This is a genomic window from Streptomyces sp. cmx-18-6 (assembly GCF_046548915.1).
Classification (GTDB): Bacteria; Actinomycetota; Actinomycetes; order Streptomycetales; family Streptomycetaceae; genus Streptomyces.
Genome location: NZ_JAEBEP010000003.1, coordinates 1 through 112,927, shown reverse-complemented (window position 1 = coordinate 112,927; position 112,927 = coordinate 1). Strand labels below are relative to the sequence as shown.

Genomic DNA, 112,927 nt, shown 5'->3' with positions numbered 1-112,927 from the left:
CTGGCCCCCGAGGAGTACTGGGTCACCCCGCACCGCCTCTGGGACTCCTCCGCGCACCCCGACGCCGGCCCCGGCTCCCGGGCGGACCTGCCGCCCCTGCTCCGCGGCTACCTGCGGCTCGGCGCCTGGGTCTGCGGAGCCCCGGCGTACGACCCCGAGTTCAACGTCGCCGACCTGTACGTGCTGCTCTCGCTGCGCCGCAGCGACCCGCGCTATCTGCGCCACTTCCTCTCCCTCGCCCCGCGGACATGAGCGCCTGGCTGCCCGTCGCCCCCTGCACCCCGCACGCCTGCGCCCGGCACACCGGGGCGGTCCGGGCCCCGCTGCCCGCCGTGCTGCGGCTCATCGCCGGCTGCGCGTGGACCCTGCTGGGGGTCGCCTGCACCCCGCCGGCCGGGCTGCTCGGGGCCGGACCGCGTGCGTGGCTGGTGCGGTGCTGGGCGCACGGGGTGGCGCGTGCGTTCGGCGTACGGGTGAGGGTCCGGGTGCATCCGTACGCCGCGGGATCCGGCGGCGAACTCGTCGTGGCCAACCACGTCTCCTGGCTGGACATCCCGCTCGTCGCCTCGGTGCTGCCCGGCCGGATGCTCGCCAAGAGCGAGGTCGGGCGGTGGCCGGTGCTCGGACGGATCGCCGCGCTCGGCGGCACGCTCTTCATCGACCGGGACCGCCTGCGCGCCCTGCCCCAGGCCGTACGCAGCGTCGCCGCCGCCCTCCGCTCCGGCTCCCGGGTCGTGGTCTTCCCCGAGGGCAGCACGTGGTGCGGGCGGGGGAGCGGCGGGCGGTTCCGGCCGGCCGCGTTCCAGGCGGCGATCGACGCGGAGGTCTCCGTAAGACCGGTCCGCATCACGTACGCGGCAGAGGGCGCGGGTGCGGTCGCGTTCGTCGGGGACGATCCGCTCGCCGCCTCCCTGTGGCGGGTGGTGCGGGCGGCCGGGCTCACCGCCGAGGTCGACGTCCTGGCCCCGATCCCCGCAGGGGCCTACGCGTCGCGCCCCATGAACGGAGAGCCCGGCCGCCGTGAACTGGCCCGCGCCGCCAGAGCCGCCGTCCTCGGCACGGACCGGGCGACGACGGCGGACCCCAAAGCCGCCGCCTTCGGCACGGACCGGGCGACGGCGGCTCATCGGGCGGCGGGTCAGACCGCCGTGGCCAGGGACAGGGCGAACCGCCCCGCCGCATCCGTCCACCACTGAGCGAGCCGGAGCCCGGCCCCGGCCAGCTCCTCGCGCACGTCCTCCCTGCGGAACTTCGCCGACACCTCCGTACGCAGCTCCTCACCGGCCTCGAACGGCACGACGAGGTCCAGTTCGCGGATCTTCACGCTCAGCGCCCGGCGGGCGCGGAGCCGCATCTCGATCCACCGCTGCTCCGGGTTCCACACCGCGACGTGCTCGAAGTCGTCGAGCGGGAAGTCGGCGCCCAGCTCCCGGTTGACGACGTTCAGCACGTTCTTGTTGAAGGCCGCCGTCACCCCCGACGCGTCGTCGTAGGCCGCGACGAGCGTCTTCTCGTCCTTCACCAGGTCCGTGCCGAGCAGCAGCGCGTCGCCGGGGGTCAGGAGCGAGCGCACCGAGTGCAGGAACCCGGCCCGCTCCTCCGGCAGCAGGTTGCCGATCGTCCCGCCCAGGAACGCGACCAGCCGCGGTCCCGGTGTGCCGGGCAGCGCGAGACCGCCGGTGAAGTCCGCGATGAGGGCGTGCACGGACAGGCCGGGGCGCTCGGCGAGCAGCGCCTCGGCCGCCCCCGTGAGCGCGCTCTCGCTCACGTCCACCGGTACGTAACTGTCCAGCCCGGGCAGGGCGTCCAGCAGATGCCGGGTCTTCTCGGAGGAGCCCGAGCCCAGCTCGATCACGGTCCGGGCCCCGGAAGCCGCCGCGATCTCCCCGGCGCGCTCCTCCAGGATCTCCCGCTCGGCGCGGGTCGGGTAGTACTCGGGCAGCCGGGTGATCTCCTCGAACAGTTCGCTGCCGCGCGCGTCGTAGAACCACTTGGGCGGCAGCGTCTTGGGATGCCGGGTCAGACCGCTGAGGACGTCGGCGCGCAGCGCCGCGTCGGTGGCGTCCTCCGGCAGGGTGCGGGTCAGCAGGAATGGGCTCACGCGGCGGGCTCCTTGAGCGGTGTGGGGGTGACGTCTGCGGAGGTCGCGACCAGCAGGGTGCGGTCGGGAACCTCGCGCCAGCGCGGATCGTCGTCGTACGGCTCCGAGGCCACCGCGGTCGAGCGGCCCGGGTCCTGGAGATACCAGAGCGAGTCGCCCCAAGCGGTGGCCACGATGGCGGAGCCGTCCGTGACCAGCAGGTTGAGCCGGGAGCCGGGAGCGGCCTCCGCGACCTCGCGCACGGTCTTCGCGACCGCGGCCGGCAGGTCGTCGCCGGCGGCGACGCGGTGCAGGATCAGCGCCCAGACCAGCGCGGAGTCGTTGCGGGCGGCCAGCGAGAGCAGCTCATCGGCGGGCAGGGCCGCGGCCGGTGCCGCGAGCGAGCCGGGCCAGCCGGGCACCGCGCCGTTGTGGCTGAACAGCAGCCGCCCGGCGGCGTACGGCGCGGCCGCGGCCTCCCCGTCCGCACCCGCCTCGGTGGCGTCCCGTACGGCGGCGAGCAGCGCGGTGCTCCGCACCACCCGGGCCAGATCGGTGAAGGTCTGGTCGTGCCAGATCGGCCCCTGCCGCCGGTAGCGGCCGGGGACCGGGTCGCCGTCCGCGTACCAGCCGACGCCGAAGCCGTCCGCGTTGACCGTGCCGTGGCGCTGGCGGCGCGGGGCGAAGGACTGGCGCACCAGGGAGTGCGGCGGCGCGGCGAGTATCGTCCCGAGCGCCACCGGGTCGCCCACGTAGGCGATATGACGGCACATCAGGCGTCCCTGGCGGTACGGAATCCGGAGAAGATCTGCCGCCGCACCGGAAGGTCCCAGTTGCGGAACGTGCCCCGGCAGGCGACCTGGTCCACGGCGAACGAACCGCCGCGCAGCACCTTGTGGCCCGGACCGAAGAACACGTCGGAGTACTCCCGGTAAGGGAACGCCACGAAGCCCGGGTAGGGCAGGAAGTCGCTCGACGTCCACTCCCACACATCGCCGATCAGCTGACCCGCGCCGGACGGGGCGCGGCCCGCCGGATACGCGCCGGCCCGCGCCGGGCGCAGATGGCGCTGGCCCAGGTTGGCGTGCTCGGGCGTCGGGTCCGCGTCGCCCCAGGGGTAGCGCAGCGAACGCCCGGTGGCGGGATCGTGCCGGGCGGCCTTCTCCCACTCGCTCTCGGTGGGCAGCCGCCGCCCCGCCCAGCGGGCGTACGCGTCCGCCTCGTACCAGCTGACGTGGAGCACCGGCTCGTCGTCAGGCACCGGCTCGGTCACCCCGAACCTGCGGCGCAGCCACTGCCCGGCGTCCCGGCGCCAGAACAGCGGTGCGGTGAGGTCGTGTTCGCGGACCAGGGCCCAGCCCTCGGGGGCCCACCAGCGGGGCTCGGTGTACCCGCCGTCCTCGATGAACCGCTGATACGCGCCGCAGGTGACGGGGGCGGTGTCCAGGTGGAACGCGGCCACCTCGCGGCGGTGCGCGGGCCGTTCGTTGTCCAGGGCCCACGGCTCGGCGGAGGTGCCCATGGTGAACGGGCCCTCGGGGACGAGGACTTCGGCGGGCAGCGCTCCGGCGTCGGTGGGCGCGGGCGGAGCGGGTGCGGTGAGCGCGGCCGGACCCGTGCGCAACTGATGGGTGATCAGCATGGTTTCGTCGTGCTGCTGTTCGTGCTGGGCGATCATCCCGAAGGCGAACCCCGCCCGCTCCAGCGGGCGTCCGCCCTCGTGCAGCGGCGCGCCCTCCAGGATGTCCAGGGCCCTGCCCCGGACGTCGGAGGCGTACGTCCGCGCCTCGGCCGGGGCCAGCAGCGGCAGCGAGGGCCGGGCGGCGCGGGGGTGCTCGAAGGCGTCGTACAGCCCGTCGATCTCCGGGCGCAGCGCCTGCCGGCCGCCCACGGCGCGGAGCAGCCACTGCTCCTCCTGGTTGCCGATATGCGCCAGGTCCCAGACGAGCGGGGACATCAAGGGGGAGTGCTGAGCGGTGAGTTCGCCGTCGTCGACGCTGTCGGTGAGCGTCGCCGTGCGGGCGCGCGCGGCCAGCAGCGCGTCGAGGGCGCGCCGTCGCAGCGCCTCGGGGTCGTCGATGCCGGGACCCTGGGGGAAGCCGTCCACGGCGGTGGTGGAAGGGGTGGTGGCGGAGGGATCGCGGTGGTCGGTCATGCGGGGGTCACCCTTCCGGGGTGCGGCGGTGTCGTCGGCCCGTTCGCGCGGCCGTCCGTCGAGCCGGTCGCGGGGCCGTCCTTCGAGCCGGTCGCGGCCGGGGCCCAGTGGTCGGCCGACAGGGACGGATCGGTGAGGGCGCCCGGTTCGAGCAGGTCGTCGGCCGGACATCGGCCCCGGGCCACATACCGGTCGTTGAAGGCCGCGACGGTGTTCACCACGGCCTCGCTCGCCCCCATCCGGCCCAGCGCGGCCAGCGCCGTGTCGAAGCAGACGGCGGCCGCCGCCCGCAGCTCCGGATCCGCCAGGCCCTCCCGGGCGGCCGTCGTCCAGAGCGGGTTGCGCGGCGCGGGGGCGGAGCCCGCCGACTCGGCCAGCGGTTTCACGGTGCGGTACACGGTCTCGGCGGCCTCCGGGTCGTCGAACAGGGCGGTGGCGACGGCGAGCGGCACCAGCCACCCGTCCGCACCGCTCTGCGCGTCGATCATGCGCAGTTCGAGGTGCCCGCGCGGCCGGACCGGCGGGAACAGCGTGGTGATGTGGTAGTCGAGATCCGCCAGGACCGGCGGGCGGGGCGCGCCCGTGCGCATCCACTCCCGGAAGGTGAGGCCCTCCGGCACGTCCCAGGGGCCCTCCTCGCGGCGGACGCACATCACGGGCGTGTCCAGCACATGCGTGGCCCACGCCTCGCGCGGCGGGAGCCCGCCGGCCGGCGCGAGCGTCCGCGCCGGGTCGAGATCGGCCCACAGCGACTGCCGGGTGGACTTCCAGCCCGTCCGGCGGCCCCGCTGGTACGGCGAGTTGGCGAACGCGGCCACCAGGACCGCGCCCAGCAGATGGGTGAGCTGCCAGCGCCGCCCGTAACCGAGCGGCCCCGGCTCCTCCTCGCCCGCGTCCAGGCAGACCTGCACCGAGGCGGAGGTGCACATCATGGCCCGCCCGGCCGGACCGGCCCGGTCGAGCGCCGCCTCCATCGCGTCGTATCGCGGCTCCCGCAGCCTGCGGTGCGGCGTCTGCCACGGGTCCACGCCGAGCCCGACCGGCGCGAGCCCGGACCGGCCGAGCGTGGCGCGCACGGCGGCCAGGTCCGCCGCCGTCGTCTCGACGCACTCCATCAGGGAGCCGGCCGGCTGCGAGCTGAGCTCCAGCTGCCCGCCCGGCTCGAACGTCAGCGCGGCGCTCAGGGGCGTCTCACGGAGGGCCGCGACCGCGTCGTCCAGCCGGTCCTGGCCGACCGGGACGGCGGGATGTTCCCGGTCATGGATGAGCCATTCGAGTTCCACCCCCACGATGCGAGGGGGACCCGTCTTGAAACATATGCCGCGCAGTAAATCCTGTGCCGCACCCTCGTCGAGGGGGGCGGTGTCCGGGCGCGGTCCGGGGCCGCCGGGTGTGTCCGAAGACATGGGGCGCCTCCTTCTCAGTTGCGTACCTACCACCCAAACCCGTACCCAGGGATCGCACAAGAGTGCCCCTGAGCCACCGGAAAACCCGTTGCCGTCACATCGATCCTGCGACCAGCATGCACCGTATGCATCACCTGGGGGAGCGCGGATGAGCGCGCGGCTGCGCGGCATCGCGCGAGAGACGCAGTCCGTCGTCGAGGCCGGGCGGTATCGCAACGCCGCAGGTCAGGACGTGTCCATTGAGCGCGCGCTGACGGCCGCGCTCACCGGGACCCGGCTGTACGGGCCCGAACCGGTGCCCGTCGCCGCCCTGGACGCCGACCGCACGGCCCGCGTCGAGGTCACCGGCGAGAGCAGCCTCCAGGCGGCCCGCCGGATGACCGGCGAGGCCCCCGGGAAGGTCGCGGTGCTCAGCTACGCCTCGGCCCGCAATCCCGGCGGCGGCTACCTGAAGGGCGCACAGGCCCAGGAAGAGGCCCTGTGCCGCGGCTCGGCGCTCTACGCCACGCTGCTGCGCGCCCCCGAGTACTACGCGCACCACCGCGCCGAACGCAGCGCGTTCTACACCGACCGGGTGATCCACTCGCCCGGCGTGCCGGTCTTCCGCGACGACCGGGGCCGCTTCCTGGACGCCCCCTACACGGCCGGATTCCTCACCTCGCCGGCCCCCAACGCCGGGGTGATCCGCCGGGGGACCCCCGAGGAGGCCCACCGCATCCCCGCCGCCCTCGCCTCCCGCGCCGAACGCGTCCTGGAGGTGGCGGCCGTACGGGGCTACCGGCGGCTCGTCCTGGGTGCCTGGGGCTGCGGCGTCTTCCAGAACGACCCGGCGCAGGTCGCTCAGGCGTTCGGGGTGCTGCTGGGCGAGGGCGGCCGGTTCGGCGGCCACTTCGAGCAGATCGTCTTCGGCGTCCTGGACCGCGACCCCGACTCCGCCGTACGGGCCGCCTTCGCCCGTACCTTCGCCGGTCCTCCTGCCCCTTCTCCCGCCGGTCCTCTCGCCGGTCCGAGCTTCAGCACCGGCGGCCCGTCCCGGCCGTGAGGGGCCGCGCCGCGGGTCGGCTCCAGCCGTGCCGTGCCGTCCGGCTGCCGGTCACCGCCGGCCGTACCGGCCCGCGGCCGCCGGGCCGGCTCCAGCCGTACGGTTCCCCTGCGATCGGGTCACCTCATGCGTGGCCCAGCCGCCGGGTCAGCTCCAGCCGTACCGTTCCCGCAGCCGCCCGACGACCCGGTCGAACCGCTCCCGGTCCAGCGCGCACGCCTCGCGCCGCATCCCGTCCGCGTGGACCCGCAGCACCCGGTCCAGATCGACCCAGGACTGCCGCCCCGAGCTGTCCCAGGGCCCAGCCCCCAGCGCCACCCACTCGTGGTCCATGTCGTGCTGCTTGCTGGAGAGCTGCACGGCGAGCAGCGTGCCCGCCTGCTCCCGGGCGACGACGAGCACCGGCCGGTCCTTGCCGCGCCCGTCCATCTCCTCGAACGGCACCCAGGTCCAGACGATCTCGCCCGGGTCGGGGTCGCCGTCGCGGTCGGGCGCGTAGGAGGTGCGGACCGGGCCCACCTCGTGCGGATCGGCCTGGACCGTGGCGGTCGGCCCGGTGCTGCCGGGCGGGACGGGCGCGCTGTCGGTGCGCTGCGAACTGTGGTGGAACGTCATCGCAACACCGTAGAACCCGCACGGCCCGATCCCGGGAGCGGGTCCGCCGAGGGAGAGCCGCGCCGCGCCTCCTCCACCGGACGGACGGCCCGAGGGCGCCGGGACGGCCTGTCCGAAGCCGCGATCCCCGGGCCCCGGGGCGAAGGCCGCTCCGGCCGGTCTGGAAGACTGCCGGACGCCATGAGCCAGTTACCTGAGCAGCCCGCCGGAGTCTCCGTCCCGACCAGCGCCGACGTCGCGCGCCTCGCCGGAGTGTCCCGGGCCACCGTGTCGTACGTACTGAACAACAACGCCACCGTCCGGATCAGCGAACCCACCCGGCACCGGGTCAGACAGGCCGCCACGCAACTCGGTTACGTCCCGCACGCGGCCGCCCGCAGCCTGCGCGCCGGACACAGCCGCCTGGTGCTGCTGCCCTCCGGCCACATACCCGCCGGCCCGCTCCACCAGCGCTTCTTCCAGGAACTCCAGGCGGGACTGCGCCGCCTGGACTACACCGTCGTCCAGTACGGCAGCGTCGGCCTCGGAGCCGACGAGGCGGCCCGGGCCTGGGCCGAACTGAGGCCCGTCGCCGTCGTCGTACCACCGGGCATCGCCCTCACCCCCCACGGCACGGAGCTCCTCACCCGTTCCGGGGCCAAGGCGGTGATCACGCTGGGCCCGGAGCCGGTGCACGGGGCCCATGGGCTGGTCATGGACCAACGGCGGGTCGGAGCCAGCGCGATCGGCCACCTGCTGGCCCGCGGCCGCCGCCGCATCGGGGTGGTCATGCCCCGAGAACCGGGCCTCGCCCCGTTCTCCGAACCCCGCCTCGCCGGAGCGCGGCACGCCGCCGAAACAGCCGGGGCCCACGTCCGGCCGCTCCCGCTGCGGTACGAGGAGGAGTCCGCCGAAGAGCTGGCGCACGGCTGGACGGCGCTGGGGCTGGACGCCGTGTTCGCGTACAACGACGAGTACGCCATGCTGCTGATGCGCGCCCTCCAGGACGCCGGCGTCGCGATACCCGGCGACACGGCGGTCGTCGGGGCGGACGACCTGCTGCTCGGCAGGCTGCTGCGGCCCCGGCTGAGCACGGTCCGGCTGGAGCTCGCGATGCCGCAGCCGCTGGCCGAGACGATCGACCGGCTCGTCCACCACCCGGGGGCCGTACCCGTCCACCAGGACCTGCTGCGCACCAGCGCCGTCCACCGGGAATCCAGCTGACCGCCCGGCCCCCGCCGTGCTCCCCGTAGTGCCCCCGGCGCACGCGCCGTGCGCGACGACATGCGCCGCGCACGGCGCGTGTCTAGCGTCGGGGGCATGAGCCATCCGCAGAGTTACGAACTCCTCCTGACGCCCGACCACAGCAGGACGCGGGCCGGCGCACCCGGACGGCCGATCCGGTCCGCCGTCGTGGCCGCCACCGGCGAGACGGGGGCCTCGGGCTACCCCCGGTACGCGGGGCAGGGCATGGAGGCGGACATCGACCCGGAGACCCGCACGGTGGAGGCCGTGCTGATCGACGGCGAGGAACTGGACCCCGGCATGTCGGTACGCGTCGCCGAGGGGAACCCGCCGACGCCCTGAACCCGTGGCGCCCTGAGCGGGGATCGCCTCCGGTCCGGTGCGGTCCAGTCCGGACGGGGCGGGCCCGCCGACGGGGCGCGGCCCCGGCGGGCACGGCTGAGGGGCGCGGCCCGGTGGAGGGCTGTACTCCACCGGGCCGCGCCCCTCGCCGCGCGCCGTGTGCCGGTCCGGCCGCTACTGCTGCTCCGGCTGACCCTGCCCCGCCTCCGCCGCCTTCTTCTGCTCCTCGACGGACTTGCGGACCTCGTCCATGTCCAGGTTCCGGGCCTGGCCGATGATGTCCTCCAGCGTCGCCTCTGGCAGAGCGCCGGGCTGGGCGAAGACCGCCACGTTGTCGCGGACGATCATCAGCGTCGGAATCGACTGGATCTCGAACGCGGCCGCCAGCTCCTGCTGCGCCTCCGTGTCGACCTTGGCGAAGACCAGGTCGGGGTGGCGCTCGGACGCCGAGTCGTAGACCGGCGCGAACTGTCGGCAGGGGCCGCACCAGGAAGCCCAGAAGTCGATCAGGACGAAGTCGTTGTCGGTCACGACCTGATCGAAGTTTTCCTTGGTGAGCTCTACGGTGCTCATACTCAGATACCTCTTCCTGTGCCCGGTCGGATCTGTCCGGCACAACGGTGACTGCACGTGCGCTATTCCGCCTGCCCATGTGGCCGGGGCGCACACGCACGCCCACACTGTTTCCATGACTGATGCACTGACTGATGCGGTGAGGACTTCCGAGTACGACGTCGTGGTCATCGGCGCGGGCCCGGTGGGCGAGAACGTGGCCGACCGGGCCCGCGCCGCCGGGCTGAGCGCGGCGGTGGTGGAGTCCGAGCTGATCGGCGGCGAGTGCTCCTACTGGGCCTGCATGCCGAGCAAGGCGCTGCTGCGCCCCGTGGTCGCCCGCGCCGACGCCCGCCGCGTCCCGGGCCTGAGCGACGCCGTGCGGGGCCCCCTGGACGTGCCCGCGGTCCTCGCCCACCGGGACGAGATGACCAGCCACTGGAAGGACGCGGGACAGGTCGAATGGCTGGAGGGCGTCGGGGCGGACGTCTACCGGGGTACGGGGCGGCTCACCGGCCCCCGCGCGGTCACCGTCACCGCACCGGACGGCGTCGAGCACCGCCTCACCGCCCGGCACGCCGTCGCCGTGTGCACCGGCACCAAGGCCGTCGTCCCCGATCTCCCCGGCATCGCGGAGGCCCGCCCCTGGACCAGCCGCGAGGCCACCAGCGCCAAGGAAGTGCCCGGCCGGCTCGTCGTGGTCGGCGGGGGAGTCGTCGGCGTGGAGATGGCGACCGTCTGGCAGGCGCTGGGCGCGGAGGTGACCCTGCTGATCCGCGGCGGGGGCCTGCTCCCGAAGATGGAGCCCTTCGCGGGGGAACTGGTGGCCGAGGCGCTGACGGAGGCCGGAGCCGCCATCCGTACCGGAGTCTCCGTCACCGCCCTGCGCCGGCCCACGCCGGACGGGCCCGTCACCGTGGAGCTGGACGACGGCGACCGCGTCGAGGCCGACGAGATCCTCTTCGCCACCGGCCGCGCACCCCGCACCGACGACCTGGGCCTGGAGACGGTGGACCTGGAGCCCGGCTCCTGGCTCACGGTGGACGACAGCTGCCGGGTCGAGGGGACGACCTGGCTGTACGCGGTCGGGGACGTCAACCACCGCGCCCTGCTGACCCACCAGGGCAAGTACCAGGCCCGTATCGCGGGCGCCGCGATCGCCGCCCGGGCCCAGAAGGTCCCGCTGCTGGAGACGGACCGCTGGGGCGCCCACGCGGCCACCGCCGACCACGCGGCCGTCCCCCAGGTCGTCTTCACCGACCCCGAGGCCGCCTCCGTGGGCCTCACCCTGGCCGAGGCCGAACAGGCGGGCCACCGGGTCCGCGCCGTCGACTACGACCTCGCCTCCGTCGCGGGCTCCGCCCTGTACGCGGACGGCTACCGGGGCCGCGCCCGGATGATCGTGGACCTGGACCGGGAGATCCTGCTCGGCGTGACCTTCGTCGGCCCCGGAATCGGCGAACTGCTGCACTCCGCCACGGTCGCGGTCGTGGGGGAGGTCCCCATCGACCGGCTGTGGCACGCGGTCCCGGCGTACCCGACGATCAGTGAGGTGTGGCTGCGGCTGCTGGAGACGTTCAGGGGTTAGGGCGTGTCCGGCGGATCAGGACCGGAGAGGCCGCGGCGTCCGGTGCGGTGCCGTGCCGGGCGTCGCGGACCCGGTCGGGACGCGCCGGACAGGCCCTGGGGAAACGCCGTCGAGCACACGGGTCCCGCCCGGGAGCTTCCCCGGGCGGGACTCGGTACGCACTGGCGAGCGGCCTTCAGGGCCTACTTGAGCAGGTACGCCTTGATGATGGTGACCTGGTAGGCATTGCCCCGCTGGTCGGTGAGCTTCGCCTTGAGGGAGACCGAGGCGGCCTTCCCGGGGTGGCTGAGAGCAAGTGACCGCTTGCCCTTCCTGGTGAGGACGGGGGCCTTGGACCAGCTCTTGCCACCGTTGTAGGAGACCTGCACGGACAGGCTCTTGGGGTTCTTTGCCGCCGGGCCCTGGAGGGTGAGCGGGACCGTGAGCTTCTTGCCGGCCGCGGCCCTGCTGTACAGGTCGAGCTTCGGGGCGAAGCGGACCGAGGAGAGGGGAAGCACCGTGTGGTCGTCGGCCGGGGTCTTCCCTGAGCGGAAGGTCCAGGCGGCGGCGAGGCGGGTGGTGACGCCGGCGACCTTGGTGGAGCGGGTCGCCTCCGTGCTGATCCGGTAGGCGGCGCTCTTCGACGGCAGACCGAAGACGTCCTGGCAGAGCCCGTCCTCGGAGCTGAGGAGCTTCCTGCCGTCGACGGTGACGCGGGTCCGCTGCTTCGTCACCGTCGACAGGCCGACGTGGCCCGCGCCGTCGGCGTACTCCCCGATGCAGAAGCTGAGGTCGTCGCCCATGCGACGGGCGGTGTTGTAGGTGTTGATCCTGGGGCTGAACACTCCGACGTTGAACGTCTGCGCGTAGGTCTTCCCCCGCTGGTAGCCCTTGAGATCCGGTTCGTTGAAGATGATCTCCAGATCGTCGTCGCCGCCTCCGGGCGGGAGCTGCCCGGCGGCGAAGCCCCAGGTGACGCCCTTGCGGGTGTTGACGTAGGTGTTCGCCGTGGCGGGCAGGGCGAAGGGCCTGCTGACGGTCTCGTGCCCGACTCCCGCCGCCGTCTCCCAGACGGGGCTGACCGCGCCCTTCCGGTTCTTGGCGGAGACGCCGATCCGGTTCTTCACCAGGGCCAGTTCACTCCTGGCGACCTTGTGGACCAGTCCGGTGTGCAGGGAGCGGGTGCGGTCAAAGAGCAGGTTGTAGGTGGTGCTGCCCTTCTGCCAGGTGCCGCCGAGGTGCGAGCTGAACTCCTTCGCGGGCAGTGCGGGGCCCACGTGACCGGTGCGGAACCCCTTGAGGGAGTTCTGCTGCCAGACCGAGCCGTAGACGGTCTCGTCGTTCTCCAGGACGTACTTCAGGTGGACGCCGACGCTCTTGGCCCCCTGGGGCACGGTGACGTCCACCGGCTTGGCCCTGCGGGCGTCGAACGTGACCGTGGTGGCCCTGGCGACGGAGAGCTTGGGCCGCACCATCAGCGCGACGTCCGGGGCGGCCCGGGGGCCCTTGCGGGTCCTGACCGGCGTCTCCAGGAGGTAGTCGCCCCGGGGCACCCGGGTGCGGACGATGCCGTCGCCCTCGGTGTCGTGGACGTTGAGCAGGACGTCGGTGTCGTGGCCGAGGACGAGCGTGCCCGACTGGGAGGGCCTGCCGTCCGTGCCGATGTACTTGAGGGTGAGGTCGTACGCCTCCGCCTCGCGCTGCACGCCGAAGGAGGTGCGGACGACGCGGCCGCCCTGGGTGGCCCGGGCGACGAGCACGCCGGTGAACACGCCGTCCTGGCCGCCGATCCGGGTGTTCGCGGTGAGGTCCACGCCGGCGGCGCCGCCCGCGGGGACGGTGACACGGTCGGCGCCCACGGCGAAGAATCCGGCCGGTGCGGCCTTGCCCGCGGGCCCGGTCGTCTCCATCGACAGGACGAGGGTGACCGGCTTCGTGCCGTCGTTGCGGTAGGTGATCCGCCGGACCAGCGGCTTGTCGTCGCCGTGCGGCCACAGTTGGGCGCCGAAGTTCACCGACGTCTGCTCGCTGACCACGCTCTGCGCGATCGCCCGCGTCAGATCCGTCCGGCCGGTGCCCTGCTGAAGGGGCGACAGGCCGCTGCCGGGTTTCGCCGATGCGGTCAGCGCCTGCTTGATCCGCTCACCGGTCCAGCCGGGGTGCCGCTGGGCGAGGACCGCCGCCGCGCCCGCCACGTGCGGCGTGGCCATCGACGTACCGGACATCGCCGCATAGCCGGGGACGGCCGGGACGCCCTCGACGCCCTTGGCCGCCTTCGCGGCGACGATGCCGACACCGGGTGCGGTGATGTCCGGTTTCAGTGAGCCGTCGGCCGTGGGGCCCGTGCTGGAGAAGCCCGCGATCCGGTCCTTGCGGTCGACCGCTCCGACAGTGAGAGCCGATGCCGCACTGCCCGGGGAGCCGATGGTCGACGCGTCAGGGCCCTCGTTGCCCGCCGCGATCACGAAGAGGATGCCGCTCCGGGCGGATATCCGGTCGACCGCGGCTTCGAGCGGGTCGTGCCCGGCGGTGTCCTCGCCTCCCAGGGAGAGGTTGGCGACGCGTGCGCCGTTGTCGGCGGCCCACTGCATCCCCGCGATGATGCCGGAGTCCACACCGCTGCCCTCGTCGTCGAGGACCTTGGCGTCCAGGATCTTCGCGCCCGGTGCGACCCCCCTGTGCTTGCCGGACTTCGCCCCCGACCCTGCCACGGTCGAGGCGACATGGGTGCCGTGGCCGACGTGGTCGACGGTGTTCCTCGAACCGGAGAAGTCCTTCTGGGCGATCTCCACCCCCTTGAGGTCGGGGTGTGTCTCGTCGACGCCGGTGTCCAGTACGGCGACCTTGACCCCGGCGCCGTCGAAGCCCGCCTTCCAGGCCGCCGGTGCGCCGATCCGCGCGACGCTCCGGTCCAGGGCGGCCTTGCGCCGGCCGTCCAGCCACACCCGGGCGATGCCCGGCGCCGTCGTCCTGGACCCGTCGCCCCGGTGGCCGGCGGCGGTCAGCGCCTCCCAGACCCCGGCCGATTCGCTCTTGGGCGCGGTCAGCGCCTCCCCGGAGACGGCGGGCAGGCTGCGGCGCACTCGGACGTCCGCGGCGGACACGGCCGCTTCGGCGGTCGACCGGTCCTTCTTCGCGTACGAGACGATCAGCGGCACCGTGCTGCGGTGCGCGTCGTCGTAGCGGGCCTTGAGCAGCCCCGTGACGTTGAACAGGCGGCGGTCCAGGGTTCCCCGCCCGACCAGGGACAGGGCATCGGAGGGCAGAACGTAGGTGTCGGCCCCCACCTGCTGGACGGACATCGCGATGTGCTCGCGGCCCCGGCCGGGCTGGACACGGACCACCTTCCCACCGCGATCGACGTAGGCCCGGTCGCCGGAGATCAGGGTGACGACGGTCCTGTGGCCCTTGCCCGAAGACGCCGGCGTCCCGGACGCCTCCGAGGACTGCGCCCCCTCCGCGACGGGCCCGAAGGCCGCCCCCGACGCGGCGCCGGCCGTCAGGCAGGTCGTGAGCAGTGCCGCCACCATGGCCGCACCTACTTGTCTCTTGTTTCGCAGCAAGACTGTCCCGCCCTTGAAAGTGAGTGAGTTGAAGGTGAGGTGAGGTGAGGTGAGGTGAGCGAAAGCGAAGTGGGTGGAAAGTGATGTGAGTCGCGTCGCAGCCGGTGCGAGAGTTCCGAGAGCGCGAGAGCGCGAGAGCGCGAGAGCGCCAGTGCGCGAGGCGTCAGGCGCTGACCGTGCGCCGTGCCCGCCATCCGCGGACCCCGCGATAGGCGGCGCCGAGGGCCACCGCCTGGACGAGGGCCCCGACCACCACACCCGCCCAGGGAAGCGCGCCGGGCAGAGCCACGAAGAGGAACGAGGTCGGGGCGGTGAGGAAGAACAGCCAGACCCCGGCCATGCTGCCGTCCAGGGAGTCGGTCAGCGCGACGTCCGTCCCCACCCAGACCAGCACGGCCAGATACCCCACGGCAGCCGGGCTCATCAGATAGCGGCGAAGCGACTGGGGCAAGGTGCGTGAGGAAGCGGTCATGTCTGACTCCGAGGTGAGGAAAGGGGATTGCGCGACGTGGGACACCCGTGGGCGTCAGGCGGTGAACTCCGCCCGGGCACCCGTGGGTTCGTAGGGCGATCGACCCCGAAGCCCCACCCCGTGGGCGCAAGGACCTTTGGTGGAGGGGGTGTTGACCGGTGACCGACCGCGTTCCCGATGTGATCGAGCCTAGGGGCGGGTGACCCGCGCCGTCCTCGCGCTGCGGGACGATCAGCGCGTTGGACCACAGGTGGAGACTCTGTACCTCAGGTAAGAGACCGGAGTCCGCCTCCAGCCCGATCCGGGCCGCTCACCTGCGGCGATAACCTTCCCTCACCATGAACCGAACCGACGACCGGCTGGCGCCGGCCCTGCTGCTCTGCGCCCAGGCCCTGGTATGGCCCGGGGCGCCGCTCGTACGCGGGGCCGTACCGTCCGCGTCCGCCCTCCTCGTGGCGGCCCTGGTCGCCGGAGTGGTGACAGCGGCGCTCACCCTGCGCCGCACCCGGCCGGTCGCCGCCCTCGTCGTCGTCGCCGCGGCGTGCGCGCTGGGGGCCGGACCGCTGCCCGCCGGGGCGATGGCCGTTCTCGGCACCGCGGGGGCCGCACTGGCGGTGTTCACCGTGGCGACCCGGCGCGACGCCTTCACCGCCGTGCTGTGCGTGACGGCGCTCGCCCTCTGGCAGCTCCTCCAGGGCATCAGCCTGCACGGGCTCAGCGAGAGCGACGGGCTCGACCTGGTCCTGACCGCTGTCCTGTACGCCGCCTCGTGCGGCGCCGGCCTGCTCGTGCGGCGGGCCCGTCGCGCCCGACGAGCGGCCGGTCACCTGCTGAAGCGTGCCGAGACCGAGCGCCACCGGCTCCCTGCGGCCGAGCGGCGTCGGATGGAGAGGGAGCTGCACGACATCAGCGCCCACCATCTGACAGCTGTGGTCGTCACCGTGGGCGCGGCCCTCGGACTGCGGGACCGTCGTCCCGAACTGGCGGCTGAGGCACTGGAGTTCGCGGCAGAGACCGGCCATGAGGTCGTCCGCGCACTCGGCGCGGTGCGAGCCCCGGCGCCCTCCCGCGCGGACGTGTCCCCACCGGAGGAACAACTGCGGGACCTGGTCGCCGGATTCCGGCGACTGGGCCGGAAGGTGGACTGCGAGATCGACCCCCTGCCGGACGGAGCGGTCGCGGAGGCGGCGTACGGCATCGTGCGCGAGGCACTGACCAACGCCGCACGGTACGCCCCCGACGCGCACACCACCGTGCTGTGCCGGTACGGCGAGACCCGCACCGAGATCGCGGTCACGAGCACGGCTCCGCCCGCCGGCGCGGTGGCGTACGGCGCGGGGCTCGGCGGCGGCCGGGGGCAGGGTTTCCTGCGCTCCCGGGCGCGGGAGGCCGGCGGCACGGTGCACAGCGGCCCGACGGCGGAAGGCGGCTGGGAGGTGCGGGCGGTACTCCCCGGCCGGACGGCCACGCCGGTGGAACCGCCCGCCCCCAGGTCCTTCCGCGTGGCACAGGTGGTGGCGGCGGCGGGCCTGGTCCTCCAGCCGCTGCTTCCCGCGCTGGTCATCAGGGCCGAGGACGTCCCGAGCGGAACGCGGGTGTCCGCAGGCGTCTTCTTCGCCCTGCTGGCGGCGGGCCAGGCGATGACCCTGCTGTGGCTGCGGAGGGCTCCGCGAACGGCGTACGCGGTGCTGCTGGGGCTGGCGCTGCTGTGGCCGGTGGCGATGGCGATGGGGAACTACGGCGGCCCGGTCCTCCTCCCCTCCGCGCTGAGCCTGCTGGCCACGTGCGCCGCGCTGGCGATGGAGCCCGCCCGAACGGCGACGCGCCGCAACACGACCGTCCTCCTCGCGGTGCTGGTGCACGCGGCTGCCGCCGCCACCGCGGTTCTGGACCGGGGCACGACAGCCCCCGCCTGGACGGTCGTCGTGGGCATCACGATCGGCGTGGCCCTCACCGGCACGGCGGCCCGGCTGGCCGGAGTCCGCCGGGCCCGCCACCGGCAGGCCGATCACCGCGCCCACGACGAGCGCCTGGCCGCCTGGACCGAGGAGGCCGTACGCGACGCCTGGATCGAGCGCCACCGTATCGCCGCCGGACTCGAAGGCACGGTCTTCGCCCGCACCGCCGACATGGTCGCCGAGGCCGAGGCGGGCCGGCTCGACGCGACGGCGGCCCGCGCCCGCGAGGCCCTGGCCGCGATGCGCGCCCTGCTCGACACCGTGCCGCAGAGCGGGACCGGGCCCGAACTCCGTCCGCAGCCCACCCTCCAGGCGCTCGACCTGCTCGCCCACCATCTGCGGGCCACCGGCCGCGACATCGACATACGGCTGACCGACCGCGTGCCGCGGCACCTGCCCACCGCCGTCGACCTGGCCGCCTACCACGCCGCTGAAACGCTGCTCGCGGCCGGCGGCGAGGAGCCCTCCCTGCTCGAACTCGACGTGGACACCGATACCTTGACGCTCACGGCCACCGGGATCGCCCACGCCGAGGGCAGGGCCGTACGGGAGGGGCTGGCAGCGCGGGTCACCGCCCTCGGCGGCACCCTGACCACCGGCCCACGAGGGACGGTCCACCTCCGGCTGCCGCTCACCACCGCGCGGGACGACTCACCACCGCGCAGGACGCTTCACCATCGTGCGGGACGACTCACCACCGCGCAGGACGACGAGGAGAGACAACGATGAGCCTGAACGTGCTGGTCGTCGACGACCAGGGCATCGTACGGGCGGGATTCGCCGCCGTGATCGACGCCGAGGAGGACATGACGGTCGTCGGCGAGGCCGCGGACGGCGTCTCCGCGGTACGCCTCGCCGCGGAGCTGGCTCCCGACGTCATCATCATGGACGTACGCATGCCCCAACTGGACGGCATAGCCGCCACCCGCATCATCACCGGCCGCGAGAACCCGCCCCGTGTCCTCGTCCTGACCACCTTCGACCTCGACGCCTACGTCTTCGAGGCGCTTCGCGCCGGCGCCTCGGGCTTCCTGCTCAAGGATGTGCACCCCTCCCAACTGCTCCAGGGCATCCGGGAGGTGGCGATCGGCGAGAGCGTCCTCGCCCCCTCGGCGACACGCCACCTCATCGGCCACTACACGTCCCGGTCACCCACCGCGCTCCCCGCGGGGAGCATTCCCGAACTGGACGGCCTCACCGCAAGCCAGCGGCGCGTGCTCACCCTCGTCGCGGCCGGGCTCACCAACGCGGAGATCGCCGGGCAACTCAGCATCACCGTGGGCACGGTGAAGTCCCATGTGACCGCGCTGCTCCGCAAGCTCGGCCTGCGCGACCGGGTGCAGGCGACCATCCTCGCGTACGACCTCGGCCTCGCCACTCCGAACCCGCCCGGCGCGCGCCTCTGACCGCCGAGACCCCGACAGAGCCAGTACGACCATCCGACCGAGGAGACCACCACCATGCCCGGCACCGCCGCCGATTCCGGACGATCGATCTCACGCCGACTGCACGACTGGCTGGGCGCAGCCGGCCTCGTCTATCTCGGCCTCTGTGCCGCGCTGTTCGTGTGGGCGTGGGCGGTGACTGTCTGGGACAGCTCGGACGAGTCCATGGCCGGCGTCATTCCGTTCCTCGCCACCGCGCCCGTCAGTTTCGTCTTCCTCCTGCTGCCGATCGACAGCGTCGTCGTGTTCGCCGTCGCCATCGCCGTGGGAGCGGCTGTCAACGCCGCCATCATCGGCTGGTGCACCCGCGCACTGCGCCGCGGCCGGCGCCCGGACCACTGACGGGCCCGCTGGGACTAATCGGCGTCGCGCCGCCGGCGTGCGCGCTCGAACTCGGCGGCATCCGACATCCACGAGCCGTACGGTGCGAGTGCGGCGCAGCCGCCGAGGACGAAGGCGCCCACCAGCTTCCGGTACCCGCCGATCCCGTCGACGAGGCTGTACTCGACCCCGTACTCCGGATCCGACCCGCCTTCACCCTCCCGCACCGTGGTGACCCGGGCGATGGAGTCCGCGTAGAAGTGCAGCTGGATCCCTTCGCCCATCTCCTCGTCCTCGATGGTGAACACCTCGTTGTCCCCGGCAGAGCGATCGGCGACGAACCCCCAGAACTCCGCGGATGCGGTGCGGGGACCGCCCGAGACCCACTTCTTCTCGACGCCCTTGTCGTCGGTGAAGGACAGGGCGGTCTTCCTCGCACTCCCGCCGGCGTCGGCACGCTCGCCGGCCGCCTCCTCGTCATCCTCCACGGGTGTGTTCCTGGAGCGGTCCGCGGCCTCCGAGCACATCAGGAAGCCCACGGTGCGCACCGCGTCATCGGCGAGCCCGGGGTGCGCACGGCGCACGGCGGTTTCGACCGCCGTCGCCATCCGGTCCCAGTCGCGCTTGTCCGTGGCGCGCTTCCCCCGTCGTGGATCGCTGCCGATCCGCATCCCGGCGCACGCCCGCTCCGCGGTGGCGACGATCCGTATGACCTCGGGCAGCAGCGCGGGGGCGACGGCGTCGGGCATCCGTCCCGGAATCGTCGAGCCGTGCAGGTACTGGCCCGTGTATGTCAGGATCGCAGTGTCTAGCGGACCGAGCACCACTCCGCGCTCGGCGCGACGGCGGCGCGCGTGGTACTCCTGAGCTCGTTTCCCGTCGGACGTCTCGGTCGCCGCGCGCAGTGCCGCGCAGACCTGACCGCGCTCCAGCAGATCGACGTCGGCCCCGTGGGCGACGAGCCGGCCCCTGTCCCACGGGATGCGCCGGAAGAGCGCGTCGACGTCCTCGGGCGCGGAGAGGAGGACCGGGTCCAGGAGCGCGACGGCGGCGTCCTCGTCGAGCCGCCCCCGGGTTCCGGCGGCGTCGCACAGCGGAAGGACCGCACTCCACAGCAGCAGGTGTCTGGCCAGATCCTCCTGGATCACCGCGAGGTGGTCCTCCCCGATCGGGAACGTGAACGTGCGAGGCTCGTGGTTGGCGTCGGCCCCGGCGCCCAGCATCAGCTTCAGATCACCGTCCTCGCGGATCACGTTCGGGATCCAGCCGCTCTGTCGCGTGAAAACGGTGTCTCTCATGGGCCCAGTCTTCCCCATCGGACGAGCGCGATCACCGGCCCGCGACGTCGAGGCGGGCGGCGGAGAGGCCGGGAGCCGAGAGGGGGAGGGGGAGAGCAGCGGGGCTGTGCGCCCCGTGGAGAACACCGGCCCCGGCGTTCTCCACCGGCACGGCTTTCCCACGGTCATGCGGACCGGTCCACGGCCGGCCACTCCCCGGTGCGGACGAAACGCTCGATGTCGGCCTCGTACGGTGTGGGGTCGAGCCCCCGCGCGCGAACCCAGGACGGGCTGAGGTGGGTCGTCAGATACGGATCGGCGCTGTCGCCGATGAGGGTGACGACGCTGCCCCGCACGCCCGCCTCGCGCATCCGCGCCACCAGGTGGCACGTTCCCCAGAAGTTGGTGCCGGTCGCCGGTCCGGCCTCGATCCCGGCGGCCGTGCGGAGCCACCGCAGGGCCGCGACGGACGCCGCGTCCGGCACCGGGATCATCAGGTCGATCACCGCCGGCAGGAAGCCGGGTTCGGTCCGTGGACGGCCGATGCCGGGTATCCGCGAGGGCATCCCCGTCGTGTAGTCGTCGCATCCGCTCGCCCACGCGGGAAAGTAGGCGGAGTTCTCCGGATCCACCACGGCCAGCCGCGTCGGATGGCCGTGTCGCCGCAGATGGCGTCCGACCGCCGCGGAGGTCGCTCCTGTTCCGGCACCCGTGACGATCCACTCCGGAATCGGATGCGGCTCCTCGCTCAGCTGGGCGAAGACCTCGTCGGCGATCGTCGGCTCATCACTCACGGCCATCGCCCGCCCTGCGTCGGCGAAATGGTCGAGGGAGTGGCCGCCGAGCCGCTCGGCCAGCGCCCTCGCCTCCTCCTGCACCGCGGCCGGCGGCTGTTCCCCCACCTGCCACCGCCCGCCCTCCCCCTCGATCCTGGCCAGCACTTCCCCGGAGGTCCTGGCCGGTACGACCGCGGTGAAGTCCAGGCCCAGCAGGCTCGCGAAGTGGGCTCCGGCAACGGCGACCGCTCCGCTCGTAGCCGCGACCACCGGTGTGCCGGCCGTGATGGCGCCGGCGGCGATCGCCTCGCGGAACATGGCCCGTACCAGACGGTACTTCATGCTGCCGGTGGGGTGCGCGGACTCGTCCTTGAGGTAGATCCCGATGTCCCGGATCGCGGGAAGCGCCAGCCGACGCAGAGGGGTCGGCGTCACCCGCGGGCCACCCGCCCCCATCCTTCGGATCGCCTCGGCGGCCCATGCGTTCGCGTGCTCCTCAGCCATGAAGCAGACCCTAACCGGCGTCCTGTCGCGGTGAGTCCGCCGCGGGGTGAGCGGCAGGCCGGCGACGGACCACAGGGTGCGCTTCGCGTCGCCCGTGCGGGATCCCGACCGTGATCGCATCGAGGCATGGGTGCATGGGGGCATCGCGGGGTCAGGGCTGTTCGTGTGCCCCGTCCCGGCTTTGGGCGCCACCCTTGAAGAGGTCGATGAGTCCGTACGGGGCACGCTCTCCGAGGCAGAGGTCCAGGATCTCGTGGGCGTCGGCGTAGAACGCCTCGCTGCGGGGGAACAGGGCCGCTTCGTAGGCGGTGAGCGCCGCTTCGACGTCGTCGGGGTGGGCGGCGATCGCTTGGGCGAGCTCGGCGCCGTCGAACATGGCGAGGTTCGCGCCGTCGCCGGACGGCGGCATCAGGTGCGCGGCGTCCCCGAGGAGCGTCACCCCGGGGACGCGGTTCCACCGGTGTCCGTCCGGGAGCGTGTGGATCATGCGCGCGACCGGTGCGGTCCCGCCGCCGGTGATCAGCGCGGCGAGTTCCGGGGCCCACCCGTCGAACTCCGCCGCGATCCGGGCGGTCGCGGTGGCCGCGTCGGTGAAGTCGATGCCGGTGATCCACTCGGCGGAACGGTTCAGCTCGACGTAGGTGTGCAGGATGTTTCCCGCCTCGCGGTGCGCGACGATCCCCTTGCCCGGGGTCAGCGCGTACATCGCGCCGCCACCGACCGCCTTGGCCGTCTCGGGGTGCTGCTCGTCGGCGTCGTGGAGATAGGTCTCGACGAAGGTCGTGCCGATGTACTCGGGCCGGGCGTCGGAGAGCAGCGGCCGGACCTTCGACCAGGCGCCGTCCGCACCGATCAGCAGGCCGCTGGTCACGGTGGAGCCGTCGCTGAAGGTCAGCTCGTGCCGGCCGTCGCCGAGCGGCCGGATGCCGGTGACCTTGCGTCCCCACCGGACCGTCCGGTCGGGCAGGGAGTCGAGCAGGACCCGGCGCAGGTCTCCGCGGAGCACTTCGGGGCGCGCCGCCGTGCCGTCGTCGGGTTCCTCGTGCAGCAGCCCGCCGTGCTGGTCGAGTACGCGCAGGGCTTCGGCGCCCTCGTGGATGATCGCGCGGAACTCCTCGGTGAGGCCGGCGGCGGCGAGCGCGCGCTGCCCGTCGTCCTCGTGGATGTCGAGCTGGCCGCCCTGGGTGCGGGACTCGGCCGAGGGGTCGCTCTCGTAGACCGTCGCGGGGATGCCGTGGACGTGCAGGACCCGGGCGAGCGTCAGGCCGCCCAGGCCGGCGCCGACGATGGCGATCGGGTGGTGGCTGGTGGTCATGGGCTTCCTCGTTCCTGTGCGGGCACGGCGTCGGGGCTGGCACCCGGACGCTCTTATGGAACCGTGTTCCATTAGCAATATGGAACACGGTTCCAGGGTGTGTCAAAATGAGGGCATGCCGAGGACACGAGGAAGAGCACCCGCAGGAGGGCGTGCCGACGCCCTGTCGCGAGAGGTGGTCGTGGGTGCGGCCGTCGCGCTGCTGGACGAGCGCGGTGAGCGGGGATTCACCTTCCGGCTGCTCGCCGAACAGCTGAACACCGGCCCCGGCGCGCTGTACTGGCACGTGGCGAACAAGGACGAGCTCGTCGCCCTGGCCGCCGACGACGTGCTCGGCCACGCCCTGGCCGAGGCCCCCCGCCCCGACGAGGACGCCGACGCGGGCGCCGCGCTGCGCGTCCTCGCCGTCGCCGTCTTCGACGCCCTGGACCGGCACCCGTGGGCCGCGTCCCACGTCACCGCGCCCGCCACGCTGGCGCACACGCTGCGCCTGTTCGACCGCATCGGCACCCTTGTCGAACGAACCGGGCTGCCCGCCGGGCAGCGGTTCGCGGTCACCACCGCGGTCTTCTACTACGTCACCGGTGTCAGCGCCCAGATCATCGCGCCGGGCGTGGCTGTCGGCGCGACCACCAGCCGCGACGACTTCCTCGCCCGGACCGCCGAACACTGGAAGGAGCTCGACCCGGCCGCGTACCCCTTCCTGACCCGCGCCACCGCCGACCTGCGCGCCCACGACGACCGCGAACAGTTCATCGCCGGCCTCGACCTGCTTCTGATCGGCCTGAAAACCGCCGCAGGCCAGTAGTACGGCCCGAGTTCCGTACGGCGAGGAGCGCCCCGAGGGCCCCCGGCGATCAGCCGGGGGACCACGAGCTCACCGACCTCGTCGGTCACCGGCCGGCCCTGGGCGTCGAACGCCGCCGGCGCGACGCCGGGCAGCGGGGCGGAGACCCCACCGGGCCGCACGGGCGTGATGGGGGCGCTGTCGGCGAAGCCGCTGACGATGCCGGTGCCGCGGTCGGTCGTTCGTGGCGGGACCCTGATCGACGGCGGGCCTGGGATGGGGGCCGCCGGACGGGAGCCGGCCGTACGGGTCGGGGGCGTACCGGAGTCGGTCGTGCAGGTCGGGGTGTACCGGAGTCGGTCGTACGGTCCGGGGGCGTACCTGAGGTTGTACGGTCCGGGGGCGCGCCGGCGGTTGTACGGTCCGGGGCGCGCCGGACTCGGCCGTGCGGCCCGGGGGCGTACGGGAGCGTGGGGGTTGGGCTACGTCGGCGTCGTCTCCAGCTCGACCCAGATCGTCTTGCCCGACTGCCCGTACCTGCTGCCCCAGCGGTTGCTCAACTGCGCCACCAGGAAGAGACCCCGGCCCCCCTCGTCGCCGAGAGCGGCGCGGCGCAGCCTCGGCTGGGTGTTGCTGGGGTCGCTGACCTCGCAGTACAGAACGGTGTCGCGGATGAGGCGCAGTCCGACCGGGCCGCCCGCGTAGCGGACCGCGTTGGTCACCAGCTCGCTGACGATCAGCTCGACGGTGAAGTCGAGGAGGTCGAGCCCCCACTCGGCGAGTTTCGCGGAGGCGGCCGTGCGGGCCTCGGCGACCGAGGCGGGGTCGGCCGGGAACTCCCACTCGGCGACGGCGTCGGGAGGCAGCGGCCGGATCCGGGCGAGCAGGAGGGCGGTGTCGTCGGCGGCGGGCTGTCGCGCCCGCTCGGAGGTCAGGGCGTCCCCGGCCTCCTCCAAGGGGCTGCCCGACCGGTGCAGTTCGGCGATGCGCAGGGCGAGCCGGTCCACTTCGGCGTCGACGTCGCCGCCGTGCCCGCTGAGCAGCCCGTCGGTGTACAGGGCGAGCCAGCTGCCCGGGGCGAGGTGCACCGAGGTCGTCTCGAACGGCAGACCGCCGACGCCCAGGGGCGGCCCGGGCCGGACCGGGACGGGGTGCGCGGCGCCTTGTGGCGTGACCACGATGGGCGGGGGATGGCCGGCGCTGGCGAAGGCGCATTGTTGCGTCACCGGGTCGTACAGCGCGGCCAGGCAGGTGGCCCCCACCGTGTCCCGCTCGGCCGGGCTCGCCTCGGACGCGATCCGGGCCACCAGTTCGTCGAGCCGGGTGAGCATTTCGTCCGGGGGCAGTTCCAGGTCCCCCAGCGTCTGCACGGCGGTGCGCAGCCGTCCCATGGTGGCCGCGGCGTGCAGCCCGTGCCCCCGCACGTCGCCCACGGCCACGGCGACGCGGAGGGAAGGCAGGGGCAGCACGTCGAACCAGTCGCCGCCGATCTCCGCGCCCCCCGCCGCGGGCAGGTACCGGCCCACGGCGTCGAGCGCCGGGGTGTGGGTGGTGGCGGCCGGCAGCAGACGCCGCTGGAGGGTCACGGCGGCGCGGTGCTCCCGGTTGTACCGGCGCGCGTTGTCGATGCTGAGCGCGGCGTGCGCGGCGATCTCCGTCATCAGGTCCGCGTCGAGCTCGTCGAAGGGCTCGTGACGGTCCGTACGCCACACCCCGATGATCCCCAGAACCAGACCGCGGGCGTACAGCGGGGCGATCGCCAGGGAGCGGCCGTTCTCGGGGATCAGCTTCCCCGCCGCCGGGCCGCCGCCGATCGCCCGATCGAGGAGGGCGCGGTCGGTGATCACCGTCCGTCCTTCCTGGAGGCTGCGGATATGGAGCTGGTCCGGCAGCGCGGGGAACGCCTCGCCGGGCCGCAGCAGTCCGGCCGGCCAGCCCTCGGCGCCCCGTACGGCCACCCGGCGCATATGGAGGTCGCCGGCGCCGAGCGCCTTGGACGGCTCGTCTCCCGCGAGGACGGACTCGGCGAGATCGATCGCCGCCAGGTCCGCGAAGTCGGGCACCAGCACGTCGGCCACGTCCTGGGCGGTGCGGCTCACGTCCAGGGAGAGGCCGATGCCGATGGCGGCACGGTGCCGCACCCGCAGCCGCCGGGCGGCGCGCCACTGCGCGGTCGTGTCCGTCAGCAGCACGGTGACCCCCGAGGACCGCCCGCGGCGGTCCGTGGCGCGCACGGCGGTCACGGAGAAGGGGCGGTCGGGCGCCGGGCCGGTCGGGTCATGCGCATGCCGGGTGCGGCTCGCCGGGGCGGCACAGCTCTCCGGTACGATGCCGGGCCCTGCCCCTGCCCTGGCCCCGGTACCGACCTCGGGCCCGGCATCGACCTCGGGCCCGGCATCGGCCACGGCCTCGGCACCGGGCCCTGTCCTGGCACCTGCCTTGGCACCGGCACTTGCCTCGGCACCGGCACCGGCCCCGGGCTCGGCCCCGGCCCCGATCCCGGCCTCGGCACCGGGCCCGTCCGCCCCATCAGCCGAAGGAGGACCGTCCGGGGGCAGCCGCAGCATGTCGGCCGCGCTGAAGTCGCTGCACATCACGCGCAGTTCGGCGTCCCCCGCCGCGACCCCGATCCGCTCCCGCGCGAGCAGGGCGCGCACCAACGCCGCCTCCCCTTCGGACCCCTCGGCGCGGTCGTCGGGAACGGCGAGCAGCAGCCGGTGAGCGGTTCCCCGCAGAGGCAGCAGCCGGCACCGGACGGCGACACCTCGGCCACGGGCGTCACGCAGCAGAGCCCTCGCCCCGGCGTCGGGAAGGGCGTCGCCCGCGCTCCCGGTGTCGGTGAACAACTGAATCGCGGGCCTGCCGCACACCTCACCGGCGGATCGCCCGAGCAGTCGCACGGCGGCGGCGGACCACTGCCTGACCGTTCCCCGGTCGTCGATCAGGGCGGCCACGACGTCCATCAGCGTGCCGTTGAACTCATGGGCGCCGTTGTCGTCTCCTGTGAAGGTGTCCACGCTGCCCCTCACCAAGCGTTCGAGACCTTGGACACCCCTATTATGCTGGTTCATACCGTTTTACGGGATCGGGGCAGCGATCACGTCCGTCGCGGTGGAGACCCTGGTCCTGCGCCGCGCGATGGAGCGGGCGCCCTCAAGTGGGAGGCGTCCCCGGTCGCCGCCCACCGCCATCTGACCGGCCTCGACGCCGTACGGGCGGACGGAACCCTCGACGGCGAACGGTTCACGGTCCATGAGCACGCTGTACGCGGCGAGCCGGCGCGAGACGGCCCGCACCGCCACGAGTACGACATGGTGCGCGTCTTCGACGAGGCGGGCGTCAGGATGCTCGTGGGCACGGACTCCTCCGGGGCTGTCCGGGTCGTCCTCGGGGCCGCGCTCCACGATGAGATCGACCTGCTCGCCGCGGCGCGAGCCGTCGACTGAAGCGCTCTCGGGGCGTCGTCGTGCTCGACGCGTCACGTGTGCGCGGGGGCCTCGGCGGTCCGGAGACTCGTGTTGTGCTCGTGGATGAGCCGGAGGGCGTCCTCGATCAGCAGCAGGTCGAGGGCGTCGCGGATGCGCACGGCGTCCGCGACGTCGTTCGCCCCCGAGTCCAGGGCGAGGACGGAGTTGCCGAGCCGGACCATCGGGGACTGCTCGGCGCTGAACAGGCCGCCGCCCGGGCCGGGCTTCACGGTCACCAGCCCGCGCGCCCGAAGGAGACGCGGCACCTCGTTGAACGTGTCCACGGACACCCCGCACAGCGTTCGGAGCTCGTCCTCGGTGCCCAGCCGGGAGCCCGGCGTCAGACTCTCGACCAGTTCCGCGACCTGCTCCGCCGCCCGTTCGGCGCGTCCCGAGGGCGATGGCCTCGGCGGGCCGTCCGACCCGCGAGCGGCGCGGACCAGGCCGGGACTCCCGGCCGCGCCGCGGCGCGCGCCGCCCATCTCGCCGCCGACGACGCGTAGCGCGCGGCGCCCGCACGCCGCCGGCCGAGCCAGAGCCCGCCCGCCGCGCCCGGGACCGTACCTGCCCTCACCCGCCCTCACCCGCCCGTCCTTCAGCCGCAGCGCGCTGCCCCTCAGAGGTAGCGGCGGATGGGTATGACGGCGGCCTCACGGGTCCGCTGGATGATCGAGCGGCGCTTCCAGCGGCCGCGCTCGATCAGCACGCTCTTCTCGCGGTCCTCGTCGAAGTGCCCGTCCAGGGCGGCGGTGAAATCACAGTCCATGACCGCGAGCATGACCTCTTCGTCATGGTCGAGGGAACGCCGGTTGAAGTTGGTGGAGCCGATGAGCGCGGCGACCCGGTCCACCGTGATGGTCTTGGCGTGCATCATCGTCGGCTGATACTGGTAGATCTTCACACCGCAGGCGGTGAGTTGCTCGTAGTAGTGCTGCCCCGCGAGCTGGCAGACCCGCTTGTCGGTGTGCGGCCCCGGCAGCAGGATCTCCACCTCGACCCCGCGCCGGGCGGCGGCGCACAACAGCTCGATGAAGTAGGCGTCCGGGGCGAAGTAGGCGGTGGTGATGCGGATGCGCTCCTCCGCCGACTCGAGTGCCACCCGGATGAGGGTCTGCATGTCCTGCCAGCCGAAGGACGCCGAGCCGCGCACCACCTGGACGACGGCGTCGCCCTTCTGCTCGACGCCGACGAACCGGTCCTCGTCGTCGAACAACTCGTCGTGGCACTCGGCCCAGTTCTGCGCGAAGGCCGCCGCCAGGCCGTCCACCGCGGGCCCGCTGATCCGCACGTGGGTGTCTCGCCACTCGTTCTCGTTGCGCGCGTCCCCGCACCACTCCTCGGCTATCCCGACGCCGCCGGTGAACGCGGTGCCCTCGTCGACGATGAGCACCTTGCGGTGGCAGCGGTGGTTCTGCTTGAGGGGCGAGAGGTAGAGCGGCTTGCGGAACCAGGCGATGGTCACCCCGGCCTCGTCCATCAGGTCCAGCTGGGCCTTCTCGATCAGCCGGCAGCCGAAGCCGTCGAGCATCAGCCGGACCCGGACGCCCGCGCGGGCCCGGTCGGCGAGCGCCTCGGCGAACTCGTGCGCTATGTCCCCCCGCCAGTAGACGAAGGTCATCATGTCGACGGTGTGCTCGGCGCTTCGGATCGCCTCCAGCATCGCGCCGAATATCTCGTCGCCGTTACGGAGCGGGAGGAGCGCGTTGCCCTCGGTGGCGGCGATCCCGATCAGCCGCTCCAGCCTGCGTCTGAGCCGCCGGGACCGGGTCTCGCAGACTTCGGCGTCCAGCTCGGGGCCGTCGCCCGGAGCGGGGCTCTCACCCAGTACTGCGTCGTCGGGAACCACGGTTGTCTCGGACATCTTTCACCTGTTGGGTCGACGGGACGGAATGCCTGGCGCTGCTACGCGCCGGACTGTACGGCCGCGGACCCGCCGACCGCACTTCCGGCACGGTCGAACAGGCCCGGCATCGGATGCGCGCGATCCGCTTGTACCCCCGTGCCCTTCCGGCGAACGCCGCAGAACCAGCCATCGCGAGACCCCGGGGCGAGGCCCCCGAGCCCGCCGACGTACGGACGCGGCCCGCGACCGTGCCACACCCCCGGGGGCCGACACGGACACGCCCTCTGGGCTGCGGCCGTTCCCGGCCTTGGCTAGCGTGAGCCTCAAGGACCCGCCCCGATGAGCGAGCGAACGAACGACTCGATGAGTAAGGAGCCCCCGCGATGCCCCCAGCACCGCATCCGGCGAGAGGCGACATGGGCCGGCGCATCGCGGCACGTCGCCTGCAACTCGGCCTGTCCCGGCAGGACGTGGCTCTGCGGGCAGGCGCCGCGCCCGGCTACATCGAGTACGTGGAGGAGCAGCCGGCCACGCCGGGCATCGGCTTTCTGCTCCGGCTGGCCGACGCGCTGGAGACCACGGTCCAGGAGCTGTCGGGCGGGACGGGCGACCTGCCGCCCGGCATCGGCCGCGGCGCCCGCCGCGCCCGGATGGTCGAACTCGACGAGGCCATGTGCTGGACGCTGCTGGGCGACCACGGCGTGGGCCGGGTGGCCCTGACCCACGGCGACGGCCCGGTCGTCCTGCCTTTGAACTACCAGGTGCTCGACGGCGAGGTCGTGTTCAGCACCGCCGAGGGCTCACCGCTCGCCACCGCCGCGGACACGGAGATCGCCTTCGAGGCCGACCACATCGACGACGCCTTCAGCCGGGGGTGGAGCGTGCTGCTCGTCGGCACCGTGCGCGCGGCGCCGGACGAGGAGGCCGCGCGGCGGTTCAGGGAGGCGGCGTACTCGACGCCGTGGGCGGGGGAGGAGCGTGACCACGTGATGCTCCTCACACCCCGGCGGATCACCGGACGCAGGATCATCGTCCCCGACGCCCCGGGCGACGCCGGCTGACGCCCTTCGCAGAGGACGACCGTCACTCGCAGGGGACGACGGCGACCGGTGCGGTGCTGTGGTGGATCACGGCGTGGGTGACGTGACCGATGTGCGGGCCGGCCGGACGGCTGCCGCGCCGCCCGACGACGACCGGGCCGGCCCCCTCCTCTCCGGACGTACGGGATTCGGGGCTCCCGAGGCGAGACCCTGCCCCCAGCGTCTCGCCGCGACCGTGGGGGGAGGGCCGACAGGTCTCGATCGGGACCGAACGGCCCATGCCCGTGACGCGCCGCGATGCGACCGTGGGATCTGCAGGCGCTGGACCGATGCCGAGGAGGAGCCATGACCAGCACCACTCCCGAGCCCGTCGAACTCGGCCCTGTCACCGTCGGTGTGGACGCGTCCGATGCCGCACGGGCGGCCGCGCTGTGGGCCGCGGAGGAAGCGGACCGCCGCGGCCGGCCCCTCGCCGTCGTCCACGCCGCCGACACCGATGGGCGCTCGCTCTTCGTGGGTGCGGAGACCGTCCAGGCGGTACGCGAGGCAGGGCGCGACCTGCTGGCCGACACGGTGGAAGCGGTGAGCGAGCGCTGCCCCGGCCTGGTCGTGACGACGGAGCTGAGCCCCCTGGACCCGGTGGCCGGGCTGCGCGCGTCGGCCGGCGACCGCGGGACGATCGTCGTGGGCAGCAGGGGGCTGGGCGGCTTCGGCGCTCTGCTGCTCGGATCGGTCGGCCTGGGAGTGGCCGCGCGGACCGAGGTCCCCGTGATCGTCGTACGCGGCGAGCCCGACCGGCCGGCGACCGGCGTGATCACGGCGGCGGTGCACGGCGCGTCGGATCTCGGCTGGCTGGTGGTCCCGGCCGCCGAGGCGCAGGCCCGCAAGGCGTCGCTCCGGCTGCTGAGCGTCTGCAACGTGCTGGGCCATGTCGGCACGGTCGCCACCATGCTCGACAGCTTCGGCGAGGTCGCCGACCAGCAGGTGCGTGAGGTGTCGGCGATGGCCGGCCGGATGCGCGAGCTGTACCCCGGTCTCACCGTCACCCACCACGTCGAGACGGGGACCAGCGTCCCGGGGATCCTCGTCGAGACGTCGAAGCACACCGATCTGATGGTCCTGGGCAGCCGGCGCCGCGTGCTGGGGCTCGGACCGGCGCTCGGGCGGGTCAGCCATGCCGTGCTGCACCACGGGCACTGCCCCGTGGAGATCGTTCCGCCCGGTTACGGGAACGCGGGGGACGTGCCCGGTCACGTGAACGCGGGGGAGGCGTGAACGCGGGGGAGGTGGGGATCGCGCGTGGCTCGGTCCCCGACGAGAGGTGGCCACGACTACGAGTCCCGGACTCGCGGTCGTGGCCACCCCCGTCACCGGCAACAGTCACCGCGCCGGCACGCTCTGCCCCGTGGCAGGCCGTGCCGCCCCGGTCTCACGTGACGTCCCGAACCCGGTCTCACGTGATGTCCAGAACCCGGTCTCACGTGACATCCAGAACATCCGTGACCGGACGGCGAGGCGTGGCCGGGCCCGCGGGGCCGTAGCCGAACCGGAACACCATCTGCACGAAGCCCGTCCTGGAGTTCGGATCACGCGTCAGGTGCCGGAGCTCGGGCCATTCGAGGGGTTGCGAGATCAAAGAGGTCGCGAGTCCGTCCAGCGTCGCCTGCAGCAGCACCCGCTCCATGCCCTGGCCCGCCCGCAGCCAGTCCGCGGGCGTGTCCGCCTCCGTACCCAGCAACGCGATCTGCGGCCGTTCCTCGAACGCGGCCGCCGCCCGGTCCCGCGAGCTGTGCGGTACGTCGAAATCCCGCACCGGGGCCGTCGTGTCGTACTGACGGGGGCCGAACGCGTACGAGGGGACGCCCTCGGTGGCGGGGCCTTCCCCCGCCTTGCCCGTGCGGGTCCAGGTGATGATCTCGGCCCGCATGGCATCGCTGGCGGACTCGAAGAGTTCCGCGTCGTGCACCAGATCCAGCACGGCGTCGGCGTGCCAGACTCCCGGCACGGTCAGCCGCGCCCCCTCCAGAAGCGCGGCCGCGCCCAGGCCGTCGAGGATCTCCGGCGGAATCCGCTCGTCCGAGAACGGGGCACGGCTGGTGTGCCGCAGTCCCACGGCGGGGTGCAGGTCCGTCAGCCGCGGGTCGGCGGTCCCGGACTCCTCCAGCGTGATGTCGGCGAGTCGCCACGGGTCGCGGGAGTCGGGCAGGAGCGCGAAACCGGTCGTCCACCCGCGGTGTGCGGCAGCCACCCGCAGATTCAGCAGGGCCGCACCGCAGCCGATGTGCAGACCGCGGTGTTCCGGGTCGCCGACCGGCAGCGCGCGGTCCGGGTCGCCGTACAGGGAGAGGAGGCGGGTTCCGGAGCGGTGGACGAACTTCCAGGGCTGCGCGTTGTGCATGGACGGCGCGGCGAGGGCCTCCTCGACGAGCGAGGGGATGATCGCGGTGGCGCGTCGGTCGGTCGTGGACATGGTCTCCCTGCTTCCTGCTGGTCGTCGTCCCGTGGGCGGACGCCGCGCGAACGCGGCCGCGCGGGCAGCCGTCACGTGTGCCTCCAGTCGGCGTCCGGCCGCTCCGGCTCAGACGCCTCGTCGGGTCGGACCGCGATGCGGTTCACGACGGCGACGACTCCTTCCGTACGTGCGGTGAGCGCAAGCGCGGTACGGATCTGGCCCCGCTGCGGCAGGCGGCCGGCCAGGACCACCACACCGTCGAGCACATGGACCTGGACCAGTCCGGCCCGGACGCCCAGGACGTCACCGAGGACCTCCCTGCGGATCCGGACTTCCACCTCGGCGTCCGGGCGCAGGAAGAGGCGCAGGAGATCGCGTCTGGTCACCATCCCGACCAAGCGGTCCTCATCGTCGATCACGGGGAGCCGTTCGTATCCACGACGCACCATGAGCCGCGCGGCCTCCACCACCGTCTGTTCGGCCTGGACGGTGACGGCCGGAGCCGACATGACGCCGCCGGCCGTGGGGGCCCCTCGGCTCAGCAGGTCGCTCGCGGAGACCACTCCGAGTACGTGATCGTCCTCGTCCAGCACCGGCACCCCGTTGATGGTGTGCCGGGTGAGCAGCCCGGACACCTGCGCCGCCGGCGTCGAGGAGCCGACCGCGACCACGTCGTCCGTCATGAGGTCACCGACCTGGAGCTGCCGCATCCCGCCGCGCCCGCCCTTCTCCCGTTCCGCAGAGCCTTCCGTTCCACCTTGCGGCCCGGGCCCCCGCCGGAGCAGGGGCCGAACGGTCCCGCCCGAGGGCCGACCGGCTCCGTCTTCCCCTCCAGCCCCGCCCGGCGGGGCGGGCGCCGGCCCCGCTCCGCGACGGCTCACCCGCTCGACATGAGGCGACCGGGCCCCCGGGATAGATTGGAACGGCATCGGTTCACGCGTGCGCGTCGCTCCTCGACGGACGTCGGAGGTGCTCATGGGCGGGGATGGCCACGAAGCCCACGAGAGTCGTCTCCCGCGGTTGAGGCTCGATGAGCTGCTCGACCAGCTTCAGGTGCACATCGACGAGGTCAGAGGAACCCGGGACCGGCTGAACGGCCTGCTCGACGCCGTCATGTCGGTCGGGCGGGAACTGGACCTGCCCCAGGTGCTGCGCGGAATCGTCGAATCCGCCGTCTCGCTCGTCGACGCCGAGTACGGAGCCCTCGGCGTGGTGGGCAGCGATCAGAAGCTCGCCGAGTTCCTTCCGATCGGCATCGGCGACGAGGTGCGCAGGCAGATCGGGGGCCTGCCCTCCGGCCACGGCCTGCTGGGCGAGCTGATCCGCCACCCGGAGCCGCTGCGCCTGGCCGAGCTCGCCGACCACCCGGCCTCGTCCGGCTTCCCGCCCCATCATCCGGCCATGCACTCCTTCCTGGGGGTGCCCATCCGCGTACGCGACGAGGTCTTCGGGAATCTGTATCTCACCGAGAAGCGCGGTGCGGCCGACTTCGACACGGAGGACGAGGCCGTCGTGTCCACGCTGGCCGTCGCGGCCGGCATCGCCATCGAGAACGCCCGGCTGTACGAGGAGGGCCGCCTCCGGGCACGATGGCTCGCTGCCAGTTCCGACTTCACCAGCGCCCTGCTGTCGGGCTCCGCCGAGTCGGAGGTGCTGGAGGGAATGCTGGAACAGGCCGTCGCCATCGCCGGTGCGGACCTGGGGGTCTTCCACCTCATCGGCCCGGCCGGCGAGGTGAAGGGTTCGCTGGCCCTGGGGGAGGGGGCCGAGGCCCACCGGGGCGTCGTGCTGCCGAGCAGCCGGGGCATGCTCGCCGACGCGGCGCTGGCCCAGGACGGCCTGGTCACGGTGGCGGACGTCAGCGCCGACCCCCGGGTGACGGTGCGGCCGGAGCGCTGGGCCGGGTTCGGGCCCGCGGTGGCTGTCGGAGTGGGGACGAAGGAGAAGCTGAGCGGAGTCCTGATCCTCGCGCGTCTCCGCGACCGGCCGACGTTCGTCAGCGCGGAGGTCGCCGCCCTGCCCGCGTTCGCCGGACAGGCCGCGCTGGCGCTCGAACTGGCCGACCGCCGGAGGGACTCCGAGCGGATGAGCCTGCTGGCGGATCGCGACCGGATCGCCCGAGACCTGCACGATCTCGCCATCCAACGCCTGTTCGCCACCGGAATGACGTTGCAGAGCGCCCGCCCCCTGGTGGAGCACCCGGAAGCGGCCGAGCGGCTGGGCCGGGCGATCGACGACCTGGACTCCACCATCAAGATCATCCGCTCCACCATCTTCGGCCTCAGGGAGCACGAGGCGCCGGGGCGGGCTCCGAAACTGCGCTCCCGGGTGGTCCAGGCGGTGGACGCGGCCGCTCCCGCTCTCGGATTCACCCCGGCGCTCCGCATGGAGGGGCTGATCGACACCGACGTGCCCCGGACGGTGGCCGACCAGGTGATTCCGGTCGTCGGCGAGGCGCTGAGCAATGTGGCACGGCACGCACGGGCCGGCCGGGCCGAGGTCTCCGTCGTCGCCGACGCCGGCGTCCTCACGGTGACGGTCGGCGACGACGGCGTCGGCCTCGCCGCCGACGACGGCGGACGCGGTGGGCTCCGTAACCTCACGGAACGCGCGGAGCGCCTGGGAGGCGCCCTGTCCGTCGCCGCGAAGCCGTACCCGCAGAGCGGCACGGTGCTGGAATGGCGGGTGCCGTTGATCCCGGCCTGCGACTGAGCGCCTATGACGGGGTGCCCTTCGGCCGTCTGCGACAGGGTGCCCTTCGACCGCCTGAGCGCCTTTGGCTGAGCCCTCGACCGGCTGACTGCCCACGACTTCGTACGCTCACGGATTCCGGCCTACGACGGTGAGCTCGGGCTAAGTGCCCGTGAACCGAGTACACAGCAACCGTTCGCGGCAGGTGCGCGCTGCCCTGTGAACGTACTCACCGCTCGTGATGCTGTTGCTCACGCACCTCAGCCGCGATCACCGCCGCCTGCACACGGCGCTCCACCCCGAGCTTGCCGAGCAGGCGCGAGATGTGGTTCTTGACGGTCTTCTCCGACAGATAGAGCCTCTTGGCGATCTGCCGGTTGGTCAGGCCCTCACCGATGAGGTCGAGAACAGCACGCTCCCGCTCCGAGAGGACCGCGAGCCTTTCGTCCTGTGGGGGCGGACCGGCCTCGGCGTCCCTGAGCGAGCGCATGAGCCTGGCCGTGGTCGACGGATCGAGCATCGACCGACCCGCGGCCACGGTCCGTACGGCGGACACCAGGTCCGAGCCGTTGATCTGCTTGAGCACATAGCCCGCCGCCCCGGCCATGATGGCGTCGAGCAGCGCTTCCTCGTCGTCGAACGAGGTCAGGATCAGGCAGGCGAGGTCCGGCATCCGCGACCGCAGTTCCCGGCACACGGTGATGCCGTCCCCCTCGGACAGCCTGACGTCCAGCACGGCCACGTCCGGCCGCAGCGCCGGTCCGCGGGCCAGCGCCTGAGAGGCTGTCGACGCCTCGCCGACGACGACCAGGTCCTGCTCCGCCTCCAGGAGGTCGCGTATCCCGCGCCGGACGACCTCGTGGTCGTCCAGCAGGAAGACCCGGGTCGGCATGGCAGCGGTGTCGGTCGGTCCGTCGCCCATCTGCGGTCCCTGGTGTCGGATACGGTTTCCGGTCGCCCTGCCGCCCATTGTCCCAGGAGCACCCGTCCCGGCACACTCGGCGGAGCTCCCTGACGGCCATCGGACGCGCCAGGGAACGGCCGGGCGCACGGGACACGGCAGGGGCCCCGGCGTCCGACGCCGGGGCCCCTGCCGCACCGCGCGGGACCTACAGCAGCGAGACGATCGCCGGTCCGAAGGCCGCGCCGAGCAGATAGCAGAGGTTGAACAGCCCGATCGCCGCCGGCCTCTCCTCCTCGGGCACGGCCTTCGTCGAGTGCACCGCGAAGACGCCCTGCCCGGAGGCCGCCGCGATCGAGGCGAGGGCCTGCGCCAACAGCAGCAGCACCGCGACCACGCTCACCGACGCCAGCACCACCCCGGCGACGCTCAGGGCGACCAGGGTGATGACGACCGGCTGCCGGCCCACCTTCGCCGACAGCGCGACGACCACCCACGACAGCGCACCGCCCAGCAGCATCGGCCACACCATCGCGACGCCGATCGTGCCGCTCGACCACGAGGCGTGGTCCGTCAGGGCCTCCGGCACCGCGAACATCAGCCCGAAGTTGACCGCCGCGAGCAGGAACGCCAGCACCGAGGAGATCAGGAAGACGGGGCTGCGCACCACCACCGCCGGTACGAACCCCTGCGGCCTGCGCCGCAGATGCCACACCAGGGCGGCGATCGTCAGCACCGCGAGCACCCCGGCGACCGGCGGGTAGTGCGGGACGAAGACCAGCGCCGTGACCACCGCCGTGAGCAGCACCGCGCCGAGCCCGTCGAAGGCGGCGGTCGACGTCGGCCGGGCGGAGACCCGCCGGACGACCACGAGCAGGCCGATCAGGCTGAGGGCGGGCAGGGCAAGGGTCGCCTGCCAGCTGATCGCGTCGTTGACCAGCGAGCCGACCAGCGGCGCGGTCGAGCCGACCACCGCGAGCGAGGCGGTGACGAAGCCCATCGAGCGGGCGGAGTCCGTCAGGCTCATCGCGATGGACGTCAGCCCGGCGGTGCCGAGCGCCTGGAGCGCGCAGCCGATGATGACGGCCGGCAGCAGCGGCACGGTGAGCACCAGGAGAGCGCCGAGCAGCACCAGCGCCCCGCAGGCGCCGAGCGCGGCCCGTGCTCCCCGGTGCCGGAGCAGTCCGGTCATCAGGGGCGTGCCCACCGCGATGCCCCAGCCGAAGGCGGTCACGCCCCAGGTGACGACCCCGGTGGTGGTGTCCAGGGACCGGGCGATGTCGTCCAGGACCAGGGCGGGCCCGGCGATGCCGAACGAGAGGGGGCCGGCCATCAGCCCCAGCCAGGCGGTGGGGATGCGGGCGGCGCCGGGTGCCGGGGCGTCCGCGTTCTCGGGGCGCGCGGTGCCCGGACCCGCGAGGGAGTCACTCATCGGTCCTCCAATGGTGAGGGAGTCGGTCGGGCGGTGGTGAGGGAAGGGGGCGGGCAGGACAGCGCTGAGAAGACCGGCCCGGATTCGTCCGCGCGTTCGACGGCCTCCCGGCCCGGCACCGCCCGGTGTGCCGGGCCGTCGAGCCGTCAGGCGGACAGCGTCGGATAGTCGGTGTAGCCGCGGTGGTCGCCGCCGTAGAAGGTGCTCGGGTCCGGCTCGTTGAACGGGCCGCCGGCCCGGACCCGCCGGTCCAGGTCCGGGTTGGCGAGCCAGAGCGACGCCAGGCTGACCGCGTCGGCGAGGCCCTCCCGCACCACCTCCAGCGCGACGTCGGGGGTCACCGACGCCTCCTCGCCCGTCCGGTGCGGGTTGAGGATCAGCGTGCCCGGCCATTCGGCCCGGATCAGCTCGGTGATCTCGCGGTGGCCGAACTCCATGACATGCACATAGGCGAGGCCGTACGGCGCCAGCGTGCGGATCAGCGTGCGGTACAGCCCGGCCGGGTCGCTCTCCCGGACGCCCTCGCTGGTGGTCCCGGGGGAGAGGCGGATGCCGACGCGCTCGGGCCCGATGGCGTCGCTGACCGCCCGCGCGACCTCGTCCGCGAACCGCACCCGGTTCTCCACCGAACCGCCGTAGACATCGGTGCGGTGGTTGGAGCCGTCTGCGAGGAACTGCTGGATCAGATAGCCGTTGGCCCCGTGCAGCTCCACCCCGTCGAACCCGGCGTCCACCGCGTGCTGGGCGGCGGCGACGAAGTCCTCCACCGTCCGCGCGATGTCCTCCAGGGTCATCTCCCGCGGCACGGGGTGGTCGACCTTGCCCTCGGGCGTGTACATCTGCCCGCCGGTGGCTATGGCCGAGGGCGCCACCGGAAGGGCGCCGTCCGGGTAGAGGCTGGGGTGGCCGACCCGGCCGGAGTGCATGAGCTGCACGAAGATCCGGCCGCCCGCGGCGTGCACCGCGTCGGTCACCACCCGCCACGCCTCGGCCTGCTCCGCCGAGTGCAGCCCGGGGGTGTCGATATAGCCCTGGCCGATCACGCTCGGCTGGGTGCCCTCGGTGATGATCAGCCCGGCCCCGGCGCGCTGGGCGTAGTACTCGGCGGTCAGCGCGTTCACGGAGCGGTCGGCGGAGCGGCTGCGGGTCATCGGCGCCATCACCAGACGGTTCGGCAGGGTCGTCCTGCCCAGCCTCAGAGGTGTGAACAGCTCGTCCATGGTCTCTCCATCAAGTCGTGATCATCAGCGGATGCGCTGGTCACAACGGTAGGAGCGGCGTCCGCGCCGGGAATCCGTAAGCCCTACTGCTCCGGATACGTAGGCGCGAGTACGTAGCATGGGACCGTATACCGATGGCCTGCGGGCGGATCTCGGAGCGGGTGGAGGGGGCACGTCGGTGCTGTACGGGCGAACCGCCGAACAGGAGCGGCTGACGCGACTGGTGGCCGCAGCGCGCGCCGGGCGCAGCGGTGCTCTGCTGGTACGCGGCGAGGCGGGGATCGGCAAGACGGCCCTGCTCGACTGGCTCGCCGGGACGGCGGTTCGGGGTGACGGGAACGACGGCCGTGAGCTGCGCGTCCTGCGGGTCACCGGGGTCGAGCCGGAAGCGGATCTGGCCTTCGGCGGACTGGTCCAGCTTCTGTGGCCGGTGCAGGAGCGCCTGGACGCCCTGCCCGAGCCGCAGGCCGCGGCGCTGCGGGCGATCCTGGGGACCGGACAGGAGCGCGGACCGGACCGCTTCCTCACCGGACTCGCCGTGCTCACCGTCCTCGCGGATCTCGCGGAGGACGGTCCGCTGCTGTGCCTGGTCGACGACGCCCAGTGGCTGGACCAGGCCACGGCCGAGGCCCTGCTCTTCGCCGCCCGCCGGCTGGCCGCCGAGGGCGTGGCCATGGTGCTGGCCGGCCGGGACGACGGCTTCGCCGCTCCCGGCATCCCCGAACTGCGGCTGTCGCGGCTGGACTTCGAGGACTCCTCGCGGCTGCTGGCCGACCGGGGCAGAGCCCCCGCGCTGCGCTCCCAGATCATCACCGAGTCCGCCGGGAACCCGCTCGCGCTCATCGAGTTCGACGCCGCACGGCGCGACCAGCAGCACCAGCACGCCCCCCTGCCGGTCGCCGACCGCGTGCTCTCGTCCTTCCGGTCGCAGATCGGCCGGCTCCCGGAACGCACCCGGCTGATGATGCTCGTCGCGGCCGCCGAGGGACGCGGCGATCTGCCCCTGCTGCTCCGGGCGTCCGAGCTGCTGGGCGTCGGCCTCGGCGACCTGGAGGAGGCCGAGCGGACCGGCCTGATGTACGTCATGGACGGCACCGTCACGTTCCGGCATCCGCTGATCGCCTCGGCCGCGTACCAGGGGTCGGTGCTCGCCCGCCGCATCGCCGTGCACCGCGCCCTGGCCCAGGCCGCCGTCGACCCCGACTGCCGGGCCCGGCACCTGCTGGCGGTGGCCACCGGACCCGACCAGGAGGTGGCCGGGGAACTGGCCGCCGCGGCCGAGCGCGCCCGGGACCGTACGGCGTACGCCGCGGCCTCCGGCCTGTTCCGGCACGCCGCCCGGACCACCGCCGACCACCGGCAGCGAGCCGCCTGGCTGGCCGAAGCGGCCACGCTGGCCCTCGCCGCGGGCCACGCCGCGGAGGCGGACCGACTCGCCGAAGAGGCCGACGAGTTGACGGAGGATCAGGCGATCGGGGCGCGGATCGCCTCGGTGCGCGCGGCGGTCGCCTTCGAGGTGGGCGACCAGAGCGAAGCGGCCCGCGGACTGCTCGCCCGCGTGGGGGACGCGGCCACCCCGGAGGCGGCCGGCCTGCTCCGCACCGCCGCCGCCTACGGCTGGCTGGCCGGTGACGGGGACGCGGTGCGCGCCGCCGCCGGACGGCTCGCGGCGGGCGACCGCTCCGATCCGCTGGTCGAAGGTCTGGAACGGCTCAGCCACGACGACACCGAGCGCGGACTGCCGCTGCTCGCCCGCTTCCTGGAGAGGCGGCTCGACGCGGCGGACCCCCGCGAGGCCGACGAACAGGCCGTCCGGATGCTGGCGCTCACCTGCGGCACGATCCTCGGCGACGACGAGGCGGCGCTCTCCCTGGCGTCGGCGGAGGTGCGATGGCGTCGCTCCCAGGCCCTGATCGGCGAACTCCCTTACGCGCTGGACTCCCTGGCGCAGGCTCAGGTCCTGGCGGGATGCCACCGGGACGCCGAGGCCGCCGTGGCGGAGGCGGAGGAGATCGCCCGGGACACCGGGATGAGCCGGCGGCTGGCACGCCTCGGCGCGGTGCGCGCGCGGATCGCGGCCATCGAGGGGGACGCGGAACGCGTCCATGAACTCGCGGACGCCACCCCCGGGGCGCTGCGCACCGGCGTGGACTGCGCACGGGTCCTGCTCGACCTGGGACTCGGCGACTTCGACTCCGCCCTCACCCGGCTGGACCCGCCGCCGCCCGGACCGGACCGGTACACCTGGCTGACCCTGTCCACCGCCGCTGACCAGATCGAGGCCGCCGTGCGGCTCGGGCGGCCGGAGCGCGCCCAGGAGGCGCTGCGCCACTTCGAGAACTGGGCGCGGGCCGGAGCGCGGTCCCTCACGAACACGACCGCCGAGCCCTGGGCGCAAGCCGTGGCGCTCAGATGCCGGGCGCTCCTCAGCGACCAACCGGAGCACTACACACAGGCGTTGCGCCTGCACGAGAAGGGGGACCGGCCCTTCGAGCACGCCCGCACCGAGCTCCTGTACGGCGAGTGGCTGCGCCGGGCACGGCGGCGCAACGAAGCACGCGCCATGCTGCGTTCCGCGCTGATCACTTTCGAGAAGCTGCGGGCGGAGCCCTGGATGAAGCGGGCCGGCGCCGAACTGCACGCCGCCGGGGAGCACCTGACGACGGCGAGGGTCCTGGCGGACAACCCGATCGACCGCCTCACCCCGCAGGAGCTCCAGGTGGTGCGGCTGGCCAAGGACGGCAGCAGCAGCCGGGAGATCGCCGCGCAACTGTTCCTCAGCCCGCGCACGGTCGAGCACCACCTCTACAAGGCGTACCCGAAGCTCGGCGTGGGCTCACGGCAGGAGCTCGTACTCCTCGACCTGACCTGACGGCGGGGCGCGTCCGCCGGCCTTCCCGCACCCGCCCCCCCGCACCGGGCATCCGCACCGAGTATCCACCCTTACGTGGGACAGCCTTGTTCGAATTTCTCCCGCTAGCATTTCCTTCAGCCGGGCCATGAAATTGCATGACGGGATTTCATGGGGCTTCACCTGTGCAGTCCCGCGCCCGCGACGAGCAAGGCGAAGAAAATAGGATTATCGAACAGAGAGGGTGTATTGACGATGCAGGAGTTCACGAACGGCATGACTGCTAGCCTCATCCCGGGCCGGTGGGTGAAGAGCCGCAAGTCCGAGGCGAACGGTATGTGCATCGAACTCGCCGCACTGCCCCAGGGCGGCATCGCGATCCGTAACTCGACCGACCCCGACGGTGCCGCGTTGATCGTCAAGAGCGCGGAGCTGGAGGCGTTCGTCGACGGTGCCAAGAAGGGTGAGTTCGACTCCCTCTGCACTCTCAACTAGGCACCGGAGTACATAAGTTCGGGCGACACCTTCGGTTCCGGCGTGTCATCATGTGATGACTGCCCGTTGAAGGAGAAGGCGTGCCCCCGGATCCCGTTCCCATCATCCGTCTGGCCCGGCGTACCGCCGGGCCAGACGCCACGAAGACGGCGGCCAACATCATGCTGGGCCTGGCCGTCAAGGATTTCCGTGATGCGGCCGGCCTGACGCAGACGGCACTGGCGAAAGCCGTGCTGGTTTCTAATTCAACGATTAGCCGTCTGGAGAATGCCGAGACCACGCCCGAGCGGCGCACGGTAGAAGCGGTGATGGAGCGTCTGCGTCTCGACGCACCGGCGCGCGAGAAGCTGACGATGCTGCTTTCCCGCGCCGTGGAGCCCGAGTGGTATCAGAGCCGGTTCGGCGACTTCACGGCTGAATACCTGCGCCGGCTCCTCGGTCTCGAGTCCATGGCCATCGAGCTCACCACGTATGACGTGCGTCTGGTGTCGGGCCTGTTGCAGACAGCGGAGTACGCGAGCTGCATCGTCCGCACCGGCCTGCACATCAGCGAGTGGGACAGCCCGGAGATGGCGATGCGCGTCGCCCTGCGCCAGGAGCGCCAGGAGCGTGTGTTCGACCAGGCCGACCCGCCGCGCTGCGTCTTCCTGATGGACGAGTCCGTCCTCTTCCGCCGGGTCGGCTCGGACGCGGTGATGCGCGAGCAGATGCTCCACCTGCTGGAGATAGCCGACAATCCGCACGTCATCATCCGGTTCGTGCTCCTCGACCGCATGATCGCGGGCAACGAGGCATCGATGGCGGGTGGCATGGCCCACCTCCAGTTCGGCCGCGGCGGACTGCCCGACCTCGTCTACGTCGAGGGGTACGGCAAGGCCGACTACTACACCAAGCCCGCGCGGAGCGCCGAGGAGCGCGCCAAGCCGTGGCCCACCAAGGACAACGAGTTCGAACGGCACCTCCAGCTGCTCCTGCGCATCCAGGGCGAGGCGTGCGCTTCACCGGCGGCCAGCCGGCGCATGCTGGAGGCGGCGATCCAGCGGTACTCCTGAACCCTGTCGCCGAACCGCCGCCGCTTCGGGCACGCGTGCCGGAGGCCGTACGGCCGGCGGCAGTTCGACGAGAGGCCCTGGTCGACGAGTCGGCGAGAGGTCTACGGAGTGTCCGGCAGTCCCTGTCCGCCGGCCGGGGCCTGTTCCCGGGGCGGTACCTTCCCCAGCCCGCCGAACTCCGTCCACTCCACGCTTCGTTGGCGCTGCTGGAGCTCGGAGTCGGGCCGCCAGTCGGTCACGTCGACGAGGCCCGGCTCCTCCACGAGGAGCCTCTCGAAGGTCTCCTCCACGTCGGCCTTCTCGCGGACCCTGCCCCAATGGCCCCCGGTCTGCGTCTTCATGAGGTCGGTGACGTCGTCGCGGACCTTCGGGTCGTCGCTCACGAGCTGGCACACGACGACGAAGCTCCCCGGGACGAGCTTGTCGATCACCCGGTCCACCAGGGCCTTGGGCCCGGCGCTGTCGGGCAGGCAATGGAGTACGGAGACGAACAGGGCCGCCACCGGCCGGGTGAGGTCGATGAGCCGGGTGAAGTCCGGGTGCCCGAAGATCGTGTCGGTCTCCGTCATGTCGACCGGCAGGATCGCGGTGTTGTCGTTCTCGTCCAGCAGCGACTGTCCCAGTGCCAGGACGACAGGGTCGTTGTCGACATAGACGACGCGGGACGCGCCATCGGCCTCCTGGGCGATCTGGTGCACGTTGCGCTGGGTCGGCAGTCCGGAGCCGAAGTCGATGAACTGCCTTATCCCGTGCTCCTCGGCCAGGACCCGGACCACTCGCTGGAGGAACCACCGGTTGTTCAGCGCGAGCTCACGCGAGGTCGGCGCCACCTCGAGCAATAACTCGCAGGCGGCCCGGTCCACTTCGTAGTTGTTGCTGCCGCCCAGCAGCCAGTCGTACATACGCGCCGCGCTCGGCAACGACAGATCGACATGTTTTCTCGTCCGCAACGGCCCGTCCCCTCGCCGATTCCGCCCCGATCGGAGTGAAGTCGCCCATCCTAGAAGGCAGCGCACAACGGCACCACCGCCAGTAAGGGTGAAGGGTGGCGCAAGCTGGCGAAATATGGCGCATCCGAGCGGACGTGACCGGAAGACGAATATGCCGGAGGAATTTACGGGCGGGTCAGGGGCGCTTCCCCTCCACTCCCTTCCACCAGATGCGGCAGCCGGCGTCGGACGACGGCCAGGGCGGTGTGGACGGCGGGCGCTTCCGTGCCCATCAGTTCGGCGGCCTCCTCGATGTCGAAGCCGAGCCGGCAGCACAGCACCACGATGTCGGCGAACCCGTCCGAGAGCTGTCGGTACAACTCGGTCAGGGCCGGGTCCTTCGGCGCGGCGCGACCGGCCTCCTGGCTCACCCGGAGGCGAAGCTCCTGCCAGACCTCGGCCGCCGGGCAGGGTCGGCTCAATATGAGGCCCCAGCTTTCCCGGGTGGACGCCAGTGCGGTGCTGACGGCGGCGGACGCCGGCCCGCCGTCCACGGTGACCGGCGAAATCTCCTCGCGCGACAGGCGCGCCTTCGCATAGCGCAGGTAGCGCGGCCTGTTCCGCTCGACGAAGGCCGCGAACCCGATGTCGGCGGCCGCCGCGGAGCCTTTCGTCGGCACGGAACGGCGAAGGGGCGGGCCGCTTTGCGGCGCGGCGGGAACGGCACTCGGAGGTGCCGCCGCCCGGCCTCCCGGGTCATCGGGAATCCCGGCGGGAACGATATTGAAACTGGTACCGTGAAATTGCCCGGAGGGCAGCTGTAAAAGCCCTCGGCGAATCGGCTCGATCACTTGTTTGTTCCCTGTCGATCTGTTTCGTTCCCGGGGCGTGACTCCAGATCACTTCCCGGGCGGGCCCCTCGGTCGGGCCTGAAAGGAAACTACCGCGTCGAACAGGAGGGGCGGGCCTTCCAGCCCTTCCATGCAAAGTCATTTTCGCGCACCGGGAATTTCGATCAGCAGGTTTCGATTTCTGCCAAAATTCGACCGTGATCGGTGTCGAACAGGCAATTTCGAGCTTCCCTGATCACATTCGATCAGCATGGTGCGGTGAACTCCTCGCCGCCACCGGTCCGTCCGGGCGTCACCGTGCCCCTGTGCGGAGGGTGACTCGCACAAGGGCACGGAGGGGAGAGGCGGTACGGGTCAGGGCGCGGGCCGCAGCTCCAGCGTGCAGCACTTCACGCTGCCGCCCGCCTTGAGGAGTTCGGACAGGTCCACTCCGACCGGGCGGAAGCCGCGGTCGCGGAGCTGTCCGGCCAGGGCGATGGCGTTCTGCGGCAGGACCACGTTGAGCCCGTCCGACGTGGCGTTCAGCCCGAACACCGCCGCGTCGGCCTCGGAGGCCAGGACGGCGTCCGGGAACAGCCGCTCCAGGACGGCCCGGCTGCCGGGGGAGAAGGCCGGCGGGTAGTAGGCGACGGTCCTCCCGTCGAGCACGGTGAGGGCGGTGTCCAGGTGGTAGTAGTCGGGGTCCACCAGGGTCAGCCCGATCACCGGGCGGCCGAAGAACTCCTGGGCCTCGTCGTGGGAGCGGGGGTCGCTGCGGAACCCGGTCCCGGCGAGCAGCCATTCACCGGCGAGCAGGTAGTCGCCTTCCCCTTCGTTGACGACGCTCGCCGTGCGCAGATCGCCGAATCCGTTCCGGCGCAGCCAGTCGTGGTACGCCGGACCCTCGGCGATCCGCTCGGCGTCGCGGAACCGGGCCACGAGGGCGCGCCCGTCGACGACCGTCGCGCCGTTGGCGGCGAAGACCATGTCGGGGAGCCCGGGGACGGGATCGATGGCGTCGACGGTGTGCCCGAGGCTCTGGTAGACCTCGCGCAGTCGCTCCCACTGGGCGATGGCCAGCGGAGTGTCGACGGGCTTCTTCGGGTCCATCCACGGGTTGATGGAGTAGACCACGTCGAAGTAGGTGGGCCGGCACATGAGGTAGTGCCGGGCACGCGCGGTACGCATGGATAAGGTCCTGATCGTCAGGGGCGGCCGGTCAGATAGCCGCCCATCGAGGTGAAGTACTCGGTCGCGGGAAGTTCGCGGCCGTCCCCGGTCCGTACGCGGGTGATGGCCAGGCCGCGGTTGCGGCCCGTGCGGGCGTCGGCTCCGGCGACGATCACGACGCCGTCGCCCTCGCGGTAGAAGATCCGGCCGGGGGTCCCGCCGTAACGGCCCTCGGACACGACGGCGGAGACGACCTCGATCCGCTGCCCCCGGTGGAAGGTGAAGGCGCTCGGGTAGGGGGCGGACTGGGCGCGCACCAGGCGCTCCAGGTCCTGGGCCGGCCAGGTCCAGTCGATGCGGATGTCCTCCTCGGCCCGCTTGTGGAAGAAGCTGGCCCGGGACCGGTCCTGCGGGGTGAACTCGGTGCGTCCCGAGGCGATCAGGTCCAGGGCGTCGACCGTGACCGGGCCGATGAGGTCGACCGTACGGTGGAAGAGGTCGGTGGCCGTGTCCGTGGGGCCGACGGCGACCGAACGCTGGATGACGATGTCCCCGGCGTCGAGCTCCTCGTCCATCAGATGGGCCGTGACGCCGACTTCGGGCTCGCCGTTGATGAGCGCCCAGATCAGCGGCGAGAAGCCGGCGTAGGCGGGCAGCAGGGAGTCGTGGATGTTCAGCGTGCCGTGGGGCGGCAGGTCGTAGATCTCCGGCGGGATCCACGTACGCCAGTTGTTGGCGACGATGATGTCCGGCGCGACCTCCTTGAGCAGGTCCAGCAGTTCGTCGTCCGGCCGGTTGCGGATGACCACGGGGATGCCGTGCTTCTCCGCCAGGTCGGCCACCGAATCGCTCCAGATCCGCTCGTAGGCGTGCTCGCTCTTCGGGTGCGTCACGACGGTCACCACGTCGTGCTCGGAGTCCAGCAGCGCTTGCAGGGTGCGATGCCCCCAGGTCTGGTAACCGAACATGACGACCCGCATGGAGATGCCTCCTTGGAAGAGCGTGAGACCGGCGCTTTAGTAAAGCAAGGCTTACCTAAGAGCACAACGACCCCCCATGCGCTGTGGAGTTGGCCGCCGTGGCCTGCTGCCTTCTTCCGTCGACAGGAGCGGCGATGCAGGTTAGCTTTACCTAAGTTCTGCTCGGGCGCCGGTGCCGGCTTCGCCCCTGCCGCTCGGAGCCGCTTCCCGGGCGGCTCCCGGTGTGCGGGGTCGGGCGCCGCGTCGTCCGTGTGCTGCGCATGCGGTTGCACGGGTGCGCAGACCCTGAAATCCCCTTGAAAGGAACGTCCTTGTCCAGTGGTACACGTCCCGCGCTGACGCGGGTCGTCAGAAACATCCCCCGGATCGCCGTCGCGGCGATGGCGGCTCTGGCCCTGACCGCATGCGGGAGCGGCGACGGGAAGACCGAGTCCAAGCCGCCGGCCGACTCCTCCTCCGGCTCCGGCGTCTTCCCGGTCACCGTCGATCACAAGTACGGCAGCACCACCATCGACAAGGAGCCGAAGAAGGTCGTCACGCTCGGGCTCTCGGACCACGATGCGGTGCTCGCGCTCGGCGTCAAGCCGGTCGGAGCGATCGACTGGTTCAAGGAGAAGCCGTACGGCAAGTGGCCCTGGACGAAGGACCGGTGGGGGACGGAGCTGCCGGAGATCGTCGGTGAGCGCGACGAGTTCAACATCGAGAAGATCGCCGCGCTCCAGCCGGACCTCGTCATCGCCCAGTACTCGGGGATGAAGAAGGAGCAGTACGACACCCTCTCCAAGTTCACCAAGGTGGTGGCCCAGCCGAAGGGGCACGAGGACTACCAGGCGCCGTGGCAGGACATGACCCTGCAGATCGGCAAGTCCCTCGGCAAGGAAGCCGAGATGAAGAAGCTGGTGGCCTCGATCGACGCCCGCTTCAAGACGGTCCGCGACGAGCACCCCGAGTGGAAGGGCAAGACGGCCACGGTCGGCGAGCCCTACGCGCCGGGCAAGTTCGCCGCGTTCTCGCCGAAGGATCCGAAGATGAACTTCCTCACGGAGATGGGATTCGTCGCGTCCGAGACGTATCTCAAGGCCCTCGGCAAGAAGACCATCGCCGACCTCAGCTCCGAACGGCTCGACGTCATGGAGGCCGACCGGACCGTCTGGCTGGGCACCCCCGACACGGAGAAGTCCCTGAAGGCCGACCCGTTGTACAAGAAGACCAAGGTGCACCAGGAGAAGCGCGACCTGTTCCTCCCCTATGACGACCCGGACATCGGCGCCGCGCTGTCCTTCAACACGGTGCTGTCGATCCCGTACGCCATCGATCAGGCCGTCCCGCTGCTCGAAGCCATCAAGTAGCACGGGGCCACTGGCGTCGCCGCCGGCCGGCGGCGACGCCAGTTCCCGAACCTCCGGGAAGACGACCGGAATCGAGGACTTGGACGCGTCTCCGGGCACCGGGAGGAGGGCGTTTCGACGCGTTGACCTCCTACCCCGGCTCGGTTAGCCTCACCTAAGTCGCCGGTCGTCGTCCGTGCGTCGGATCCTCTTCATCGCGCGTGAACGTCCTCCAGGGAGACAGGGGTTGACTTCGTCGGTCGAAACCCGGGTAAGCGCCGGCCCGCACGGACCGGCTCCGGAGGGACCACCACCCCGCAGGGCCGCGAACGCACTGCTCGGCCTCGGCCTGCTGTCGGCCCTCGCCGCTCTGGTCGTGGTCGCCCTGCTGAGCGTCTGGGTCGGCTCCCGGGGCATCTCGTTCAACGACACCTGGCGCGTCCTGTGGTCGCCCGACGGGTCCGAGACCTCGGTGATCATCCACCAGTACCGCATCCCCCGGACCGTCCTCGGACTGCTCGTGGGCATGGCGCTCGGCCTGTCCGGGGCCCTGATGCAGGCCCTGACCCGCAACCCGCTCGCCGATCCCGGCCTGCTGGGCGTGAGCCTGGGCGCGTCCACCGGGGTCGTCGTGGCCATGGGCATCCTCGGGATCGGCTCCGTACTCGGCTATGTGTGGTTCGCCCTCCTCGGCGCGGCCCTGGCCTCCGTCCTCGTGTACGTACTGGGCTCCTCCGGCCGCAAGGTGGCGACCCCCGACCGGCTCGTGGTCGCGGGGGCGGCCGTCACCGCCGTGCTGTACGCCTTCAACTCGGCGGTCCTGCTGCTCAATCCCCGCGCCTTCGACCAGTTCCGGTTCTGGACGGTCGGCGCGCTGGCCGGCCGCCGGATGGACGTCGTCCTGGCCGTCCTGCCCTTCGTGGTGGTGGGTGTCGCCGTCGCCCTGGTCCTGGCCCCGCCGCTCAACGCCCTCGCCCTGGGGGACCAGACGGGGCGGGCGCTCGGCGTCAACGTCAACCGGACCCGACTGCTGGGCGCGGCGGCCGTCATGCTGCTGTGCGGGGCCGCCACCGCGGCCGCCGGACCCATCGGGTTCGTGGGCCTGGTCGTGCCGCACGTGGCCCGGTTCGTCGTCGGACCCGACCAGCGCTGGGTCATGGCCTACTCGATGCTCCTGGCCCCCGTCCTGCTGATCGGCGCCGACGTCCTCGGCCGGGTGCTGGGCGCCCCGGGCGAGATCCAGGTCGGCATCGTCACCGCGTTCGTCGGAGCGCCCCTGTTCATCGCCCTGTGCCGCCGCCGAAAGCTGGCCATGCTGTGAGTGCCGTACGGGAGAAGGCTCCCGGAGCCGCCGCCCCCCGCCGCGAGGGTGCGGCCCCCCGTTCCGTCACCGGCCTGGTCCTGCGCACCCGGTCGGGGCGGTGGTCGCTGCGCCTGCACGTCCGGCCCCTCGTCGTGGGGTCGCTGATGGCGGTGGTCCTGGGGGCGGTCGTGGCCGTCGCGCTGACCACGGGGGACTTCGCCCTGTCGCCGGGCGAGGTGGCCGACGCCCTGATCGGCCGGGGGACCGCGGCGGCCGACTTCATCGTCAACACCCTGCGCATGCCCCGGCTGCTGACCGCCGTCCTGGTCGGCGCGGCGCTGGCGGTCAGCGGCGCGATCCTGCAGAGCCTCACCGGCAACGCGCTCGGCAGCCCCGACATCATCGGCTTCACCAACGGGGCGGCCACCGGAGCCCTGCTGGTGATCGTCGTGTTCCACGGCAGCATGACCCAGCTGGCGTTCGGCGCGCTGATCGGCGGACTGGCCACCGCCGCCGCCGTGTACCTGCTCATGGTGGGACGCGGCCTCCAGGGCTTCCGGCTGGTCGTCGTCGGCATCGGGGTCAGCGCCCTGCTCCTCGCCTTCAACTCCTACCTGATCACCCGGGCCACCTGGCAGGAGGCGCTGGAGGCGCAGTCGTGGCTGCTCGGCAGCCTCGGCAACCGGCTGTGGATCCACGCCGACATCATCGCCGCGGCCGTCGTCGTCCTGCTCCCGCCCGCCTTCCTCCTCGCCCGCCGGCTGTCGATGGTGGAGATGGGGGAGACGACCGCCATGGGCCTCGGCGTCAACGTGCACCGCACCCGCACGGCGCTGCTCGTCGTGAGCGTCGCGCTGGCCTCCTTCGCCACGGCGGTGACCGGCCCGGTCCTCTTCGTCGCCCTCGCCGCGCCGCAGCTGGCGCGCAGGCTCACCCGCTCGTCCGGTCCCGCCCTCCTGCCCTCGGCGCTCATGGGCGCGGTACTGCTGGCCCTGAGCGACCTGCTCGTGCAGCGGCTCTTCGCCCCCACCCTGCTGCCCGTGGGCGCGGCGACCGGCACCATCGGCGGGCTGTACCTCATCTGGCTGCTCGTCACCGAGTCACGCAAGAGCCGCGCCTGACGACGGCTCCCCCCCACTCCGGCCGCGCGCCGGGGGCCCGACACGACGGGACGGACCGACCATGCTCTGTACGAGGCTGACGAACGCCCGCATCCTCACGATGGACCCGCTCCATCCCGTCGCCCACGACCTGGGCGTCTGGCGGGGGCGGATCGTCGGCCTGGACGACGCGGTGACCTCCCTGCCGGCCCGGGAGGTGGTCGACCTCCAGGGCGCCACCGTGCTGCCCGGCTTCATCGACAGCCATGTCCACCTGGCCTGGGCCGGGTTGAAGGCCCGCACCCCGAGCGTCGCCCCGTGCGAGCGGGCCGAGGACATCCTCGCCGTGGTGGACGCCGCAGCCCGCCGGCCCGCCGCCCCCGGGGCCTGGCTGGACGTCGCCGGGTACGACCAGCGGGCCCTGGGACGCCATCTGACCGCCGCCGAACTGGACCGGGTCAGCCACGGCCGCAAGGTGTTCCTCATGCACGACTCCGGGCACGCCTGCGTGGTCAACACCGCCGTCCTGGACCTCCTTCCGGTCGATGTGCCGCACGAACAGGGCTTCCTGGCCGAGAGCGCCATGACCGCCGCCCGCCGGCTGCGCCTGCCCTACTCCCAGGAGGAGCTGGCCGACGCGATCGAACTCGCCGCCCGGGCCGCCCGGGCCGAGGGGATCACCGCCTGCGCCGAGGCGGGCGTCGGCGGCGGGCTGCTGGGCCACAGCCCCGTGGAGGCCGGCGCCTACCAACTGCTCCGGGACCGGGGCGCCCTGCCCGTACGGGTTCAGCTCATGGCGTCCGCCGACACCCTGCGCCCCCGGGCCGCGCACCCCGGCGACGGCCTGACCCGGGCCCTGGACCTGGGCCTGCGCACCGGCTTCGGCGACGACTGGCTCTCCCTGGGCGCGCTCAAGGTCTACACCGACGGGGGCATGATGGCGCGCACGGCCGCGCTCACCTCCCCGTACGAGGGGACGACCGACACCGGCCGGCTCCAGGACGACCCCGACCGGCTCACCGACCTGATCGTCGACGGCCACCTCGCCGGCTGGCAGCTCGCCGTCCACGCGATCGGGGACCGCGCCGCCGACCTCGCGCTGGACGCCCTGGAGCGGGCCCAGCGGTCGCGCCCCCGGCCGGACGCGCGCCACCGCATCGAGCACGCCGGGCTGGTCCGCCCCGACCAGCTGCCCCGCTTCGCGGCCCTCGACGTGAGCGCGGTGGTCCAGCCGAACTTCCTGCGCTCCTTCGGCGACGACTACGCGACGGTGATGGGGGAGCGGCGGGCCGGCTGGATGTACCGGGGGCGGGGGTTCCTGGACCACGGCGTCACCCTGGTCGGCAGCTCGGACCGGCCCGTGACGGACGGTTCGCCGCTGCGGGCGATCCAGTTCATGGTCGAACGGGCCTCCGCCTCGGGCCGGCTCATCGGCCCCGGCGAGGCGATCGGCGTCGATGAGGCCCTGTACGCCTACACGGTCGCCGGCGCGTACGCCTGCCGCTGGGACGACACGGCGGGCAGCCTCTCGCCGGGCAAGCGCGCCGACCTGGTGGTGCTGGGCGACGACCCGCACCGCGTCGACCCCGCACGGATCGGTGACATCGAGATCGTGGCGACCTTCGTGGACGGCCGGGACGCCGAGGGCCCGGGGAGTACACGGCAGGAGTGAGAGCGGCGACGACAGGCCATGGGCCGACGCGCGCCCCTCGTCCGCCGGGTGACAGAACAACACATCACTCTTTTCGTGTTATTCGGTGCGAATAGGGACATTGGCCCCGTAGGTTGGGGAGAACCGCCACCCGAGTGGCGGCGCATGTCACCCCGACACCGCAACCGGGCGAGCGCCGGGCCGCCGTCGTTCCACCGGTCGCCCGGCGGCCCGGGCCGCTGTTCACGAACGAGGAAAGGCAGGGCAGGTGAACGTGCTTGGGATCATCGCCTCCGGTGTGGCCGCGCTGTTCATCACGGTCGCACTCGCCAAGGGCGTCCGCCGCACGGCGCTCCGTTCCGGAGCCGAACACGAGCCCGGCGGGCGTCGGTCGCGCGCCGGGACGGCCCGCAGACTCGGCGGTGCGACGGTCGTCCTCGGCGTCGGCACGGCCGCCGCCGCCGGCTGGGGACTCGGCGCGGCGGGAGACCTCGGCCGCGCGGCCGGGGGACTGCTCGCCGGGGCCGCGATCGTCGCCGTCCTCGGGCTCGTCCACGACCTGCGGCCGCTCGCGCTCCCCGTGCGGCTCACGGTCCACACAGCCGCCGCGACCCTCACCGTGTGCCTCGCCGGACTGTCGCCCGCGGCCGCCGTGCCGGCCGTGCTCTGGATCGTCCTGGTCGCCAACGCCTTCGCCCTGCTGGACACCTCCCACGGCGCTCTGGCGACCGTCGCCGCCGTCACCGCCGCCGGGCTGCTCGCCTGCGCCCTCATCGACGGCCGGCCCGGATTCGCCCTGCTCCCCGCCGCCCTGCTGGCCGGGCTCATCGGGTTCCTGATCCACAACCGGCACCCCGCGCGCCTCCACCCCGGCTCCTGCGGCTCCCTGTTCACCGGCTTCGTCCTGGCGTCCTCCGGCGCGCTGATCCACGCGGCGGCCCCGGCCGACCGCGCCGCCTGGGCCGCGCTCCCCGTGCTGGCGACCGTGGCCGCCGCCGACGCCGCCCTCGTCCTGGCGTCCCGCCGCCGCGCCTCGCGCCCCCTGCTGCGCGACGGCGGCGACCACATCGCGCACCGCCTGCGCCGCCTCCGCGTCACCGTGCCCGGGACGGCGGTGCTCCTCGGGCTGTGGGCGGCCGTGCCGGTGGCGACCGCCACGCTGGTGTACGGGGGGCTGCTGCACCCCGCGCTCGTCCTCGTACCGCTGGCGGCCAGTGCTCCGGCCGTGCTCGCCCTGCTGAAGGTCCCGGTGTACGCCGCACCGCCCCGCACCTCCGCCCGGCGTCCGGGCCCCGTGGTCCCGCCCGCCTCACCCGCCCCGGACGTCACCGCACCGGGCGGCGCCGTCCCGGGCGGCGCGAGGGCGACCTCCCCGGCGAGAACCGCCGCGGGCCGCCCCACCGTGCCACCGCCGCCCACCGGCCGCCCCATCGTCGGCCTCACCGCCGACCGAAACTGACACGAGCCGGGCCGGGCCGAAGCGGGCAGGACCTGGCGCGAGCCGGGCCGGGCCGAAGCGGGCGGGACCTGACGTGAGCCGGTCGGAACCGACGCCGGCTGACGGGAACCGACCCGGGGCGGACCTCACGCAGCCGTTCGGGGCGGCCCCGGCCGGCGGTGGTACGGCCTCACGCCCGCCATCGGCCGAGCGTGGCCCGGGCCGCCGTCCGCGCGTACGGGGACACCATGAGGAACGGAGCCCACGGCCAGGTGTGGCGCAGGCAGTACACCCACCACTGGCGCGGCGGCAACTCCCCTGCCGAGGTCACCCGGCGCAGCGCCTCCCGCACGCCGATCCCCGGCTCCCGGGAACCGGGGACGTCCGGCCCCTGTGCGCACACCCCCACGGGACGCGGGGCGACGAAGGCGGGCGCCCCGGCGCGCCGGGCGCGGAACCCGTGGTCGTAGTCGCCCATTCGGTGGCTGAAGACCTTGTCCGGGTCGCCGACCAGGTCGTGCGCGGCGCGGGGGAGCAGCACCACCCGCCCGTCGTACGTGTCGCAGGGCTCGGGGTCGTGCCCGCCCGGCTCCACGAGCGTGAGCGACCGGCCGCGCCGCCCCGAGTACACCGTGGTCCCGTCCGCGCCCCGGACCGCGCCGACGACCACCGCCTCCGGCCCGACCACGTCCGCCGCGCCCAGCAGCACGGCGAGGGCGTCCGGGAACAGCTCGACCCCGTCGTCCAGCCACAGCTGATGCGTCCACCGGTGGCTCGGCCCGCCCGGCGTGCCGCTGAGCGAGCCGCCGCCGCCCCCGCCGCTGCGGCTGTTGCGGCTCGCGATGCGCATCGCCCGGTTGCGGGGGACGTCCGCGCCCACCGACATGACCTCCACGGACGGGTGGAGCAGGCGGACGGCCTCCGGAGTACCGTCGATGCTGCCCGTGTCGACCAGGTGCACTCCGAGCGTGGCGTGGGCGGGAAGCCCGCGCCGGGCCTCCAGGGCGCTCAGCGCCGACAGGGTCCTGGCGCGCCGGTTGTGACTCGTCATCAGCACGGCGAGATGAATGGAGTGCACATCAGACTCCTCATTTACAGCAATCTCATCATGCATGCATAAAAGCCGATAATCCGCATAGGCTGAGTGGGTGAGCGCCGCACCGATGGAGACCCCGTTCCGGCCCGAGCACGGCCCCCTCGTCCCGCGCCGGTACGGGCGTACGGTGCGGGTCGTGGCGTTCGTGCTGGCCGCGCTGTCGGTGATGACGGTCGCGCTGACCGCGACGGTCCGCGCCACCGTCCTGTCGCCGGACTACTACCAGGCCGTCCTGCACGAGGAGTCGGCGTACGACCGCCTCTACAGCGATGTGCTGGTCGACCCGGCGATCGCACCCGTGACCCGCGACCTCCTCGCCCACCTGCCCGTTCCCGAGGCGCTGGTCACCTCCAACATCAAGGTCGTGCTGCCGCCCTCGACGGTCCGGGCCCTCACCGACCAGCAGATACACGCGCTCACCGACTACCTGCGGGGCGACAGCGACGAACTGCGGCTGGCCGTGGACCTCGAACCGGTGCTGCGGAACCTCGCCGACCTTGCGCGCGTGTACTTCGGAGACCTGGTCGCCAATCTCCAGAACCAGGAGGAACCGGACTTCGACCGCTTCGCCGACGAGCTCGCCACGGCGTTCGAAGCCCTCAAGGAAGGCCGCGCGCCCACCCTGCCCGTCCTGCCGCTCACCGAGGACCAGGCGGCCCGGGCGGCCGACGCCCTGCTGACGCTGATCCCCGAGCGGCAACGGGCGGATCTGGGCCCGGAGCTGGAGGCGGCCCTGCGGAAGGGCGACGTGTCGACGGCGCTGGCGACCACCGCCGCCGCCGCGCTCTCCGACGGTTCGCAGACCGCGGCGGCCGATCTGAGCGACGCGCTGGAGGGCCGCTCATGGGACCTCACCGCGCCCCTGGCCGTCGCCGGCAACGACCTCGAAGTCCTGGAGCGGGCGCGCGAACACGTTCAGCGCCTGACCCAGCTCCAGATCCTCGCCACCGCCCTGGCCCTGCTCTCCCTCGCCGTGCTCTGGGCCACCGGCCCCACCGGGCCCACACGACGACTGATGCTCCTCGGGCAGGCGCTCGCCTGCGGGGGAGTCCTCACCGCGGCAGCGGTCCTGCTGGCCCGGCTGGTCACCGGTGGCCGCTTCCTCACCACCCAGCCCTCCTGGCCCCCGAGCGTCACCGCCCTCGTCGAGGACCTCCAGCGCAACGCCGTGGAGCAGGCGGTGGCCACCGGGCTGAGCGCCGCGCTCACGGCCCTCGTCGGCGGAGCGCTCCTCACCGCCGCCGGGTGGGCCTTCCTGGTGCGCCCGAGCACCCTGCCGACGCCGACCGTCGTACGGGGAACGGCCGCCGGGGTGACCTGCGCCGCGCTGGCCGGCGCGCTGCTCGTGCCGCCCGTGCTCGGCCCGTCCGCGCCCCGGCGCTGCCAGGGCAGCAGCGAACTGTGCGAGCTGCGGTACGACGAGGTCGCCCACCTCACCGCCCACAACGCCATGTCCACCACCGCCGACCGGTTCATCGGGCCCCTCCAGGACCCCGACATCACGACCCAGCTCGGCACCGGCGTCCGGGCCCTCCAGCTCGACACCTACCACTGGGAGAGCACACGGGACATCGCCGCCCGGCTCGACGACCCCGAGTTCACCCCCGAACAGCGCCGGATCATCTCCGCCGCCATCGACAAGGCCAACCCGCCGCGCGAGGGCCTGTGGCTGTGCCACAGCGTCTGCCGGGCCGGGGCGATCGAACTCGTCCCGACCCTCGAGAAGCTCGGTGACTGGCTGCGCGCCAACCCCACCGAGATCGTGACGCTGATCCTCCAGGACGACATCGGAGCCGAGGAGACCGAGGAGGCGTTCCACCGGGCCGGACTCGACGAGCTGCTCCACACCCCGCCCGACGATCCCCAGGAACCCTGGCCCACGCTGGGGGAGATGATCGACAGCGACCGGCGGCTGGTGGTGTTCGCCGAGCAGGCGGACGGGCCCGCCCCCTGGTACCGCAACTTCTACCGCTACGGCATGGAGACCCCCTTCGCCTTCCGCAGCCCCGACGAGATGACCTGCGTCCCGAACCGGGGCGGCGTCGGCAAGCGCCTCTTCCTGCTCAACCACTTCATCACCAACGCGGGCGGACGCCGCCTGGACGCGGGCCGGATCAACGGCCGGGACTGGGTGCTGGAGCGAGCCCGGGCCTGCGAGGAGGAGCGCGGCAGCCCGGTCAACTTCATCGCCGTCGACTACACGACCGTCGGTGACGCCCTTGGGGCAGTGGAGGAGCTGAACACCCACCGTGCGCGCAACGGCACGTGAAATCCTGTCAGTTGACGGCTGTGTTGCGGCCGCGCGTCCCCGGCCGGAGCTCCGGACATCTGACCGGGCAGGCGTGAGAGGCTACGTAACCAGTGGCTCCGCGCCCCGCGGACGGAGCCGTACGACGGCCGACAGATCGGGGAATCAGCGCCCATGACCGCTCCGAGCGAACCCACACCGCCCGGCGGCCCCTCAGCCGTTTCGTCACCCGGCGACGCCTCCGCACCGCGGGGGACCGGACGCCTGCTGGCCGTGAGCGATCTGCATGTGGCGGTCGCCGACAACCGGCCCATCGTGGAGTCCCTCCGCCCGGACTCCGACGCGGACTGGCTGATCGTCGCGGGCGACGTGGCCGAGCGCCCCGACGACATCCGCTGGGCCCTCCAACTCCTCGCGGAACGCTTCGCCCATGTGATCTGGACCCCCGGCAACCACGAGCTGTGGACCCTGGACAAGGACCCGGTACGGCTGCGCGGACAGGCCCGTTACGAGCACCTCGTCGAGCTGTGCCGCGAGCTCGGCGTGAGCACGCCCGAGGACCCGTTCCCGCTGTGGCAGGGGCCGGACGGACCGGTGGCGATCGCGCCGCTGTTCCTCCTGTACGACTACACCTTCCGCGCCCCCGGAACGCACACGAAGGAGGAGTCGCTGGCCTTCGCGCACGAGTCGGGCATCGTCTGCAACGACGAGTACCTGCTCCACCCCGACCCCTACCCGACCCGTGACGACTGGTGCCGGGCCCGGGTCGCTGCGACCGAGCGCCGGCTCGCCGGTCACGACCCCGGGATCCCGCTCGTCCTCGCCGGGCACTGGCCGCTGGTACGGGAACCCACGGCGGTGCTGTGGTACCCGGAGTTCGCCCAGTGGTGCGGCACCGAACTGACCGCCGACTGGCACCGCCGCTTCAACGTCGCGGCCGTCGTCTACGGGCACCTCCACATCCCCCGTACGACCTGGTACGACGGGGTGCGCTTCGAGGAGGTATCCATCGGCTACCCGAGGGAGTGGCGCGAACGCGGCCACCCGCGCGGCCTGTTGCGCCAGATCCTGCCGTACGAGCCGGAGCCCGCGCCCACGGACCGTACCGGCACCGCCGCTTCCGGAGGTTCCCTGTGATCGAGCGGCTGCTGCCCGCGTACGTCTCCTGCGCGGCCACGCGCGAGCAGAGCGTGCCGGACGGAACGCTGTTCCCCGAGGAGGAGGCGCTCGTCGCCAACAGCGTGGCCAAGCGCAGGGACGACTTCACGACGGCACGGGCCTGCGCCCGGCGCGCCCTGGCCCGACTCGGCCTGCCCCCCGTCCCCGTACTCCACGGCAAGCGCGGGATGCCGCTGTGGCCCGAGGGGATCGTCGGCAGTCTCACGCACTGCGACGGCTACCGGGCGGCGGCGCTGGCGCGGGCGGCGGACGTGCTGTCGCTGGGGATCGACGCCGAGCCGAACGCCCCATTGCCCTCGGGGGTGGGGGAGTTGGTGACCCTTCCCTCGGAACGTGCGAGGTTCCCCGCGCCGGTTCCCGGCGGGGCGGGCGAAATCCACTGGGACCGGCTGCTGTTCAGCGCCAAGGAGAGCGTCTTCAAGACCTGGTACCCGCTCACCCTGACCGAGCTCGACTTCGAGGAGGCGGACCTCACCGTCCACCGCGAGGACGACCGGGCCGCCGAAGGGACCTTCACCGCACGGCTGTTGCGCACCGATCCGGCGCTGCCGCCGACGCTGGAGGGGCACTGGCGGGTCGAGGACGGCATCGTCGCCACGTCGGTGCTGCTGCGGCCCGACTGGCGGGAGGCGGGCGGGGCCGCCGAGGGCGGTGCGGGCCGGTGACGTCGAGAGGTCCCGTGACGCTCGGAGACTCTGCGGGGCGGCGAGGGGCCGGTGACGTTCAGAGGCCGTAGGGGGCGGCGGCGAGAGGCCGTCCCAGCCGGACGTTCCACCGCCCCGACCGTCCGCTGAGCTCGGTGAGCGAGAGCGGGGCGACGTCCAGTCGCCAGAACGCCTCCACCGGCAGCTTCAGCCCGTGCACGACCGCCGCCCGGACGACGGCCGGCTCGACCACGGCCACGACGCTCCCGCCCGCCGCGCCGCCGACGTCTGCCTGACCGCCCAGCCCGCCCACACCGCCGATCCCGATCGCGTCCAGCCGGCCGCCGACCCGCTCCAGCAGGTCCCGCAGCGACTCGCCCCCGTGCGGGGCGGCTCGGGGGTCGCCGATCCAGGCGGCCACCGCGTCGGGTTCGGCCGCGCCCACCTCGTCGAGACGGCGGCCGCTCCAGCGCCCGAGGTCCCAGCCGGCGAGCGCCGGTTCGCGGTCCGCGGCGAGACCGAGCGCGGCGGCGGTGGCGAGGCACCGCTCGGAGGGACCGCTCAGCATCCGGTCCGCCTTCGGCGCCGCATCGGCCGCCGCCCGCGCCGCCCGCTCCCCGGCGGGGTCCAGCGGGGCGTCGCCGTCGAAGCGGGCCTCGCGGAGCGCCGCGTTCATCGCCGGTGAGACCAACATCACCCGTACTGTCATGTTCCTGCCCCAACTCGTTCCCTGAGGGCCTCAACGCCCTTGAACGACGGGCGATTCGAGGCCCGAAGCTCAGCAGATTGCACCATGGCGGCGCCTGCGTACAGGCGGTATGGTCACGTCGACCATGACGAGGGTGCGACGGAAGTCCGGTGCAAGTCCGGCACGGTCGCGCCACTGTGAACCCGTACCTCTGCGGGAAGTCAGACCCGGCACCTTCGTCCGATGCACCACGACAGGGACGCGTGTTCCCACAGGAGGTTCTGCCATGGCGCAGTCTGCCGCTCCCGCAACAGGAGCCCCCGCGATCACCCCGATCTCGGCGAAGGCCCTCGCTCCCTGGGCGGTCTTCGTCGGCATCCTGGCGCTCGTGCTGCTGTACTTCGTCGGCGCCGAACAGGGCGCCACCGCGCTCATCTCGGGCGAAGGCGTCCACGAGTGGGTCCACGACGGCCGTCACCTGCTCGGTTTCCCCTGCCACTGAGCCATCCGCGGTATCCGGGCACGTCAGGGAAACAAGGGAAACAGGGAAAGTCTCGTGAACTCCATATCTGTCAGAGCTCTGCTCGTGCGCGGCATGATCGCGGGCGTGATCGCGGGTGCGCTGGCCCTCGCCGTCGCGTACTTCCTCGGCGAGTCCCAGGTGGACGCCGCCATCGCGCTCGAAGAGGCGCACAGCCACGCCGCCCACGGCGGCGGCGAGGAAGAAGAGGAACTCGTCAGCCGCACCATGCAGGCCACCGGCGGACTGGCCACCGCGCTGCTGGTCTTCGGCGTCGCGGTGGGCGGGATCGCCGCCCTCGTCTTCGCCTACGCGCTGGGCCGCGTCGGCCGCTTCGGCCCGCGGGCCACGGCCGCGCTGATCGCGGGAGCGGCGCTGCTCACCGTCTACGTGGTGCCGTTCCTGAAGTACCCGGCGAACCCGCCGGCGGTCGGCGACCCCGACACCATCGGGAAGCGCACCACCCTGTTCTTCCTGATGGTCGCCCTCAGCATCCTGCTGGCCGTCGCCGCCGTGATCATCGGCAAGCGGCTGGCACCGAGCCTGGGCAACTGGAACGCGACCATCGCGGCGGCCGCCGGCTTCGTCGTGCTGATCGGCCTCGCCTACGCCTTCCTGCCCTCGTTCGACGAGGTCGGCAAGGACTTCCCGGCCACCCTGCTGTGGAAGTTCCGGCTTTCCACGCTCGCCGTCCAGGCCACGTTCTGGACCGGCTTCGGCCTGATCTTCGGCTACCTCACCGAGCGGCTCCTGGCCCCCGCCAACAGCGCCGCATCACCCCGCGCGGCAACGCCGGTGAGCTGACCGCAGACCTCTTGACGACCAGAACCCGCCGGGGCGCAGCCGGCGGGTTCTGGCATGTCGGCGGCCTTTTCGGCAGTCACGTCGAGGGTGAGGAGGCGTCGTGGGAGCGCAGACCGTCCTCCATCAGGCGCGCCGCGTTCTCGACGATCCTGCCGAGGTCCTCGCGCACCTCGTGCTCGCTGCTCCGGTACGGTCCGTACGCGGACACCGCGAGCCGGAGATCGCCGTTCCACAGCTGGAGCGTGCGGCCGGGGCGGCCCCGGCCGTCGACCGGTATCCAGTACGCGGTCTCGTGCACCCGCCGCGGCTCGCGGCCATGCACCTGGTCGAGGTTCCGGCTGACGCGATACGCGCGGCGGGCCTGCTCGGCGCTCTCGTAGACGGCGGCGGAGGTGCTGAGCTTCCAGTACGCCCCGTCGCCGTCCCGGAGGTCGACGAGGCAACGCGTCTGCCGGTAGCGAGGGCGGACTCCCTTCTCGCCGACGTCCTCCCTGGGTTCCGGATCGGCGCGGTCGGCGGTGGAGCCGATGGTGAACCCGTCCGCAAGCGACGCGCCCGCGAGCAGGTCGCAGGGGCTGCTGGTCCAGCCGTGCACCCCCGGCGCACGGCCGGTGGACTTCTCCGCGCCCCCGTCGTCGTCCTTCCCGCCGAAGCAGCCGGACACGGCCATCGCCGCCGATGTGATCAGCGCCGCCAGCCGCACCCGGCGTAATTCCGCTTCCTTGGACCTGCGCATTTCCCCGCCCTTTCACCCGGAAAGCTCATTATCGGATGCCCGTACCCGTGGGTAAAGGAGGCGCGGACCTCACCCGGCCGGTGTTGCGGGCCCGGGCCCGAAGTCCCCGGTGAGCGCGGCGGCCATCCGCAGCTGGGTGGCCGCCTCGGCCCGCCGTCCCCGGCGCTCCAGGGTCCGGCCCAGCATGAGGCGCGCGTAACTCTCGACCGGGTCGAGCTCCAGGACGGCCCGCAGCTCCTCCTCCGCCCGGGCGAGCCGGGCGGAGTGGTAGTAGGAGCGGGCCAGCAGCAGCCGCGGCGCGACCTGCTCCGGGGCCTCTTCGACGAGGCCGCCGAGGATCCGGGCGGCCGTGACGTACTCCTTGGCCTCGAAGAACATCCGGGCCCGGTCCCACCGGTCGGCGGCCGTGCCGAACTCGTAGTAGGTCTCGTTCACGTGTCCTCCTCGTCATCGCGCGGGGCCGCCCTCCGGCGCGGGCCGCCGGAGCCCTGTCCCGTCGTGCGTTCAGCCATGCCAACACCGCATAATGGTTGAACATTCCACTAACAAGTCGGCGTCGGACCCGGTGCCCCGCGTCCGTACGGGAATAGGTTGAGCGCCATGAGCAATCTCGATCGCCAGGCCACCCCCTCCGTCTGCGGAGGGCGCGGCTTCGTCGTCGCCGAGCCGGTCCGTGAACTCCTCACCCCCCGCCGCGTCCCGCTCGGCGCGTCCACCGAGGTGCGCCGCCTGCTGCCCAACCTCGGCCGCCGGATGGTGGGCGCGTGGGCCTTCGTCGACCACTACGGGCCGGACGACATCGCGGACGAGCCCGGTATGCAGGTCCCGCCGCACCCGCACATGGGTCTCCAGACCGTCAGCTGGCTCCACGACGGGGAGGTCCTGCACCGCGACAGCCTGGGCAGTCTGCAGACGGTGCGCCCCCGCGAGTTGGGCCTCATGACCTCGGGCCGGGCCATCAGCCACTCCGAGGAGAGCCCGAAGCCGCACGCCAGATTCCTGCACGGCGCGCAGCTCTGGGTGGCCCTCCCCGACGCCCACCGCGATGTGGAGCCGCACTTCCAGCACCACACGGACCTCCCCACCGTGACCGCCCCCGGCGTGCACGCCACGGTCATCCTGGGCGAGCTGGACGGAGCGGCGTCGCCCGGAACCGCCTACACCCCGATCGTCGGCGCCGACCTCACCCTGACCGAGGGGGCCGAGGCCCGGCTGCCGCTCGACCCGGACTTCGAGTACGCGGTCCTGTCGATGTCGGGAGAGGCCGAGGTCGACGGCGTACCCGTACTGCCCGGCTCGATGCTCTACCTCGGCTGCGGCCGTGCGGAGTTGCCGCTGCGCGCCCTCTCGGACGCGGGCCTGATGCTTCTGGGCGGGGAGCCGTTCGAGGAGGAGATCGTCATGTTCTGGAACTTCATCGGCCGCTCGCACGAGGAGATCGAGCAGGCCCGCACGGACTGGACGTCCGGTTCGAGGTTCGGCGAGGTCAAGGGTTACGACGGCGACCGGCTCCCCGCCCCCGCGCTGCCGCCGGTGGCCCTGAAGCCCCGGGGGAGGGTGCGCTGACCTGGGGTGATGTCCCTCGGGCGCGTCCCGTTGTACGTGCTTGGCCCGGGGCCGGCGATCCGTGCGCGGGACCTTCCGTCCGGAATTGCGGATACGATCGACCGCCCCCCACGGTCGTCCGGAGCGCTCAGGACGCCAGGGGTACGAGGCGGCTGGAGCAGGGAGTGCTGAGTGGCGGAGAAGCGCGTCGCACGTCGGGCGGAGCCGGGGCGCCGGACGGGCTCAAGGGCCGAGGGGGCGGGCGGCGGCGAGGCGGCGGTGACGCCCGGGGCGGCGGCCGGTGCTCACGGCGGTGACGGGGGCGCCGGGGAGGGGATCGGCCGCCGCGTCCACCGGCTGCGTACGGAACGCGGACTCACCCAGCGGCACATCGCGGAGCCCAGCTACACCGCGGCGTACATCTCGACCGTCGAGGCGGGCAAGGCCCAGCCCTCGGAGAAGGCCCTGCGCCACATCGCCGAGCGCCTGGGGCGCACGTATGAGGAGCTGGTGAGCGGACGCCCCGCTCACCTCGCCACCGAACTGCGCGCGCGGCTCACCGACGCGCAGCGCGTGCTGGCCACCGAGGACCCCGCTTCCGCGATCCCCCTGTACGCGGATCTGGTGCGGGACGCCGACGCGTACGGGCTCGCTCCCGAACTGGCCGCCGCTCTCGTCGGGCTGGGCCAGTGCGGTCTGGAGATCGGTGAACTGGAGCGGGCGCGCGGTGACTTCGAGCGTGCCGAGACCGTACTCGTCCGGGCGGGCGCTTCCCTGCCCCAGCGGGTGCCCGCGGTGCGCGGCCGGGCCCTGGCGCACCTCCTCGCCGGGGAACTGCGCTACGCCTGCTACCTGCTGGAGCAGACCCTGGACGAGCTGAACGCATCCGGTCTGCACGACCCCGAGGCGCTCGTCCTCCTCTACACCGCGGTGATCGCCCCCTACATGGACCTGGGCGCCCACGCCCGGGCGGCCCAGGCCGCCGAACTGGCCCTGGCCCTGGCTCCCGAGGTCTCCGACCCGGCCCTGGTCGCCCGACTGCACCGCGGAGTGGCCCGTACGCTCCTCGCGGAGGGCCGGGCGGCCGAGGCCGACGCCTCGCTGGTCAAGGCCGCCGAGGCGTACCAGCAGCTCCAGATACGCACCGAACTGGCCCACTGCCACTGGATGCAGGGGTACGTCCTGGCCCAACAGGGCGACCTGGAGCGGGCGGAGGCCGCGCTGCGCACCGCATACGACATCCTCCTCGCGCGCAGGGCCTCCCTCTACACCCACCAGGTCGGAGTCGAACTCGCTGACGTACTGCACCGCCGGAGCAAGGACGACGAAGCCGAAACGCTGCTCAACGGGTTGCTCGACGGGCTGAGTTCGGCCCACAGCGCGGTGCACGAAGCCGGAGCCCACCGGCTGCTCGGCCTGATCGCCGAAGGGCGTCATGACGACGACGAGGCCAAGAGGCGGTACACGACCGCGATGGGCCGGCTGGAACACGCCGGTGCGGCCGGAGACCTCGCCGACATCTGCCGGCTGCTCGGAGACCTGCTCCGGCGAACGGGATCCGTCGAAGCCGCGCTCGACACCTACCGGGTCGGCCTCGGGCACCGGGCCGTTCCCGGGACCACGACGCTCGGACCGGCCCCGGCCAAGCCCTTCTAGCGCCGACGCCCGTCCGGAGCCACCAGGGGCATCCGGACGGGCGGGGCCTCACGGCCGGCCGGGACGGGTCAAGGGGCGTCGTAGCGGGGGGTGTGCGACCCCGTGCCCGGGAGGGCCGTACTCCTGATCTTCGAGCCGATGGCCCGGTCCATGGTGTGGAGGCCGATGAGGTTGAAGGGCTTGTTGATGTTGCGCATCAGGGAGTCCTGCGACGGTCGGTAGATGCCGTACGCGTACTGGTGCGCGCCCTCGTACGCGCTGATGAATCCGCCGTCCGGGGTGGGCCGGCCCAGGTAGGAGGCCCACTTGGAGCCCCGTGGGTCCCGAGTGACGTTGGGCTCGCTCGGCTCGCCGCCGGAGTAGGTGGTGCCCGGGGTGTAGTACTCGTCGGCCAGTCCGCCCACCGAGTGGCCGAGTTCGTGGATGGCTATGCGCCCGGACTGGGCGTTGCCGCCCGCGACGGTGGCCAGGCTCGGGTAGCCGGCTCCGCCGTACTTCGTGGTGTTGCCGACCGCGACGATCGCGTCCATGCCCGGGGCCTGACGCGCATAGGACTGCGCCTTGGCCTCGTTGAGGCACAGCAGCCGCTCCAGGCCGCCGCAGAAGAACGCCATGTCCAGGGCCGTGTCGCGATTCACCCCCTGGGTCGGGTCGTTGTCGACGCCGGACTGGTTGGAGACCACGTTCACCAGCCAGACGTTGACCGACCGGCGGTACTTGCTCCACGGTTCCGTCGTCGCGATCTCGGCCCATTTCGCCTCGGCGTGCTGACGCAGCAGACCTGACTGCGACGCCGTGTAGCCGTCACCCACGATGACCAGGTCGAACCGTTCGGCCGGCGGCCCGGTGTTCTGGAGGGGGGTGACCGTGGCCGCCGTGGCTGCCCGGAGTTCTCTGGCCGTGGGCGCCCTGTCGGCCTGTTCGGGGATGCGGACGCGGGTGATGCCGCCATCGGGCGAGAAGACCTCCCGCCACTCCGTCGCGTCCGTCGCACCGGCCGACGCAGACCCGATGGGAAGCGAGGCGGCCAGGGCGAACAACAGCACGGTCACAGCGGTGAGTCGGAACCTTCTTCGGCGCATGAGCGCCTCCTTGGGGGGTGTGGGGAAAGGCGGTTCGCGCAGGTCCAACTCACCCGGGGAGATAGGTAAGTTGGATATTAACTACACCTAAGTTGCCGGTTAATGTAGGGGTGGGGGAGAGGTTGGTCAACCCGTCACCCCACAGCGCGGACTGCCCGACCCGCCCCATGGGGCGACGACGAAGGGGCCGTCCGAAGCCCGTGGGACTGGCTCCGGACGGCCCCTTGCCGCTGGGTCCCGTTCGTCAATAGGGCGGCCGCGAGGGCAGGGCCGCCCTGGACCTCCCGTGCCGGCCCCAATCGCGAGGTACGGGAGTCACACGGCGGCCGAGCGGCGCGCCATGGAGCCGAACCGCCACACCACCGCCGGGTAGACGATCGCCTGCCCCACGACGGAGGGACGGGAGTCGGTGTGGTTCACCGCGCCGGCGGAGAACCAGACGCCGCCATCACCAGCGCGTACGCGGTCGCATCAAGAGGTTCCTGCCCCTGACGCGCGGCCTCGGGCCCCGACAGCAGCCCCACGCCGGCCGGCGCCGCGGCGATCAGCGTGTCGACGGGGAGGGGTGCGTGCGCATCGCGGCAGCGTAACGCCGGTCCGCGCGGGCGGGCGGCAAACTTCGGCAATACCGCGGAAGTCGTACGGGGCGGAGCCCTGCCGGACCGGTCTGCGCGGGAGTTCACCTGGGGACCGCCGACCCGGGGAGGACGGCCCGGCGACGGCTCCCGGGTCTTCCCATGGCGCGGCATTTCGCTGTTCCGGTCCCCGTCGAGCGCGTGGCCCCCCTCCGGGGCCCTGGTGCGCGGGCTGACCGGCCGCCCGTTCCGGCGGGCGATCCGGGCGGGGAGATGCGAGCGGCGGCATCCGAGCCGGGCCCCGAGTGGCGGCAGGGGCACGAGCGGCGCGTACGGTACGGCAGGTGAACGAACGGCCCGAGCCCGTCACCGAGCCCCGCGCAAACGGACGGACGCAGACCCCGACCCCGACGACCCGCGTCTTCCTGGCGCTCGCCCCGCCCGACGACGCGAAGGACGAGCTGGCACGGGCGCTGCGCCCGGCCTACGCCACGTATCCGCGCCTGCGGTGGAACCGGATCGAGGACTGGCACATCACCCTGGCGTTCCTCGGTGAACTCCCGGTCACGGCCGTCCCGCCCCTGATGCCCCCGCTCGCGGGGCTCGCGGCGCGACGCGGACCCCTGCGGCTGGCGTTGCGCGGCGGCGGGCACTTCGACGAGCGCGTCCTGTGGAGCGGCGTCGAAGGGGATCTCGAAGGGCTGCACTCGCTCGCCGGGGACGTGCGCGCCGTCGTCGCGGAGTGCGGTGTCCCGTTCGCCGACCGGCCGTTCCGGCCCCATCTGACGCTGGCCCGCTCCCGCCGCGGCGACCACTTCGCGGTGACGGAGGCCGCGGCCGGGCTCGTCGCGTTCTCCGGCCGCGCCTGGGAGGCCGAACGCCTCCACCTGGTCGGCAGCAACATCGGCCGCGGGCCGGGAGCGATCCACTACCGGGACCTGGCGGCCTGGCGTCTCGGCCCCGGGGCCTGAGGAGCGAGACGCACCCGCCCGCCGAACTACGCACCGGCCCGCTCACCGAGCGCTGATCCGCGGCCCTACCGGTGCGCCTGCCCGCCGGGCCGGGTGAGGACGTACCAGTCGGGCGAGTCCGGGTCCCCGTACTCGTAGTTCAGCTTCGGCCGATCGGCCGAGCCGCCCAGGGTCCAGTGCCAGCCCCAGCAGTCACCGACGTCGATGACGAGGCGCTGTCGCCAGGGGTCGTCATGCGGTTCGAACTTCCAGGTGCCGGGGCCCTCGCACGGCTCCTCGTCCAACCGCCCCGCGTGCTCGCTCCTGGTGCCGACCGCGCTCACCCGCCCGTCCGGGGCCAGCCGCACCGTGCCGCCCCGGCCGTCGCTCCAGGTCCCGGTCAGCGCCGAGGCGTCGACCCGGGGCGGAGCGTACGCGTCGACCAGCCCGGTCCCGTACGCCAGCGACCCCGCGACGAACACGGCGACGGCCGAGAGCCCTCCCGCGCCGATGACGGACCAGTACGGGCGGCGGCGGGTGAGCGCCCAGCGCGTCGGCAGCGACACCGCCGACAGGACGGCCGTCGCGGCCGGCCACACCCACAGCCAGGTCACCGCGTCACCGTCGACCACCGCCGGCCACAGGGCCGCGACGGCCGCCCAGCAGGCGGCCGCCGGCACGATCCACCACCAGGCGTGACGACCCCCGAACCGGATTCCCGCCCACCGCGCGGCCGTCAGCGTCGGCAGGACGGCGAGCACGGAGCCGATCAGCGCCACGGGCAGGCCGAAGCAGAAGAGGAACGGCAGCATCAGCGCCGACGCGCCGGGACCGAGGGGACGCCGCGGGGACTCCTCGGTCATCTCCGCGAAGCCCGCGATCTCCACGGCCGACACGGCGAGCAGGAGCACCACCGCCATGGAGACCAGGACCGGCCGCGTCCCCCACAGACTCCCGCGTCGTTCCGCCTTCTTCGCGCCGGGCGGCGTCGGCCGCCGCGTTTCCGTGCTGTTCACACGCCCACCCCCCGGTTCGGCTGGAGTCTTCCACAGCGGGAAAGCGCCCTGCCCGGCGGGTACGTCGGCGTGGGCCGCCCACCCCGGCCGCCCGGACTTCCCACGCCCTCGGGCCTTCGCGGTACGTCCCGGTCAGCGCGCCCCGCCGCCCTCCGCCGCCCTCACCCCTCGCCCCGGGACCTCCAGAGCAGCCAGAGGAAGTACGGAGCGCCGATCACGGCGGTGACGAGCCCGACCGGGATCTGCGCGGGGGCGATGACGGTCCGGCCGACCGTGTCCGAGACGACCACCAGCAGAGCGCCGAGGACCGCGCTCACCGGGATGACCCGCACATGGCTCCGGCCGACCAGGGCGCGCGCCGCATGCGGGGCGACGAGCCCGACGAAGCCGATCACGCCGACCGCCGCCACCGCGCCCGCCGTGAGGAGGACGGCGAGGCTCAGCAGCCCCAGGCGGGTGGTGCCGAGCCGGATGCCGAGCAGGCGCGGCGTATCGCCGTCGAGCCCGATCAGGTCGAGTTCGTGGCGCATCAGGGCCAGGACCGGCAGGGCCACGACGAGCGCCGCCAGCACCGGGATCAGCTCCGGGAACGTACGCCCGTAGGTCGACCCGCCGAGCCAGGCCAGCGCCTTCGTCGCGTTGTGGGGGTCGGTGAGCACGATCAGCAGGCTCACGAACGCGCCCGCGCCCGCCGAGACGCCGATGCCGATCAGCACCAGCCGGTTCTGCTCCAGCCCATGGCGTGCGGCCAGCCCGAACACCAGCGCGGCGGCCGCGGCGGCGCCGGCCAGCGCGGAGCCGCCGATCAGCCAGAAACTCGCCAGCGGCACGACGGTGAGGACGGCGATCGCGCCGACCCCCGCCCCGCTGACCACGCCGAGGACACCGGGCTCCGCGAGCGGATTGCGCGACACCGCCTGGACGACGGCGCCCGCGACCGCCAGCGCCGCACCCGCCATCAGGGCGCCGGCCACCCTCGGAACGCGGGTGTCGAGGACGTACGTCACGAACGAACCCGCCCGCCCGGTCAGCCAGTTCCCCACATCGCCGAGCAGCAGGGTGGCGTCACCGAAGAGCGTCGCAGCGACCACCGCGACGACCAGCCCCCCGGAGGCCGCCGTCAGCGTCAGGACGAACGCCCGTCGACCGCGCAGCCGGGCGAACGCCGTCGACGCCCCGCCCGAACCCATGTCGCGCGACCGGTAGGCCAGGAAGATCAGCACGGCCGCGCCGAAACAGGTCGTGACGATGCCGGTGGGCACCTCGGCGCCCGCCTGCGCGCCGAACACCGCGCGCAGCGTCACGTCCGCGCCGAGCACCACGAGGACGCCCGCGAGCGCCGAAGCCGGAATGAACGCGTGGTGCCGCACCAGACCCGGGATCCACCCGCTGAGCAGGCGTACCACCGCCGGTGCGCACAGCCCGACGAAACCGACCGGCCCCGCGACCGTCACGGCGACCGCCGCCAGCAGCACGGCGAGCGTCACCGCCGCGGCCCGGGTGAGCCGGGGGCTGACGCCGACCACCGCCGCGCCGTCGTCGCCGAGCGCGAGGATGTCGAGCTTGCGGCCCATCAGGAGCAGGCCGATCAGCGCCAGGAGCGCGACCGGGGCGAGCCGGTCGATGCTCTGCATGCCGATCTGCGCGAGCGAACCGTTGCCCCAGGCGAACAGCCCGGTCGTCTGCTGGGAGCGCAGGAGCAGCAGCATCCCGCTCAGCCCGGTCAGGGCGAGGGTGAGCGCGGAGCCCGCCAGCACCAGCCGGATGGGCCCGGCCCCCGCCCGCGACAGGCCGAGGACGACCCCGGCCGCCAGCAGCCCGCCGAGGAACGCCGTGCCGCCGGCCGGAAGCGCCGGCAGCGTGATCCCGAACGCGGCGACGGCGACGACCGCGAGGTACGCCCCCGCGTTCACGGCCAGGGTGTCCGGCGAGGCCAGCATGTTGCGCGACACCGACTGGAGGGCCGCGCCCGCCGCGCCGAGCGCGCAGCCGACGAGCAGTCCCGCGGCGAGCCGGGGCAGCCGGGAGTCCAGGACCACGGCGGCCGTCTGCTCGTCGGCGGACCGGTCGGCGGCGTCGCCCGTGGCCAGTTGCCAGAGGGTGTGCAGGTCCACGGACGCGGTGCCCTGACCCACGTGGACGACCGCCAGGGCGGCCAGGGCGAGGAGCGCGGCGAGCGCGAGGAGGAACATCCGGCCGCCGCGGGCCGGGCGGCCGGCCTCGGCCGAGGCCGGCTCCCGGGCCGGTCCGGCCGCGCCCGCCACCGTGGTCACGGTGGCGGGCGGGGCGGGTGTCGTGGTGCGGGTGCTCATGCTCAGGCGGTCAGCGCGCCGACGAGCGCGTCGATGTAGTCCCGCATCGACGCCGTGCCGCCGAACATCCAGATGCCGTCCGGCAGCCGGTGGGCCTCCTTGTCCTTCACGAACGGCAGCGACTTCCACACCGCGTTGTCCTTGAGCCCGTCCGCGAACGGGTCGCCGCCGTCCGCGTCGTTGGCGATGTACGTGAACCGCGCGTCGCCGATCTTCGTGAGGCCCTCGACGTCCGTCGCCGCCAGCCCGTACGCCTTGTCGCCCTTCAGCTTCCACGGGTCGACGAGACCGAGCTCGGTGTTCACGTCGGAGAGCAGCGAGCCCTTGACGTACGGGCGCACCGAGACCTGGTTGCCTTCCTTCCAGCCGTCCGCGAAGGCGACCTTCTCCCCGTCGAGACCGGCTGCCGCGAGCTTCTCGCGGCCCTCGGCGACCGCCTTGCGGAACGAGGCGACCTCGGCCTTCGCCTTGTCCTCGGTGCCGGTGGCCTTGCCGATGAGGTTGACGGTGTCGATCATCTGGTCGATCTGCCGGCTCGCGTCCGCCGACCGCACCACGACGACCGGGGCGGCCTTGGACAGCTGCGCGATGGCGGAGTCGGACAGGTCGGTGGTCGCCACGATCAGGTCCGGCTTGAGACTCGCGACGGTGGCGACGCTGGGCTCGCCCCGGGTGCCTATCTCCTTCGCCTTCCCGGTGAGCGGCGCGGCCTTGTCGTAGGCGGTGTAGCCCTTGATGTCGGCCACGCCGACCGGCTGCACGCCCAGCGTGACGAGGGTTTCGACGACGTTCCACTCGGTGCCGACGACCCGCTTGGCCGGTCCGTCCAGCGTGACCTTCTTGCCGCGCGAGTCGGTGACCGTCACCGACGAGTCCCCGGCGGCCTCCTTCTTCGGCGCTTCGGTGGTGCCGCAGCCCGTGAGGGCGAGCGCGGCGGCCGCGGCGAGGGCGGGCCAGGCGAGGTGCTGGTTCTTCATGGTGGGTTCAGGGCCTTTCGGGGCGGAGGTGGTGGCGGCCGACCGCGCGGGTGCGCGGGATGCCGGTGGAGGAGTCGGGTTCGACGTCGATGCGGATGCCGTACGCGTCGCTCAGCCGCGCGGAGTCGTAGACCTCGGCGGGAGTGCCGGCGGCGGCGATCCGCCCGGCGGAGAGCAGGACGACCTGGTCCGCGACGGCGGCGGCCTGGTCCAGGTCGTGCAGCACGACCCCGACGGTCACGCCGTGGGTGTCGGCGAGATCCCGTACGAGGTCGAGGATCTCCACCTGGTAGCGCAGGTCGAGGTAGGTCGTCGGCTCGTCGAGGAGCAGGACGTCGGTGTCCTGGGCGAGGCAGCAGGCGAACCAGACGCGCTGCAACTGTCCGCCGGAGAGGCTCTCGACGCCCCGGTCGGCGAAGTCGGTGAGGTTGGTGACGGCGAGCGCGTGCTCGACCATCCGCGCGCCGTCCGGATCGCTCCCGCGCAGCCGCCGCCGGTAGGGGTGGCGGCCGAACCCCACCACGTCCCGCACGCTGAGCCCCGCCGGAGCGGTTCGGCTCTGGGCGAGGAGGGTGATGCGGCGGGCGAAGTCGGTGCGCGACAGCGCGAGGGCGTCGACCGGTTCCCCGTCCGGGGCCGGCACGGTCACCGTTCCGGCGCGGGCGGTGTGCAGCCGGGCGACGGCTCGCAGCAGGGTGGACTTCCCGCTGCCGTTCGGCCCGATCAGGGCGGTGACGCGACCGCGCGGCAGCCGGAGGTCGGCGGCGTGGACGACGTCGGCGCCGTCGTACGCGATGGTCATGGCGCGTGCGTCGAGGCCGACGCCGCTGTCGGCGTCCCCGGCGGGGGCGCCGGGGCCGGGCACGGTGTGCCGACGCGGCGGGCTGTCTTCTCGGTCGTGGGCAGGAGCGATCACGACGGTGAGGTTAGCCTAGCCTTAATTTCACGTGTCACCGGGTATGCGGACGTAGATGTTCCGGGTTGGGTGGCGCTCTGCGCGGGTCGCCGCCGAGGGCGTTCAGGGCGTCGTCGGGTGCGTCGATCGGCCCTGCGGCCCCTCGTCGGCGCTGCTTTCCGGACGAAGCGCCCTGTCGATGTTTCGGGTCGCCTTGGAGTCGTTGCAGGTCAGACGGTTGTTTTGGGTTGAACCGTCGAGTGGCGTCCATATGCTGGACGGCTCTCGCGGGCCGTGTGAGCTGCCCGAACGACCATCCGGTCGGTTCGAATGAACATCCACGGCTGGAAGCGGGCTGTCGATGTGCGCCTACTTTCCGCATGCGTAAGACTCCTGAGCGCAATCAGCACTCGAGCGAGGAGTTTTCACTCATGCGACACAACCGTTACGCAATCTTTTCGACCATCGCCGCAAGCACCCTGGTCCTCGGTGGTCTCGCCACGACCGCCCAGGCGGCCCCGGCGAAGGCGGAGAGCCTGTACGCGCCGTCCGCGCTCGTCCTCACCGTCGCCCAGGGGGAGGACCCGCTCACCGCGACGGTCGAGCGGGCGGTCACGCTCACCTGTGCGCCGACCGCACGGGGCACCCACCCCGCGCCCGAGGCGGCCTGTAGCGAACTGGACTCGGTCGGAGGGCAGTTCACCCAGCTGGCGCAGCCGTCCTCGGACCGTATGTGCACCCGGCAGTGGAACCCGGTGGTGATCACCGCCCACGGTGTCTGGCAGGGCAAGCGGGTCGCGTTCTCGACCACGTACGGCAATGCCTGCGAGCTGGCCGGCAGCATGAACGACAGCGCGGTCTACGCCTTCTGACGCGGGCCTGCTGAACCGCTCGGCCGCACCACCCGGCCGAACCGCTCGACGCGGCTTCCCGCCGCACGCGTGCCCCGCACACGCGAACCCGTCCGATGACCGGCGGTCCCGTGGTCGCCCAGCCGTTCCGCCGCGGCTGGCAGCGGCCCACGCCGGTGGCGCGGACCCCGCCCCCGTCAGGAATCCTGTGAGACTCGCGAATCCTGTGTGACCCGGGTGCCGGGATGGCGCAGGGCGCACAGATAGGCGACGGCCAGAGCGATCGCCATCCCGTAGAAGACCCACTGGTTCGCCTGGGCGAAGTCCATCCGGATCGCCTGCATCGAGTCCCGCACGACGTCGGCCACCGGGCCGGAGCCGGACGGTCCCCGGGTGTCCGCCTGACCGGTCACCGCCTGTGCGACGGACCGCGCGGCATCGTTCGCCGCGTCCTCCGGAACGCCCTTGTCCCGCAGCGTGGCGCCCACGTTGCTGATCGTCCGGTGGGTCAACAGCGTTCCGTAGACGGCGAGTCCGATGCTGGCCGCGAAGTTGCGCACGGTCTGGGTGATGCCGGTGACCTCGCCGTACGACGCGCCGATCGCACGATTGACCGCGTCGGTCGAGGCCGGGGCCAGCAGCAGACCGATCCCCGCGCCGGCCATCGCCGCGTACAGCCACTGGTCGTGCATGGACAGGGTCGTCAACTTGCCCGCCCACAGCGCGAATCCGACCGCGCCGAGCGCCGTGCCCAGCTTGATCGCCGGACGCGCACCGCGCTTGTCCAGGATGCGGCCGCCCCACTGGGAGGCGATCCCGAAACCGATGAAGAAGTAGAGGAGGTAGAGCGCCGCCTGGTTCGGCGAGGCGCTGAGCGAGACCTGCGCGTACACCGAGGCGAAGAAGAACACCGGCACGAACGCCATCATGGAGAAGAACAGCACCGCCGTGTCGACCTGGAACGCCCGGTCCCGGAACACCTGAAGCCTGATGAGCGGGACCCGTGCGCGCAGCTCGAACCAGCAGAAGTACACCAGCACCAGCAACCCGGCCACGATGCACGCCCAGGTGGCGACGGAGTCCCAGCCCCAGGCGGCCGCCTGTTGCAGGCCCAGCACGGTGAGGCCCATGCCGACCGCCACGAGCACCGCGCCGGGGAGGTCCAGCGGCTCGCGCCGGGACCGGTCCGGGATGCGCGCCAGCAGCGTCAGCACGATGGCGATGACGGCGATGGGGACGTTGATCCAGAAGATCGCGCGCCAGGTCCACGCGGTGAGCCAGCCGCCGAGCAGCGGCCCCACCGCGGTGAGAGCCCCGGAGAGCCCGAAGAACAGCGCGAGCGCCCGCCCCCGCCGTTCCACCGGGAAGACCGCGATGACCACGGCCAGCGCGGCCGGGAACATCAGGGCCGCGCCGATGCCCTGCACGGCGCGGAACCCGATCAGCCATGCCTGCGCGAAGTCCCCGGCGGGCACGGCGCCGCACATCGCGGAGGCGACGACGAACGTGAGGGTGCCGATCAGCATCACCCGGCGGTGCCCGTAGATGTCGGACAGCCGGCCGCCCAGTGCGAAGAACGCGGCCAGGGTGAGGAGATAGGCGTTGACGACCCACTGCATCTGCGTGGAGGTGAGGCCCAGTTCGTGAATGATCTCCGGAGCGGCGATCGCGACGATGGTCTGGTCGATGAACGTCATCGACACGGCGAACAGCATGGCCGCGAGAGCGAGACTCTGATTCGGAGAACCGCCCCGGCGGCCGCGTGCCGCCGGGGCCGACGCCACGGACTCGGGGCCGTCCTCTTTGGAAGTATCTCTGCCCATACGTTCATGGTGCTCGGCCTCAAGCGGTGCTGCATCCCGAGCGGGCCCCCGGCTCTCCGCGGCGCCCGAAACGCAGGGCTACTTGCCGGACCCGGACCCGGACCCGGACCCTGCCCCTGCCCCGGAAGGGGAGCCGGTCCCGGTGTACGGCAGCAGCGCCATCTCACGGGCGTTCTTGATGGCCGCGGCGAGCTGCCGCTGCTGCTGGGCGCTCACCCGGGTCACCCGGCGGCTGCGGATCTTGCCGCGGTCGGAGATGAACCTCCGCAGCAGATCGGTGTCCTTGTAGTCGATGTACGTGATCCTCGCCGCGTCCAGCGGGTTGGGGCGGTCCTTGAGCGGCTTGCGGGGGTCCTGCTTGGGCGCCATCGGGCTTCCTCCTGCTGGTGGGGGTGGATCGGTCGGGATTACGGGTCCGGTGGTGGACGGGACGGCGAAGTCGCGCGTACGGGGCGGCTTCCCGGTTCACACCGGGTCGAGGAGCGCGTCGAAGGCGGCGGGCAGGCGCTTCCACGCCTCCCGGCCCGCCCGGTACTCCTCGTCGCTGAGCAGGCACGACTCCAGCAGTCCGGTCAGCCCGTCACGGTCGAGGCCGGGGGAGACGAAGACCAGGTGCTGGCAGCAGTCGCCGTGTTCGGGGTGCCAGTCCAGCGCGGCCGCCGCTCGCCGGTAGGGCGGGGCCATGGCCCAGGCGGCGTCCGGGAGGGAGGCGAGCCAGGGGCCGGTGTTCTCCACGCAGAGCGCGCCGCCCGCCGCGTCCCAGGAGAGCAGGGTGTCGGGCCGGTCCGCGAGCCAGAACCGGCCCCGGCTGCGCGCCGCCGCACAGCTCAGGTCCTCCAGCGCGTGGTAGAGGCGCTCGGGGTGGAAGGGCCGGTGCCGACGCCAGACGAGCGTGGAGACACCGGCCTCGTCCGCTTCCTGGGGCAGCAGCGCACAGGCCGGATGCTGTCCGGCGTCCGCCGCCTCCACGTCGAACCCGGCGACCGCGAGATGCGCCAACTCAGGTGCGTCTGCGGCGACCTGACGGGCAGTCGGGTTCAACTGGCGGATCAGCGCACGGTCCTCGTCGTCGGTCGCCGGATTGTCGGCCAGGGCCAGGACGGGGGCGTACTCCACCTGCCGGGCCCAGGTGTCGCCGATGGTCCGCTGGTCGGCGGGGGCGGCCGCGAGACCGGCCTCCGCCAGGTCGTCGCCGTTGGTGAGACACGGCAGGACGAGGGTCGGATCGATCGCGGTGACCACATTGGTGACCTCGAAGCCGTCGGCCCCGTGGACCGCGACGACCTCGGCCATCGACTTCGGCTCCACGGAGTCCCAGAGCTCCACGACGGCGAGCCGGGTGAGCCCGCTGTCCGCCAGTCGTCGCAGCTCGGGGACCAGGTCCTCGCGCAGCGCGCAGCACGCGCAGTCGTTGACCAGGGGCGTCTCCCCGGCGGACAGCTCACCGGTGGCGTCCCGCAGGGTGCGGCGCACGGTGCCGCCCATCGCCGTCGACAGGTCGTGGTGCAGCGCGATGCTGAACGGAACCCTGGCGAGCAGCCCGTCCACCACCTCGCGGCGGGCCTCCGCGTGCAGCCCGCAGACGATGACGACGGGCAGTTTCCGCCGGTGTGCATCCGTCACCGCCCCTCCCCGCGTCCGTAACGGCGCTCGAAGCGCTCGACGCGGCCCGCGGTGTCCAGGACGCGCGCGGTGCCGGTGTAGAAGGGGTGGCTTGCGGAGGAGATCTCCACGTCGACGACCGGGTAGGTGTTGCCGTCCTCCCACGCGACGGTCCTGTCGCTGGTCAGGGTGGAGCGGGTGAGGAACGCGAAGTCGGCCGCCTTGTCGCGGAAGACGACGGGGCCGTATGCGGGGTGGATTCCGGGCTTCATGGGGTGTCCTAAGGGTCGGGCTGGAGGGCGGGAGCGGGCCGGCCGGCCTCAGCGGTCCTCGCGGAAGTCGACATGGCGGCGGGTGACCGGGTCGTACTTGCGCAGCACCAGGCGATCGGGATCGTTCCGGCGGTTCTTGCGGGTGACGTAGGTGTAGCCGGTCCCCGCGGTGGAGCGGAGCTTGATGACCGGGCGTACTTCGTTGCGAGCCATGGCGCTACTATATGGCAATGGTTTCCATTTTCAATAATGGAACGCATCGATGAGAGGCAGGTAACTTCCGTGTCCGCCCACTGCCAACTGACCGGCTCGCAGCCGGGATTCGGCAACGCCATCTCCCACTCGCACCGTCGTACGTCACGCCGGTTCGACCCGAACGTCCAGCGCAAGCGGTACTGGCTCCCCGGTGAGGGCCGCCATGTGCGGCTGACGCTCAGCGCCCGGGCGATCAAGACGATCGACGTGATCGGCATCGAGGCCGCGGTCGCGCGCATCCGGGCGCGGGGAGGGAAGGTCTGATGGCGAAGAAGAGCAAGATCGCACAGAACGAGAAGCGCAAGGCGATCGTCGAGCGGTACGCCGCCCGCCGCGCCGAGCTGAAGGAGGTCATTCGCCGCCCGGGTGTTCCGGAGGTCGAACGCGAGGCCGCGATCGCGGAGTTGAGGCGTCAGCCGCGCGACGCCAGCGCGACGCGCGTGCGCAACCGGGACAGCGTCGACGGCAGGCCCCGAGGGTATCTGCGCACGTTCGGCCTGTCCCGGGTCCGGATGCGTGAACAGGCGCACGCCGGATTCCTCCCCGGTGTGACCAAGTCCTCCTGGTGACGCGGGGCTGAGCGGGAGAGGGGCGGGCCCCGCGTGGTGAGTGCTCAGCCCTCCGGTCGCAGGAGCCCGCGCTCGTACGCCTTCACCAGCCGCTGCGGCACGTGGTGGACGGTTCCCTCGATCGTCACCGGGACCAGCTGGGGCGTCGTGGCCTTCCACTGGGCGCGCCGGTGACGGGTGTTGCTGCGGGACATCTTCCGCTTCGGGACTGCCATGGCTGTCTCCTTCTGAGGTGTACGGGGCTGCCGCCCGTGCGGGCGGCAACGTCGGGCGGGCCGATCGTGTCGACCGTATATGGAAATGGAAGTCGTTTCCAAGTTGTGATCCGGGGGTGACCGCTCACCGCCCCACCGGGTCCGCGTGCGCCCCGTCGCCGGGGGTGACCAGGGCGAGGTGGCCGCCGTCGTCGAGCGGTGTGGGGAGGGTGAGCGTCGTGACCGGCTCCGCCCGGTCGGCGTCGAGGACGTGGACCTCGCCGTGGCCTCCCCGGCTGACCGCGACCAGCCCGGAGCCGGGGGAGGCGGCGACCGCCCGGCGTTGCACGCCGTCCCAGGGGGTCCCGCCGCGCCGCGGCGCACCGGACATCGCGGGCAGCGGGAGCCGTGCGGTGATGTGCGGCCGGGCGCCGGGGGCGGTGGGCGAGGCGAGGAGGATCAGCTCGTCGCCGTCCGGGTGGACCCGGGTGTACGCGATGTGGCGGGCGGTCACCGCGAGCCGGAACACCAGCCCGGGGCCCAGCTCCAGCCTCCCCGTGACGCCCGTGTCGAGCCGGTGCCACCACGCGTCGTTGGTCCACTCCGGCCACTGCCCGGGCGCGGTGGGCCCGCCGCGTACGCAGGACCAGAGGGTGCGGCGTACGGGATCGAGCCGCAGGTAGTAGCCCCGGCCTCCCGTGCGTTCGTCGGCGGCCCACGGGACGGGCGGCTCCGGCGTGACCCCCTCGCCCTCGTGCCGCGCGCGGTGCACCCCCGAGCCCGCCGCGGCGAACACCCGTCCGGTGACCGGGTCGTAGGCGTCCCCGTGCCCGTCGTCGTCCGGCAGCCCGATGCGCTGGACGGGCTCCGCCGGCGGGCACGAAGGGGGCGCGGCCATCAGCTCGCGGTGCCGGTGGACCAGGAGTTCGCCGGGCTCCCGGTGGCGCAGCACCACCAGCGGCGACGGCCCGCCGAGGACCGTGACGCCCGGCTCGCCGACCCGCCCCCGTACGCGTACGGCCACGGCTCCGTCCGGGGCGTCCAGGTCGACGGCCGTCAGGAGCCCGGTCCAGGCTTCCTCGTTGCGCCCGAGACCGGTGGTCACCGCGAGGCGGCGGCCGTCCGGCGCGGCCGCCAGGTGTTCGGCGGGCACGGCGACCGGTATGCGCCGCCGGATCAGGGGCCGGTTCGCGTCGGGGCCGTAGGGGTCGAGGATCAGCAGCTCGCCCGCCCGGTCGTCCACGCAGGCGAGCAGGTCGTCCGGGAGTGCGAGGAATCCGGCGTGCTCGGCGAGGTGCCGGTGGGTGAGCGCCGCCCGCTCCTCACCGGAGGGGAGGTCCAACAGGCTGATCCTGCCCGCGACCTGGTCGGCGACCAGCAGGCGCGGCGGTCGGTGGGGAGGGTGGGGCACGAGAGGTCTCCTCGGGTCGGCGGGTGCGGTGGCGGGTGGTGGGCGACGCCGTTGGGCGGTCGATGGGGCAGCGGTTCCCGGCCGCTTTATTGGAAATGATAATCATGTGTAAGGTTCCGGTCTGTGGCGGGGATCGCTCCCGGGGCTCCGCCGTCGTCTCCGCCGTCTCCCCGGGACCGCACAGGAACGGAAAGAGGCAGCCGATGCCACGCACCGCACTGAGAGTCCGCCGCTGGGCCGCGATCGCCGTACTGGGAGGGCTGCTGGCCGGCTGCGGCGCCGACGCGTCCGGCGAAGGGGCCGACGCCGCCGAGCCGGCGGCCGGGTCCCGGACGAGCACCGAGGTCCGGCCCATCGAGGCCGCCACGCGGATCACCGACGCCAAGGGTGTCACGGTCTCCCTGGACAAGCCCCCGCAGAAGATCGTCTGCCTGGTGGCCCTCTGCGACGACATCCTCGTCGAGCTGGGCCTCACCCCCACCGCCACCAACTCGGCGGTGCTCGCGCATCCGCGGTTCCTGGGCGAGGAGAAGGCGGCGAAGGTCCCCGTCGTGCCCGGCGGATTCCTCAGCCCCGAGGTCGAGGCGATCCTCTCCCACCGGCCCGATCTCGTCATCGGCCTGGAGGACACCCACGGCAAGCTCGCCCCCGCCCTGAAGGGCGCCACGGCCTTCTGGCCCGTACAGCCCGGCTCCTGGCAGGACAGCGTGGGCTACCTGCGCGACCTGGCCGCGCTCACCGGCCGTACGGCACAGGGGGAGAAGGCCGAGAAGGCGTTCCGCACCCGCCTGGCCGAGGCCGAGGAGACCAGGAGCGACAAGACGGCGCTGATCATCTTCGGCAGCGACGAGAACTTCGGCGTGGCCACCCCGGAGACCGACGTGGCGGCCGGACTCTTCCCGAAGATCTCCCGGTACCCCTGGAAGAGCAGGGGTGTCGACGGCTCGTACAGCCTGGAGGAGATCCTCGCCCGGGACGTCGACGTCCTGTTCGTGGAAACGCTCTCCTTCGGCGCACCGGACGGCAAGCTCTCCGACAAGCTCGCCAAGAACCCTCTGTGGTCGCGGATTCCGGCGGTGAGGAACGGCAAGGTCATCGAGGTCGACTCCGAGGTCTGGGCCAAGGGGCGCGGCACCCGGTCCCTGGGCGTCGTCCTCGACGAGGCGACGGCCGCACTGCGGTGAGGCGTCCGTCCATCGCACCGGTCGCTCTGGTGGCGGCAGGGGTGCTGAGCGCGGTCTGCGCCCTGAGCCTCGAAACGCCGTACGTTCCCCCCGGCCGGCTCCTCGCCACCCTGGGTGCGGACGGCCTCGCAGGACTCGTCGTCACCGAACTGCGGCTGCCCCGACTGGTGTTGGCGCTGATCGCCGGCGCCTGTCTGGGCGCCGCGGGTCTCGTCCTCCAGGAGGCGCTGCGCAATCCGCTCGCCGTCCCGGAGATGCTCGGCGTCTCCTCCGGAGCCGCGCTGGGCGTGGCGGCGCCGCTGGTGCTCGCCCTCTCCGTGCCACTGGGGCTCCAGCCGTTCCTGGCTCTGGGCGGAGCGGCGCTCGGAGGGCTGCTCACGCTGGTCGCCGCCGGTTTCGGGCGCAGTCCGTCGTCCGTGCTGCTGACCGGGGCAGCCGTCGCGGCGGCGCTCCAGGCGGGGCTGTTGGTGCTCATGGTGATGGCCGACCAGCTCGACCTCCAGCTCATCTACCGCTATCTGCTGGGCAGTCTGTCCGCCCGCACCTGGGACGACGTCACCGGACTGCTGCCCTGGCTCGCCGTCGCCGTACCGGCGCTCGTGCTCTGCGTACCGGTGCTCGGTGTGCTGCGGCTCGGCGACGACGACGCCCGGGCACTCGGCGTGCGCGTCGAACGTGCCAGGGTCGCCGCGCTGGGCATCGCCGTCGTCCTGATCGCGCCCGTCGTGGCGGTCTGCGGACCGGTGGCCTGGGTCGGCTTCCTCGCACCCCATCTGGCCAGACGGCTGCGGCCGGACGGCGGGGCCGCGGGCTGGCTCGTCCGCTCCGCGCTGTGCGGGGCGGTCGTGGTGCTCTGCGCCGACCAGCCCGCACGGCTGGCGCTCGCCCCGATCGAGACGCCGGTCGGCGCTTGGACCGCCCTGGTCGGAGTGCCTGTCGGCGTGGTGCTCCTGAAGCGGGGTCGGCGGGCGGCGGCAGCGGGCCGGGGTTCCGGCGGAGTGGCGCTGCCGTCCCGGGGCGGCCCGGTGGACGGGCCTGTCGGCGGCGGCCGGGCGGACGGTCCCGTCAAGGCGGGCCCGGCGGACGGCCGTCCGGTGAACGGGGCCGTCAGGGGTGGTCCGGCGGACGGCCGCCGGGTGAAGGGCCCCGTACCCCTCCTGCGGAAGGCGGAACGATGAGCGTCCTCGAAACGGCGGCCGGCCCGTCCCGGCGGGCCGGGCGCTCACCGGCCGTCCGGATGACCGCCCTGGCCGTGCTCGTCTGCGCCGTCGCCTGCGCCGGCCTGTTCGCGGGCAGGGGCGTCACCGGCGAGGGCGTACGGGCCGTGCTGCTCGGCGGCGGCGATCCGATGGCCGAGCACATCGTCCTCCGACTCCGCCTGCCCAGGCTGCTGGTGGCGCTGGTCGCCGGGGCGAGCCTGGGGGTCGCCGGGCTCGTCCTCCAGTCCGCCCTGCGCAACCCGCTGGCCGGACCCGAGGTCACCGGGGTCACCCCCGGCGCGGTCCTCGGCGCGGTCGCCGCCACCGGTCTCGGCCTCGCCGGCTGGGAGTCCCCGGCGGCCGTGGTCGTCGCGGCCTGCCTCGGCGGCTTCGCGGGGGCGGGCCTGCTGTGGCTGCTCGCGGGGCGGGAGAAGGGCGACCCCGAGCAGACCGCCGTCTACGGGGTGCTGGTGTCGGCGGTCCTCGCCGGTCTCACCGCCGTCGTCCTGCTGGTGGCCCCGGGCGAACTCGGCAGCGTCGTCCAGTGGTTGATCGGCTCGACCGAGGGCCGGGTCTGGCAGCACTGGCACCTGCTGTGGCCGTGGGCGGCGCTATGGGGAGCGGCCGCCTGGCTGCTCGCCGCACCGCTGACCCTGCTGCGCTGCGGCGACGAACAGGCGTCGGCGGCCGGCCTGGACGCCGGGCGGGGCCGCGCCGCCGCGCTGGTGTGCGCGGTGGCCCTGACGGCCGGCGCCGTCGCGGCCGTGGGGGCGCTCGGCTTCGTCGGCCTGCTGGTGCCGCATCTGGCGCTGGCCGTCTTCGGGGCCGACCTGCGCATCACCCTTCCCGGTGCCGCGCTGCTCGGCGCGGCGGTGGTGTGCGGGGCGGACGCGGCGGCCCAACTGCTGTCCCGGCTGCTGGTGGTGGCGCTCGACGCGGACCGGCTGACGGTGCCGGTCGGCGCGCTGACCACCTTCGTCGGGGCGGGGCTGCTGCTGGCCGTGGCGCGACGGCGGACGGACGAACGATGACGGGGCGGAGGCCGGAGATGGCGCGGGCGAGAGATGTCACGAGGGACGGGAAGAGCGGCATGACGGAGGCACCGGGCGGGATGAACCGAGCGTCGGGAGCACCGGAAGGTATCGACCGGGCCTCGGGAGAACCGGGCGGGATCGACGGCGCGTCGGGAGCCCCGGACGCGATCAACCGAGAGGCGGGAGCCCGGCACGGGATCGACCGGGCCTCGGGAGCCCCGGACGTGGTCCGGGCCGAACGGCTCAGCTTCGGCTACCCCGGGCGCGAGGTGCTGCGCGGTGTCGACCTGGGCATCGGCGCGGGCGAACTCGTCGCCCTCGTCGGGCTGAACGGCTGCGGCAAGAGCACCTTCCTCAAGCTGGCCGCCGGACTGCTCACCCCGAGCGGGGGGCGGGTCCTGCTGGAGGGCGACGAGGCGTCCCGGCTGCCCAGACGTGCCGCCGCCCGCCGCGTCGCGCTGCTCCACCAGTCGGCCCCCGCCGTACCGGCCCTGACCGTACGGCAGTTGGTCCGCCAGGGGCGTTACGCCACCCGGGGCCCGCTCGGGATGCTGAGGGACGGCGACGACGAGGTGACGGCCCGGGCGCTCGCGGACGTGGGCGTCACCGAGTGGGCCGACCGGCCGGTGGACGCGCTGTCGGGCGGTGAGCGGCAACGGGTCAGGCTGGCCATGGCGCTGGCCCAGGACGCCCCGGTCCTCTTCCTGGACGAGCCCACCACCTATCTCGACCTGCGGCACCAACTGGAGGTGCTCCAGACGGTCGTACGGCTGCGCGCGGAGCGGCGGCTGACGGTCGTGATGGTGCTGCACGACCTCAACCACGCGGCGCGGTTCGCCGACCGGATCGTCGCCCTGCGCGAGGGCCGTATCGCGGCGGACGGGCCGCCGGGGGAGGTGGTCACTCGGCGTCTGCTGGCCGAAGTCCTCGGTGTGCGGGGGCGGGTGGGCGTCGATTCCGAGGGCGGCTGGCCCGTCTGTTACCCAGATCACCCTCTCGAGCCGTCGCAGCTATTGCGGAATGAAAATCATATTCATTAGTGTCTGTGGTGCGGCACGGACCGACGCCGCGACCATCACCCGACCGATCCGAATGGAGACTTCAACTCATGGAGCACAACAAGGTGTTCAGCCCGATCGCCGACCAGGGTCAGCTGGCCCACCTCTCCGCCACCCACTCGAACGCCCTCGTCGAGAACCCCTTCGACGACGCGGTCGAGGCCGACACCGCGGACGAGAAGTAGGCGGCGCCTGCCGCTGAGGCAGCTCCCGCACCTCACGAGGCGGGCCCGCCCGGTCACTTCCCGGGCGGGCCCGTCCCGTTCGCACCGCACGTTCTCTCCCGCACCACGCCCCTCGGAGGTCTCCGTGAACCGCACTCGACTCGCTCCCGGCGTCGGGATCGTCACCGTCCCCGGTGGCCGGCCCGTACTCCGCACCTCCGAAGGGGAGTTCCTGCGCGTCGACACCGGCCGTGTCGACGCCGGGGCGCTGGTGAACCGGCTCACGGCAGGGGAGAAGCCGCCGCACGGTGAGACGCACGCCGAGGCGCACTCCGCCGAACTCGCCCGCCTGGTAGCGGCGTTCGAGGAGGCCGGGCACGCGGTGACCGAACCCCGCCGCCCCCCGCTCGCCGGACGCACCGTCCACCTCCTCGGCGACCCCGTGCTCACCGCGCCGCTGTCCCGCTTCGCCGCGGCGGAAGGGGCGGAGGTCCGCCCCGCCACCGCCGACGATGTGCCCGCACTCGCGGGGCAGCGGGACTCCGCGGTGGTCTGGTGCCTGGACTCACCCGTACGGGACGGGCTCTGGGACACCGCCGACCGACTGCCCGACCACCGCGTCGCCTGGCTGCGCTGCCACCGCGAGGGCGTCCACACCTGGATCGAACCCCTCGCCTCGGCCCCCGGCGACGTCACCTCCGCCCATGTCCGCCGACGCAGACTCGCGGCGACGGCCGCCCATCGCGAACTCGCCGCGTACTGGGCCGGCCACCGCACCCCCGACACCGGACCCCACCCGTCCGAGGCGTCCGCCGCCCTGATCGCCGCCCTGCTCACCGCCGACCTCATCGCCTGGGCGAACGGCGAGCCGCACCGGCGAACGGCCCTCCCCGCCCGCCGCCGACTGCGCCGGGTCGACCTGCGCGACCTGACCGTCACCGAGCACCCCGTGCTGCCCGTGCCGGAAGTCGCCCCGCTGCCCGCCCCCACCGCGAGGGCTGCCGCGTGAACACCGCCACCGTGTACGTGCCCGCCCCGGACGGCGCCCCCCTCGCCACCGAACTCCGCCTGCCGGACGCACCGGGCCCCCACCCCGCCGTGCTGATCCGCACCCCCTACGGCCGCACCGCCCACCACGCCGAGCTGCGCGGCTGGGCGGCCCGCGGATTCGCCGCCCTCGCCCAGGACGTACGCGGCCGGCACGGCTCGCCGGGCGCGTGGCGTCCGTACCGGGACCACGAGGAGAGCGACGGCGCGGCGACCGTCGCCTGGGTGCGCGCCCAGGCATGGAGCGCCGGCCCGGTGGTCGCCGCCGGCGCCTCCTACGCCGCCCACTGCGCGCTGGTCACCGCACTCGGCGCGCCCGGCGACGGGCGACCGGACGCCGTCATCGCCGCCGTCCCCGCCCTCGGCCTCGCCGAGACCGCCCGCGAACCGGCCGGCCCCGAGCGGCTGTGGGCCCGGGCCGGGTGGTGGGCCGCGCACGGCGACCGCGCCGACTCCGCGCCGGACGCGCTGGCGGACGCCCTCGCGGCCGACCCCCGACTGCTGGAACACCTCCCGGTCACCCGGCTGGCCGACCGCCTGGCCGCTTGCCTGGGCCGTGAACTGCCGTCCTGGCCCGGGCTGTGGGACGACTGCCGTCGCGACCGGATCGTCCTGCGGGGCTCCGCCGCCCGCATCCCGCTCCTGGCCGTCGGCGGCACCCGCGACCCCTTCGCCGAGGACACCATGGCCCTGTGGCGCGGCTGGGGCGGACCGGCTCGTCTGCTGCTCGGGCCGTGGGGCCACCGCCTCACCGCGGACCGGCCCCCGCTCGCGCCCGACCGGCTCAACCTCGGTGCGCTGTACGTACGGTGGGCCAGGGCCGCGCTCGCCGGACGGCTGGAGCCCGAGCGGCGCGGAGTCATCTCCCTCAGCGGCAGCGGCCGTTGGCTCCACGCGTCCGAACCGCCCGCCCATACGCCGGGGGAGGCGGGGGAGGCGGGGACGCGGACCGCCGCATGGGCCTTCGGCGCTCCCGCCGGGCTACGGCTGCTGCACGGCGCTGAGTTCACCGCCGACCCGGCTCACCCGGTGCGCTCCGACGACCTCGCCGTCCCGGCCGCCGGCCCCGCCGCCGACCGCTGCCTCCTCCTCTCCCCGCCCCTGGCCCGCCCCCTCGACCTGGCCGGGCCCGCCACCGCCCGGATCCACGCCAGCGCCGACACCCCCGCCGCCGACTGGGCCGTACGCGTCACCGCACTCGACCCGGCCGGCCGCGCCCAACCGCTCGCCTTCGGCATCGTCCGGCGCACCGACCCGCCCGGCCAGGCCGTGGAGATCACCGTGCCGCTCGGCACGCTGGGCCACCGGCTGCCCGCCGGGACCAGGCTGCGCACGGAGATCGCCGGACACCACTTCCCCGCCCACGCCCGCAACCCGCACACCGGCGAGAACCCCGTGACCGCCACCCGCCTCGCCCCGTCCCGCAGGACCGTCACGACCCGGGGCAGCGCCCTGCACCTGACCGTCGTCGCCCGGCGTCGTTACGTCGAGCCCGTACCGGAGATATGCCGTTGACCAGCACCCTGCCCCTCGAAGCCCTGGTCGACCCGGTCTGCGGGCTGATCCGCGGCGTCGAGCCCGTCGAGCACCCCGCCGGTGCGCCGCCCCGCTACACCGCGATGACCGCCGAGGTGGCCGACGCCCGACGCCTCGGCGCGTGGCCGGCCGACCGGGTGTCGCTCGGCACCACCTTCGGCGACCCCGGAGGGGCCCGGATCGCCGCCATCGCCGAGGCCGTGGAACGCTACTGCGGCAACCGCCTCCCGCCCCCCGGCCACCCCGACGCCCCCCGCAGGGCCACCGCCGCCGAACTGACCGCCGAGGGGCTGCGGTTGTACGGTCCCGGGGCCGTGCCCTCGTACGCCTCCTGGCAGCACGGGCGTGCCCGGTTCCCGTACGCCGAACTCACCCCGCACACACCGTCGCTGTGGACGCCGGGCACGGAGGACGGCGACACCTGCTGGGCTCCCGTCGCGCTCACCCACCTCAACTGGCGTCAGGGCGAACTGCGTTCCCTGCCGCGCACCCACCACCTCAACTACGCGGGCATAGCCACCGGCCAAGGCTTCGACGACGCCGTGGAGCGCGGGCTGCTCGAAGTCGTCGAACGCGACGCCCTGGAGCTGTGGTGGCACCTGGACGGCCCCACCCTGGGCATCGACCCGGCGAGCGTCCCCGGCCTCACCGAGGACCTGGCGGGCGCCGAACTGGACGTCCACATCGTGCGGATGCCCTCCGAGTTCGCCCCCTGCATGGCCGCCCTGGTCCACGACCCCCGGCGCGGCATCCACGCCGCCGGGTTCGCCTGCCGGTACGACCCGGCCGACGCGGCCCGCAAGGCGGTCCTGGAGGCCGTGCACACCTGGGTGTTCACCCAGGGCGCGGTGGACGCTGAGGGGTGGGTCCACCGTTCCGTGGAGGCCGGCCTGTTCGCCCGGGGCCTCTATCTGGACCACCGGGCCGACCGGCGCTATCTCGACGACTGCGGACCGCAGTTCGCCGCCGTCAGGGACCTCGGCGCCCATGTACAGGTCTGGCTGGACGACCGGATGGCCCCGCTGGCCCGCCGCTTCACCGAACCCGCCGGGGGAACCGTCCCCGTCACCGAGGTGGCCTCCGGCAGCCGGGCCTCCCTGGACGCGGCGCTCGCCGCCGGAGGCCACCGTGTGATCACCGTGGACCTGACGACCGAGGACGTCGCCGAAACCGCCCTGCGCGTCGCCCGGGTGCTGGTGTCCGGCCTGATCCCCAACGCCCCCGCCGCCTTCGGCTACTTCGGATGCCCGCGTTTCGCCGAGGCCGCCCTCGCCCGGGGCTGGCGAGCCCGACCGCCTGCCGGACCGGCGGACTTCACCCTCGCACCGCCGCCGCACATGTGAAGGGACACGCCCCCATGCCCCAGGCCCCTCCCGCTGCTCGCGCCCTGCTGAGCCGAGCCCTCGCCGCCGCCAGATCGCCTCGCGTGCCGCACTCCGTACCGTACGAGCCGGAGCGCCCTTTCCCATGGGGCGGGCCGGCGCTCTCCTTGGCCGGGAGCGCCGGGAGCGTCGGGGCGGTGGACCTGGACCGCGCCCTGCGGCTGTCCCTCGCCGTGCCCGGCGGCACGGCGGGCCGACTGCGCCCCGCCGCGTCGGCGGGCGCGCTCCACCCTGTCCGGGCGCACCTGCTCCTCGGTCCGGGATGCCCGCTGCCGCCCGGACGGTACGCCTACGACCCGCACACCCACCGCGCTCACCCGCGCGGTCCGGCCCCCGCCGACGCGCCCCCGGGAGCCGTCGTCGTCCTCACCGTCACCGCCACCCGAACCGTCGCGCACTACGGACACCGGGCCTGGCCGCTGCTCCTCCTGGACGCGGGCCATGCGGCGGCGGCCCTGGCGCTCGCCACGGCTCCGGCGGACGTGTTCGTCTCCTTCGACGCGGACGGCGTCGAGCTGTCGACGGCGGCGGGGCTGCCCCGCGCGGGCGCGTGGCAGGACCGTTGGCCCGGCACGGACCCTGAACTCTCTCTCGCGGCAGCATGGTTGCCGCTCACCGGCGCGCCCGCCGCGCCCGCTCGCCCGCTGGCCGCCTGGGCCGCCCCGCCGCACACCGCCGTCCCGAAGCCGCGACCGGATGCCACCACCGCCCCGTCCCGCGAACTCGCCGCCGCCCGCCATCTGCTCGACCACCTGGCGGCAGCACCCGGCGACATCGGCGGAACCTGGCACGCGGCCGCCCGGCCCGCCCCGGTGACGGACGGCACCCTCCTTACACGCCGGAGCGCCGCCCCCGCCGACCTGACGCACCCGCCCGCCCCGGACCTCCTCGCCCGGGTCCTGGCCACCGCCGCCGAAGCCCGGCCGGACGGCCCCGCCTGGGCCGCGGCGGTCGGCGGCGATGCCCCGGGGCTCCGCACGACCGCCGGCCGCCTCGCCACCGGCGACGCCCGCCCCGCCCTCGCCCGCTGGGCGGCGGGCCAGCGGTGGATCGGCACGGCCGGCGCGGTCCTGCTCGCCCACGGCTGCCCCGCCGACGCCCCGCCCGCCCAGGTCCGACGCGGCCACCTCGCCGCCGGTTACGCCGCCGGCCTCGCCCAGGCCCACGCCACCGCGCTCGGGCTCCGCTCGCGCCCCATCGGCTCCTGGCAGCAGGCCGACCTGGGCGAAGCGCTCGGCGACGCCCCCGGACACGACTGGATCCTCCACGGCCTCGCCCTCGCCGGGCCTCCGGAACAGGACGGGCCGCCCACCCCGTACCCCTGACGCCCCCCGCCCCACCACCATCAAAAGCCGCACCGGCATCGACAGCTCCACCGGCATCACCAGCCCCACCGGCCCCGCCGGACAAGGAAGAACGCCCATGATGCTCCACCCCGAACTCCTGCGCGCCGCCCGGACCGCCCGCCGCCCCCTCGGCTGCGCGACCGCGCTGCTCGCCGCCGTCACCCTCACCCACCTCGCCCAGGCCGTGCTGCTCGCCGTCGTCCTCTCCCGGATCGCCCACGGCGACACATCCGCCCTGGCACCGCTCCTGCTGTCGGTGCTCGCCGTCGTGCTCGTGCGCGCCGCGCTCGGCCGCGCCCAGCGCCTGACCGCCGTAGCGGCGGGGGCCGCCGTGCGGATCCGGCTCCGTGACACCCTGCTGCGCCGCCTCGGTGAACTCGGGCCCCCCGCCGTCACCGGCGCGCGGGCCGGAGCCGTACGCGCCACGCTGGTGGACGGCGTCGAGGGGGTGGACGCGTACGTCTCCCGCTACCTCCCCCAGGCGCTCATCACCTGCGCCGTCCCGCCGCTGCTGCTCGTCGCCGTCGCGTTCATCGAGCTGTACGCGGCCCTCGCCCTCGGTCTCGCCCTGCTGCTCGCCCTCCTCGGCCCGCGCTGGTGGGACCGGCTGCTCGACCGGCGCGGCAAGGAGCACTGGGACTCGTACGAAGCCCTCGCCGCCGACTACCTGGAAGCTCTCCAGGGCATGGCCACCCTGCGCGCCGCCGGTGCGGTGGGCCGCGTACGGGACCGGCTGGAGAAGCGTTCGGCGGCGCTCCACCGCGCGACCGTCGCCAAACTGCGGGTCTCGCTCGTCGACACCGGCCTCACCGACCTCGCCGTGCAGGGCGGCACCGTGGCCGCCGTCCTGGCGGCCTGCTCATCGGCGGCCACCGGACACACCGCCGCCACCGGAACGTACCTCCTGCTGCTCCTCGCCTCCGAGTGCTTCCGCCCCGTCCGCGACCTCTCCCGCGAATGGCACGCGGGCTACCTCGGCGTCTCGGCCGCCGACGGCATCGCCGCCCTGCGCACCGCCGAACCCGCCGTCCCCGACCGGGGCACCGCACGCGCCCACTGGGACACCGCCCCCGAAATCCGCTTCGACGACGTCCGCTTCACCCACCCCGGAGCCGGACGCCCCGCCCTGGACGGCGTCACCTTCACCGCCCCCGCCGCCCGCACCACGGCGATCGTCGGGCCCTCCGGCGCGGGGAAGTCGACCCTGCTGAGCCTGCTGCTGCGCCAACGCGACCCCGACAGCGGCCGCGTCACGATCGCCGGGACCGACACCGACGCGTACACCCTCGCCTCGCTGCGCCGGGGGATCGCCGTCGTCTCGCAGGAGACCTACCTCTTCCACGCCACGATCGCGGAGAACCTGCGCATCGCCCGGCCCGCCGCCACCGACGAGAACCTGCGCGCCGCCGCCCGCGCGGCGGGCATCGACCAGGAGATCGTCCGGCTGCCCCAGGGGTACGCCACCCTCGTCGGGGAACGCGGGGCCACGCTCTCCGGCGGCCAGCGCCAACGGCTCGCCCTGGCCCGCGCCCTTCTCGCCGACGCGCCGGTCCTGATCCTGGACGAGGCCACCAGCGCGGTGGACGAGCGCGGCGAGGCCCGGATCGTACGGGAGTTGCTCGCGGCGAGCCGGGGCCGTACCTGCCTCGTGGTCGCCCACCGGCTCGACGCCGTACGCCACGCCGACCACATCGTCGTCCTCGACGGCGGCCGGGTCGAAGCGTCGGGCGACCACACCGGACTGCTCGCGGACGGCGGCGTCTACGCCTCACTCGTCGCGGCGGGCCGGACAGCCCCGCACACGGCGCAGGACCACGACAGCTCCCAGGACCCGGCGGACCACGCCTCCCGGAGCGCCCGGCACCCGGCGGGCCGCACCGCCCAGGACGCGGTCGACAGCGCCGCCCGGAAGGAGCACGCCGCATGACCCCGCCCGGGCACGAAACCGCCCCGAAAGACCCCCAGGGGACCCAGGACCCCCAGGGGACCCAGGATCGCCAGGGGACCCAGGACCCCCAAGGGACCCTAGGAACCCAGAACCCCCAAGAGCCCCAGCAGCCCCAGAATCCCCTGGAACCCCAGTGGACCCAGGACCGCCAGGGCCCCCGGAAGAACCACGACACCGGAGCCCTCCGTTCCCTCCTCCCCGTCCTCGGAGCCCACCGCGCCACCGTCCTGCGCACCTGCCTGGCCGCCCTGGCCGACCAGGCGGCCCTGGTCGCCCTGGTCACCCTCGCCGCGCACACCGTGGGCACGGCGGTGACCGCCCAACGGCCCCCGTCGCCCGGGACCTTCGCCGTCCTCATCGGGCTCGTCCTGCTCAGGGCGCTCGCCACCTGGCGGGAGATGGACCTCTCGCACGACCTCGCCTACCGCGTGCTGGCCGGACTGCGGGTCCGCGTCTTCGACGGGCTCGCCCGCAGCGCCCCCGCCCGGATCGCGGGCCGCCGCAGCGGCGACCTCGCCGCGACCGCGCTCGGCGATGTGGAGGCGCTGGAGTTCTTCTACGCCCACGCCATCGCCCAACTCCTCGCCTCCGGCGTCGTCTTCGCGGTGGCCGCGGCCCTGCTGGGCTTCCTCGGGCCGTGGCTGCTCCTCGCCGTCGTGCCCGCCGCCCTGCTGCTCCTGTGGTCGCCCCTGCTGGAGGCGCGCGGGCGGGCCGAGCGCGGGGCGCGGACCCGGGCCGCGCTGGCCGGACTCTCCGCCGAGAGCGTGGAGACCGTCGACGGCCTGCGGGAACTGCTGGCGGCGGGAGCCCTGCCGCGCACCCGGGCCCGGCTGCGGTCCGGCGGACGACGCCTGGCCCGCGCCCAGCGCGCCGAGCAGTCCTGGGAGACGGGGGCCGGCGCGGCCCGTGACCTGCTCGTCGTCGCCGCCGTCATCGGGGTGGTCGCGGCGGCCGCCCACGCGGCGGGCAGCGGTCGGCTCGACGGCGCGTGGGCCCCGGCGGCCATGGCCCTCGCCCTCGGAGCCCTGGCACCGGTCGCCGAATCGGCGGCGGCGCTGGGCCGGGCGGGCAGCCTGCGCGCCGCGGCCGCACGGGTCCGGGCGGCCGTGAACGCGCCGGCCGGCGCTCCCGTGCCCGCCGATCCGCTTCCCGTCCCCGCGGGCCCGCTCGGTCTGCGGCTGCGCGCCGTACGGTTCGGCTACGGCGCGGACCCCGTCCTCAACGGCCTCGACCTGACCGTGCGGCCCGGCGAGACCGTGGCCCTCGTCGGCGCTTCGGGGGCCGGCAAGACGACCTGCGCGCACCTCCTGGCCCGCTACTGGGACCCGGGGGAGGGGGCGGTGGAGCTGATTCCGGAGTCCCCGGCCCGCCCGGTGGACCTGCGGGACCTCGCGGAGGCGGACCTGCGGGCCGCCGTGTCCGTGGTCGGGCAGGAGGCCCCGCTCTTCCACGGGACCCTGGCCGAGAACCTCCGCCTCGGCGCTCCGGACGCCACCGACCGGGAGCTGGCCGCCGTGGTCCGCGCCTGCGGCCTCGCCCCCGTCGTCGACGCCCTGCCCCAGGGGCTGGACACCCCGGTCGGCGAACGCGGCGCGACCCTCTCCGGCGGCCAGCGCGCCCGGGTCGCCCTGGCGAGAGGACTCCTCGGCCGCCCCCGGGTGCTCGTGCTCGACGAGACGACGGCCCACCTGGACCACCGGGGCGACGCGGAGGTGGCGCGGGCGCTCGCGGCGGACTCCCGGGCCCGTACCCGTACGACGCTGATCATCGCCCACCGCCCCGCCACCATCCGCAGGGCCGACCGCGTCGCGGTGCTGGAGGGCGGGCAAATCGTCGAGGAGGGCTCCTGGGACGAACTGATCGAGGCCGGCGGCGCGCTGACCCGGCTGCTCACCCGGGAGGAGGGGGAGTCCCGGCAGCGGGAGGAGGAGCTGGGGCGTCAGCGGGAGGAGCAGGGGCGTCAGCAGCGGGGGGAGGATCCGTCGGCGCGGACGGCGGCAGGTTCTGCTCCGCCCAGATGATCTTCCCCCGGTGCGTGTACCGGGTGCCCCAGCGCCGGGCCAGCTGCGCGACGAGGAACAGACCGCGTCCCCCCTCGTCCGTCGTGCGGGCGTGCCGCAGTCGCGGGGAGGTGTTGCTGGCGTCGGACACCTCGCAGGTCAGCACGGACTGGAGCAGCAGCCGCAGCCGTACGGGCCCCGAGGCGTACCGGATCGCGTTGGTCACCAGTTCGCTGACGATCAGTTCGGTCGTCATCGTCAGCTCGTCCAGCCCCCACACCTCCAGCTGGCGGGCCACCTTGTTCCGGATCGCCCCCACAGCGGCCGCGTCCAGGGGCACGTCCCAGGACGCCAGATGGTCGGGGCTCAGCGCGTGGGTCCGGGCCAGCAGCAGGGCGATGTCGTCCGGCTGCGGTACGGGGAGCAGCTCATCGACCACCGCCGCGCACAGCTCGTCCAGCGGCAGCCCGTTCCGCGAGACCGCCCGCCCCAGCCGGGCCATCCCCTCCTCGACGTCCTGGTGCGGGCCCTCGATGAGACCGTCCGTGTAGAGCCCGAGCACGCTCCCCTCGGGCAGCTCGACGTCCACGGCCTCGAAGGGGAGCCCGCCGAGGCCCAGCGGCGGACCGGCGGGGAGATCGGGGAAGCTGACCGCGCCCTCGGGAGTGACGACCACCGGTGGCGGGTGTCCGGCCCGGGCCATCGTGCAGCAGCGGCTCGCCGGGTCGTAGACGGCGTAGAGGCAGGTGGCCCCCAGGACCGTCGTACCGCCCCGGTCGGCCTTCCCGCCCGTCTCCTCCTCCTCGCTCAGCCGCATGACGAGATCGTCCAGGCGGGCCAGCAGCTCGTCGGGCGCGAGGTCCATGTCGGCCAGGGTCTGCACGGCGGTGCGCAGCCGCCCCATGGTCGCCGCGGCGCTGATCCCGTGCCCCACCACATCACCGATGACCAGGCCGACCCGGGCCCCGGACAGCGGGATCACGTCGAACCAGTCGCCCCCGACCCCGTCCTTCGCGTCGGCGGGGAGGTAGGAGGAAGCCACGTCCAGGGCCGTCCCGCCGCGCAACGTGTGCGGCAGCAGGCTCTCCTGGAGCACGAGCGCCGCGGTGTGCTCGCGGGTGTAGCGGCGGGCGTTGTCCACGCACACCGCCGCGCGGGCCACCAGCTCCCGGGCCGGCGCCACGTCGTCCTCGTCGAAGGGGACCGGGTTCCGCGACCGCATGAACGTGGTGAGCCCGAGGGCGGTGTCCCGCGCCCGCATCGGTACGGAGATGAGCGAGTGCAGCCCGAACTCACGCAGGCGCGCGGCCCGCGCGGGGTGCTCCACGGCCCAGGCGTGGCTGTCCGGGTCGAGCACCGGCAGAAGGACCGGGTCGCCGTCCAGGAGGAAGTGCGCGTCGTGCGGCGGCGGGACGAAGTCGACGCTGTCCCCGATCCGCACCACGGCCTCCGGGCAGCCCTCGCGCACCGAACTCATCCCCATGCGGCGCATCGGCGGCCGGCTGCCCTGCGCCCCCGCACCGAGCAGCGGGGTGTCCGGCAGTTTCCCGCCCAGGGGCGTCTCCAGCAGGTCGACGAAGACGAAGTCCGCGAACCGGGGCACCGCGAAGTCCGCCAGTTCCTGGGCCGTGCGCTGGACGTCCAGGGTGGAGCCGATGCTCGCCCCCGCCTCGTTGACGAGCGCGAGCAGCCTGCGCGCGTTCCAGCGGTCGGTCACATCGATGACCATGTAGCCGATGCCGACCCGGTTCTCCTCGGCGTCCGCCAGCGGGAAGAACGAACTGGAGTAGGCCCGGCGGCGACTCGGATCGCTCCAGCCCCAGCCCAGGTACTCGTAGTCGGTGACCGGCACACCCGTGGCCAGGACCTGCCGCATCAGCCGCTCGATGGGCAGCGCGATCGGGCCGGGCAGCACATCGCTCGGCCTGCTCCCCAGCCGCCGCTCCCGGGGAACCCCGCCATAGCGTTCCAACGTGTCGTTGATCCAGACGTAGCGCAGCTCGGGATCGACCACCGCCATGCCGACCGGCGACCGGGTCAGGAACCCCTCCAGCACCGGTCCGTCCACCGTCCACCGCGGGGCCCGCTCCCGCCCGGAGACCAGAAAGCCCTCACGTCCGGCGATCAGGAACGAGGCGGAGACCCGTACGTCGACGTCGAGCGGGCGGTCGTCCCGGCCGCGCAGCGCCACCGGACCGCTCCACCCCGACCCGGCACGGCCCCGGGCGGCCACCGCGGCCGTACGCCGGGGATCCGGGGACCCGGTCAGCAGCCGGGCGGCGGACCGGCCGACCACCTCGGCGGCCGGATAGCCGAGCAGGGCCTCGGCCCCGCGGGTCCAGCCGATGACCGTGCCGTCCCCGGCGATCACCGCCACCGCGTCGTCACCCGGCCGCACCGGGCCCGGGGGGCCCTCGGAGGGCAGCGGGCCGGGCCCCGCCGGGGGATCCTCATCGGCGGATGCCATGCACCTCACCACCATCTCTAGGTTTCCATGGTCGCGCGTCGCCCCCGAGTGCGCACCGCCCGGCGCGGGCGCACCGGTCCGCGCCCCAGCGGGCCCGGGCGCGCCGGCCCGCGCTCCGGCAGGCCCCGGCGCACCGGTTCGCGCCCCAGCGGGCTCCGGCGCACCGGCTTTCGCCCGTTCGGCGGCGTGACGCGGCGGGCCGTGCGCCCGTTGGGGGAGTGACGAGCGGCCGCTCGTCCACCTGCCCCCCGCGCTGGACCCGTGTGGGCGGGACGGCTCCGGCTCCCGAGAGGAGAGCCGGAGCCGTTTCCATGCGCACGGTCAGTAGCGGACGCAGATCTTGCGCTCCTTCAGCCACGGCCCCAGCCAGTCCCCGAACGGCACCGTGAGGCACCACTCGCGGGCGGCGGCCGGCGGCTCGGGCGCGGCGGGCGTGGGCCGCGGCGACGGGGTGGGCGAAGGCGAGGGCTGTACGGCCGGCGGCGCGGTCGGGGACGGGCTCGGGGCCGGGGCGGGAGGCATGCTCGGGGACGGGGCGGGAGGCGTGCTCGGCACGGGCTCGGCCGGTGCGGCCATCTCGGCGAGCTTCGTCCGGAAGACCTTCGTCGACCGGGGGTTGCTCCGGCACTGCCACACGCCGTGCGGGCAGTAGTCCGTGATGGTCTGGTACAGCGGCTGGTGCCGGTCGATCCAGTCGAGCATCCGCCGCATGTACTCGGGGTTGTCGCCGTTGCGGAACAGCCCCCACTCCGGGAACGAGATCGGCTTTCCGCGCTCCGCCGCGAAGTCCACGTGCTTCTGCAACCCGTACGGATCGTTGATCTGGTCGTCGAAGGACTCGCCCGGCGGCTGGTCGTAGGAGTCCATGCCGATGATGTCGACGACGTCGTCACCCGGGTAGCACGCGGTCCAGGGCACCGCGTCCAGGCCCCGGCTGGGGGTGAAGTCGAAACGGAACTCCTGGCCGGGCACCTCGCGCATCGCCGTGACGATCCGCTGCCAGTACGCCTTCCAGGACGCGGGGTCGGGTCCGCAGCGATGGGTGTACGTGGTGCCGTTCATCTCCCAGCCGAGCACGATCACCGTGTCCGGGACGCCCAGATCGACCAGGCGCTCCGCCAGCCTGGTGAAGTGCTGGTCGTAGTCGCCCGCCGCCCCCGACCGCAGCAGGCGGCGGACCTCGGCGTCCGGGACGCGCTCCTCGTTCCGCTCCAGCATGGGCACGTTGAGGACGAACATCCGGTCCTCCTCCGCCTTGCGCCAGGTGGCCCAGGCGTCCAGGAAGTCGGGGGCGCCCTCGATGTTCACCCACAGGTCGCCCGGCAGGTAGGTGTGCCCCACCCGCAGCTCCGCGCCGCCGAGCCACCGCGACAACTCGGCCATCCGGTCCACCCCGTCCGGCCCGTAGTCCAGATAGGCGCCGTGCGCGGTGGTGGAGCCGCCCCTGCTGCCCTGCGGCCCCGGGGCGGCGCTGTCGACGGAGTCCGCGCCCGGCCGCACCTGGCCCGCGATGCCGCCGCCGGCCAGGAGGCTGAGAGCAGCCGCCGCGATGCACGTAACGATGAGTCGGCGCTTGGCCGGCATGACTCCTCCTGGCTGCGGTGAATTCCGGGCGGATCAGCCCGATGGGGAGAGAGTTTCATCATCCGGCACCGCACGCGAACAGAACGGTCCATTTATCGTATTCGGCGTTGCGAACGGGCCGTTCAGGTGATGTCGGGGCCGAAGGTGAACGGGAGGGAACCCACGCGGTTGTCGAAATTCGAATCGACCAGCTTCGGATCGCCCGTCTGCCGGATGACGGGGCGTCGGGTGAACAGTTCCCGGAACAGTGCCGTCATTTCCACCCTGGCCAGGTGGGCCCCGAGGCAGTGGTGCGGGCCGCCGCCTCCGTAACCCAGGTGCGGATTCGGCGACCGGGTGATGTCGAAGAGATCCGGACGGGTGAAAACCGACTCGTCGCGATTGGCGGACGCGTAGAGCAGTGCGACTTTCTCGCCCGGGAGGAAAGTCCGGCCGCCCAGCGGGAATTCCTTCACGACGGTCCTGCGGAACTGGATGATCGGCGTCGAATGGCGGACGATTTCTTCCACGGCCCCGGAGATATGGCGGTCGAAATCCGACCGGAGGAGTTCCCGTTGCTCCGGATGGCCGTCGAGCAGATGCAGCCCGTGCGCGATCGCGTTGCGGGTGGTCTCCACACCGGCCACGAGCAGCAGGGAGAAGAAGGCCCCGAGATCCCGCGAGGAGAGCGCCTCGCCGTCGACGTCGGCCCGCACGAGGGCCGAGACGAGATCGTCCTCGGGACGGCGGCGGCGCTCGTGGGCCAGCCGGGCCATGACGAGCTGCATCCGGGCCAGGGACGCGAGTCCACGGCCCGGGATCCGCAGCCTGGCCCGGCCCCGGCGCTCGACGCCGACATGCTCCGACGCGTGGTCGATCTGGCGTGCGATCCGCGGCCGGAGCTCAGCGGGGATGCCCATCAGGTCGCAGATCACCTCCAGCGGCAGCCGCGAGGCCGCCGAGGGCATGAAGTCGCGGGAGCGCTCGGAGATCATCTCGTCCACCAGACGCCCCGCCAGCCGGCCGATGTTCTCCTCGGCGGCGGCGAGCAGCCGGGGGGTGAAGCGCCGCGAGATGATCCGGCGCAGCGCCGCGTGTCCGGGCCCGTCCATGTTGACCATCGAGTTCCCGAACAGCGCCTTCGCCCAGCCGGCCGGCTCCGGGGTGGTGACCCCCGGAGCGCTCGCGAACACCTGCGGAGTGCGGCTCGCGGTCCGTACGTCCGCGTGGCGCACCAGGGCGTAGAACGGCTTGCCGGCGGTACGGGCCGTACCCGGCCTGGGGGTGAACAGGACGGGTTCATCGAGCTCCCGCAGCCGGGCGAAGGCGCTGAGCCGCTCGGGGCGCGGCAGCTGCCAGAAGGCCGGGTCGGCGAGATCCACGTCCGCCGCGCCGCCGGGCACCGGGCCCTCCTCGGCACGGTCGTCGGACAGCTGATTCGGAACGGTCATGTCCCTCCACCTCCACGAGTTCGCCGGGCCATCGTCCGGTCCGGCGCGCACGGCACGACGTCCGACGCGGCTTCCGGCGCGGATGGCCGCTCAGGGTCACGCGTTTGACGGAACGGGGGCCGCGCCGCGCCCACGAGAACCCTTTCGCCGCCGCCTCGTTGCCACCATCGCCAGCAACAGCACCCAGGGACGAGCCAACGAGAGGCAGTCACCCATGAGTCGAACAACGGATCCGGGCGGCGCACCGCGTGGAACACGCGGCCCGTCGCGCCGGATCGTCCTGCGCACCGCCTTCACCGCCGCCGTGGTCGGGGGCACCGCCGGAGTCCTCCTGCCGCTGCACGACCGCGAGCCGGACACCTCGGCCGCGAAGGGGCCGGGGAGCCCCGCCGCCCCGGGTGAGGAGTTCGCCGAGATGTACCGGGGCCGGGAGATCCGGGGAAGCGTGAGAGTGCTGGTGCCCGCCGGCGGGTCCGGCGGCGCGCAGGCGGCCGACGCCGAGCCGGTCACCGAGATCCGCATCGACGGCCGCCCCCTGCACGTCATGCGGCGCGCGGACGGCACCTATCTGAGCGAGGTCACGCACTACGAGTCGTTCCCCACGCTCCGCGAGACGGCCCGCGCCGCCGTGGACGAGCTCGGCACCGCCCGGCTCGCGCTCCCCGCCTCGCACCGCAAGTGAACCAGGAGGACCAGAACCGGTGTACACCCGCAAGAACCAGCGCGACCTCACACGCACCGAGAAGCGACGCCTTGTCGACGCGATCCTGAAGCTCAAGCGCTCGGGCCGCTACGACGACTTCGTCGTCATGCACCGCGAGTACTACGTCATGGACACGGAGAACCGGCCGCGCCCCGCCCATATGACGGCCTCGTTCTTCCCCTGGCACCGCCGCTATCTGCTGGAGTTCGAAAAGGCCCTCCAGGCCGTCGACCCCGGCGTCAGCGTCCCCTACTGGGACTGGACCCGGGACCGCTCGACCACCTCCTCGCTCTGGGCCGAGGACTTCCTCGGCGGCAACGGCAGGCCCGGCGACCGCCGCGTCACCACCGGCCCGTTCGCCTTCGAGAAGGGCGACTGGAGGGTCGGCGCCGGAGTCACCGACCAGAACTGGCTCACCCGCAACTTCGGCAGGCCCGGCAACAACCCGGTCTCCCTGCCCACCGCGGACGACGTGACGCGGGCGCTCAACGACCCGGTCTACGACACCGAGCCCTGGAACAGCATCAGCACCGAGGGGTTCCGCAACCGCATCGAGGGCTGGGGGATCCACCGCGTGCGCACGGTCGGCAACCACAACCGGGTCCACCAGTGGGTCGGCGGCCCGATGGCCGGGGCGGCCTCGCCCGAGGACCCGGTGTTCTGGCTCCACCACTCCTTCATCGACCTGCTCTGGGACCGCTGGCGCAAGGCCCACCCCAAATCCGCCTACCTGCCGGGCCGCAAGCCCGCCCGGCCGGGCCGCGAACGTGAGTACGTCTTCGGCCTCGACGACCCGATGCCCCCGTGGAACGTGACCCCCAGGAAGCTCCTCGACCACAGCACGGTCTACCGCTACGCCTGAGCGGGAACAGCGAAACGGCCGGCCCCCTCCGGAAGGAGGGAGCCGGCCGCTTCGGTGTTACGAGGCGATCAGCGGCCGTAGCCGTAGTCGTCGTCGTGGTGGTCGGCGGAGGCGTTGACGCAGGTGTTGCCGAAGGCCGGGTTGAGCAGCCCGATCACGTTGATGGTGTTGCCGCAGACGTTGACCGGCACGTGGACCGGAACCTGGAGGACGTTGCCCGAGGCGACACCCGGGGAACCGATGGCTGCGCCCTGCGCACCGGCGTCCGCGGTGGCCAGGCCGGCGCCGCCGGCGATCAGGGCGCCGGTGCCCGCCATCACAGCGGCAACCTTCGTAATACGCGACATCAGAACTCCTTGAAAGGAAGGGGGGTTGCTGCGGAGCACGAGGCCCGCATGCTCTGACAACGCGAGAGACGCCGGACGGTAACGGATCAACGCCGAGGGGATATTTCCGGCCTTGTCCTGCGGCCTGTCGCGGCCCGCCTCACCGACCGATGACGGAAAGCGTGGTAAGCCGCCCGTGCCAGTCCCGCGCGGCGGGGAACTTGGCCTTGACGGTCTCCACGGCCCGCTCCCGTACCGCCACCTGCGACTCGCGCAGCCGCAGCAGCGGCTCCAGACCCGGGCGGGCCAGCAGCAGCCGCTGGTTGACCACCGTGACCGGCTGCCAGTGGTTCTTGTACTGCTCCGCACCGCGCAGCAGGCTCAGCACCTGACGGCCGGTGTCCGACGCCTGCTGGGCCACCTCCCGCAGCAGCATCGTCGACACATCGACCTTCCGCTCCCGCAGACCCGGATCCGCCCCGTACATATAGCCGCCCGCCAGATGCCCGGACTGCAACGAGAGGTTCGCCGCCACCACCGCGCCGTTGAGCCGGAACTCGGTCACGGCGGCCGTGCCGTCCGCCACCATCCTTCCCACCGAACGCACCAGGTGGTCGGAGAACCGGGCCCGCAGATGCTCCGGGTTGACGCCCCGGTCGCGCCACTGGAGCTCATGGAGCCGCAGCAGCGTGCCGATGGCGGCGGGCACCCCGGCCTGCGGGACCCTGTGGGCCTCGACGCCCAGGGCCTCGACCCGGCGCAGCTTGGCCCGCAGCCGCTGGCCCCGCGAGCCGGTGAGCCCCTCCACCAGGTCGCCGAGCGGCTGCGCCGGCAGCTCCATGCACGTGGAGTCGGTGAGCCGGCTCCGCGCGCCGGGCCACCGGCCGAACAGCAGTTGCGCCGACGCGTCCGGCCGGACCTCCCGCAGGTCGACCACGGTGTGCCGGGCGGCCCGCTCCAGACCGCGCTGGAGGGCCCCGACCGCGTAACCGGCCTCCTCCTCGTCCAGCAGGATGTCGAAGAAGTCGGAGATCGCCCCGCCCATCGGCACCAGCAGCGGCATCGGGCGGTGCACCAGCATCAGCGGGGCCGCCCCGATCAGCCGCCCCGCCCGGCGGACCAGCAGGACCCGCAGCCGCCCCTCCTGACCGTAGGAGAGCCACCACGAATGGAGCCACGCGTGGCTCTGGAACGGGGTCGCGGTGGCGCAGCGGCGGTGCAGCGCGTCCCACTCGCCGGCGAGCGCGCCGAACTCCCCGAAGTCCCGGCACAGCGTCACGGCGAGGCCGCCCGCCCGGTTGACCGTCATCGCACGAGCTCCCGTTCATCGGTGGTGGAGGCGGTGGAGGCGGTGGTGGTCTGCTCCCCGGCGGTCGCCGGACCCGGCACCTGGGCCGAGACGCTCCAGCCCGCGCGCCGGGGGCGGACGAGCAGGACGAGCCCGCCCAGCAGCCCGCCCGCGGCCGCCCCCACGGCCGCGCCCAGCGGCGCCGAGGGCGAGACCGGCTGGTCCGGGGTCATCGCATGGGAGAACTTGATCAGCTTCACCCCGGTGTCCTTGGAGACATGGCCGCTGCTCACGATCACGGCCTCGATGACCGCGTTGGCGATGTCGGCCGCCTTGTCCGCGTCGGCCGACGTCCCCGTCACCGCGATCATCGGGGAGTCGGGGGAGGTCTCCGACCGCACCTGGGAGCGCAGCGCGCGCACCGGCTCGCCGGCCGCGCCCTGGGCGTACGTGAGGGTCGCGTCGCTGGTGACGAGACGGCCGTACGACTGCGCGAAGCCGAGGGCCGACGAGGGGTTCGTCTCCTCCTCGGCGACCGCCATCGCGTAACTGGTGGCCTCGTACTGGGGGGAGGCGAGCAGGCCGTACGAGAGCCCGGACACGGCGCCCAGCAGTACGGCGGCGGGCAGGGGCCACCACTGGGGCGGCCGGGGCAGGGCGGAGCGCAGCCGGGCGGGGGCCGTGCGCAGCCGGCGGCGCAGGACGACGTGGAGCCGCTGCTCGGGAGACTCGGTCATGAAAGGGCTCTCCGGTTCGGTGGGGCGGTGTCGAGGGCGTACGCGTACACGTCCATCAGGCGCTCGCTGCTGCGCCGGATGTCGTAGTGGCCGACCGCGCGGGGCGGCGGCTGCCGGTCGGGACGGGCCTGTATCCGCTGCCGCAGCACAGCGGTCAGCTCGTCGGGGCTCCCCGCGATCCGGGTGGCGGCCGGGGCGTGGGCGGCGGGCAGGTCGTCGATGGCCGGGCAGGCGTCGTGCAGCACGGGCAGCCCGGCGGCGAGCGCCTCCACGGCGGCCAGCCCGAAGGACTCCTCGCGGGACGTCGAGACGAAGGCGTCCACGGCACTGAGCAGCGCCGGGACGCCGGGCACCGGACCCCGCCCGCCGGGGGAGCACTCGCCGAGGAGGCGGACGCGGTCCGCCGCCCCGAGCCGGGCCGCCAGCTCCCGCAGCGCCCCGGCCTCCGGCCCGTCCCCGGCCAGCAGCAGCCGGGCCCCCGGCAGCGCGGCCACGGCCCGCACCAGCACGTCGAAGCGTTTGCCGGGCACCAGCCGGCCCACCCCGCCGACCACGAACGCGTCGTCGGCGAGGCCCAGCGCCGACCGGACGGCGAGCCGCCGGTCCCCGTCGAAGCGGAAGCGGTCCGCGTCGATGCCGTTGGGCACCAGCCGGATCCGGTCGGCGGGCACCCCCCAGTCCCGCAGCCGCCCGGCCACGGTGGAGGAGACGGCCACGGTCGCCGCGCCGAGCCGTTCGGTGGACAGGTACAGGGCGCGGATGCCCCGGGTGAGCGGGCGGCCCTCGATCTCGGCGCGCCCCAGGGAGTGTTCGGTCGCGACGGCCGCCCGGACGCCCGCGAGGCGCGCCGCGATCCTCCCGTACACGCAGGCCCGGTACAGGTGGGTGTGGACCAGGTCGTAGCGGCCGTCGCGGATCAGCCGGGTGAGCCTCCCGACCGCCGAGAGGTCCCGATTGCCGCGCATCCCGAGGTGGATCACCCGCACCCCGTCCGCCCGCAGCCCCTCCGCTACCGCGCCCGGGTTGGTGAGGGTGACCACGTCGCACTCCACCGGCAGATGGCGCAGCAGCAGCCGCAACTGCTGCTCCGCGCCCCCGACGCCGAGCCCGGTGATGACGTGCAGCGCCCTCACCGGGGGCCGCCCGCCGGTACGGGGGACGCGGCCGGCGCGGCCCCGTGCCGCAGCCCGTGCCGCAGGTCCTTCGCCCACAGGCGTACGCCCCGGTCCGCCTGGCTGATGTGGGTGCGGGGCAGTGCGAACCGGCTGAGCAGCGGGCCGGGGGCCAGCGCGCAGCCGTAGCCGTAGCCCGCGGAGCGGACGGCCTCCGCCACCCGCCGGTCGAGGAAGCCGTACGGATAGCAGAAGCCCTCCGGGAGCGTGCCGGTCAGCTCGCCGAGCGACTGCCTGCTGCGGACCGTCTCCTCGCGCAGCTCCCCGTCCGTGAGCCTGGTGAGGTCCTGGTGGAGCAGACCGTGCGAGCCGACCTCCATGCCCGCCTCCGCGACCCGGCGGATCCCGTCGCGGGTGAGCAGCGGCTTGCGCGGACCCAGCGGGTCCCACACGTTCTCACCGCCCGGCCGGCCCGGCAGCACGAAGACCGTCGCGGTGCAGCCGTGCTCGCGCAGCACCGGCAGCGCCTCGCTGAGGAAGTCCGCGTAGCCGTCGTCGAAGGTCAGCCCGACGAACCCGCGCCTGCCCGCCGCGTGGGCCCGCATCAGCTCCGCGACCCCCACCCCCCGCAGCCCCCGGCTGCGCAGCCACGACAGCTGCTCGCCGAGCCGGCGGGGCGAGACGGTGATGCCGTACGGGTCCTCGGTCGGGTCCGTCACCGAGTGGTACGTGAGGATCCACGGCTGACGGCGGGTGTGCGGGCGACGCCGGTGCGGGGGAGCGTCGGCGGGACGTGGCGAGGGATCAGCGGCCATCGGTAAACCTCCGTCGGATCAGTGCCAGCAGGGAGACCACCTCGGGCGAGCGCAGGGCCAGCCCGGTCAGGAAGAACACGGCGGGAACGAGGACGCACCCGGCGGCCAGGCTCAGCGCGGCGTCGGGGAGCACCGGCGCGAGGGCCCAGCCCGCCGCCCCGGCCGCCAGCGCCGCGCCCGTCAGGCGGCCGAGCGAGAGGGCGACGGCCCGCGCCCGGATCGGGACCACCCGGGTGCCGAGCCCCATCAGCAGGAGCAGCGCGGTCGTGCTGATCCCGATGGCGTTGGCCGTGGCGATGCCGTCGACGCCGAAGCGGTACGTGAGCGCGTACCCGGCGCCCGTCGTGACCAGGAGCCCGGTGCCCATCGCGAAGGCCGGGAACCAGGTGGGCCGGCCCGAGGAGAAGAACGGCCGGCTCAGCGCGCCGACCAGACAGTGGCCGAGCAGCCCCGCCGCGTACACCCGCATCACCTGGGAGGTGGCCCCGGTGTCGGACGCGTCGAACGCGCCGCGCTGGAAGAGGACTTCGATGATCTGGGGCGCGTATCCGAGCACGACCGCCGTGCCGAGCAGCACCACCATGCCCGCCAGCGCGAGGTCCCGCTCGACCCGCTGCCGGGCCTTCTCGTGATGGCCGTCCGCCATCGCCCGGGCGACGACCGGGAACGTCACCGTGCAGATCATCAGGGAGAGCACCATCGGCATCTGCGCGACCTTCTGCGCGTAGTTCAGATGCGAGATCGCGCCCGCCGGCAGCGTGGAGGCGAGGAACCGCTCGACCAGCACCTGCGACTGACGGCTCACCACGAACAGCACGACCGGGGCGAGCACCGCAACCCCCAGCAGGGGCGCGGTGCGCACGGCCCGCCTCCTGATCCGCCCGAAGCGCGGGAGGCGGGGCCGGGCGAGGGGCAACAACCGCAAGAAGGTGGGGAGTTGGGTGAGGATCATCAGCAGACTGCCGACCGCGACGCCCGCGGCGGCGGCCCGCACCCCCCACACCGCGTGCAGGGCCAGCGTCATGCCGATGATGCCGACGTTGTACGCGACGTAGACCCCGGCGGGCGGCAGGAAGCTGCGGTGAGCGCGGAGGGCGGCGCTGAAGTAGCCGGTGATGCCGAAGGTCAGCACGGTGACGGCGGTGAGCCGGGTGCAGTCCACCGCGAGGCTCGGATCCGGCAGCCCGGGCGCGAGGACGCCGACGACCCACGGCGCGCCCGCCATCAGCAGCACCGCACCGCCCGTGAGCAGGACGCACAGCCGGGGGAGGGTCGCCGCCACCAACTCCCGTACGGGGTCGGCGGACTGCTCCCCGGTGGCTGCGGCGCGGCGGGTGAGGGCGAGGCTGAACGCCGGGACGAGGAGCAGCGCCATCCCGTCCTCGATCAGCAGCGTCGCCGCCATCTCCGGCACGGTCCAGGCGATCAGGAACGCGTCGCTGGCGTCGCTCGCGCCGAAGTACCGGGCGATGGCCTGGTCCCGCACCAGCCCGAGTACGGCCCCGAGCACGGTCAGCACCGCCGTGGCCGCCGCCGCACGGGCGAGGAACGAACCGAGGCCGGGAGCCCCGCCGGCGCCGTCCTTGCCGCCTTCCGGCTCCGGCGCTGCGTCCGGGGCGGCGGTCCCGCCGGGGCCGGGACCGGAGGGCTGCCCGGGCCCGGGGAGCAGGGGAGCGGCGGCCTCGCCGGGGGAGGGAGCCGCCGCCCGGGTCGAGGGGGCCGCCGTGGAGGGCCCCGCCTCCTGGGCGGAGGGGGCCGTCTCCGTCTCCGTACCGGTGTCCCTCACGCGGCGTCCGCCTTCTTCGGCCCGGCCAGCGCCCACCAGGCGGCGAGCCCCAGGACGACGCCGCTCAGCACGGTCGTGGGCCCGCCGATGTCCGCGTACAGGAAGTTCACGCACTGCCAGACCATCAGCGCGACCGCCGCCAGGCCGCAGTCCAGCGCGGTGCGGCCGTGCGAGCGGGCCCGCAGCAGCCGGCGTACGGCTCCGGCCAGGATCGCGGCCCAGCTGCCGGCGATCGCGGTGAGGCCGATGAGGCCCTGCTCGCTGAGGATGAGCAGATACATGTTGTGCGGCGAGAGCAGCGCCTGCCGGCGGAATTCCTGGCCCGCTCCGGCCGTGTCGCTGCCGGAGGACAGGCCGATCGAGGCGTGGGCGTCGCGATGGGCGGGGAAGCCCTTGAGGCCGACTCCGGTCAGGGGGTGCTCGCGCCACATGTCGCCCGCCGCGCCCCACATGACGTAGCGGTCGTTCACCGACCGGTCCGGGGCGCTGGTCACCTGGGTCACGCTGGCGGCCCGGTCCGCGAGCATCTGCGAGCCGATGCCGAACCCGCCGACCAGCACGACGCCGGTCGCGGCCAGCACCGCCAGCGACGTCACCGCCTGCCGCGCGCCGGTCAGCGCCAGGGCGACCAGGAGGGCGGCGGCCGTGGCGATCCACACCCCCCGGCTGAAGGAGAGCGTGAGGGGCACGATCAGCGCGACGGCGACGACCGCGGCGCAGGGGCGCAGCCAGGCCGGGGCATCGCGCGGGGTGCGCAGCGCGCACGCGGCGGCGGCCAGCAGCCCGTACGCGACGACCGTGGCCATCCCCATGACGTCGCTCGGCCCGAAGGTGCCGACCGCCCGGACGTCCTCACCCATGTACGAGGCGCCGCTCCCGGTGACGTACTGGTGCACCCCCACACCCCCCTGCACCAGGGCCAGGAGCACCAGCGCACCGCCGACGATCCGGAACCCGCGGGCGTCCTCGAGCAGGAGGAGGACGGCGGCCGGGACCAGGACGAACACCTGGAGGTAGCGGACCAGGCCCGGCAGGGCTGCGACCGGGTCCGCCGCCGTCACCGTCGCCACGGCGAAGCCCACGGCGGGCAGCCCCAGCACCAGGGCGGCGACCGCGCCGATCGGGCGCTGCCGCAGATACAGCAGCCGCCCCGCGCAGACCAGCACCGCGATGCCGGAGGCCACGTCGGCGGGCCCGATCGCGGGGCCGCCGCCCCCGCCCCCGGTCCCGTACGGCAGCGCGGGCAGCAGCACCGTCGCGAGCAGGGGGAGCAGCGGCCACCGGCCGCGCCACCCGCCGAGGGCGGAGCGGGGTTCGGTACGGGCCGGGGCCCCGGGCGTCGGGCCGGTCAGGGTGGCGGCCATGGTCAGCTGCCTCCGAGCCGGAAGAAGGAGCCCGCCGTCCGCGCCAGCACGCACGCGTCCTGCCACAGGGACCAGGTCTCGATGTAGTGGTTGTCGAACCGGGCCCGCTCCTCGATCGAGGTGTCGCCGCGCAACCCGTTCACCTGCGCCAGCCCCGTGATGCCGACCGGCATCCGGTGCCGGGCCTGGTAGCCGGGGTGGGTGCGGCTGAACTGCGAGACGAAGAAGGGCCGTTCGGGCCGGGGGCCGACCAGGCTCATATCGCCGCGCAGGACGTTCCACAGCTGCGGCAGCTCATCGAGCGAGGTGCGGCGCAGCAGCCGTCCGACCCGGCTCATCCGCCCGTCGGAGGCGACGTTCCACCGGGTCGCCGACTCCGTCGCGTCGGCGGGCCGCAGCGTACGGAATTTCAGCAGGACGAACGGGCGCCCGTGCCGCCCCACCCGCTCCTGCCGGAAGACGACGCCCGGCCCGTCCGAGACCCGGACCGCCAGCGCGCACGCGGCCATCAGCGGAGCCACCAGCACCAGACCGACCCCCGCCAGGACCGCGTCCGTCGCCCGCTTCAGGGCGTGGCCCACGGGCCGGTGCGTGCCGTCCTGGAGCGGATGGGCGGCGAAACCCCACAGGTGGTCGGGGCGGCTCACGGCGGAACGGGTGGCGACGGCCGGGGAACCGGTGACCAGCCAGACGCGGCAGCCGTGGCCGGTGAGCTGGGCGAAGAGCGCGGCCCCGCCGGGCGTCGCCTCGGGCGGGGCGGTGAACACCGCGTGCCGCACGCTGTTCTGCACGACGGCCCGCCCGACCTCCTGCGGGGTGGTCAGGACCGGCAGCGGCACCCCGTCCGGCCGCGCCGCGGGCTCCTCCTCCGGAGCGTCGGACGCGGCGACCCGGCCGACCGGCCGCAGCCCGTACTCAGGGTGGTCGTACAGCGCCGCCGCCACCTGCCGGGCGGTCGGGCCGTGGCCCACGATCAGCGTGGAGAGGGGGTTGCGGAGGGCCGCCCGGTGCCGCAGCCGGTGCACCGCCGCCCGTCCGGCCGCACAGAGCAGGGTCTGCGCCACGGCCCCGTACGCCAGCACCGCCCAGCCCGTCCCGTGGCTCGGGGCCCAGGCCGCGACCACCTCCATGGTCACGTACCACTGGAGCAGCGCGAGGCCGAGGAGCGCGGGGAGTTCGGAGAGCACCGAGGGGGACAGGCCGAGCCGGTAGAGGCCCCGGTAGGCGTGCAGCAGCACCTGCGCCACCGCCTGGGCGGCGATCACCGCCCAGGGCCGGCCGGCCGGGACGACCAGCGCGAACGTGACGGCCAGCGCCAGTGCGTCCGCGCACAGGAGCTGTGCGGCGGGAGCGCACCGGCCGGCACGGCGTCGGCCGGGGACCTCGCGGGCGGGGCCGTCGCTTCTTCGCGGCGGATGAACCGTGTGAGCCTGCACGGCTGTTGCCTGGCCGGCGCCGGGAACCGGTGCACTCTCCATCGTCATCGCTGGGTGCGCTTCCTCGTCGTGGGGCCGGACAGGGAGACAAGTTCCTGGTAGAGGCCGGCGACCGCCCCCGCGGTCCGGCGGACGTCGAACGCCGCCCGGGCGTGGCGCAGGGCCCGGCGGGACACCGCCTCGCGCAGCGCCGGGTCGGTGAGCAGCGCGGTGAGCGCCGCCGCCAGCGCCGCCGGGTCCTCGGGCGGTACGAGGAGGTGGTCCTCGTCGCCCGGCGGCAGGCTCTCCCGCGCCCCGCTGACATCGCTCATCACGACGGCCCGGCCGCAGGCCATGGCCTCCAGCGGGGCCAGCGCCATCCCTTCCCACCGGGAGGGCAGGACGACGACGTCCGCCGCGTGGATCCACGGCCGTACGTCGTCGCTCGCCCCGGTGAACAGGGCGTCGGCCGGGGCCGAAGCCTCCAGGCCGTCCCGGTCGGGCCCGTCGCCGACCAGGACGAGACGTGCTCCCGGCACCCGCATCCGCCGCCAGGCGCTCAGCAGGACGTCCTGGCCCTTCTGCCGGGTCAGCCGGCCGACGCAGACGACGAGCGGGGCATCGGGGGCGACGCCGTCCAGGAGCGGCAGCGAGGCCCGGGCCGCCGTGCGGTCGGCCTGCCCGCCGGGGCGGAAGCGGTCGAGGTCGATGCCGTTGTGGATCACCGACCAGCGTGCGGCGATGCCCGCTTCCTGGCCGGTGCGCCGCTCGGACTCGCTGACGCACAGGATGTGATCGGCCCAGCGCGCCCCGAACCGCTCCCAGCCCAGGGCGAGTTCAGCGGTACGCCCGGCCACGGCCTCGAAGGACCAGGCGTGCGGCTGGAACACCGTGGGGACCTGGCCGCGTACGGCGATCCGGCCCGCGAGACCTGCCTTGGCGCTGTGCGCGTGCACCACGTGCGGCCGGCAGTCGCGGACGATCCGCCGCGCGGCGGCGACCTCACCGGCCAGCCGGGGCCCTGGGGCCCGGGTCGCGGACCAGTCCTGGACCCTGGCCCCCGCGGCGGCCGCCCCGGCGGCCAGGGGACCGGCGGGTGGGCAGGCCACCACGGGCCGCAGCCCGGCGCCGGCCTGGGCCCGGACGAGATCGGTGACGACCCGGGCCACTCCGCCATCCACGGGCTGAACCAAATGAAGGACCGTCAATTGTCTTTCTTCGGCACGACGCATGTGCAGCACGTACGGCTCTCTTCGCTCAATCCGGTGAGTAAAGCCGAAATGCACTTTGGCAGACATGTGGCGAAATCGTGCGCATGACTCGCTCATACGACCAATATGGGTATTCGCCAGTCGATACGGCTGATCAGGTGGTCTGCGCGGGCACGGCCCGAGCGCGTGAGCACGCCGGATTCAGGCGTGGAAAGGCCGGTCGCAGCCCGGTCGCAGCCCTGTTGAAGGGGTGTTGAAGGGCTGCCCGGGGAAGTCCCGTGGGGAATTCCGAGGTGTGCTGAGGCGATTTCCCCGGTCGGACGTCACCCTGTTCGGAGTACGGCGCGCACCGCCGGTTGCCGCACCGGATGGCGGCAGGATCCACCTGATGGTCAGACAGTTCCCTTGTCGGCGGAGCCGGTTGACACGGCCGTGGGAGATGCGGCGGTGGAAGACGCGTCGGGGGCCGTGAAGCCGACGTCCTCGGCGCGGGCCACCACCTCCACCTCGTCGCCGAGCGCCCATTCGGCGACCCGGGACGCCACCGCCGCCGGAACGACGTCGCTGATGTCCGGTGCGGCGGGGATGTCGTACGTGGCATGGGCGTCGTGCGGCAGCACGACCCGGTAGTCCAGCTCCAGCGCCCGGCGGGCGGTAGCCAGGACGCACATCTCCGACATCACCCCGCACACGGCGACCGCCCCGACCCCGGCGGCCGTCAGCTCGTCCTCCAGCGTGGTGTCCTCGAAGCCGTCGTCCTCGGTCTTGCGGATCACGGTCTCCATCGGCCCGCTCAGCACCGGCAGGTGCAACTCCCAACCGGGCGTGTGCGGTTCGTCGGACTCCCCGGCCGGCCCGTCGTTCTGGAGGTGGACGACGAGCGCCCCGCCCGCCCGGGCCCTGCGCACGAGATCCGCCACCCGGTCCAGCAGCCGGGGCGCGTCGGGCACGGGATTCCCGCCCGCGACGAACGCCGACTGGACGTCCACGACAAGCAGCGCCTGTACGGGGGCGGGGAGGGGGCTCATACCGGCTCCGGTCCTTCGTCGCTGTGGCCACGGGGTGCGGGGCCGGGGCCGTCCATCATTCCAGCCGGTGGCCGGGGCGCGGCCACCGGCCCCGGCTCACCCGGTGCGGTCGACGAGGAAGGGGATCAGGGTGAGCAGGTCCCCGCGCGCGCCCTCGGCCAGCTCCACCCCGTCGAGGCAGGCGCGCGCGGCCCGCAGGTGCTCCCGGGCCTCGGTGACCGTGGCCCGCCGTCCACCGGCCTCGTCGACCAGCTCGGCCGCACGGCGCAGTCCCGCCGCGTCGAGCGGTCCCGGCCCGGTGAGGAGGGCCTCCAGCCGCCGGGCCGCCGGGTGCTCGGACGCCAGGGCGGCGAGCACCGGGAAGGTCTTCTTGAGCCGCCGCAGATCGCTGTGCACCGGTTTGCCCGTGGTCCGCGGGTCGCCCCAGATCCCCAGCAGGTCGTCCACCGCCTGGAACGCCACCCCCAGGTGCCGCCCCGCCCGGTCCAGCGCCCCGGCCGTGGACGCCGGAGCCCCGGCCAGCGCCGCGCCCAGGGCGGCGGCGCAGCCGAGCAGGGAGCCCGTCTTGTGGGTGGCCATCGCGCGGTACTCGTGCGGGAGGACCGCCTCGGAGCCCGTCCACGGCCGGGACTCGAAGAGGAGGTCCTGCGCCTGACCGTGCACCAGGTCGCCCAGGGCCCGGGAGAGTTGGCGCACCGCGGCGGCTCCGGTGGGCCCGGGGACCTCCGACAGGGTCTGCACGGCCAGCGCGAACAAGGCGTCCCCGGCCAGGATCGCCGGGCCGGTGCCGTACGCCTTCCATACGGTCGGGCGGCGGCGACGGGTCTCGTCGCCGTCCATGATGTCGTCGTGTATGAGGGAGAAGGTGTGGACCAGCTCGACGGCGACCGCGCCGGCGACCGCGTCCCGGCCGCTTCCGCCCGCGGCCTCCGCGCCGAGCACCACGAGCGCCTGCCGGACGCCCTTGCCCTGCGAGCCCGGGACCGGTGCGCCGTCCACCCCGCTCCAGCCCAGCGAGAAGGCGGCCGTCTCGGCGTGCCACGGGTGGAGCCGGCGCACCGACTCCACCAGCGCGGGCCGGACGAGCTCCCGGCAGCGGTCCAGGATCTGCGGTGCGGCGGCCTGACGGGTGGTGGACGTGGACGGGGTCATCGGCCCTCGGCCCTCTCGTACGCGGCGGCGTCCCGGGGCGGGGGAGCGGCTTCGCGCGGCGCGGCGGGTTCCGCGCCGGGCCGGGTGGTCTCCTGGAGCGGTGCGGCCGGTTTCTCGTTGAGGCCGGTGGTCTCCTTGCGCTCCGGGACCGGTTTCTCGTTGAGGCCGGTGGTCTCCTTGCGCTCCGGGACCGGTTTCTCGTTGAGGCCGGTGGTCTCCTTGCGCTCCGGGACCGGTTTCTCGTTGAGGCCGGTGGTCTCCTTGCGCTCCGGGAC

General features: G+C 73.5%; 100 protein-coding genes and 2 pseudogenes (1 of these 102 cut by a window edge). 46 read left to right on the top strand and 56 right to left on the bottom strand.

Going from position 1 to position 112,927, the window contains the following annotated elements:
• Positions 1 to 252: the 3' end of a GNAT family N-acetyltransferase gene (locus ACLJPL_RS08650; protein WP_411080141.1), read on the top strand. 621 nt of this gene lie to the left of the window's left edge; only the last 252 of its 873 coding nucleotides appear in the window; the start codon falls outside the window, past its left edge; it ends in the stop codon at positions 250 to 252.
• Positions 249 to 1,196, top strand: coding sequence for a lysophospholipid acyltransferase family protein (locus ACLJPL_RS08645; RefSeq protein ID WP_411080140.1), 948 nt, complete (start codon positions 249 to 251; stop codon positions 1,194 to 1,196). Before ACLJPL_RS08650 ends, ACLJPL_RS08645 begins: the two co-directional genes overlap by 4 nt.
• Here the strand turns inward: ACLJPL_RS08645 and egtD are convergent.
• From egtD to egtA, 4 genes are read right to left on the bottom strand one after another with little or no spacing between them, the layout of a single operon-like run.
• Positions 1,139 to 2,101 carry an L-histidine N(alpha)-methyltransferase gene (gene egtD, locus ACLJPL_RS08640; protein ID WP_411080139.1) on the bottom strand — a complete coding sequence of 321 codons (963 nt, stop codon included), beginning with the start codon at positions 2,099 to 2,101 and terminating at the stop codon, positions 1,139 to 1,141. The two genes, ACLJPL_RS08645 and egtD, sit on opposite strands and share 58 nt — an antisense overlap.
• Positions 2,098 to 2,853, bottom strand: coding sequence for an ergothioneine biosynthesis protein EgtC (gene egtC, locus ACLJPL_RS08635; RefSeq protein WP_411080138.1), 756 nt, complete (start codon positions 2,851 to 2,853; stop codon positions 2,098 to 2,100). The genes egtD and egtC overlap by 4 nt, the downstream gene beginning before the upstream one ends.
• A complete protein-coding gene (gene egtB / locus ACLJPL_RS08630) occupies positions 2,853 to 4,235 on the bottom strand; it encodes an ergothioneine biosynthesis protein EgtB (protein WP_411080137.1) in 1,383 nt (460 codons plus the stop codon). Before egtB ends, egtC begins: the two co-directional genes overlap by 1 nt.
• Positions 4,232 to 5,641, bottom strand: a complete 1,410-nt coding sequence (egtA, locus tag ACLJPL_RS08625; protein ID WP_411080136.1) for an ergothioneine biosynthesis glutamate--cysteine ligase EgtA — start codon at positions 5,639 to 5,641, stop codon at positions 4,232 to 4,234. The genes egtB and egtA overlap by 4 nt, the downstream gene beginning before the upstream one ends.
• Positions 5,642 to 5,789: 148 nt before the next feature.
• On the opposite strand from egtA, the gene ACLJPL_RS08620 reads away from it, so the two are divergent.
• Positions 5,790 to 6,683, top strand: coding sequence for a TIGR02452 family protein (locus tag ACLJPL_RS08620; RefSeq protein WP_411080135.1), 894 nt, complete (start codon positions 5,790 to 5,792; stop codon positions 6,681 to 6,683).
• Positions 6,684 to 6,830: 147 nt separating this feature from the next.
• Here the strand turns inward: ACLJPL_RS08620 and ACLJPL_RS08615 are convergent, their stop codons facing one another.
• Entirely contained in the window at positions 6,831 to 7,298 is a 468-nt protein-coding gene (locus tag ACLJPL_RS08615) for a type II toxin-antitoxin system PemK/MazF family toxin (RefSeq protein WP_411080134.1), read from the bottom strand.
• Between the two features lie 180 nt (positions 7,299 to 7,478).
• Between ACLJPL_RS08615 and ACLJPL_RS08610 the strand changes: the two genes are divergently transcribed.
• Together ACLJPL_RS08610 and ACLJPL_RS08605 are read left to right on the top strand one after the other, a co-directional pair.
• Positions 7,479 to 8,501, top strand: a complete 1,023-nt coding sequence (locus ACLJPL_RS08610) for a LacI family DNA-binding transcriptional regulator (protein WP_411080133.1) — start codon at positions 7,479 to 7,481, stop codon at positions 8,499 to 8,501.
• 96 nt (positions 8,502 to 8,597) lie between these two features.
• Positions 8,598 to 8,864 (top strand): hypothetical protein, encoded by a 267-nt coding sequence (locus tag ACLJPL_RS08605; protein ID WP_411080132.1) that lies wholly within the window; start codon positions 8,598 to 8,600, stop codon positions 8,862 to 8,864.
• A 174-nt stretch (positions 8,865 to 9,038) separates the two neighbouring features.
• On the opposite strand, the gene trxA is transcribed toward ACLJPL_RS08605, so the two are convergent.
• Positions 9,039 to 9,437 (bottom strand): thioredoxin, encoded by a 399-nt coding sequence (gene trxA / locus ACLJPL_RS08600; protein ID WP_411080131.1) that lies wholly within the window; start codon positions 9,435 to 9,437, stop codon positions 9,039 to 9,041.
• Between the two features lie 115 nt (positions 9,438 to 9,552).
• Here trxA and ACLJPL_RS08595 point away from each other — a divergent pair, with 115 nt between their 5' ends.
• Positions 9,553 to 11,004, top strand: coding sequence for a dihydrolipoyl dehydrogenase family protein (locus ACLJPL_RS08595; RefSeq protein WP_411080130.1), 1,452 nt, complete (start codon positions 9,553 to 9,555; stop codon positions 11,002 to 11,004).
• Between the two features lie 182 nt (positions 11,005 to 11,186).
• On the opposite strand, the gene ACLJPL_RS08590 is transcribed toward ACLJPL_RS08595, so the two are convergent.
• Together ACLJPL_RS08590 and ACLJPL_RS08585 are read right to left on the bottom strand one after the other, a co-directional pair.
• Positions 11,187 to 14,513: a S8 family peptidase gene (locus tag ACLJPL_RS08590; RefSeq protein WP_411080129.1), complete on the bottom strand. Its 3,327-nt coding sequence runs from the start codon at positions 14,511 to 14,513 to the stop codon at positions 11,187 to 11,189.
• 196 nt (positions 14,514 to 14,709) lie between these two features.
• Positions 14,710 to 15,018 (bottom strand): SCO4225 family membrane protein, encoded by a 309-nt coding sequence (locus tag ACLJPL_RS08585; protein ID WP_411080128.1) that lies wholly within the window; start codon positions 15,016 to 15,018, stop codon positions 14,710 to 14,712.
• 338 nt (positions 15,019 to 15,356) lie between these two features.
• Here ACLJPL_RS08585 and ACLJPL_RS08580 point away from each other — a divergent pair, with 338 nt between their 5' ends.
• Genes ACLJPL_RS08580 through ACLJPL_RS08570 form a run of 3 tightly spaced genes read left to right on the top strand, consistent with a single transcriptional unit; the run spans position 15,357 to position 18,763 of the window.
• The gene (locus ACLJPL_RS08580) at positions 15,357 to 17,705 is read left to right on the top strand and encodes a sensor histidine kinase (protein WP_411080127.1); all 2,349 of its coding nucleotides are present in this window, start codon (positions 15,357 to 15,359) and stop codon (positions 17,703 to 17,705) included.
• Positions 17,702 to 18,382, top strand: coding sequence for a response regulator (locus ACLJPL_RS08575; RefSeq protein ID WP_411080126.1), 681 nt, complete (start codon positions 17,702 to 17,704; stop codon positions 18,380 to 18,382). Before ACLJPL_RS08580 ends, ACLJPL_RS08575 begins: the two co-directional genes overlap by 4 nt.
• A 54-nt stretch (positions 18,383 to 18,436) precedes the next feature.
• Complete coding sequence (locus ACLJPL_RS08570) at positions 18,437 to 18,763, top strand: SCO4225 family membrane protein (RefSeq protein WP_411080125.1); 327 nt, start codon at positions 18,437 to 18,439, stop codon at positions 18,761 to 18,763.
• Positions 18,764 to 18,777: 14 nt separating this feature from the next.
• Here the strand turns inward: ACLJPL_RS08570 and ACLJPL_RS08565 are convergent, their stop codons facing one another.
• The 3 genes from ACLJPL_RS08565 to ACLJPL_RS08555 all read right to left on the bottom strand — a co-directional run bounded on the left by ACLJPL_RS08565 (position 18,778) and on the right by ACLJPL_RS08555 (position 22,614).
• A complete protein-coding gene (locus tag ACLJPL_RS08565) occupies positions 18,778 to 20,040 on the bottom strand; it encodes a DUF6357 family protein (RefSeq protein ID WP_411080124.1) in 1,263 nt (420 codons plus the stop codon).
• A 164-nt stretch (positions 20,041 to 20,204) separates the two neighbouring features.
• Positions 20,205 to 21,299: a pyridoxal-phosphate dependent enzyme gene (locus ACLJPL_RS08560; protein WP_411080123.1), complete on the bottom strand. Its 1,095-nt coding sequence runs from the start codon at positions 21,297 to 21,299 to the stop codon at positions 20,205 to 20,207.
• A 151-nt stretch (positions 21,300 to 21,450) separates the two neighbouring features.
• Positions 21,451 to 22,614 (bottom strand): FAD-dependent oxidoreductase, encoded by a 1,164-nt coding sequence (locus tag ACLJPL_RS08555; protein WP_411080122.1) that lies wholly within the window; start codon positions 22,612 to 22,614, stop codon positions 21,451 to 21,453.
• A 115-nt stretch (positions 22,615 to 22,729) separates the two neighbouring features.
• Between ACLJPL_RS08555 and ACLJPL_RS08550 the strand changes: the two genes are divergently transcribed.
• Positions 22,730 to 23,422: a TetR/AcrR family transcriptional regulator gene (locus tag ACLJPL_RS08550; RefSeq protein WP_411080121.1), complete on the top strand. Its 693-nt coding sequence runs from the start codon at positions 22,730 to 22,732 to the stop codon at positions 23,420 to 23,422.
• A 461-nt stretch (positions 23,423 to 23,883) separates the two neighbouring features.
• Here the strand turns inward: ACLJPL_RS08550 and ACLJPL_RS08545 are convergent, their stop codons facing one another.
• Both ACLJPL_RS08545 and ACLJPL_RS08540 read right to left on the bottom strand, forming a co-directional pair.
• Positions 23,884 to 26,418 (bottom strand): SpoIIE family protein phosphatase, encoded by a 2,535-nt coding sequence (locus tag ACLJPL_RS08545; RefSeq protein WP_411080120.1) that lies wholly within the window; start codon positions 26,416 to 26,418, stop codon positions 23,884 to 23,886.
• A 60-nt stretch (positions 26,419 to 26,478) separates the two neighbouring features.
• The gene (locus ACLJPL_RS08540) at positions 26,479 to 26,703 is read right to left on the bottom strand and encodes a hypothetical protein (RefSeq protein WP_411080119.1); all 225 of its coding nucleotides are present in this window, start codon (positions 26,701 to 26,703) and stop codon (positions 26,479 to 26,481) included.
• A 9-nt stretch (positions 26,704 to 26,712) separates the two neighbouring features.
• Between ACLJPL_RS08540 and ACLJPL_RS08535 the strand changes: the two genes are divergently transcribed.
• Positions 26,713 to 26,847 (top strand): hypothetical protein, encoded by a 135-nt coding sequence (locus tag ACLJPL_RS08535; RefSeq protein WP_411080118.1) that lies wholly within the window; start codon positions 26,713 to 26,715, stop codon positions 26,845 to 26,847.
• Positions 26,848 to 26,879: 32 nt separating this feature from the next.
• Here ACLJPL_RS08535 and ACLJPL_RS08530 read toward each other — a convergent pair whose 3' ends face one another.
• Both ACLJPL_RS08530 and ACLJPL_RS08525 read right to left on the bottom strand, forming a co-directional pair.
• A complete protein-coding gene (locus ACLJPL_RS08530; RefSeq protein ID WP_411080117.1) occupies positions 26,880 to 27,350 on the bottom strand; it encodes a GntR family transcriptional regulator in 471 nt (156 codons plus the stop codon).
• A 134-nt stretch (positions 27,351 to 27,484) separates the two neighbouring features.
• Positions 27,485 to 28,729 carry a phospholipase D-like domain-containing protein gene (locus tag ACLJPL_RS08525; protein WP_411080116.1) on the bottom strand — a complete coding sequence of 415 codons (1,245 nt, stop codon included), beginning with the start codon at positions 28,727 to 28,729 and terminating at the stop codon, positions 27,485 to 27,487.
• 365 nt (positions 28,730 to 29,094) lie between these two features.
• On the opposite strand from ACLJPL_RS08525, the gene ACLJPL_RS08520 reads away from it, so the two are divergent.
• Entirely contained in the window at positions 29,095 to 29,772 is a 678-nt protein-coding gene (locus ACLJPL_RS08520) for a helix-turn-helix domain-containing protein (RefSeq protein ID WP_411080115.1), read from the top strand.
• 22 nt (positions 29,773 to 29,794) lie between these two features.
• Here the strand turns inward: ACLJPL_RS08520 and ACLJPL_RS08515 are convergent, their stop codons facing one another.
• Positions 29,795 to 30,031, bottom strand: coding sequence for a universal stress protein (locus tag ACLJPL_RS08515; protein ID WP_411080114.1), 237 nt, complete (start codon positions 30,029 to 30,031; stop codon positions 29,795 to 29,797).
• Positions 30,032 to 30,096: 65 nt separating this feature from the next.
• Between ACLJPL_RS08515 and ACLJPL_RS08510 the strand changes: the two genes are divergently transcribed.
• Positions 30,097 to 31,026 carry a universal stress protein gene (locus ACLJPL_RS08510; protein ID WP_411080113.1) on the top strand — a complete coding sequence of 310 codons (930 nt, stop codon included), beginning with the start codon at positions 30,097 to 30,099 and terminating at the stop codon, positions 31,024 to 31,026.
• Positions 31,027 to 31,228: 202 nt separating this feature from the next.
• On the opposite strand, the gene ACLJPL_RS08505 is transcribed toward ACLJPL_RS08510, so the two are convergent.
• Together ACLJPL_RS08505 and ACLJPL_RS08500 are read right to left on the bottom strand one after the other, a co-directional pair.
• On the bottom strand, positions 31,229 to 32,221 hold the full coding sequence (locus ACLJPL_RS08505; RefSeq protein ID WP_411080112.1) for an Acg family FMN-binding oxidoreductase: 993 nt from the start codon (positions 32,219 to 32,221) through the stop codon (positions 31,229 to 31,231).
• A 71-nt stretch (positions 32,222 to 32,292) separates the two neighbouring features.
• Positions 32,293 to 32,886: a CBS domain-containing protein gene (locus ACLJPL_RS08500; RefSeq protein ID WP_411080111.1), complete on the bottom strand. Its 594-nt coding sequence runs from the start codon at positions 32,884 to 32,886 to the stop codon at positions 32,293 to 32,295.
• 292 nt (positions 32,887 to 33,178) lie between these two features.
• Between ACLJPL_RS08500 and ACLJPL_RS08495 the strand changes: the two genes are divergently transcribed.
• A complete protein-coding gene (locus ACLJPL_RS08495; RefSeq protein ID WP_411080110.1) occupies positions 33,179 to 34,915 on the top strand; it encodes a GAF domain-containing protein in 1,737 nt (578 codons plus the stop codon).
• A 208-nt stretch (positions 34,916 to 35,123) separates the two neighbouring features.
• Here the strand turns inward: ACLJPL_RS08495 and ACLJPL_RS08490 are convergent, their stop codons facing one another.
• The 3 genes from ACLJPL_RS08490 to ACLJPL_RS08480 all read right to left on the bottom strand — a co-directional run bounded on the left by ACLJPL_RS08490 (position 35,124) and on the right by ACLJPL_RS08480 (position 38,447).
• Positions 35,124 to 35,816: a response regulator gene (locus tag ACLJPL_RS08490; protein ID WP_411080109.1), complete on the bottom strand. Its 693-nt coding sequence runs from the start codon at positions 35,814 to 35,816 to the stop codon at positions 35,124 to 35,126.
• A 187-nt stretch (positions 35,817 to 36,003) separates the two neighbouring features.
• A complete protein-coding gene (locus ACLJPL_RS08485; RefSeq protein ID WP_411080108.1) occupies positions 36,004 to 37,227 on the bottom strand; it encodes an MFS transporter in 1,224 nt (407 codons plus the stop codon).
• A 146-nt stretch (positions 37,228 to 37,373) separates the two neighbouring features.
• Positions 37,374 to 38,447 carry an alkene reductase gene (locus tag ACLJPL_RS08480; protein ID WP_411080107.1) on the bottom strand — a complete coding sequence of 358 codons (1,074 nt, stop codon included), beginning with the start codon at positions 38,445 to 38,447 and terminating at the stop codon, positions 37,374 to 37,376.
• A gap of 178 nt (positions 38,448 to 38,625) precedes the next feature.
• Here ACLJPL_RS08480 and ACLJPL_RS08475 point away from each other — a divergent pair, with 178 nt between their 5' ends.
• The 3 genes from ACLJPL_RS08475 (at position 38,626) to ACLJPL_RS08465 (ending at position 42,845) form a co-directional block, all read left to right on the top strand.
• Positions 38,626 to 41,319 (top strand): helix-turn-helix transcriptional regulator, encoded by a 2,694-nt coding sequence (locus tag ACLJPL_RS08475; RefSeq protein ID WP_411080106.1) that lies wholly within the window; start codon positions 38,626 to 38,628, stop codon positions 41,317 to 41,319.
• Between the two features lie 255 nt (positions 41,320 to 41,574).
• Positions 41,575 to 41,793: a DUF397 domain-containing protein gene (locus ACLJPL_RS08470; protein WP_411080105.1), complete on the top strand. Its 219-nt coding sequence runs from the start codon at positions 41,575 to 41,577 to the stop codon at positions 41,791 to 41,793.
• Between the two features lie 80 nt (positions 41,794 to 41,873).
• On the top strand, positions 41,874 to 42,845 hold the full coding sequence (locus tag ACLJPL_RS08465) for a helix-turn-helix domain-containing protein (RefSeq protein ID WP_411080104.1): 972 nt from the start codon (positions 41,874 to 41,876) through the stop codon (positions 42,843 to 42,845).
• Between the two features lie 101 nt (positions 42,846 to 42,946).
• Here the strand turns inward: ACLJPL_RS08465 and ACLJPL_RS08460 are convergent, their stop codons facing one another.
• The 4 genes from ACLJPL_RS08460 to ACLJPL_RS08445 all read right to left on the bottom strand — a co-directional run bounded on the left by ACLJPL_RS08460 (position 42,947) and on the right by ACLJPL_RS08445 (position 46,754).
• Positions 42,947 to 43,795 (bottom strand): SAM-dependent methyltransferase, encoded by an 849-nt coding sequence (locus tag ACLJPL_RS08460; protein WP_411080103.1) that lies wholly within the window; start codon positions 43,793 to 43,795, stop codon positions 42,947 to 42,949.
• Between the two features lie 164 nt (positions 43,796 to 43,959).
• The gene (locus tag ACLJPL_RS08455; protein WP_411080102.1) at positions 43,960 to 44,625 is read right to left on the bottom strand and encodes a hypothetical protein; all 666 of its coding nucleotides are present in this window, start codon (positions 44,623 to 44,625) and stop codon (positions 43,960 to 43,962) included.
• Between the two features lie 354 nt (positions 44,626 to 44,979).
• Positions 44,980 to 45,792, bottom strand: a complete 813-nt coding sequence (gene ddaH / locus ACLJPL_RS08450; protein ID WP_411080101.1) for a dimethylargininase — start codon at positions 45,790 to 45,792, stop codon at positions 44,980 to 44,982.
• Between the two features lie 17 nt (positions 45,793 to 45,809).
• Positions 45,810 to 46,754 (bottom strand): methionyl-tRNA formyltransferase, encoded by a 945-nt coding sequence (locus ACLJPL_RS08445; RefSeq protein WP_411080100.1) that lies wholly within the window; start codon positions 46,752 to 46,754, stop codon positions 45,810 to 45,812.
• Between the two features lie 311 nt (positions 46,755 to 47,065).
• Between ACLJPL_RS08445 and ACLJPL_RS08440 the strand changes: the two genes are divergently transcribed.
• From ACLJPL_RS08440 to ACLJPL_RS08420, 5 genes are all read left to right on the top strand, one after another.
• A complete protein-coding gene (locus tag ACLJPL_RS08440) occupies positions 47,066 to 48,103 on the top strand; it encodes an iron-siderophore ABC transporter substrate-binding protein (protein WP_411080099.1) in 1,038 nt (345 codons plus the stop codon).
• A gap of 226 nt (positions 48,104 to 48,329) precedes the next feature.
• Positions 48,330 to 49,403, top strand: coding sequence for a FecCD family ABC transporter permease (locus tag ACLJPL_RS08435; protein ID WP_411080098.1), 1,074 nt, complete (start codon positions 48,330 to 48,332; stop codon positions 49,401 to 49,403).
• Positions 49,400 to 50,506, top strand: a complete 1,107-nt coding sequence (locus ACLJPL_RS08430) for a FecCD family ABC transporter permease (protein ID WP_411080097.1) — start codon at positions 49,400 to 49,402, stop codon at positions 50,504 to 50,506. The genes ACLJPL_RS08435 and ACLJPL_RS08430 overlap by 4 nt, the downstream gene beginning before the upstream one ends.
• 61 nt (positions 50,507 to 50,567) lie before the next feature.
• On the top strand, positions 50,568 to 52,157 hold the full coding sequence (locus ACLJPL_RS08425; RefSeq protein WP_411080096.1) for an amidohydrolase: 1,590 nt from the start codon (positions 50,568 to 50,570) through the stop codon (positions 52,155 to 52,157).
• Positions 52,158 to 52,404: 247 nt separating this feature from the next.
• Entirely contained in the window at positions 52,405 to 53,595 is a 1,191-nt protein-coding gene (locus ACLJPL_RS08420; RefSeq protein WP_411080095.1) for an undecaprenyl/decaprenyl-phosphate alpha-N-acetylglucosaminyl 1-phosphate transferase, read from the top strand.
• Positions 53,596 to 53,764: 169 nt separating this feature from the next.
• Here the strand turns inward: ACLJPL_RS08420 and ACLJPL_RS08415 are convergent, their stop codons facing one another.
• Positions 53,765 to 54,652 (bottom strand): glycosyltransferase family 2 protein, encoded by an 888-nt coding sequence (locus ACLJPL_RS08415; protein ID WP_411080094.1) that lies wholly within the window; start codon positions 54,650 to 54,652, stop codon positions 53,765 to 53,767.
• Positions 54,653 to 54,737: 85 nt separating this feature from the next.
• On the opposite strand from ACLJPL_RS08415, the gene ACLJPL_RS08410 reads away from it, so the two are divergent.
• From ACLJPL_RS08410 to ACLJPL_RS08400, 3 genes are all read left to right on the top strand, one after another.
• A complete protein-coding gene (locus tag ACLJPL_RS08410; protein ID WP_411080526.1) occupies positions 54,738 to 56,939 on the top strand; it encodes a hypothetical protein in 2,202 nt (733 codons plus the stop codon).
• Between the two features lie 153 nt (positions 56,940 to 57,092).
• On the top strand, positions 57,093 to 58,055 hold the full coding sequence (locus ACLJPL_RS08405) for a metallophosphoesterase family protein (protein ID WP_411080093.1): 963 nt from the start codon (positions 57,093 to 57,095) through the stop codon (positions 58,053 to 58,055).
• Complete coding sequence (locus ACLJPL_RS08400; protein WP_411080092.1) at positions 58,052 to 58,762, top strand: 4'-phosphopantetheinyl transferase family protein; 711 nt, start codon at positions 58,052 to 58,054, stop codon at positions 58,760 to 58,762. Before ACLJPL_RS08405 ends, ACLJPL_RS08400 begins: the two co-directional genes overlap by 4 nt.
• Positions 58,763 to 58,820: 58 nt before the next feature.
• Here ACLJPL_RS08400 and ACLJPL_RS08395 read toward each other — a convergent pair whose 3' ends face one another.
• Positions 58,821 to 59,450 (bottom strand): histidine phosphatase family protein, encoded by a 630-nt coding sequence (locus ACLJPL_RS08395; protein ID WP_411080091.1) that lies wholly within the window; start codon positions 59,448 to 59,450, stop codon positions 58,821 to 58,823.
• Between the two features lie 265 nt (positions 59,451 to 59,715).
• On the opposite strand from ACLJPL_RS08395, the gene ACLJPL_RS08390 reads away from it, so the two are divergent.
• Positions 59,716 to 59,931, top strand: coding sequence for a CbtB domain-containing protein (locus ACLJPL_RS08390; protein WP_030565757.1), 216 nt, complete (start codon positions 59,716 to 59,718; stop codon positions 59,929 to 59,931).
• A gap of 54 nt (positions 59,932 to 59,985) precedes the next feature.
• Positions 59,986 to 60,753 (top strand): CbtA family protein, encoded by a 768-nt coding sequence (locus ACLJPL_RS08385; protein ID WP_411080090.1) that lies wholly within the window; start codon positions 59,986 to 59,988, stop codon positions 60,751 to 60,753.
• Between the two features lie 76 nt (positions 60,754 to 60,829).
• Here the strand turns inward: ACLJPL_RS08385 and ACLJPL_RS08380 are convergent, their stop codons facing one another.
• Both ACLJPL_RS08380 and ACLJPL_RS08375 read right to left on the bottom strand, forming a co-directional pair.
• Positions 60,830 to 61,489 carry a hypothetical protein gene (locus ACLJPL_RS08380; protein WP_411080089.1) on the bottom strand — a complete coding sequence of 220 codons (660 nt, stop codon included), beginning with the start codon at positions 61,487 to 61,489 and terminating at the stop codon, positions 60,830 to 60,832.
• A gap of 69 nt (positions 61,490 to 61,558) precedes the next feature.
• Positions 61,559 to 61,924: a tetratricopeptide repeat protein gene (locus tag ACLJPL_RS08375; RefSeq protein ID WP_411080088.1), complete on the bottom strand. Its 366-nt coding sequence runs from the start codon at positions 61,922 to 61,924 to the stop codon at positions 61,559 to 61,561.
• A gap of 165 nt (positions 61,925 to 62,089) precedes the next feature.
• On the opposite strand from ACLJPL_RS08375, the gene ACLJPL_RS08370 reads away from it, so the two are divergent.
• Both ACLJPL_RS08370 and ACLJPL_RS08365 read left to right on the top strand, forming a co-directional pair.
• Complete coding sequence (locus ACLJPL_RS08370; protein WP_411080087.1) at positions 62,090 to 63,055, top strand: pirin family protein; 966 nt, start codon at positions 62,090 to 62,092, stop codon at positions 63,053 to 63,055.
• Between the two features lie 258 nt (positions 63,056 to 63,313).
• On the top strand, positions 63,314 to 64,690 hold the full coding sequence (locus tag ACLJPL_RS08365; protein WP_411080525.1) for a helix-turn-helix domain-containing protein: 1,377 nt from the start codon (positions 63,314 to 63,316) through the stop codon (positions 64,688 to 64,690).
• Between the two features lie 68 nt (positions 64,691 to 64,758).
• On the opposite strand, the gene ACLJPL_RS08360 is transcribed toward ACLJPL_RS08365, so the two are convergent.
• The gene (locus ACLJPL_RS08360) at positions 64,759 to 65,772 is read right to left on the bottom strand and encodes a M64 family metallopeptidase (RefSeq protein ID WP_411080086.1); all 1,014 of its coding nucleotides are present in this window, start codon (positions 65,770 to 65,772) and stop codon (positions 64,759 to 64,761) included.
• 919 nt (positions 65,773 to 66,691) lie between these two features.
• On the opposite strand from ACLJPL_RS08360, the gene thpR reads away from it, so the two are divergent.
• Positions 66,692 to 67,318: an RNA 2',3'-cyclic phosphodiesterase gene (gene thpR / locus ACLJPL_RS08355; RefSeq protein ID WP_411080085.1), complete on the top strand. Its 627-nt coding sequence runs from the start codon at positions 66,692 to 66,694 to the stop codon at positions 67,316 to 67,318.
• A 65-nt stretch (positions 67,319 to 67,383) separates the two neighbouring features.
• Here thpR and ACLJPL_RS08350 read toward each other — a convergent pair whose 3' ends face one another.
• The 4 genes from ACLJPL_RS08350 to ACLJPL_RS08335 all read right to left on the bottom strand — a co-directional run bounded on the left by ACLJPL_RS08350 (position 67,384) and on the right by ACLJPL_RS08335 (position 72,518).
• On the bottom strand, positions 67,384 to 68,313 hold the full coding sequence (locus ACLJPL_RS08350) for a hypothetical protein (protein WP_411080084.1): 930 nt from the start codon (positions 68,311 to 68,313) through the stop codon (positions 67,384 to 67,386).
• Positions 68,314 to 68,474: 161 nt separating this feature from the next.
• Positions 68,475 to 70,625, bottom strand: coding sequence for an iron ABC transporter permease (locus ACLJPL_RS08345; protein WP_411080083.1), 2,151 nt, complete (start codon positions 70,623 to 70,625; stop codon positions 68,475 to 68,477).
• Positions 70,626 to 70,627: 2 nt separating this feature from the next.
• On the bottom strand, positions 70,628 to 71,602 hold the full coding sequence (locus tag ACLJPL_RS08340) for an ABC transporter substrate-binding protein (RefSeq protein WP_411080082.1): 975 nt from the start codon (positions 71,600 to 71,602) through the stop codon (positions 70,628 to 70,630).
• Between the two features lie 7 nt (positions 71,603 to 71,609).
• Positions 71,610 to 72,518, bottom strand: a complete 909-nt coding sequence (locus ACLJPL_RS08335) for an ABC transporter ATP-binding protein (protein WP_411080081.1) — start codon at positions 72,516 to 72,518, stop codon at positions 71,610 to 71,612.
• A 410-nt stretch (positions 72,519 to 72,928) separates the two neighbouring features.
• Here ACLJPL_RS08335 and ACLJPL_RS08330 point away from each other — a divergent pair, with 410 nt between their 5' ends.
• A complete protein-coding gene (locus tag ACLJPL_RS08330) occupies positions 72,929 to 73,369 on the top strand; it encodes a subtilase-type protease inhibitor (protein ID WP_411080080.1) in 441 nt (146 codons plus the stop codon).
• 176 nt (positions 73,370 to 73,545) lie between these two features.
• Here ACLJPL_RS08330 and ACLJPL_RS08325 read toward each other — a convergent pair whose 3' ends face one another.
• The 5 genes from ACLJPL_RS08325 to rpmG all read right to left on the bottom strand — a co-directional run bounded on the left by ACLJPL_RS08325 (position 73,546) and on the right by rpmG (position 77,258).
• Entirely contained in the window at positions 73,546 to 75,171 is a 1,626-nt protein-coding gene (locus ACLJPL_RS08325) for an MFS transporter (protein ID WP_411080079.1), read from the bottom strand.
• A 78-nt stretch (positions 75,172 to 75,249) separates the two neighbouring features.
• The gene (gene rpsR / locus ACLJPL_RS08320) at positions 75,250 to 75,540 is read right to left on the bottom strand and encodes a 30S ribosomal protein S18 (RefSeq protein ID WP_411080078.1); all 291 of its coding nucleotides are present in this window, start codon (positions 75,538 to 75,540) and stop codon (positions 75,250 to 75,252) included.
• 96 nt (positions 75,541 to 75,636) lie between these two features.
• Positions 75,637 to 76,794, bottom strand: coding sequence for a CobW family GTP-binding protein (locus tag ACLJPL_RS08315; RefSeq protein WP_411080077.1), 1,158 nt, complete (start codon positions 76,792 to 76,794; stop codon positions 75,637 to 75,639).
• On the bottom strand, positions 76,791 to 77,045 hold the full coding sequence (locus tag ACLJPL_RS08310; RefSeq protein ID WP_411080076.1) for a type B 50S ribosomal protein L31: 255 nt from the start codon (positions 77,043 to 77,045) through the stop codon (positions 76,791 to 76,793). Before ACLJPL_RS08310 ends, ACLJPL_RS08315 begins: the two co-directional genes overlap by 4 nt.
• A 48-nt stretch (positions 77,046 to 77,093) precedes the next feature.
• A complete protein-coding gene (rpmG, locus tag ACLJPL_RS08305) occupies positions 77,094 to 77,258 on the bottom strand; it encodes a 50S ribosomal protein L33 (protein WP_411080075.1) in 165 nt (54 codons plus the stop codon).
• Positions 77,259 to 77,327: 69 nt separating this feature from the next.
• On the opposite strand from rpmG, the gene rpmB reads away from it, so the two are divergent.
• On the top strand, positions 77,328 to 77,564 hold the full coding sequence (rpmB, locus tag ACLJPL_RS08300; RefSeq protein ID WP_015612995.1) for a 50S ribosomal protein L28: 237 nt from the start codon (positions 77,328 to 77,330) through the stop codon (positions 77,562 to 77,564).
• The gene (gene rpsN / locus ACLJPL_RS08295; RefSeq protein ID WP_411080074.1) at positions 77,564 to 77,869 is read left to right on the top strand and encodes a 30S ribosomal protein S14; all 306 of its coding nucleotides are present in this window, start codon (positions 77,564 to 77,566) and stop codon (positions 77,867 to 77,869) included. The genes rpmB and rpsN overlap by 1 nt, the downstream gene beginning before the upstream one ends.
• 44 nt (positions 77,870 to 77,913) lie before the next feature.
• On the opposite strand, the gene rpmF is transcribed toward rpsN, so the two are convergent.
• Together rpmF and ACLJPL_RS08285 are read right to left on the bottom strand one after the other, a co-directional pair.
• The gene (gene rpmF / locus ACLJPL_RS08290) at positions 77,914 to 78,084 is read right to left on the bottom strand and encodes a 50S ribosomal protein L32 (protein ID WP_189527245.1); all 171 of its coding nucleotides are present in this window, start codon (positions 78,082 to 78,084) and stop codon (positions 77,914 to 77,916) included.
• A gap of 124 nt (positions 78,085 to 78,208) precedes the next feature.
• Positions 78,209 to 79,474, bottom strand: a complete 1,266-nt coding sequence (locus ACLJPL_RS08285) for a hypothetical protein (protein ID WP_411080073.1) — start codon at positions 79,472 to 79,474, stop codon at positions 78,209 to 78,211.
• A gap of 203 nt (positions 79,475 to 79,677) precedes the next feature.
• On the opposite strand from ACLJPL_RS08285, the gene ACLJPL_RS08280 reads away from it, so the two are divergent.
• The 11 genes and pseudogenes from ACLJPL_RS08280 to ACLJPL_RS08230 form a co-directional block, all read left to right on the top strand.
• Positions 79,678 to 80,658: an ABC transporter substrate-binding protein gene (locus tag ACLJPL_RS08280; RefSeq protein ID WP_411080072.1), complete on the top strand. Its 981-nt coding sequence runs from the start codon at positions 79,678 to 79,680 to the stop codon at positions 80,656 to 80,658.
• Positions 80,655 to 81,836 (top strand): FecCD family ABC transporter permease, encoded by a 1,182-nt coding sequence (locus ACLJPL_RS08275; RefSeq protein WP_411080071.1) that lies wholly within the window; start codon positions 80,655 to 80,657, stop codon positions 81,834 to 81,836. Before ACLJPL_RS08280 ends, ACLJPL_RS08275 begins: the two co-directional genes overlap by 4 nt.
• A complete protein-coding gene (locus ACLJPL_RS08270) occupies positions 81,833 to 82,888 on the top strand; it encodes a FecCD family ABC transporter permease (RefSeq protein WP_411080070.1) in 1,056 nt (351 codons plus the stop codon). Before ACLJPL_RS08275 ends, ACLJPL_RS08270 begins: the two co-directional genes overlap by 4 nt.
• 80 nt (positions 82,889 to 82,968) lie before the next feature.
• Positions 82,969 to 83,931: an ABC transporter ATP-binding protein gene (locus ACLJPL_RS08265; protein ID WP_411080524.1), complete on the top strand. Its 963-nt coding sequence runs from the start codon at positions 82,969 to 82,971 to the stop codon at positions 83,929 to 83,931.
• Positions 83,932 to 83,999: 68 nt separating this feature from the next.
• The gene (gene amiA, locus ACLJPL_RS08260) at positions 84,000 to 84,134 is read left to right on the top strand and encodes a streptamidine family RiPP (RefSeq protein ID WP_015613003.1); all 135 of its coding nucleotides are present in this window, start codon (positions 84,000 to 84,002) and stop codon (positions 84,132 to 84,134) included.
• 124 nt (positions 84,135 to 84,258) lie between these two features.
• Complete coding sequence (locus ACLJPL_RS08255) at positions 84,259 to 85,122, top strand: hypothetical protein (protein WP_411080069.1); 864 nt, start codon at positions 84,259 to 84,261, stop codon at positions 85,120 to 85,122.
• Positions 85,119 to 86,675 carry a CocE/NonD family hydrolase gene (locus ACLJPL_RS08250; RefSeq protein ID WP_411080068.1) on the top strand — a complete coding sequence of 519 codons (1,557 nt, stop codon included), beginning with the start codon at positions 85,119 to 85,121 and terminating at the stop codon, positions 86,673 to 86,675. Before ACLJPL_RS08255 ends, ACLJPL_RS08250 begins: the two co-directional genes overlap by 4 nt.
• On the top strand, positions 86,672 to 88,039 hold the full coding sequence (locus tag ACLJPL_RS08245) for a YcaO-like family protein (RefSeq protein WP_411080067.1): 1,368 nt from the start codon (positions 86,672 to 86,674) through the stop codon (positions 88,037 to 88,039). Before ACLJPL_RS08250 ends, ACLJPL_RS08245 begins: the two co-directional genes overlap by 4 nt.
• Before the next feature lie 176 nt (positions 88,040 to 88,215).
• Complete coding sequence (locus ACLJPL_RS08240; RefSeq protein WP_411080066.1) at positions 88,216 to 89,403, top strand: nitroreductase; 1,188 nt, start codon at positions 88,216 to 88,218, stop codon at positions 89,401 to 89,403.
• Positions 89,404 to 89,500: 97 nt separating this feature from the next.
• Positions 89,501 to 91,351: an ABC transporter ATP-binding protein/permease gene (locus ACLJPL_RS08235; RefSeq protein ID WP_411080065.1), complete on the top strand. Its 1,851-nt coding sequence runs from the start codon at positions 89,501 to 89,503 to the stop codon at positions 91,349 to 91,351.
• Positions 91,348 to 93,279: pseudogene (locus ACLJPL_RS08230) on the top strand (ABC transporter ATP-binding protein); the annotation flags it as partial. The gene ACLJPL_RS08235 and the pseudogene ACLJPL_RS08230, both read left to right, overlap by 4 nt.
• Here ACLJPL_RS08230 and ACLJPL_RS08225 read toward each other — a convergent pair.
• The 3 genes from ACLJPL_RS08225 to ACLJPL_RS08215 all read right to left on the bottom strand — a co-directional run bounded on the left by ACLJPL_RS08225 (position 93,263) and on the right by ACLJPL_RS08215 (position 98,853).
• Positions 93,263 to 95,839, bottom strand: a complete 2,577-nt coding sequence (locus ACLJPL_RS08225; RefSeq protein ID WP_411080064.1) for a SpoIIE family protein phosphatase — start codon at positions 95,837 to 95,839, stop codon at positions 93,263 to 93,265. The pseudogene ACLJPL_RS08230 and the gene ACLJPL_RS08225 overlap by 17 nt on opposite strands.
• A 321-nt stretch (positions 95,840 to 96,160) precedes the next feature.
• Positions 96,161 to 97,423 (bottom strand): glycoside hydrolase family 26 protein, encoded by a 1,263-nt coding sequence (locus tag ACLJPL_RS08220; RefSeq protein ID WP_411080063.1) that lies wholly within the window; start codon positions 97,421 to 97,423, stop codon positions 96,161 to 96,163.
• A 122-nt stretch (positions 97,424 to 97,545) separates the two neighbouring features.
• Positions 97,546 to 98,853, bottom strand: coding sequence for a cytochrome P450 (locus tag ACLJPL_RS08215; RefSeq protein WP_411080062.1), 1,308 nt, complete (start codon positions 98,851 to 98,853; stop codon positions 97,546 to 97,548).
• Positions 98,854 to 99,067: 214 nt separating this feature from the next.
• Here ACLJPL_RS08215 and ACLJPL_RS08210 point away from each other — a divergent pair, with 214 nt between their 5' ends.
• A complete protein-coding gene (locus ACLJPL_RS08210) occupies positions 99,068 to 99,535 on the top strand; it encodes a tyrosinase family oxidase copper chaperone (protein WP_411080061.1) in 468 nt (155 codons plus the stop codon).
• A 19-nt stretch (positions 99,536 to 99,554) separates the two neighbouring features.
• A complete protein-coding gene (locus ACLJPL_RS08205) occupies positions 99,555 to 100,418 on the top strand; it encodes a tyrosinase family protein (RefSeq protein WP_411080060.1) in 864 nt (287 codons plus the stop codon).
• Between the two features lie 68 nt (positions 100,419 to 100,486).
• On the opposite strand, the gene ACLJPL_RS08200 is transcribed toward ACLJPL_RS08205, so the two are convergent.
• The 12 genes and pseudogenes from ACLJPL_RS08200 to ACLJPL_RS08145 form a co-directional block, all read right to left on the bottom strand.
• On the bottom strand, positions 100,487 to 100,765 hold the full coding sequence (locus tag ACLJPL_RS08200) for a chaplin (protein WP_411080059.1): 279 nt from the start codon (positions 100,763 to 100,765) through the stop codon (positions 100,487 to 100,489).
• 139 nt (positions 100,766 to 100,904) lie between these two features.
• Positions 100,905 to 102,053 (bottom strand): GNAT family N-acetyltransferase, encoded by a 1,149-nt coding sequence (locus ACLJPL_RS08195; protein WP_411080058.1) that lies wholly within the window; start codon positions 102,051 to 102,053, stop codon positions 100,905 to 100,907.
• Positions 102,050 to 102,769: a lipopolysaccharide biosynthesis protein gene (locus ACLJPL_RS08190; RefSeq protein ID WP_411080057.1), complete on the bottom strand. Its 720-nt coding sequence runs from the start codon at positions 102,767 to 102,769 to the stop codon at positions 102,050 to 102,052. Before ACLJPL_RS08190 ends, ACLJPL_RS08195 begins: the two co-directional genes overlap by 4 nt.
• Positions 102,766 to 103,902 (bottom strand): glycosyltransferase, encoded by a 1,137-nt coding sequence (locus ACLJPL_RS08185; protein WP_411080056.1) that lies wholly within the window; start codon positions 103,900 to 103,902, stop codon positions 102,766 to 102,768. The genes ACLJPL_RS08190 and ACLJPL_RS08185 overlap by 4 nt, the downstream gene beginning before the upstream one ends.
• Complete coding sequence (locus tag ACLJPL_RS08180; protein WP_411080055.1) at positions 103,899 to 104,696, bottom strand: polysaccharide deacetylase family protein; 798 nt, start codon at positions 104,694 to 104,696, stop codon at positions 103,899 to 103,901. The genes ACLJPL_RS08185 and ACLJPL_RS08180 overlap by 4 nt, the downstream gene beginning before the upstream one ends.
• Positions 104,686 to 106,482, bottom strand: a complete 1,797-nt coding sequence (gene murJ, locus ACLJPL_RS08175; RefSeq protein WP_411080054.1) for a murein biosynthesis integral membrane protein MurJ — start codon at positions 106,480 to 106,482, stop codon at positions 104,686 to 104,688. Before murJ ends, ACLJPL_RS08180 begins: the two co-directional genes overlap by 11 nt.
• Entirely contained in the window at positions 106,479 to 107,846 is a 1,368-nt protein-coding gene (locus tag ACLJPL_RS08170; protein ID WP_411080053.1) for an O-antigen ligase family protein, read from the bottom strand. Before ACLJPL_RS08170 ends, murJ begins: the two co-directional genes overlap by 4 nt.
• Positions 107,847 to 107,848: 2 nt before the next feature.
• Positions 107,849 to 109,330, bottom strand: a complete 1,482-nt coding sequence (locus ACLJPL_RS08165) for a sugar transferase (RefSeq protein ID WP_411080052.1) — start codon at positions 109,328 to 109,330, stop codon at positions 107,849 to 107,851.
• On the bottom strand, positions 109,327 to 110,493 hold the full coding sequence (locus tag ACLJPL_RS08160) for a glycosyltransferase (protein ID WP_411080523.1): 1,167 nt from the start codon (positions 110,491 to 110,493) through the stop codon (positions 109,327 to 109,329). Before ACLJPL_RS08160 ends, ACLJPL_RS08165 begins: the two co-directional genes overlap by 4 nt.
• A gap of 371 nt (positions 110,494 to 110,864) precedes the next feature.
• Positions 110,865 to 111,500: an isochorismatase family protein gene (locus tag ACLJPL_RS08155; protein ID WP_411080051.1), complete on the bottom strand. Its 636-nt coding sequence runs from the start codon at positions 111,498 to 111,500 to the stop codon at positions 110,865 to 110,867.
• Positions 111,501 to 111,596: 96 nt separating this feature from the next.
• On the bottom strand, positions 111,597 to 112,652 hold the full coding sequence (locus ACLJPL_RS08150) for a polyprenyl synthetase family protein (RefSeq protein WP_411080050.1): 1,056 nt from the start codon (positions 112,650 to 112,652) through the stop codon (positions 111,597 to 111,599).
• Positions 112,649 to 112,927 (bottom strand): annotated as a pseudogene (locus ACLJPL_RS08145) (hypothetical protein); the annotation flags it as partial. The pseudogene ACLJPL_RS08145 and the gene ACLJPL_RS08150, both read right to left, overlap by 4 nt.

Coding starts and splice junctions, on each gene's coding strand:
- ACLJPL_RS08425 (WP_411080096.1), top strand. CDS start 50,568: ATGCTCTGTACGAGGCTGACGAACGCCCGCATCCTCACGATGGACCCG.
- ACLJPL_RS08190 (WP_411080057.1), bottom strand. CDS start 102,769: ATGACCGAGTCTCCCGAGCAGCGGCTCCACGTCGTCCTGCGCCGCCGG.
- ACLJPL_RS08380 (WP_411080089.1), bottom strand. CDS start 61,489: ATGCGCAGGTCCAAGGAAGCGGAATTACGCCGGGTGCGGCTGGCGGCG.
- ddaH (WP_411080101.1), bottom strand. CDS start 45,792: ATGCGTACCGCGCGTGCCCGGCACTACCTCATGTGCCGGCCCACCTAC.
- ACLJPL_RS08265 (WP_411080524.1), top strand. CDS start 82,969: ATGAACCGAGCGTCGGGAGCACCGGAAGGTATCGACCGGGCCTCGGGA.
- ACLJPL_RS08610 (WP_411080133.1), top strand. CDS start 7,479: ATGAGCCAGTTACCTGAGCAGCCCGCCGGAGTCTCCGTCCCGACCAGC.
- rpmG (WP_411080075.1), bottom strand. CDS start 77,258: ATGGCTCGCAACGAAGTACGCCCGGTCATCAAGCTCCGCTCCACCGCG.
- egtC (WP_411080138.1), bottom strand. CDS start 2,853: ATGTGCCGTCATATCGCCTACGTGGGCGACCCGGTGGCGCTCGGGACG.
- ACLJPL_RS08590 (WP_411080129.1), bottom strand. CDS start 14,513: ATGGTGGCGGCACTGCTCACGACCTGCCTGACGGCCGGCGCCGCGTCG.
- ACLJPL_RS08370 (WP_411080087.1), top strand. CDS start 62,090: ATGAGCAATCTCGATCGCCAGGCCACCCCCTCCGTCTGCGGAGGGCGC.
- ACLJPL_RS08510 (WP_411080113.1), top strand. CDS start 30,097: ATGACCAGCACCACTCCCGAGCCCGTCGAACTCGGCCCTGTCACCGTC.
- ACLJPL_RS08150 (WP_411080050.1), bottom strand. CDS start 112,652: ATGACCCCGTCCACGTCCACCACCCGTCAGGCCGCCGCACCGCAGATC.
- ACLJPL_RS08360 (WP_411080086.1), bottom strand. CDS start 65,772: ATGCGCCGAAGAAGGTTCCGACTCACCGCTGTGACCGTGCTGTTGTTC.
- ACLJPL_RS08170 (WP_411080053.1), bottom strand. CDS start 107,846: ATGGCCGCCACCCTGACCGGCCCGACGCCCGGGGCCCCGGCCCGTACC.
- ACLJPL_RS08270 (WP_411080070.1), top strand. CDS start 81,833: ATGAGCGTCCTCGAAACGGCGGCCGGCCCGTCCCGGCGGGCCGGGCGC.
- ACLJPL_RS08325 (WP_411080079.1), bottom strand. CDS start 75,171: ATGGGCAGAGATACTTCCAAAGAGGACGGCCCCGAGTCCGTGGCGTCG.
- amiA (WP_015613003.1), top strand. CDS start 84,000: ATGGAGCACAACAAGGTGTTCAGCCCGATCGCCGACCAGGGTCAGCTG.
- trxA (WP_411080131.1), bottom strand. CDS start 9,437: ATGAGCACCGTAGAGCTCACCAAGGAAAACTTCGATCAGGTCGTGACC.
- ACLJPL_RS08480 (WP_411080107.1), bottom strand. CDS start 38,447: ATGGACGAGCTGTTCACACCTCTGAGGCTGGGCAGGACGACCCTGCCG.
- ACLJPL_RS08595 (WP_411080130.1), top strand. CDS start 9,553: ATGACTGATGCACTGACTGATGCGGTGAGGACTTCCGAGTACGACGTC.
- ACLJPL_RS08575 (WP_411080126.1), top strand. CDS start 17,702: ATGAGCCTGAACGTGCTGGTCGTCGACGACCAGGGCATCGTACGGGCG.
- rpsR (WP_411080078.1), bottom strand. CDS start 75,540: ATGGCGCCCAAGCAGGACCCCCGCAAGCCGCTCAAGGACCGCCCCAAC.
- ACLJPL_RS08200 (WP_411080059.1), bottom strand. CDS start 100,765: ATGTCGCGTATTACGAAGGTTGCCGCTGTGATGGCGGGCACCGGCGCC.
- ACLJPL_RS08280 (WP_411080072.1), top strand. CDS start 79,678: ATGCCACGCACCGCACTGAGAGTCCGCCGCTGGGCCGCGATCGCCGTA.
- ACLJPL_RS08505 (WP_411080112.1), bottom strand. CDS start 32,221: ATGTCCACGACCGACCGACGCGCCACCGCGATCATCCCCTCGCTCGTC.
- ACLJPL_RS08390 (WP_030565757.1), top strand. CDS start 59,716: ATGGCGCAGTCTGCCGCTCCCGCAACAGGAGCCCCCGCGATCACCCCG.
- egtA (WP_411080136.1), bottom strand. CDS start 5,641: ATGTCTTCGGACACACCCGGCGGCCCCGGACCGCGCCCGGACACCGCC.
- ACLJPL_RS08210 (WP_411080061.1), top strand. CDS start 99,068: ATGAGTCGAACAACGGATCCGGGCGGCGCACCGCGTGGAACACGCGGC.
- ACLJPL_RS08515 (WP_411080114.1), bottom strand. CDS start 30,031: ATGGGCCGTTCGGTCCCGATCGAGACCTGTCGGCCCTCCCCCCACGGT.
- ACLJPL_RS08495 (WP_411080110.1), top strand. CDS start 33,179: ATGGGCGGGGATGGCCACGAAGCCCACGAGAGTCGTCTCCCGCGGTTG.
- ACLJPL_RS08485 (WP_411080108.1), bottom strand. CDS start 37,227: ATGAGTGACTCCCTCGCGGGTCCGGGCACCGCGCGCCCCGAGAACGCG.
- ACLJPL_RS08565 (WP_411080124.1), bottom strand. CDS start 20,040: ATGAGAGACACCGTTTTCACGCGACAGAGCGGCTGGATCCCGAACGTG.
- ACLJPL_RS08160 (WP_411080523.1), bottom strand. CDS start 110,493: ATGCGTCGTGCCGAAGAAAGACAATTGACGGTCCTTCATTTGGTTCAG.
- ACLJPL_RS08645 (WP_411080140.1), top strand. CDS start 249: ATGAGCGCCTGGCTGCCCGTCGCCCCCTGCACCCCGCACGCCTGCGCC.
- ACLJPL_RS08570 (WP_411080125.1), top strand. CDS start 18,437: ATGCCCGGCACCGCCGCCGATTCCGGACGATCGATCTCACGCCGACTG.
- ACLJPL_RS08155 (WP_411080051.1), bottom strand. CDS start 111,500: ATGAGCCCCCTCCCCGCCCCCGTACAGGCGCTGCTTGTCGTGGACGTC.
- ACLJPL_RS08605 (WP_411080132.1), top strand. CDS start 8,598: ATGAGCCATCCGCAGAGTTACGAACTCCTCCTGACGCCCGACCACAGC.
- ACLJPL_RS08340 (WP_411080082.1), bottom strand. CDS start 71,602: ATGAAGAACCAGCACCTCGCCTGGCCCGCCCTCGCCGCGGCCGCCGCG.
- rpmF (WP_189527245.1), bottom strand. CDS start 78,084: ATGGCAGTCCCGAAGCGGAAGATGTCCCGCAGCAACACCCGTCACCGG.
- ACLJPL_RS08470 (WP_411080105.1), top strand. CDS start 41,575: ATGACTGCTAGCCTCATCCCGGGCCGGTGGGTGAAGAGCCGCAAGTCC.
- ACLJPL_RS08235 (WP_411080065.1), top strand. CDS start 89,501: ATGATGCTCCACCCCGAACTCCTGCGCGCCGCCCGGACCGCCCGCCGC.
- egtB (WP_411080137.1), bottom strand. CDS start 4,235: ATGACCGACCACCGCGATCCCTCCGCCACCACCCCTTCCACCACCGCC.
- ACLJPL_RS08535 (WP_411080118.1), top strand. CDS start 26,713: ATGGTGCGCGTCTTCGACGAGGCGGGCGTCAGGATGCTCGTGGGCACG.
- ACLJPL_RS08580 (WP_411080127.1), top strand. CDS start 15,357: ATGAACCGAACCGACGACCGGCTGGCGCCGGCCCTGCTGCTCTGCGCC.
- ACLJPL_RS08165 (WP_411080052.1), bottom strand. CDS start 109,330: ATGACGATGGAGAGTGCACCGGTTCCCGGCGCCGGCCAGGCAACAGCC.
- ACLJPL_RS08395 (WP_411080091.1), bottom strand. CDS start 59,450: ATGACAGTACGGGTGATGTTGGTCTCACCGGCGATGAACGCGGCGCTC.
- ACLJPL_RS08345 (WP_411080083.1), bottom strand. CDS start 70,625: ATGAGCACCCGCACCACGACACCCGCCCCGCCCGCCACCGTGACCACG.
- ACLJPL_RS08445 (WP_411080100.1), bottom strand. CDS start 46,754: ATGCGGGTCGTCATGTTCGGTTACCAGACCTGGGGGCATCGCACCCTG.
- ACLJPL_RS08225 (WP_411080064.1), bottom strand. CDS start 95,839: ATGGCATCCGCCGATGAGGATCCCCCGGCGGGGCCCGGCCCGCTGCCC.
- ACLJPL_RS08615 (WP_411080134.1), bottom strand. CDS start 7,298: ATGACGTTCCACCACAGTTCGCAGCGCACCGACAGCGCGCCCGTCCCG.
- ACLJPL_RS08530 (WP_411080117.1), bottom strand. CDS start 27,350: ATGGGCGGCGCGCGCCGCGGCGCGGCCGGGAGTCCCGGCCTGGTCCGC.
- ACLJPL_RS08500 (WP_411080111.1), bottom strand. CDS start 32,886: ATGACGGACGACGTGGTCGCGGTCGGCTCCTCGACGCCGGCGGCGCAG.
- ACLJPL_RS08220 (WP_411080063.1), bottom strand. CDS start 97,423: ATGCCGGCCAAGCGCCGACTCATCGTTACGTGCATCGCGGCGGCTGCT.
- ACLJPL_RS08180 (WP_411080055.1), bottom strand. CDS start 104,696: ATGGCCGCTGATCCCTCGCCACGTCCCGCCGACGCTCCCCCGCACCGG.
- ACLJPL_RS08215 (WP_411080062.1), bottom strand. CDS start 98,853: ATGACCGTTCCGAATCAGCTGTCCGACGACCGTGCCGAGGAGGGCCCG.
- ACLJPL_RS08585 (WP_411080128.1), bottom strand. CDS start 15,018: ATGACCGCTTCCTCACGCACCTTGCCCCAGTCGCTTCGCCGCTATCTG.
- ACLJPL_RS08560 (WP_411080123.1), bottom strand. CDS start 21,299: ATGGCTGAGGAGCACGCGAACGCATGGGCCGCCGAGGCGATCCGAAGG.
- ACLJPL_RS08195 (WP_411080058.1), bottom strand. CDS start 102,053: ATGACGGTCAACCGGGCGGGCGGCCTCGCCGTGACGCTGTGCCGGGAC.
- ACLJPL_RS08525 (WP_411080116.1), bottom strand. CDS start 28,729: ATGTCCGAGACAACCGTGGTTCCCGACGACGCAGTACTGGGTGAGAGC.
- ACLJPL_RS08405 (WP_411080093.1), top strand. CDS start 57,093: ATGACCGCTCCGAGCGAACCCACACCGCCCGGCGGCCCCTCAGCCGTT.
- ACLJPL_RS08410 (WP_411080526.1), top strand. CDS start 54,738: ATGGAGACCCCGTTCCGGCCCGAGCACGGCCCCCTCGTCCCGCGCCGG.
- ACLJPL_RS08310 (WP_411080076.1), bottom strand. CDS start 77,045: ATGAAGCCCGGAATCCACCCCGCATACGGCCCCGTCGTCTTCCGCGAC.
- rpsN (WP_411080074.1), top strand. CDS start 77,564: ATGGCGAAGAAGAGCAAGATCGCACAGAACGAGAAGCGCAAGGCGATC.
- ACLJPL_RS08330 (WP_411080080.1), top strand. CDS start 72,929: ATGCGACACAACCGTTACGCAATCTTTTCGACCATCGCCGCAAGCACC.
- ACLJPL_RS08620 (WP_411080135.1), top strand. CDS start 5,790: ATGAGCGCGCGGCTGCGCGGCATCGCGCGAGAGACGCAGTCCGTCGTC.
- ACLJPL_RS08555 (WP_411080122.1), bottom strand. CDS start 22,614: ATGACCACCAGCCACCACCCGATCGCCATCGTCGGCGCCGGCCTGGGC.
- ACLJPL_RS08520 (WP_411080115.1), top strand. CDS start 29,095: ATGCCCCCAGCACCGCATCCGGCGAGAGGCGACATGGGCCGGCGCATC.
- ACLJPL_RS08490 (WP_411080109.1), bottom strand. CDS start 35,816: ATGGGCGACGGACCGACCGACACCGCTGCCATGCCGACCCGGGTCTTC.
- ACLJPL_RS08550 (WP_411080121.1), top strand. CDS start 22,730: ATGCCGAGGACACGAGGAAGAGCACCCGCAGGAGGGCGTGCCGACGCC.